Origin of the sequence: Veillonella sp. T14073-2 (genome assembly GCF_002959875.1) — a bacterium.
GTDB lineage: Bacteria > Bacillota > Negativicutes > Veillonellales > Veillonellaceae > Veillonella > Veillonella infantium.
This window is the reverse complement of the sequence record NZ_PPDC01000007.1, coordinates 1-115,343: the sequence shown is the minus strand read 5'-3', so window position 1 is coordinate 115,343 and position 115,343 is coordinate 1. Positions and strand designations below refer to the sequence as shown.

Here is a 115,343-nt window from a genome sequence, read left to right as displayed (position 1 = left end):
ACTTCCGAATGAATACATTGGATGCGCTAGTTAAGTGATTATTGTTAATGGGGAATAACCGAAAATAGTATGGATGGGGCCCGAACACAAATCTGCGAGATTGTTAAAAAAGGGATTCCCTTATCTCTTCGCTCCATAGTGACCTAAGTCGCTCATCAATAAGGGAATCCCTTTTTTATAACCTTATATGTGAATCCGTCCCATCCATACCTATGTTTTCTATTAACTAGTTGCTTCACCTATTAACAACAAATGCACTTTTACCTCGCATGGGGCAGGGCCCCTAATTGGGAGAAGCGGATAAAACAAAAGCTAAGTATTTGATTTCATTTAGATTTATGGCAAAAAATGACTGGAAAGAAACCATGCTAACAGGGATTGGTAGTAATGGTAATGATACTTCAGGTGTGGAACGAGACTTTGTTAAGGTCTTGGACGATATGATATATCATGCAGCTCATTAAATAATAAGCAGGAATAGCTTATAAGTATGAAATAAAATGAGATATAAATATAGAGGGGGATTATATGACATCCTTAGAAAATGCGATTACAGGAAATGTGATTGTATATCAAGCAGAGAATGAATCTGTTTCTACGAATGTTCTATTCAAAGATGAAACATTTTGGATGACACAAAAAGATATATCAAAACTATTTGATGTTAATCCACAGGCTATATCCAAGCATTTAAATAATATTTATTCTGACGGCGAATTAGAAAAGCTAGGAACTTGTTCCAAAATGGAACAAGTTCAAATAGAAGGAACTCGTACTGTTAAACGGGTAATAGATTTTTATAATCTTGATGCTATCATTGCCGTAGGATATCGAGTAAATAGTAAAAAGGCAACACAATTTCGAATTTGGGCGACAAGAGTTTTACGGGAATATATTATCAAAGGTTTTGCTCTTGATGATGTTATGCTAAAGAATGGACGTTCATTTGGACAAGATTATTTTAAAGAATTGCTACGAAGAGTCCGCTCAATTCGTGCTAGTGAACGACGGATATATCAACAAGTGACAGATATATTTGCTGTGTGTGCAATCGATTATGATGCACAATCACCTATTACTAGAGAATTTTTTGGAACGATACAGAATAAGTTTCATTATGCTATTACAGGTCAAACTGCTGCAGAGATCATTCATAGTCACGCAGATGCTAAAAAAGATCATATGGGATTGACTACGTGGGAATCTGGACCGGAAGGGCGGATTTATAAGAAGGATGTAATCGTAGCAAAAAATTATTTATCTGTTGAAGAGATTGAACAACTTGAGCGAATGGTATCTTCATTTTTTGATTATATAGAACGTATTATTGAACGACGTGAAACATTTACTATGAAAGCTTTTATTGAAAGTGTAGATAAGTTTTTAGACTTTAATGAGTATCAAATTCTAACAAACAAAGGACTTATTTCTATGACACAAGCACAGAAGAAAGCTGTTAGTGAATATAAAACGTTTAATACACAACAGAAAGTAATTTCTGATTTTGATAAGTTTGTGAAAGAATATAGTTAATAATAAAGGGTTTATAGCCTTTAGCCCCTAAAAATGCTATAATATTATGATGTATTATAATCAGTGTTAGTAAAATGAGGTGAGATTGTGGCAGACCAACAATGGTCCCACGGGAATATTCATCCCGTTCAGATTGATAAAGAAATGAAGAACGCTTATATCGATTATGCGATGTCCGTAATCGTAATGCGTGCTCTTCCAGATGTGCGCGATGGCTTGAAACCAGTACATCGTCGTATTTTGTACGCGATGCACGAAACAGGCATGACGCCAAATAAACCATACAAGAAATCCGCTCGTATCGTCGGTGACGTACTTGGTAAGTATCATCCACATGGTGATAGCTCTGTTTACGACGCAACGGTTCGTTTAGCGCAGGATTTCAATACGCGCTACCTCTTGGTAGACGGCCACGGTAACTTTGGTTCCATCGACGGCGATAGTGCCGCTGCGATGCGTTATACCGAAGTACGTATGGCAAAAATTACTCAAGAAATGCTCGCTGATATCGACAAGGAAACTGTTGATTTCATGCCGAACTATGATGAAAGCTTGCAAGAACCTACCGTATTGCCAGCGAAGATCCCAAATCTTCTCATCAATGGTTCCAGCGGTATCGCCGTAGGGATGGCGACAAATATTCCGCCGCACAACCTTAACGAGGTATGTAATGGCCTTACTATGCTCATCGATAATCCAGATGTAACTGTGGACGAATTGATGACGCAAATCAAAGGTCCAGACTTCCCGACTGGGGCGCTCATTTTGGGCCGGGAAGGCATTAAGAAAGCATACTCCACAGGTCGTGGCAGCGTAAAAATGCGCGCTCGTGCTACCATTGAAGAAATGGCGAAGGGTAAGCATAAAATCGTAGTGACTGAGATCCCATACCAAGTTAACAAGGCTCGCGTTATCGAAACGATTGCGAACTTGAGCCGCGACAAGGTTATTGATGGCATCACAGCACTTCGCGACGAATCTGACCGTCAAGGTATGCGCATCGTTATCGAATTGCGCGCTGACGTGCAACCAGATATCGTTCTTAACAAATTATATAAACACACTCAACTTCAAGAATCTTTCGGCGTGATTATGTTGGCCCTCGTAGATGGTCATCCTCGCGTATTGAATTTGAAAGAAGTATTGGGTTACTACTTAGATCATCGTCTCAATGTAATCGTACGCCGTACTCAATTCGAGCTTAACAAAGCTGAAGCGCGTGCACACATCTTGGAAGGCTTGTTGATTGCCCTCGACCACATCGATGAAGTTATCGCTACGATCCGCAGTTCTCAAACTGACGAAATCGCACGTAACGCATTGATGCAAAAATTCGGGCTTTCAGAAAAACAAGCAGTAGCCATCCTCGACATGCGTTTACGTCGTTTAACAGGCTTGGAACGCGAGAAAATCGAAGAGGAATACAAGGAATTGTTGGCATTGATCGAAGATTTGAAAGCTATCTTGGCTAGCGAAGCACGTCAACGTCAAATCATCAAAGACGAACTGGAAGATATGAAGAAGAAATACGGCGACCCTCGTCGTTCTGAAATCACAATCGATACGTCCGACCTTGATGTAGAAGACCTCATCGCTGACGAAGAGATGGTTATTACCTTGACTAAACAAGGTTACATCAAACGCATGAACGCGAACGTATATCGCAACCAACATAAAGGTGGCGCTGGCGTTATCGGCATGAAGACGAAGGAAGACGACTATGTAACGCAAATTATGCATGTTCGCACGCATAATACATTATTGTTCTTCACGTCCACAGGTCGTACATACCGCCTCAAAGCATACGAAGTGCCAGAAGCAGGTTCTCGCAACTCTCGCGGTACTGCCATGGTTAACGTATTGCCACTAGCTGTAGGCGAATCCGTTACGACTATGATCGACCTTGAACGTGTTCAAGAAGATGTAAACTTATTCATGGTAACTGAGTTTGGCGTTGTTAAACGTACAGCTATCGAAGAATACCGCAACATCCGTCGTTCTGGTCTCAACGCTATCAACCTCGACGAAGGGGATCACTTGATTTCCGTCAACGTAACGACTGGTAACCAAGATATCTTGATTGGTACTAAATTGGGTATCGCTATTCGCTTCAGTGAAAGCGATGTACGCCTTATGAAACGTGCGGCTCACGGTGTACGCGGCATTAAACTCAATGCAGGCGACGTAGTGGTAGGCGCTGGTGTTATTAATGCTGATGAAAGCGAAGCACAAGTGTTTACTATCTCCGAAGAAGGTTTCGGTAAACGCAATGATGCGGAAGCTTATACATTGCAAAAACGCGGTGGTAAAGGCTCTAAGAACTTCAAGATTACGAACAAAACAGGGGACGTAGTATCCGTAGAGGTTGTTCATAACGATGACGAAATCATGCTTATCTCTGAACAAGGTAAGATTATTCGCTTCAACATGAATGATATTGCTGTTAAAAAAGGCAAAGCTATTTCTGGTGTGAAAACACAAAACCTCGACGAAGGTGATAAAGTAGCTAGCATTGCTGTTATTCCAGGTTCTGAAATCGAAGAAGATGTAACTGAAGAATAATTTGTATTAATACTATATGTAAGAAACTATGGGCGGCCATCTTAGATGGTCGTCTCTAGCGTTAAGGAGTTAGAAATGAAAAAATGGTTAGCTGCTATGTTTGCAGCAGGGGTTTTCTTTGTAGGTGGCTTTGGCCAAGCGAGTGCCGCTGATTGGTATTATATCGATGCTGATGCTGACGATGCAGCATGGTTTATCGATAACTCTTCTGTATATAAAACAGATGATGCGGCAACAGTACTTGTTAAAATTAACAATGTAGAAGGCTTCACATACATCTACACAGTACGCATCGATCGTAAAGAAAAAACATGGACAGAACTTGATACAACAGTATACAGTGCTGCAGGTGTAGCATTGTTGTCCAGTAAAGAAGCACAAAAACCTACGAAAATTGAAGAAGATACCATGGGCGCGGAAGTTATGCAGGCCCTATGGGGTAAATAATCCAACAATTTAATAGAAGCTGATATTCGCTCTGTCTATTTAGATATTCAGAACGTATAAGTAGCCCCGAACTATCCTGAAAGCCTCCATAGTGAACTAAGTCGTTTTCAGAATAGTTCGGGGCTTTCTATTTTCGTACCAATCTTACAGAGCGAATACCAGCCTTCAAATCTATTGGATTATTTAAAGCCCATAGGGGCTTCGCTAGACGTTCCTTAGGGGTTCTATATAATTTATGCATTTAATAGTGTTTTTATTAGTAATATGCAATTATGGTGTTATAATGAAGGCGTAGGGAATTTATGTATGTAGATTGCATAGTTATTTAATTTTATAGTCAGGAGAGACTAGTTATGAAAAAATTATTTGCTTGTCTAGCTGTAGCAGGTTTGTTATTTAGTGCTGGTGTGGGTGTGTCTCATGCTGAAAGTTGGTATACACTAGAAACGGACCAAGCTGGCCGCACTGGTTACATCGATAATGATTCTGTTAATAAAAATGATGCTCAAGCTACATTGCGTTTAAAGATTGTAGATCCAAATGGAGATCACTCCATTTATACAATGACATTCAATCGCGCTGATAAAACAGTGCAGCTTATTGATGTTACAACATATAATCCACAAGGCTACATGATTGGCTCTGAAACATTGGCGAATACAAAAATACAAATACAAGAAGGAAGTAATCTAGATCACGTGTATCACTTGATTTGGTAAATTGTCTTTCATAAAATATTTAGTTTCATCGAATATACTAGATTTCGTATTCTTGTATTTAAATCGAGAGGTAAACATATGAAAAAAACATTAGCAGCTGTTTTGGCAGCAGGCGCTTTATTGATTGGTGGTATCGGTAGTGTTGATGCAGCAAATTGGTATACTGTTGGTACTGATAGCAATGGCATCACTTGGTCCATCGATAACGATTCTGTTAAAAAAGATGATAAAAAAGCTGTTTTGGACATCAAAGCTATGGATTACGAAGGTTACCATTACATCGTAACTGAAGAGTTCAATCACAAAAAACGTGAAGTAAAAGACCTTAAGGTTACTCTTTACAATCCAAAAGGCGAAGTAGTAAAACAAGAACAACCTAACAAATCTACTCGTAAGGTTGAACAAGGTACTCCTGCATACGCTGTATACACACTTATCTGGGGTGACAAATAATCTGATCCTCCGAGGGTTATGATTTTTAGTGAAAGCCTACATACGCACGTTCTCATTTGAGGGCGTGCGTTTTTTATTTGCTTTTAATTCCCTAAAATTTGGTGAATTATTTATCCATTCGTGGTACAATGGGGATATTATTACGCATTTTTGTAAGTTGTCTTTTATTGAAATATTCTTACGCATAATATCATGTAGAATGTTATGTACAATAATGTCACGCACAATGTTATGCAGAATGCCATGCGCAATATTATGTCATCTAGAGAGGGTTGATTGATCATAATTTTACGCAAAAGTGTGACATTTCTACATAGTATAAACTTTCACTATAGCGTATACTAAAGGTAAGATGTGGAAGTACGCTTTGAGCACAGTGCTCTGTAGTTTGGCCTATTTCTTTTAAAGGTTTGCTAGTTTTAGTTTGTTAGAGGAGGTCCTCATGTCTCAATACGAATTTATCGATAAACGCGTGCCGATTGCGCTCGACAATCCATCCATTTATCACGACATTTCTAAGTGTAAAAACTGTACGTTATGCCGTCGCGCTTGTGCTGACGTAATGAGCGTACTCGACTACTACGATCTCGATGCAAATGGGGATGTGCCAGTATGTATCCACTGTGGTCAATGTGCGGCTGCATGTCCATTCGACTCCATGCATGCTAAATCCGAGCTTGAAAAGGTGAAAGCAGCTCTTGCAGATCCTGAAAAAATCGTTGTTATCCAAACAGCTCCAGCTGTTCGTGTAGCTATCGGTGAAGGCTTCGGCTATGAACCAGGTACATTCCTTGAAGGTAAAATGGTTGGCGCATTGCGTGCACTTGGTGCAGACTATGTAGTAGACACTAACTTTGGTGCAGACTTAACTATCATGGAAGAAGCGTCTGAGCTTGTAGAACGCCTTAAAAATGGTGGTCAAATTCCTCAGTTCACAAGCTGCTGCCCAGCGTGGGTGCGCTTTGCGGAAATCTACTTCCCTGAATTGATTCCTAACTTGTCTTCCACACGTTCTTGTATCGCTATGGAAGCAGCTATGATTAAAACATATTTTGCTGAGAAAAAAGGCATTAATCCTAGCAATATCGTATCCGTATCTGTAAATCCTTGTACTGCTAAAAAAGCAGAAACAAAACGGGAAGAAGAAAATGCAGCGGCTCGTTTCTATGATGACGAATCTCTTGGCATGGATACAGATATTTCCATCACAACTCGTGAGTTCATCCGTTGGATTCAAGAGGAAAACCTCGACTTCAATGCTATTGAAGAATCCCAATTCGATGACTTAATCGGTATGGAAACTGGGGCCTCCATTATCTTCGGTAACACTGGCGGTGTTATGGAAGCAGCTATGCGTACAGCATATAAGCTTATCACTGATAAAGAGCCACCTCCATATGCATTGACACACCTCGAAGACGTTCGTGGTATGGAAGGCGTTAAAGAGGCCACTGTTCAATTAGGTGATGATGTGACCTTGTCTGTTGCGGTAGTGCATGGCGGTAAAAACACACGTGACTTCCTTAATGCCTTGAAAGACAGCGATAAACACTATGACTTCATCGAAGTTATGGCTTGCCCTGGTGGCTGTATTGGTGGTGGCGGTCAACCGCGCACTAAATTGCCTCAAGCTGTGAAAACTAAGGAAGCTCGTATTGGCGGTCTTTATGAAGCTGATGCGAACTACAAATGGGTTGCTTCCTATGAAAATCCAGAAATCCAAGCCTTATACAAAGACTTCTTGGGTGAACCATTGGGCCATAAGGCACATGAACTTTTGCATACACATTACACAGACCGCAGTGCGGTTCTTGGTGATCGCAAAGACGTAACACCTGAAACATGCCCAACATCCCCTAAATATAAGGGCTAATCGTATTACGATGTAGCTAATTCGGTCAGTATGAGTCGTTTCGAATGTAATCAGTCGATACGTACATCTATACATTGGCGTGATTAGACTGGTATATGGGTAACTAACTGAACATACATAAATCCTACGGGTCATGAGTGACTTGATACTTGTGTAGATATTGACTACTGAGTGTCACCTTACATGCGATTCGTAGGATTTTTATGTTTATCCTTATTATGGATTCATAACGATTGAGTACCTCGTATATCAATGCTTACAATTACTTTATAACTTTATTATGATAAATTAGTATAGAAAATCAGCTTTTATATGAGGAAAAGATGAATTATATAGTGTATAATATATAGATAAGTAATGTGTAAGAGAGTTCAGCAAGGAGTTTTGTGGAGAGATGAACTTGTTTTTACGGCGTGCCTTATGTGGCATGGCCTTGATAGTCGCCGCCATCGGTACTGCGGGATGCCAACATGAGAGTCAGGCAGAGCAGGAAGAGGTACGAACTGTATCGTATCGGGCTGTCATGCAATCAGATAAACCTGTCCCTGAGAAGGTGAATACCTGGCTTGGGGCTATGTCTCAAGAGGACAAGATAGGTCAGCTGATGATGATTAGCCTTCATGGCAGTACGGTAGGACAGTCCCAAAAGGACATCATCAGGAAATACCGTGTGAGCGGCGTTATGCTAACTAATGAAAATCTACATAATAAAAATCAAGTGAAAGCTTTTACCAGCGATATCATGCAAACGGCCACAACGGCGAGTATGGTGACGCCATACATCGGCATCAATCGGGATAAGGTGTTGAGTACGAATGAAAGTTTCTTGCGCTTGCCAGAGCCAAATCGTTGGGGCCAACTACCGATGGAACGGATCATCAATTTAGTGACTCGATCGGCCATCGAAATGCGGGATATGGGCTTTAACCTCATCGTGGGACCAAATGCAAACCTAGGGGTGCCGAATGTGTCCTATACATCTGACCCTACGTGGGCAGGGTATATGGATCTCGCCATGGCGGAGCGTTATCAAATCAACCACATGTGGTTTGGCTATAACTACTTCCCAACAGTGAGCCTTGGTGATGCATCCTTTGAGACCGCTAACGATGCGAAGGCCTATTTGAACAACAACGATGTGTCCGTATTTAAACGCCTCATTACACAGACGACAGCGAATACGTACATGCTCGTCATAAGCCATGTGCAAATCCCTGCCATCGATAATGAACACCTAGCGAGTAATTCGAAAGCAATCATAACGGACTGGCTACGACATGAGCTTGGATATAATGGAGTGGTCATGACAGACCGTATCGATGTAGGCGCTTTGCAAGCAAACCAAAAGATAGGAGACTTTGCAGTTAACTCCATCGTAGCAGGCAGTGACCTCGTTCTTCTTGATGCGGATACGGGGCACATCGATGAAGTCCATCGCGCACTTATGCAAGCGGTGGCGAACGGAACCATTTCAAATGACCGACTCAATGATGCGGTTAAGCATATTTTGCTTATGAAGATGCAAACTCAAATACAACAATAAAGAAACAAGTATAACAATAAAGAAACAACTATAACAATAAAAAATGACTATATAAATATCCTTATTATATACGAGTCATATGACGTGCTATACCTTATGGTAGGCACGTCTTTTTATATGTGTTGAGTATGGAAAAAGATTATATACGGAATATTGTATGTTGGCGTGACGAGGATAGACTTATAAGAATGCAGTAAATATAAGGGATTTCACAATCAAATGAGTAAAAAGCAAACCATTAAATAAGTATATTTTATGAGTAAAAAATTTAACATAATAAAAAGTCATGTTAATAATATGAAAATAAGTTTATATTTGTTTTAAATTTATGATATAATAATCTCCATAGAATGTTGGAGGTGAGAGTATATGAATTTTGTGGGACGTGCTGAGATTATTGAGAGTATCCAGTCCCGTGTTGCGATGGGGCAAATGAGTTTGTGTGTTGTATACGGCCCACATCGTAGTGGCAAATCTTATGTGGCTTCCCAGCTCGTACGACGTCATAAGGCGTTATACTTGGCGGGGCGTATAGCTAATGAAGCGATCCATGTAGCTGATATGAATCGAGCTCTTGAGGCACGTTTTGTTCCTACCGATGAGCAGTGCAAATTTGAACCGATTACAAGTTTACAAGAGGCTTTTGAGGGCCTCTTTGAAGATAGTGTGAAAACGCCTCAGACAGTGGTGATCGATGATTACCCATCCTTGGTAGAGGCTGTACCACAGTTTCCTATTTATTTTCGTGATTTGTTAGATACCTATAAAGAAACGAGCCATTTGAATATTATTTTGATGGCGAATGGATTAGAGCAACTCGATGGCCGTATCATTGGTGAGCGTAGTTTAATAGGCCCTTATGTATCAGAATACTTCGAGGTGAAACCATTCTCTTTGGTTGATATGAAATCCTTGGGGCTTCACTATGCTAAAGATGACTTGCGTACTGTATTTGCCGTAACAGGCGGTCTACCTGCGTATGTACATTACTTTGATAATGGTGAAAGCATCGATACGAATATTATTAATTTGTTCTTCTCTGTATCAGGTGCCCTATTTGAAGAAACACAACATATCTTACACAGAGATATGAAAAATATAACAGGTGCTAACGCTATCCTGTCTGGCCTTGCTACCCTTGAAAGACCATACTACGTGGAGCTTTTACAAGCCAGTCAAATTAAAAGCGGCACCTTTACATCTCGTTTAAATGACTTGATGGCGATGGGCCTCGTAGGTCGTATCCAAGCGAATAGCCGTGGACCTGCGAAATACGCAGATTACCACTTCACAAATAGCATGTTCCATTTCTGGTACCGTTATGTGTATAAATACTGGGGCGACATCGTGCGTGGCAATGGTGCAGACGTGTACCATACCTATGTAAAACCACAATTGAAAGACTTTGTGGAAGCCTCCTGTATTGCAATCTAATCAGACAATTTAAATATAAGATATTCGTACTGTTTTATTGTTAGCGATTATTTTTATTTTCTGCAATTACCTATTAATGTGTATAGTATGGTATTTCAGAGATAGAAATTAATGCTAGATTATAATAGAATATGACGGAATTCTAAGGAATTGCTAATTTGTCAAAATCCCCTTTTCACGCTATTGTGTAGATAAGCGCTATGCCATGGCAGGAAAGGGGATTTATGTTATACACAAACGAAGAACCGTTAGTACAACGAACCTGTATTAAAACTGCAAGCTTACAATCGGAGAAATTAGTTACTAGAAAATCAGTATCTGAAAAAGAACAATCTAAAAAAGCACAATCTGAGAAGCTATCACCTGCGGAAAAAACTTCTAACGAAGTACTTTCTAAGGAACTAAAGTACAAGGTGCCGGAGGAGTTGAAATTACAGACCCTCATTTGTGGGCATCAGGTATTAACATCCTTATCAGATAAGAGCCTTGTGTCTATTTGTCAAAATCCCAATATGCGGATTCAGACAGTTGGGTACCAGCCGTGGTCCGTTGACGAACTGCGCCATGATGCGGCACAAATAGAGCTCTGTCGTAGGTATCGACCACTCATCTTGCACTATACGAATCGGACCGGGAATCGCGAGTTTAGGGAAGACCTAGAGAGCTATCTATGGGCCATACTCTTGGAATCGATTTATAGCTTTGATCTGAAAGGGGCTGTACCGTTCCCTGGCTTTGTGAAAGCTGGCATTAGATATGGTTATATGCGGTATTGGAAACGAGAACGGTTACGTAATCATCGTGAGATTCATATACCAGATCGCATCACCGAAGATGGAGAGGTCACGTTTGGTATGGATATCTTTTCGTCTGGAGAAAATATAGCGGACATGATCATGACCGCTGATGAGGAACAACGCTTACGAGCACGTCTTGTATGGGCGTTAGGCAGACTGTCTCCAAATCAGCGCGACCTATTGCGTCGCGTTTACGGAGAATGCCAAAGCTTGGTATCGGTCAGTGAAGAGCTGAACTGTAGCCGCCAAGCTATCCAAAGACGTCATGAACGAGCCCTTCGGAAGCTGCGCAGATACTTGACTACAGATTTTAATAAGATACAAGTACATTAGACCAACTTTTAAGTCTATTAAACTAGGTCACTCTAGAATGTATCGAATAAGGGTAGTTAGTATAATATCCATGTGTTAATCTAATTTAATTTCTTATTTATATTCTTGATTTTGCATAATTACATTAATCGCGATTAATAGATATACATAAAATATGCAATTCTCAATTTAAATGAGAAAATAATGACACATATAGGTATATATTAATGTTACAAGATCCTAAAGTCTTTAATTTTATATAAATTTCTATAGTTTTGTGCATATATTTACAAATTATACAGTGTGATATACAATTAAATCAACAGCAGATTAAAGCATGCGAATCTGCTTTCACAGAACACGTGTTCATTGTATTGTTGAAGGGAATGTTCCTAATTAGAGTGGAGAGAATTCCTATGATAACACATGATGAATTAACAGATATGATGGCCGCTCGGCTATCTAAGGGAGAGGATTTGGATTTGATCTATACGAATCCAAAGAACCACATTGTTTGTTTTATTCCTACTTATGAGCCTGGTGGTGGTGATAGTACGAAGTGCTATTTCGTAGATGGCCGTGAAGAACTGGTCTGTCTGCCGATGCGCACCATTACGCGGGAGCTGGCGATACAGGAAGGGCTGAGGCCCAATTACATTATGACCAGCGACGGTCGGCGTAGTAGCTATACATCGCCTAAGACCTATGGTCCGCATCTAACCTTTGCCCATATCAAATGTCGGCGCCCTATTGGCAAAGACGTGGTGTACGGCCTCTTTAACGTGGCTATACCCTATGAATATATCGTTACGGAAGGTCCGGAACCTGATACGAGCTATATTCACGTGGGGAACTTCGCACCGATTTTGGTGTACCAATCCCCGCGTCATGTCAAACACAAACTGAACGAAGCCATGCTAGAACACTGCAACTACGTGCGCAAAATGCTAGCCCGCATCAAACTCAGCCAAAACCCACAAGTCGTGGCCGAACTATTTATCGCCTGGAGAGACCTAACGAGATAAAACACTAGGGGGAGAGACGAACCAGAACGCTAGGGAAGAAATAAACTAGTAGGGGGAGAGAAAGAGAGGAGAAACTATAGGGAGAAAAATATAATAGGGAAGACAAAAAATAAGGTGATCAGAAATACATAATACGCCTCAAACACTTAAATATATTCCAAAAAGAACCACCCCTGATAGGGGTGGTTCTTTTGTAGTTATCAATCTTAAAATCTATTATTATCCTGTTAATTAATAGCTATTCATTAATTATCTATGCATATTTAATGATTATTAAAGGTATTTATAATGAATTAATTGAATTTTGACATCAAAAAACCGATAATATAATTAATAATGAAAAAACTGTGAAGGTGTTTTGTAGTTGTTTGTAGTCAGGGGTTTTTAGTGTGGGCTTTTTTAGATTTAGACGATCCATAAAGATTGCACCAGGAATTAAAATCAATCTTAATAAGAAAAGTACAAGTCTTACTATTGGTCGTAGAGGAATCCATACGACAATAAATGGATCAGGTGTTCGGAATACTATAGGTCTTCCAGGTAGTGGTCTTTCATATACTTCATACCAAAAGTTTAATGAGAGTTCCATTGCTAATGGAATTCCTTATACACGTGTCTGTCCTAACTGTGGTCATAATATGAGAAAAGCTTGGGTAAACTGTCCTAAGTGTAGTTTTAATTTATTATCTTTATATAGTAAAACAGAAGCTGATACATCTGAAAATTCTAGTCAAAAAGATGTAAAACAAGGGAATATGGATTCAAACACTGCGGAAAATCCTAGTAAAGGTGAGACTGGATGTGGTTGTTTAATCATTATTTTTATAGTTTTTGTTATTTATAGGCTTTTAAGTTGATTATATAGTCATAGTTATAAAAAGTGAGGGTTATTATGAAAAAGTCTAAGAGAGCATGGTTAACATTTGTTACGGTTAGTTCTTGGGTATTAGCGCAATTGGGCTTACCTACTGCTGCGCAAGCTTGGGCACCTTATTCTGATGACTTGCAAACTCTGGATCATACTGGTGCAGTTAATCTCAATAAGTTTAAGGGTACTACGTTTAAGTCTAAAGACAGCTTACCTCAAAAACAAATATTTAATAGTATTGATGGTATTTTTTCTAATGATTTAGTAGAAATGGCACATTATAGTCATAGATCTCATTCTTCCCATAGATCTCATTATTCTCACTACTCTAGTTCTTATGGTCGTGGAGGATATTCTGGTGGATATTCGAGTGGTTCCTCAAGTTCTTCAGATGAAGGCTATGTTGCACCTGCACAACCTACAGATGTTCTCCCAATTGCAGATATACAAAAACAACTTAATGATTTAGGGTATTCTGTTGGAATTGTAGATGGTCAAAAAGGGCCTAATACTGTTCAAGCTATTAAGAATTTCCAAATAGAATATGGGTTACCTGTATCTGGTATTGTGGATTGGCAAACAGAGGCATATTTAAATAGTACTAATATTAATATTGTTCGGGCTGGATTACAACGACATGGTTATAAGTTCTCATCTGGTAGTGGTCGTACACAAGATGTTGTTGCAGCTATATATGATTTCCAAGCTAGACATGGATTACCACAAAATGGTCGTATATATTTAAAAATGAAACAAGCCTTGGGTGTTTAGTATGGCAAATTATTTTATTAGAAAAGAAAATGATTTCATTTATTTTGTTGAATTGAAGAAAGAGTTTTATGAACCTAAAGCTGTTATGTATGCAGCGAATATGTTTACAGATCAGTGCCATATTAAAGTTGATGAAGTAGACTTTGATACTGTTGGTGTTTGGTTTAAGTTAAAATTAGAGGCTGATAAAGACAAGTTGGAAAAGTTATTAGGTGACTTTTGTAATGAAGCATTAAAAAAGCAGGTTCAAATTGACTTAGATGATAGATTCGGTAAACTTAGAGAAATTATTTATCATAAAGCTTTTGATAAAGCAGGAGGGATAGACTAGTGTCAGCACTTCCTGAATTACATTATTTACCATTTGGATTTACAGAGTTATCAAATGGGATAATGGTCTTAGTTAATCAAGGTGGAGAACATTTATTTATAAATCGTGATGACTTCAATCATATTTTAGATAACGATATTGATAGAAAATCAGACTTTTATTTTGCTTTAAAGGATAAACAGTTTTTAGCAGATGATTACGATCTTGAAATTCAACTTGATGTATTAGCTAACCAATTAAAGAGTAGAAAGGCATATTTAGATGATTTTACATCATTACATATGATTGTTGTAACAGTACGGTGTAATTTTAATTGTCGGTACTGCCATGCTAGTAGTGCAAATGAAAAAGAGCATAACTTAGATTTAGATTGGCCTACAGCAAAGCATATTGTGAATAAGATTTTTGAATCTCCATCACCGATTATAAAAATAGAATTTCAAGGCGGTGAACCGCTATTAAACTGGCCTATAATTAAAGATATTGTAGAATATGCAGAAATAGTAAACCGGATTGCTAAGAGACGCTTGGAATTTGTTATTTGCACTAATTTAACACTGGTTACTAAAGATATTTTAGAATATTGTAAAAGTCATAAGATTGCAATCTCGACATCTCTTGATGGAAATCAGGAGATACAAAACTATAATCGTAAGCCACGAGGTCCTATTGATGGGTATAAGGTGTTTGAAGAAAAATTAGCTCTGACTAGATCTGTTTTAGGTCAAGATGGTGCATCACCATTGCTTACTGTTAGTAAGACTAATTTAAATAGTTTGCCTCTTGTTGTTGATGAATATATTAAGCATGACTTTCATGGGATTTTTATTCGTGCACTAAATCCTTATGGTAATGCTGTAGATAATGTAAATACGTTAGGCTATTCAACAGAAGAGTTTCTTAAAGCTTATAAGAATGTTTTGAACTATATTATTCAAAAAAATATAGAAGGGTATCATTTTATTGAGTATTATGCAGCATTACTGTTAGAACGTATTTTGACACCTTTTAGTACTGGATTTGTCGATTTGCAATCTCCTTGTGGCAATATTATAAGTGGTGTTATTTACGATTATAACGGCTATGTTTATGCCTCAGACGAAGGGCGTATGTTAGCACGACGTGGAGATAAACGGTTCTGTTTAGGTCATGTGAAAGCCAATACTTGGAATGAGCTCTTCAAAGGTGATGTTGCTAAAGAGGTTGTTAAAGCATCTTGTGTTGAATGCTTACCTGAATGTGCAACCTGTGCATACCAATTGTATTGTGGCTCAGATCCTGTACGATATTATGCTGAAAATGGGTCTCTTGAAGGGCATAGACCAAGTAGTAGTTTCTGTCAGAAAACTAAAGGTGCTTTAGACTATATTTTCTATTTACTAAGTTTAAACGATGATAGGATCAATAAAGTCTTTTGGTCATGGATTAATTATTGAGGTTGATAATGTTAAGTACAAAAATTGAAGGTATTAATATCGAACAACCCTATATAGGTAAAGTGTATATAGAGAATGACTTAATTACTTGTAATAATGGTCGGCTCAAATTAACACTTTCGCCAAATGACTTCCTTAATTATGAGTCAGGCGATATTATCTCTATTATGCCCGATGGGATTGTTTCTATTTTATATCGTACTAGCTGGCAAGATCTAACACTTTTTGTTACAAATCAATGTAATAGTGCCTGCATAATGTGTCCTCAAGTCTGTGATAATTCTGGCCATTTTTTAAATATGAATTTACAAATACTAGAATTAAGGCCTGAGAATGTAAAGCATATAGGTATTACTGGAGGAGAACCTACTGTTTTTCCTGATGTAGTTGTTGAGTTGCTAAATCGGGTTCATGATATTTATCCAGATACTCCGGTTTCTTTTTTGACTAACGGTCGTGCGTTTAAAAACTTGAATCTAGTTAAAAAGATTACGAGTATTGGTCATTCTAAATTACTTTTCTGTATTCCCTTATATGCAGCAAATTATGAACAGCATGACTACATAGTTGGTAGTAAGGGGGCATTTGTTGATACTATTAAAGGAATTTTTAACCTATTTAGAATGAGGCAATTAGTAGAAATTAGAACTGTTTTATTCAGTAAGACTATAGGTAATATTAAATTATTAGCTGATTATATATCTAGGAATTTACCATTTGTACGACATGTTGCTATTATGGGCATGGAATACAGTGGATATGCAGCGAAAAATAGCAATGAATTTTGGATAGATCCATTTGACTATAAGGAGATACTCGATTCTACGGCATTATCACTATATAGACGAGGTATGATGACATCGATTTATAATATACCTTTGTGTTTACTGACAGAACGTGTGCGATTTTTAGCAAGAGATAGTATCTCTGCTTGGAAAAAGACTTACCCTATTAGTTGCAATACTTGTAGTGTAAAAGAACAATGCTGTGGCATTTTTGAAACATCTATCAATATAAGTGAGCATATTATACCTTTATAAAGATATAAATATTGAAGCCTTGTTAAATTAGGTGAAGTTTATGAAAATTAAATCAATTTTTGTTTTAATTTTGTTAGTATGTCTTTATTCAAATGTTTTGGCTGCTATATATCCTCAAAATTTATTTGATAATCCTAGTTACCAATTAATCAATGCGCGGCAGGATAAAGCTATTTATATGGATGCCTCTTCCATAGTATTAAAAACTAATACAAAAGAGGAGTTGCTATTAGCGGTTAATGAAGTTTCTGCAAGTTTTGATTATGATCGATTAACTGATATTGAATCTTTTAAGGATATCGATCAAGTTAGAACTGTATGGTATTATAAACCACTAGATGAAAATAAAACTTATATGACAGGTGTAGAAATTGGCGTAAATAAAATATTATTACCCCCATATATAGGGGATAAATATGTATATTATTCAACTGATAATGGTTATAGTTGGATGCCATTTGATACTACTGTTAATTCTGGGCCTACAAGAATTCGAGCAAGAGCATTTAACTTAGTTATGCAAAATATGTAATATAAAAATAAGGAGTCTACTTAAGGTATGTAAGTAGACTCCTTATTTTTATAACTATTTATAACTTATTTTAGATGAAAAAAATATGAAAAAGTACTATAATTAATTTATTATACTCGTATTTTTATTAGTTGTGTGAGGGGTTATTCATGAAATATTGGGAGTTCCCGGGTGGATTTGGTCTTACACCTACCGGGTCTAATGGTGCAGGGATAGAAACATTCTTAGATAATATTCCTATGTCATTAACTCGTGAGGTTTTACAAAACTCTATTGATGCGCATCAAAAAGGTCTTGATGCGCCTGTTCGTGTTGAGTTTAAATTTGAAACGATTCAGGCAAAAGAAATTTTAGGTGAAAATGAATTAATAAATGATATTTTGCCTAAAGCTGAACGTTTTTGGAAAGAGAAGAATAATGCAGATACATTGCATTATTTAGAGACCTTTAAGTCGGTATTAACTAGTGAGCCTATCGATATGCTAGTTATTAGTGACTATAATACAACAGGTTTAAATAATAAGAATTTCGCTTCCCTTATTGAAGGTGATGCGTATTCTGAAAAAAACGATGAAACATCTGCAGGGAGTAAAGGTATTGGTAAGGCAGCACCATTTGCTGCATCCAATTTGCGTACAGTCTTTTATAATAGTAAGTCTACTAATGATGGAAATAAATTTGCAGGCGTTATCAATTTTGTATCTTATCGTGATGATGAGAAAGTCTCTTTTGATGGATCTACGGCTAGTTATATTACACAATCACGAGGACGTTTGTCTAATGATATCGAGGTACCAGTGAGATTTACGCAGAATCGACAAGAGTATGGTACAGACTTGTTTGTAATGGGTTTAAAGAAGATAGAGAATTGGAAGGAAAAAATTATTTTAGCGGTCCTCAATAATTTTCTTGTAGCTCTTCAGAATAATAAACTTGAAGTTATTGTTGGTGATGAAAAAATTAATCAACTGACATTATCAGACTATTTGAAGTCTATTAAAGAGACCTTAAAAATTGGTGAATATAATCTTTCTACGGATGAAAGAAATACTTTCTACAATACGTACTCTTATTATTTAGCGCTTTCATCTGAGCATAAAAAAATCTTTACTATTCCTGAAGAATGGATAGAAGAGTATTCATTCATAGAAGATACTGATAATGCCAATTTATATTTAGTGTTAGATGAAGAACATCCTACAAGACGAGTTCTTCAAACTAGACGAAGTGGTATGACTATATTTGAAAGAAATCGTATTAATGGGTCCATTCCATTCTCAGGTGTTTTCTATGCTACAGGTCATAAATTAAACGTTTTCTTGAAAAAGTTAGAAAATGTTAATCATGATAATTGGAGTACAGATCGAGAAGATGATAGTAATCGAAAAAAATCGGAGCATTTCTTAAAGGCCTTATATCATTGGTATAAAGCAAAAGTTGAAGAATGTTTTGGTAGTGAAGATGGAGAAGCTATTAAAGCTTTTGGCTTAAATGATTTGTTGCCTATGATGGCACCTAAAGATGGGGATGCCGATAAGACTGAAGATAGTGGTATTACTTCTCGAGTTAGTAATGTTGCAATTAAAGAGAAAGCCTCTAAGCCGAGTGTCACTGATGAGGATTCAGAGTCTAAAACATTAGACCGTATTATGACTGAAATTGAGTTAGGAGATGGTGATTCTACAGGTTCCGGTAGCGAACGTAAAGGTGAAGGTGGAGGAAATTCTTCTGATAACCAATATGGTCATGGTGAGGATGAGCCAGGCGAACAAGGTGAAGTGGATGGTGGAGATTCTAGTGTAAGTGTTAAATTTACTGAAGTAAATAATCCAGATTATTTAAAGATGAAGATTATTGATGTAGATTCTGACAATGGAATGTACCGATTAATTGGTATTACGACTAAACGTAAGAATCGCTTAGGTTTTTCCTTCCAATCTATTGGTGAGAATGGAGTTGCCTATAATAAGACTATAAAAGAAGTAAGCTCAAATAGTGGAAATCTAGTTAAATTACATGGTTCTAAAAAGTTTAGTGTAGAAGACTTAGAAATCAATAAACGATTTGTTATAGATTTTACTATCGAAGATCGTATGCGTGTGAAGATGAAAGGGGTTACATATGAACTTAAAGGCTGATTTATTTCCATATCCTGTTTTAACCCCTGAGTTAGATGATTATCTCGATAATAATAGTTTTGATGCTCAAATTAATGTGAACCCTGAAAGTTCAGGTGTTATTTCTGTTGCCGCTAGTTTTAAACTTGATAATCAAGGCTTAAAAAAATTGGTGGACTCTGGTAATGCTCGTTATGCACTTCATGTGGAAGGTGTAGCTAGTAGTTATCGTAAATTATGGATTAATAATGAGGATCAAACTTTCATAAGAAATACTATATTTGAAGAGGATATTCGTAAAAAGCTACAAATCAATGCTATGGTTATTGCTAATGCGGATATTGATAACTATTCAAATATTAACTTCAATGATCTATATTATGATGAAGACTATGCGGTTACAAATTTAAAAAAAGGTGATATTTTAGCTTTTTTACCTACTAAAGAAGTTGTAATAGATCTTGAGTCTGGTCGTAGTGGAACTGAGTCTATATTCACTGTAGCACCTCATAACGAGCCATATATGAATGTAGAGCTGAGCGGAGATACTATTGTTTTAAATCTTCCTACAGAGGTATTTTCTATATATAAACATTGTGGAAATAGCATTCAATCTAAAGAATATTTTATTTCACTCTTCTTTATTCCTGCATTAACCTTTGTGTTATCAGAAATTAAGAATAAGAATGTATCAGAAGATTTGGATTGGTATCAATCTATAGATGCCCTATTAACGCAAGAAGGAATTAATCTAAATAATGAAAGTACATTAGCTATAGCTCAGCGGTTGTTGAATTGTCCGTTGATCAAAAGTGTGCATGATAAGTTTGCTGGAGATGAAGTAAATGACTAGATATATTAAATATGTAACGGATGAATTTCTAAAAGAGTTTAAAAATGAATTCCTTGTAAAGTATGCGCACCTTTATAAAAGTAATGATATAGATAAATTAAAAGCTATTTTTTCTGATCCTAATCATGTTATAGAGACAAGTATCGAGTACGAGTATGAACCATTGGAGGTTGAACCTAAGGAATATGATGCGGACATTGTAAGACGTAATATTAGACGTGTATGGGAAAGCCTTAAGGTATTAACTCCAGTTCAAGCTGAAATGGAGAAAATTTGGGTTGCATTAGCCCATACAGATTATCTCGATTATCAGATTGGAATTTTTAATAGCCAAATTGCTAATCCTGATAAGAAAAAGCGTGAAGAATCTAGTTTGAAGTCACGTACTATTTTTGTTAATGGTGCAAAACGATCTTTAGCTATACATAATCTTGCGATTTTATGGTGGTTGGCATATTACTTTAGAGATGATCAAAATATAGAGGCTCCATATCATTTAATAGACTTTTTTGTGTCTACTCCATATCGTGGTAATGCGGTAGCTCTTTTATCTAGTAATATTATTTCTAATAAAGAAATTGCATTAGGTATTTTGGAAGCCGTAAAAGTTCTTGTAGAAGAAAAGGGTATGGTTGTAAACCGGTACCCTTATTCTGAAGCTGGTAAAATCTTAAACGAGGTCGGCGGTGTTAGAATTTTAGACACTCTCACCCGTGAAGAAGTTAAAGCCATTCTAATTAAAAACCTTCCTAATTCACAAAAGATTACATTTAATATCAATATTAAATCTAGTAATAATTTATTAGTAGCAAATAACTCTATATTCTAATTTAATAAAGATATAGGTGGAGTAAAAAATTTTTACCGTTGATGAGATTTAGCGTTAACTTGTTTATATTAAGGACAGAGATAAAAATTTGCTAAGGGTTTTAGTATTAATATTTGATTGGAGGAGTATATATGTCAACATCTATTCAGGTTAATAAACAAAGTGTAACTGAGCTCTTTGAGAGCGCTAAAAAAAAGCCATTTCTTATTCCAGAATATCAAAGACCATATGCATGGGAAGAGGAACAGGTAGATACTTTGTTTGAAGATATTTGGGACTATTCTTTAAATTATAATAACAATATGAATGATAATTATTTTTTGGGAAGTGTAGTTTCATTTGATAATGAATCTGGTAATCAAGAAATCATAGATGGGCAACAACGTATCACTACATTATTTCTTTTATTGAGAGCTATCTTACATAAGTTAGAATCTATGTCTTCTGGAAAAGAAGTTACATTTTTAACGAGTCGTGTAAGCTCTTTAATTTGGACAACAGACCCTTTAACTGGTGAAGCAGATACTAAGAGTGTATTATTAAAATCAAATGTAATTAATAATTTAGGAAATCAGATACTTCAAGATATACTAATAACAGGAATCACTATTGATGGTAATAAGGATAATTATAGCAAGAATTATAATTATTTTTTACAAAAAATAGAAGGTAAGTCTACGCAAGAGCCTTTTAAAATTTTCAACTTTATAGTGGCATTATTAGATGGATGTATATTATTGCCAATAAAAGCAAACTCTCAAGATACAGCATTAACGATATTTTCTACACTGAATGACCGAGGTTTAGCTCTTTCTGATGTAGATATTTTTAAGGCGCAAATGTATAATAATTTACCTAGTCAAGCGAGAAGTCATTTTATCACTAATTGGCAAAATTTAATTGAGTTAGCTGATCAAGGGGGAGAAAATATTCAAAATCTATTCTATTATTATATGTTTTACTTAAGAGCTAAAGATGATGATAAAAAGACAACTACACCTGGTTTAAGGAAGTATTTAGGACAGAATAAGTTTAAGGCTATTAAGTCGCCAGTTATTATGGATGAACTTAAATTGATCGGTGAGTTTTGGTCTGCCTTAAAGGGGCCTAATCAATCTATTGTATGGGCTAATAATAAAGAGATAAAAAAATTTATAGATGTATTACGTTCATATCCTAATGATTTTTGGAAATATCCAGTTGTAATTTTCTATTTGAAATATCATAAGGATATAGATTTTGTTAATAAATTCAAAGTATTTTTGAAAAAACTATCGGTAGATGCAATAATGCCTTATATACTAACACCAACAGCTAATGCGATTAAGCCAGCTATATTGAAGTTAAATTCAAGTATTATTCATGACGCAAAACCTAAGTTTGAATTTAAAGTTAATATGTCTGATGTAAAAGCCCGTTATAAGGACTTACCTAACAATGCAGTTTCATTAATTTTAAAGTTATTAGTTTATCGTAAGCAAGATGAACTTTTGCCAGAAAAATGGCATATCGAGCATATTTTTCCTAAGAAGTATGACTCTCAATATTTTAATAGTAGTATAGAGAACTATATCGAAATGATAGGTAATAAAATCCCTCTTGAATCTAAACTCAATATTCGTGCAAGTAATAATTTCTTTATAGAAAAGCGAAAAGAGTATGCGAAATCTAAGATTAAAGTTGTTAATGAGCTAGGGAATAGTCATAGCTCGTGGGCTCAAGCTGAAATAGAGTCTAGAACGGATCGGATAGCAAACACTATTAGTGATCTTCAGAAGGATTTTACTTTAGAATATGAGCAAACAGTATTTTAATTAAATATTGATTCTACATGGAATTATAGTAAAACAAAATAAAAATATAGTTAACGTTATTGATAAGTTCGTGTAGAGTCATTCCACGAAAATATATACCTTTTAAACTTAAGGTTATGGTATTGATTAAATTTCTAATTCACAGAAATTCTTAGAGAACCTTCCTCGAGTCGTTAGAGTACAATAAAGTTACAGGTGAACTTGTTGTACCTGGATTATTTTAAAGTAAAGTTGTTTTAAAATTTACTTATGCTTTTTCCATAGAGTTTTATACCGCTTAGCTTAAAGGCTAAGCGGTATTTTTATATTAAAATTAAAATTTCGGATTTTACATGCGTAACATTTGCCCCATCTCTCTTGTTATAGTATAGGTGTAGAGTTGTCGTTTATCCTAGTTTGTGTTGAGTGAGGTGGCAAATATGGACGTCTTAGTTAGATCTCAGCTTAATAGTATTGTTCAGTCGTATATAGGTAAGCAAATCATGATAGTTGTGCCTAGCCAGTGCGTAAAGCAAGGGAGTGATGCGGAGGAGCGAACTAATCATTTAGCTATTAATAGTCAAAAGATATGTCGATTAGGTGCTAACAATCAAGCGGTGCTAGGTTTGCCTTACTCTTACACGACAGGCCGTGATTGGAAGCGTTATCGTATTCAGGGGCTAGTTGGAGATGAAGTTTTTGGTATGGAGCTCATCTGTTGGAATCCTGATAGATTAGAGGACTTGCAAGAGGTAGCGGCGTGGTATGTGCAGCAATATGGTGCTCAACAGGTCTTGTTTATTTCTTTAAAGGGCGAGGCTAAAATCTGGAATTATGAGAACAATCGGATTACTGGACATATTACATTAGGCTCGTTTCAAGCTGAGCATATAGAAACGTATGGAAAGATGTTATTAGATGGTTCGCAACGTACAGATGCGGTATATGTGTGTCAGTCCATAGCAGATGAGTATCGTCAAGTTTGCGTACCTTATTGTGACCGTAGCAATCTAGAGGTCTTTGGACAGCTATCTAATCATTTAGGCGCAGATTATATTCTCTTCGTTCCAGCCATCAATCATCAGGTAGAAGGGCGTACAATGCAGCAGTATCTTGCTTTTCTTGATGTGCCCTATGATAAGGTTCATCATTATTTTTCCTCGAATGATAGCGGATTATATTACGTTCTTTATGTCCGTCATTGTAAGTTAAAGCTAGTACTTGATGTATTACAGTTGTTGGTTGATGACAGGGATAGGAAACCACTACTATATGTAACACCAGAAGGAAACTTCTATGAATTGAGACGTGATATGAGCATATTGAAAAGTTGTGGAGTATTCTCTCGAGAGTCTTATGAAGCGATATTTACTAAGTCATATAAAGCAATCCTACAAATACAATTAGATACGAACTTTCACTATCATCGACCTAATATGTTCACTAGAATGGGCGGGGCGATGATACTTGGACAGATAAAATAAATATTTATGGCGATATATTTTTGCTTGAAGGTAGCTCCAATACATACCGTAGATATGTATTGGAGCATTAGTTTTACCTATGCATCTTAGTTATTTTTAAAATTTTCATGAATGTGTTATTGTTATATTTATAATGAGTTAATTGCACAATATCCATTCAGAGGTATTATGTATAATCGAACAAATTATATATATTGTTATTAGTTTTAATAGAATAGTGAAATGTATTAGCCCACAATGTGCTAGTATGTTTCTTTGGAAATGAATATGGTTCAATCAATAGAGCGTGGTATTGAGATACTCAGGTTGTTAGAGGAGGGCCCTCTTGGTGTGACTGAGTTGGCGAATGCAACAGCGTTGCCGAAGACGACGGTCCATCGGTTACTCAAGACCTTTGAGGCGCATCATTGGGTTGAGTTCAATCGAGACAAGAAGTATCAGTTGTCTTGGGGCGTTTTGCCTATGGCAAAGTCTTTCCTTACGTCTTTGGATGTGCGTGCCATTGCGCAGCCATACATGGTGGCTATCCGCGATCAGTTGCAGCAGTCCGTGAATTTGTTCTTGGCGCAGGGCGATTATCGCATCTGTATCGAGCGCGTTGCGGCGGATAAGCCCTTGCGTAACGACATCAAGATCGGTACGGTGTACCCTATCTTTAAAGGGGCGGCGGGCAAGATTTTTGGAGCCTATCTAGGGGACCTCAAGGATACTGATATGAGTGCTAGTGAAAGCTCCCAAATTCGTCATGATGGCTATGTGGTAACACGAGGCAATCGAGTGCCTGATGCGGCATCGATAGCAGTGCCTATCTTCTCTTTTGGCAATAAGCTAGAGGCGGTGATGACCATCTCTGGTCCAATAGGGGACTACACGGAAGAGCGCGTCAACGAGTATCTATCTGTCATGATGACATTAGGTCAAACCATTTCTAAACAAATGGGAGCGACCTTATAATTTTATTTTTTACCCATTTTATGGAATGGCGTTCCATTATATGGAACATAAAGGTATATAGAAGATAAAGTTAGGTTTTATAGTTTGTATGTAGGAGGTAGAAATGAGTCAGCTTTTACAAGAGATTGAATCATTAAGACAGCCCATGAAGGAGTTGAACGATTTCATTTTCGATCATCCTGAGCTGGGGAACGAAGAGTTTCAAGCCCATGAGTTGTTGACGAATTTATTGGAGAAGGAAGGTTTCACCGTAGACCGTGAGGTAAGTGGTCTTAAGACTGCCTTTAGAGCGCTGTATCACGTAAACGGTGGCGGCCCTAAGATCGGTTTACTTTGCGAGTACGATGCTCTTGAAGGCTTAGGCCATGCGTGTGGTCACAATTTACAAGGTCCATCTATCTGTACGGCGGCCATAGCTTTGAAACGTACGTTAAAGGCGCCTTGTACGCTAGTTGTCTACGGTACGCCTGCAGAGGAAACAGCGAGCGGCAAGCTCGTTATGGCTCGGGAAGGCGTGTTTGACGATTTAGACCTTGCTTTCATGATGCACGGCAGCGATACGACGACGGTAGACGGCAAGTCTTTGGCATTGAATCTCGTGAATATCAAGTTCCACGGCAAGTCTGCTCACGCGGCAATTGCTCCAGAGAAGGGCATCAGCGCTCTTGATGCGGTGTTGTTGTTCTTTAACGGCATGGAGTACTTGCGCGAGCACGTGCCGACTGAGGTTCGCATGCACGGTATCATCACTGATGGCGGCAAGGCAGCGAACATCGTTCCGGATTATGCGTGCACTCAATGGTATATTCGTTCTTCCAGTCGCATTCGTCTCGACGAGGTTGTGGCTCGTGTGAAAGACGTGGCTCAAGGGGCGGCCTTACAGGTAGGCGCTACTATGGAATGGGAAGAGGTTAAGGCGTACGACAACAAAGTCAATGTACAAACCTTGAACGATATACTTTTAAAAAATGCAGAAAAAATAGGGGCCCCAGAGATTTCTGAGCCTCGCAAGGTGACGGGATCCACCGATTTCTCTAGCGTGACGTTCCGCGTGCCAGGTGCTTGTTTGCGGGTAAAATTCGTAGGCAAGGGCGTAACGAGTCATTCTCAGGAATGGTTAGACAATGGTAAAAGCCAGCTCGCTGAGGACGCTATCATGTATGGCGCGAAGGGCATTGCTTTATCTGTTGAGGAAATCCTTGAAACACCAGGCTTGTTAGAAAAAATCAAAGAAGATTTCAAACGAGCGAAGGAAAACTTCTAAGTATTGTGTTGTAAATGGAGGGAACATGTATGAATTTGTTAGTTTGTTTATTGGTTATCACCATAACGGGGACGCTTGTTATTAAGAAGTTTAAAGCGCAAACCGTATTGTTGTTAGGCGGTCTTATTATGATGTTTGCCGCGTACTTGTTAGGCTATACAACATCTTTTGTAGAAGCGAAGAAGTCCACAGGGGTTCTTTTCTTTGATGCATTTGAATTCATTAACATTACCACTGCTAAAGATGCAGCAAACCTTGGTCTCATGATCATGACTTGTACTGGTTTCGCCAAGTACATGGACCACATCGGGGCTAGCTCTCGCCTCGTTGTAACAGCTATTAAACCACTTGGTAAGATGAAATCTGCGTACCTAGTAATGGCGCTTACATTTATCCTCAATATGTTCATGTCTTTAGTAATCCCAAGTGCTTCTGGCCTTGCGATGCTCATGATGGTAACAATCTTCCCAATCCTTGTGCGCTTAGGCGTTAGCCCAGTCGGTGCTGCGGCGGCTGTTGCTACAGGCCACTTGCTCGACATCGGTCCTGCCTCTGCTACTACATTGCTCGTATCTAAAACAGTAAACATGCCAGTTCATGAATACTTTGTAGGGTATCAGTTGAAAGTCTATATTATCTGTGGCTTGATGGCGGCTATTGCTCACTTTATCTGGCAAAAATATATGGATAAAAAATCTGGCCACATCCCTGCAGAATATGTAGAAGAGCATAAAACGGATGATCTTGAAGTCGGTCCATTACCTTATATTTTCTTACCATTGTTACCATTAATCTTTATTCTTGGCTTCAGCGACTATGCTATTCAAGGCGTTAAGATGAACGTAAACCTTGCGATGTTCCTTAGCTTGTTCATCGCTATGGGTTGTGAACTCATCCGTCATCGTGACTTCCGTAAAATGGCGGCTAGCATCCAAACCTTCTTCAAAGGCATGGGCGACCAATTTGCAAACACTGTAACATTGATCGTTGCTGGTGAAACATTCGCATTCGGTTTGACTTCTTTAGGCATCGTAAAAGAATTCGTTGCCGCTATCCAAGGCCTTGCAATCTCCGCTGACGTAGTAGGCGTTATCGTATCTGGTATTATCACTGGTTTAAGTATCGTAATGGGCTCTGGCGTTGCGTCTATGTTCGCCTTTGCTCCACTAGTTCCAAACTTTGCAGCTGACCTTGGTGGTAATGCTACAACAATCCTTCTAGGCATGCAAAACGCAGCTAGCGTAGGACGTCTACTCAGCCCAATTAGTGCTGTTATGATCGCCGTAGCTGGTATCGCAAACATCTCCAGCTTTGACCTCGTAAAACGTACAAGCGTACCTGTAATTGTTACTTTCATTACAAGTACAATTGCGATCTGGATTATTCACTAATTTGAAGCTAGCAATTCACAAAAAAATAAAATAATAGCTAAAGGCTTTACCTTAATTGGTAGAGCCTTTATTGATAGTTGAAAGAGTATTTTTTGATTAAAATGAATAAATGATGAAAATTAATCATTGTAATGAGCATAAGTTAGACTTATAATTATAATATATTGTGCAATTTTAGGTTATTATTGTTTTTTATATATTTATAGTTAGTTAGACCATACTATAAGGGGTTGTATGGCTAAGATTTTACTATGAATTCAAGGGGAATAATCATGAATAAGAAGTTGTTAGTATTAGCTGGGATTATGTCTGTATTGTGTGCAAATGGTTTAACGGTCTATGCAGATTCTACTGTTTCCACGAATAGTGAGAATTTGTTAGTTAATAGGAGTACGAATGCGGATGGTTCTACGAATTATGAGATTTCTACGACGAATTATCCTACATATCAGGGCACGTTTATAGGTACTGGTGGGGATATTAACCACGGTATTCGCATTGAATCTGATGGTATATCTATTAGTGATACGGTAGAAGCAAATGCGGGCCATCCTGATGATCGTCATGCGCATTTCGGGGCAGGTCACTTTGATATGTATAACGGCACTCATGAGCTCGTTTGGGAAAAGGATTATGGCTTGGCCATTCTAGACCGAAAAGAAAATAAATACATGGCGCAAATGGAGCCTAAAACTTTCACCATGACCAATACACAAAGTGGTGATAAATCCGAGCTCAGCACAGATGGTACGAAGATTCTGCACTTTGATAATGACGAGAGCATTGAATACAATACGAATTATGGTTATAAAGGGGTAACAATCACGACTACTGATGGGGACCATGACAATGAGAAAACTGTGTCTCTTACTGACAAAGGCCTTGATAATGGGAACAATAAGATTGTAAATGTGTCTAAAGGCAATGTATCCAAGACGTCTACTGACGCTATCAACGGTAGTCAGTTGCACGAAGTGAAAACGCAGGTGGACAATAATACGAATCGTATTTCTACGCTCGAAAATAACACAGTTAACATTGGTGACAAGGTGCTCAATAACGCCAAGTCCTATACGGATCGTCAGGTGGCAAAGGTTGGAGCTGCCTCTGCGGCACTAGCGGGGCTTCATTATTTGGACTACAATCCAAACGATAAATGGTCCTTTGCCACTAGCTTGGGCCACTATAAACACTCAAATGTTGGCGCTATCGGTGCATCCTATCAGCCGAACGAAAACTCCATGGTTCACGCTGGCGTTACCGTTGGTGGTGAAAGCATGTTTAACATCGGTGCTTCTTTCAAAGTGGGCGAACAAGATCCGACACTCAAAACAAGCCGCTTTGAAATGGCGAAACAAATCAAAGACCTACAAGCCGATAATGCATCACTGCGCGCAGACAATGATGAACTACGGGCTGAAGTGAATGAAATTAAAGCAGCGTTACAAAAATTACAATAAGCATAAATAGGCACGTTCTCGAGGATATAGTATACTTATACTAATGCTAATGAGAGAACGTGCCTATTATTGTTTGAGAGGTGTTGTATGAAACTAAAAAGTATTTTGTTAAGTTTGGCTATGGCAGTCGCTTTCACCATGCCTATTGATGCGGCGCAATATACTGTGCCTGAAGGACAGCCGCCTGTGCCAGGGGCTGATGCAAGTATTCCGGATAATGCATATCAGAACTATCGTTATGATAAGACTCGTAATATTCTCACTGCTGATTACATTAAGAAATTAGAAGATTATAATAATAAAATTGATGGGGAGGTTCTTGAGAAGAAAGGTACTGTAGAGCAAGCAGAGCAATTAAAAAAAGCCTATGCAAAGTATTTGGATTTAATTATGCATGAATCCACCGCAATTTTATTACACGAAGGTGACTATAAGGCTAAAGTGACATTGCCTATTTCAGTGGTAGAAAGTTATTTTGAGGACTTGAATAAAAAGGGGAAAGGCTCCTATGTTTTTGAACATAGTGTTACTGCTGGTCTAGTAGGTACTAATGAACGAGTTGAAGACTCAGGATTTAATAAAAATGCCCAACGTAAAGGGGAATTTATCTATCCGGGCATTAGTAAAGGCTATTGGGGAATAAGAGAGCAATATGCGAATGGAAATCTACCTATAATGTATGCTGCCGTTACTTTTGATAAATACCCAAATCAGACGTACATGGCAATCCTAGGTAATAAGAATCAACCTATTACAAAAAATCTAGAGGCTACAATGGCTAATTTTGTAATCCCTTCTCTTCAACCATTAGAGAACTTAGATAATATTAGTGATGCTATTACATGGGATAATCTGACTTATCGATTACCTAAGGGGATGACTTTAGATATTGTAGATAAAAGCGATGATTTTCAAGGTCGCGTGTATGTTGGGGATGGTATGAAACTCGTTGTTGCACGGAGCCCTTTAGTTGATAAGGGAGAGTCGATACAACTATATACTAAGACTGTTTTAAACCACTTTTTCTATAAAAAGAATCCAACATTATTAAATGATAGACCTCTTCAAGCAGCTTTAATATGGAATAATGGCGTTCCTTCTTATCTTCTAGATCAATATAATCCAGGTAAGAAATCTCGTATTTACCAACTGATAAAAGATGATAAATATGAATATTATATTTTCCTTACCTATGAAGATGGTAAAAATAAGTATAGCCATATTGAACTACGCAATATAATGGAATATTTAGACTTTGGAAATGCGAAGCAACTAAGACAAGCTAGGAATAAGAGATTAAAGAAATAAGAAAAAGACCATACTTTTGGTACGGTCTTTATGGGCTGGCCTTTGGGGCATTAGTAGCGCTTATTTATCTTGGAAAAGACAAATAGCCCTCCGTTGCCTAGTGTAACTAGATAACTGAAAGGCCATTTCTCAAGATTCTTTGTTTTTAGAGATGAGCCTGACGTTACGACTCGTCTGACTATCTATTTATATTATAGTAAGGTTATGATATATCGTCAAATCATGATGAATGCCTGTATGGCATATAGTTTGATGATGTCGTCGTAACATAAGAAAACTCCTATTGGTTTAACCGATAGGAGTTTTCTCTTTAGTGTATTCTTCTAGAATATTCTTTTAGCGTATTCTTTTACATTATTCCTTTAAGTTATCAGGAATTGCCGGTGGAGCCGGTGGTTTACCCATGGATCTTTCAATGAACACCACAGCCACAAAGACGATGAGGCTGACGATGGAACCGAAGATGATGGACATGATGCCGTATGGGTTGCCCACGAATTCCCAGTACACGCCTGCTATAGAGCCGAGCACGATAGACCAAATGCCAGCGCCAGCTGTTGCATTTTTCCAAGTGAGGCCAAGTAGGAATGCGGCGAATGGGCCAGCGGATCTCATGGTGAAAGCAAATACGAGCATCGGAATGATGGCTTTACTTACGAGAGAGATAACGATGGCAATTATGCCGAGGAATAGGACGCATAGACGGCTATAATTTGTGAGCTGAGCGTCAGAGAGGCTTTTACCAAAATGATGTTCCACAATATCCTTAGTAAATACAGTAGCGGCGCCTAATAGGTCGCCTGCGCCGGATGAAAGCGTGGCCGATACGACAGCGGCCATAACGAAGCCCGCCATTACTGGAGGCATGAGGTTAAGGGCAACTGTTGCCACCGCGTTGTTCGCTTCGATGTTCGGGAACTCAGCCAATGCTACGAGGCCCAACACAGCAGGAACGAAGGCAAATAGAGCCATGATAATACCACAAATGATGGAACCAAGAACGGCTGTTTTTTCGTCCTTCGCGGCGAAGTACCGTTGTACGGATTCTTGGCCTGTGGAGAAGGTCATGAAGTACATGATAATAAGGCCGATGATGGTTTTCCAACCAACCTTAGTAAAGCCGAGCTGCTCAGGTGGCAGTTTTGCTACTACCGATTCCCAGCCGCCCACATTGTGCAATACGAAGGGCACAGCGAGGGAGAAGCCCCCAACAAGAACGAAGAAATGGATAACGTCCGTCATCGTTACGCTCCACATGCCGCCGGACATGGTGTAAATTACGAGTACCGCGCCGCAGATGAGGATAGCTAGCTCTGTTGAAAGTCCAGTGAGAACGCTAATAATAGTTGCTGTCGCTGTAATCTGTACGCCTGCTAGTGTAATTGTGGCAAGCATGGACAGAATGGATGTAATTAAATGGCTAGAGCCACCGAAGCGACGACCGATGATTTCTGGCACTGTTGTTGCCATAGCACGACGCAATAGCGGTGCGATGAAAGCAACGAGAATAACCCCAATCCCTGCAGATACTACGTACCAACCTGCAGATAGACCCCAAGAACCATACGCTTTCGCGGCTACACCAACGGTACTCCCGCCACCGATCTCCGTAGCTGCTAACGTGCCTGCCGTCATAAGAACCCCAATACGACGACCTGCGAGTAGATAGTCAGTACTATCTTTTACACGAATATGACAATACACGCCGACCAATAAGTTCAGTAATAAATAGGCACAAACAATGACCCATATAATAGTTAAAGCGTCCATATGCCACCTCCTAAACTACAAACTAGTTAGAGACACATACTAAATCACCCTTACTACTTGCGGTGCATATATCAAGTATAGTTTAATTATCCATAAAAACTGGAGAAAATACAAAGAGGAGTTTCTTGATACATTGGAGAATGTATATATATTAGGAACTAAAAAAAGCCCGTTAATACGGGCTTTTTCTATGCATTCTTTTGAAGCACTTGTGGCGCTTATTTGTCTAGAAATAGCAAAATAGCCCTTCGTTTCTTCGGAAATTAGATAAAACGAAAAGGCCATTTCTACATGTTTCATTTAGTTTAGAGATGAGCCTGACGTCACTACTCGTCTGACTATCTACTTATATTATAGGGATAAAGATATATATCGTCAAATTGAGATAAACCTTATAAATACTAAATATATACGAAACCCATAAATACTAAATATATACAAAAAGCTTATATATGCTGAATTATAAAATTATTAATAATAGGCACAGTTTTATTTGCATAGTATACTTATGCTAATAAGGTTGTGCTTATTTTGTTGTAATGTGAGAGAAGAAAAAGAGAGGGTTTTATGTTACGTAAAAGTGTAATTATGATGGCAGTAGCAACTGCTTTCACCATAAATGTAAGTGCTGTACAGATCGAAGTGCCAGCCGGGCAGCCGCCTATGCCTGGAGCAGATACGAGCATTCCTGCCAATGCGTATGAGAATTATCGTCATATTAATGAGGTAGCGGAGAAAAAAGCAGAGTCATTTAGTCAATTTATAAAATCAAAGCCTACAAATCCTCCATCTTCCTTCGATAAGCTAAATTCGGAACATCCTGGTTTTGCTAAGGCTTTGGAGCTTGCAGATTATTCGCAGTCTACAGTGGTATTGATTCATGAAGGGGATAAAAATATCAGATTATCCGTGCCAAATGTTAGCTTCCGCGGTGATGTGATAGAATCTGAGGCTGGAAAAGGGCCGTTATTTGCCGTTCAAAGTCTCAGTACATTTTTAGTAGTAGGACCACCTCATGGGAAAGAGCTTAGTAAATATGCTGAAGGTGAAGGAAAATATAATTATCCAGGGTTGAGGAATGCATCTTGGAAGTTCATGTCAAACAATTCTCGCATAATGTATACGGAATTCACTCCGGATGATACAAAGACAACATATGGAGTTACTTATGGTGGATGGGTTAATACAGAAGATCCATATCAAGATAAAGCACCTGAGGTGGTGATGAGTAATTATATTATTCCATCCATAGAATCCTTATCTAGCTTGGATAATTATAGCCAAATTGAGCATTGGGGCAATTATAGTTATCGTATTCCCAAAACGGCTAAGTTGATCAGTGAAGCCGTCGAAGATGGGGTGTATGATGTGAGACTATATGAAGATACAGGAGCTAAAATACGGGTAATACGTAGCTCAATTAAGGACAAAAAGAAAGATGTAACGATTATTAAGATCCCAATACTATATTTTTTACATAAATATGGTGATTTAGAAACACCCACACAATACGCAGTAGTATGGAATAATGGGATTGCAGGTTCTTTGGTTGATTCCTATAAGCCTAATCATGAATCCTATCTCCGTCATGTTGTGAGAGATTCTGTTTACGTTTACAGCTATCGTATTAATTATGATGAAAGTAAAACGTCTTATACACATAAACAGCTAAGAGATATGATCGAATACGTAGGCTTTGATGATGCGGCAAAGTTACGAAAAGAGTCACAATGGCGGGAAGAAGAGGCATATAAGGAGAGACTTGAAAATAGTTCCATCTTTAGTTCATGGTATATGGGATGGATTAAGCTATTAAGTAAATAAGCCGTATTTGACTATTTAGTTTGAGAGAGGTTTTTATGATTCAACGTATTTTGATGCTAGCCCTTGTGTTGTTAGCTTTCACCATGCCCACAGAGGCAATTACCTATCAAGAGTTGAAAACATCACCACAGTTTAAGTTAGTTCATACTCGATCGATGAATGGTCCCATGGAGAGTGGTGGCTTGTATATCTATTTAAACACCTATTCTATTGAAGCTCTTCGCTATGCACCGCCACAGTATTCCTTGCGTGGGACCTACTATGTTGTGATGGATACGTCTTATCAATCTACTATCGATGAGAGACAGCTTACCGTGGATTATGATACAAACTATTCGTTAGCGACCCTTATTCATTCGTCTCGTATAATGAACCCAAGTCCATCTATGATGGCTTTGATTGAGGCTAGTGAAAGTAAGTCTGGTTTAGCTATGACAGAGGTGGAGGTGGCGAAGTATACCTTTGATGGGGCGACGAAGCTAATGCATTATGTGAATGATACGCGTAAGTTCCCACTTAATCGTAATAACACTATTATGTATGATATAGCGGATGCTATGTTTATGTCCGTGTATCAACAGCATTTTGATGATATTGTGGTACAGTGAGGTGGACGATGAAACGCATGTATTTACTTTCACTATGGTTATTAGCCTGCCTCGTATTGCCCATGAAAGGGCAAGCCGTATCACAAGCTGAGTTATTAAATCCGGGTCGATATCTACATGTCAACTCTAGCGTTGGCTCTGGTCGTGGTGACGGCAAATACTTGGATCTTAGTTCTATTAAAGCTATAGATGCACCCGATGGTCATCGACGTGTAGAAGCGACTATTTATGTGTTAATGCCTGCGGCTAATTTGATTCAAGGTATTCATCTTACGTATGATTACCAATTGAGACAGTCTTTGCGTCATTTAATTAATGCTCATAATCAAGCTCTAAAACAAGGCAATAAGATACCGTATATCTCTATTTGGCGTGCAAAACAAGGGAACTCAGGAATCACTGGAACTGTTAATGATGGCGGTACCTATTATAATGATGGACAGATTCGCCAACAACGTGTATATAAAGAAAATCTAAATGCTATGATTCTACCTGCTGATTTTGGTGATGAAAAATATAAATTGCCTAATTTGCTCTATCAAAAAGCATATGGTATAGCTTATGACGATGAGACATAATAAATTATTGATAGTATTAGAATGGTCAGAATCGAGGATAGACTTAGATTAATGATTAAACTTATTTTTTGGTTTCTGTTAAAGTTTGTACTTTTACTTATTTGGGGAGCCTCTATTTGGGGGATTTATACATTACTGTACGATCGATATGTATTAGAAGCATATCCATTAAGAGATTATGTGCCGGTATTGATTTTTTGCTTTGGGAATATTTGGGTTTTACCATGGGTAATTTTATGGTATGAGAAACTATATCCTGTGTTTGATAAACCGAAAATGTATTATAGAGTGAAAGCATGGTTCATTTCTTTAAAAGAACAATCTACCGTGGGTATGTGTATATATAGTTGTATAGATTTTTTAATAAAGTTATGTCTAATAACGTATGGCACTATGGTTGTTTTAGCTAGTTTTATTTTGGCTGGTGTTATATTAGTTATTCCTCTGCTTATAATTCTTGGATTGATATTTCGTTAGCTTTTGAAAGCTTTTGAACACGCATATTTTATTTCTGATACGCTCTAAACCTATTTACACAATGCAAAAGCCAAACTATTCATATTTAGAAATAGCTTGGCTGTTGTCATTGCTTTTGGAGCCTTAGTAGCCCTTATTTGCCTTGCAAAAAGCAAATAGCCCTCCGTTGCCTAGTGTGACTAGATAACTGAAAGGCCATTTCTTCATGCTTTTGTGTAACTAGAGATGAGCCTGACGTTAGGACTCGTCTGACTATCTACTTATATTATAGAGTTAAAGATATATATCGTCAAATGGAGATAAACATTATAAGTACTAATAGAGATAATCCCTTTACATTTTAAAATATAAAATTATTAATAATAGGCACAGTCTTATTTGCATAGTATACTTATGCTAATAAGGTTGTGCTTATTTATGTTGTAAATGTGAGAGAAGAAAAGAAGAGAGGGTTTTATGTTACGTAAAAGTATAATCATGATGGCATTAGCAGCTGCTTTCACCATGAATGTAAGTGCTGTACAGATTGAAGTCCCTGCTGGACAGACACCTATGCCAGGGGCTGATGCAAGTATTCCGGCCAATGCGTATGAGAATTATCGGGCCGGTAGTTTGAGTAATGTAGGGGCTAGTGATGTTATAGAGTTACATTCTAAATCTGAAAAGCGTATGGAAATGTATGCAACTGACTGGGGTCTAACACGAGATGAAGTTAATCAGATAGCAAGCGATTCTAAAAAGATGATGGATTTGCTTGTTAATGAATCTACTGTTGTGTTGTTGCATGATGATCGTACTAATATCCGAGCATCTGTTCCTGGACTACTATTAGCAAGTAAATATTATCCAAAACGCAGTGATGGTGAACGGTTATCTATTGTAAGAGAGAATTCCATGTTTTTTGCAATCGGCACGAAGCCGAATTATGATGATGCTTTACGTAAACTAAAATCAGAGCGAAAAGGGGAATTCATATATCCTGGTATTTCACATGGCAAATGGGCTATTGAAACAGAGTCTTTCGGTGAAAATACGCCTGCTATGGTTGCCGTAGTTGGCTTAGATAGTCAACCAAATAAAGAGTATATGATAGGGCTTAGCTACAAAAATCAGCCGGTTACCGATAAGCTAGAGCGCGTTATGAGTAATTATGTGATTCCATCGATTCGCTCTTTAGATGATATGGATCATTATAGTGAAAGTGTCAACTGGGATAATCTCATATATCGTATTCCTAAAGGACTTACACTAATAGGACAGAAATCGTTAAAGGACTCTGCCGAAATGAGAGACTATCGTGGATTAGGTATGCGACTTATTGTGGCTAAGAAGCCTGTAAAAGTAGATGATAAATATATGTATTCTTTTATTAACGAAATTTCAGAAGTAAAGCCAGAAAGTCAAATTATAGGTGATGTACCTATCCAATCAGCATCTGTTTGGAATAATGGTGTTCCTAGTTTTTTGGTAGATAACTATCAACCAGGCAAAAAGTCTTTAATGCATCGATTTTTACGAGATGACAAGAATGTATATATTATGAGTTTAGTTTATACTGATGGAGCTATACCATATTCTCATATTCAATTGCGTAATACAGTAGAATATTCTGACTTTGCAAATATTGAAACATTGAGAAATAAAGTAATTCGCATTCAAAGTCAAGAAAGAATGTAATACGAAAATTATTTTCATATTAGTGAAAATGCCTAAAAAGAAGCCTGATGCAGATCCAAGCTTTAATCCGTGGTATATGAAATGGATTGAAATATTAACTCAATAAGAACTTTAGTGTTAAAGTTTTTATGGTATTAGATAGGAGAGAGGCAATGAGTAAACTCAAGTACATCAAAATTATATTAGTGCTTTTGCTTAAGGCTTATCTTGTTTATCTATGGATTAACTTTGTAGAGACCTTTACTCAGCTACTCTATTATATTTATGTATTGAAAGCATCTTCATTGGAGCAATTCGGTCTATTTCTATTCTTTCTCTTTGGTAATATATGTTGTATTCTGTGGCTTGTTTTATGGTGTAAGCGATTACCGCCAGCTTTTAACAAACCAAAAATATATTATAAAACTAAAGACTGGATACGATCTAAGAAACAAGAAGCACCTATCTATAAAGTTCTATTTGGTAGTTTACTTCTTTTGTTAAAGCTATATCTTGTAGTGTATATCTTAATTGCTGTCTCTACTGTTTTAAGCATTCCATTGATAGATTATTAGTATTCTATCAAACGTTAAATTAACTAAAAAGCTGAGCTGCTATGTTGATTAAATTGCTCAGCTTTTATTAGTTTATTCGTATATTTATATAATACAATGCTTATTGTATCGCATATTAGTTCGTTCTATAATAGTCTTAGGATAGTTAGATGAGGTTGGGCCTCTCTTCGTTTTTGAAGGGAGGGATAAGTCTATGAGTGATTATGAAATAATCATGCTCCTCTTACAAGTACTGGCTGTTGTCATTGCTTTTGGAGCCTTAATAGCGCTTATTTGTCTCACAAAAGACAAATAGCCCTCCGTTACCGCATGGTAGCTAAGTAAACAGAAAGGCCATTTCCTAAGTATTTTGATTTTCGAGATGAGCCTGACGCAACTACTCGTCTGACTATCTACTTATATTATAGAGTTAAAGATATATATCGTCAAATTAAGATAAACATTATAAGTACTAATAGAGATAACTCCTATACAATCTAAATTATAAATGATAAATAATAGATAATAGGCACAGTCTTGTTTGCATAGTATACTTATGCTAATAAGACTGTGTTTATTTATTTTGTAAATGTTTAGAAATATGAGAGGATATATGTTACAGCGATTTTTAATAACGCTAGGGCTTATGCTAGCTTTCACCATTCCAGCCCAAGCAATCACGATTGAGGAGCTCACGTCTCAGCCGCAGTTCAAGCAGGTGTCTCAGTTTGTGTCAGATATTCCTAATGTAGACGAGCGTGGCGCGTCCTATATTGACGTGAATACGGTGAAAGTAATCGGTTTTGAGCCGCCTATTTATACGATTAAGGCGACTGTATATAAAGCGTATCAATGGAATGATGAGAAAGTGATTACCGTTAAGGATATGACTTTCACCTATGACATTAGCAATTCAGCAGCTAGCAAGGCCTATCGGGCGCAACAGCAAGGGGCAATGGCGATTAATACTGATCCGAATATGAATGGAGATATGTGGTCTAACTCAGGGATTATGCGCGATGAAGAGGAAATCAGTCGCTTTGGTTTTGATGGAACGCCTTGGCCTATCCATCGAGGGGCCTTCCTGCGCAGACCTGTTGTGAAAGATTCTCTAAATAAAGAGTTTTACGATATCGCTGATGCGGTGTATTATGAAGTATATAAAGAACATTTTGATGAGGTTATTGTTAAGTAAATTCTATGTGCGGAGGTTCTTATGAAACCATTTGAAACGAAGGATTATAAGGCATTTACTATGTTCGAGGATCGTTGGGCGCTGGTTACAGCAGGTACACTTGAGGATTTTAATACGTGTACCGTTAGTTGGGGTAGCATGGGCAACGTATGGGGCCCTAATGGTGGCGATATTTCTACGGTGACAGTGTATATCCACCCAGCTCGTTATACCCAAGAATTCATGGCAAAATACGATACCTTTACTGTTAGTTTCTTCCCTGAAAGCCATCGCAAGGCCCTTGGTTATTTAGGTTCTCATTCTGGTCGCAACGAAGATAAGGTGGCTAACTCTGGGCTAACACCAGTGGCGGCAGGGAACGGTGTGACTTTCAAAGAAGCAGATTTAACATTTGTATGTAAAAAACTGTATGAACATCAATTTGATGAAGCTCATTTGGCAGATAGCGTAAAGGAATATTATGCAGCGAATCCGGCTGCGTATACCCAAGCTGGTAAAGATCGTTGGGAACCACACTATATGTACATCGGCGAAGTAGTTGAGGCTATAGAGAAATAGACAATCCATTTAATACACAAAAAAGGCAGCCCTTAGGAGCTGCCTTTTTTGCATTGTTTATCAAAAGAAAGTGAGACGGTATTTACTACCTGTATTTATAATAACATAGGGCATGGGCATAAAATGCCACATAATATTGATACAAATTCTTAGTTTTAATTTTAGTTCTTTATTTTGGTTTTTATGTTACTTTGTATGCCGCATTTTTCTAAGGGATTTATCAAAATAAGTCATAATTTTGATGAAAAATTAGTATATATGAGTCGATAGTGAGGGATAGCTTATATAGTGGGTTCCTTCAGTGAGAACTACTATAAATTGTATATTTTAGCAAAATTTTGTGAATTTTAACCCCACAAAAAGGTCAAAATCTGATATAATAATAGTATCAAAAACAACTACGCGAATGCGTAGTTTTCTTATTTTGTGTTTGGTATAGGTAGTCCCATGAGTGTAGTGAAGCCCTTATTATGGCTATTAGAACCGTATATCGTATATAAAGCCTATTTGTGGGCCCTCCGCTTTATAGCACATCCAGTGACGTGGGAAGGCGAAATAGATTTGTTCTCCTTGACCTTAACGATGCTGCTCATTCTTGATGCGGTGGCGTTACCATTGGTCATTTTATATTGCCCTAGCTTAAATCCTGGTAAGCGACTTCCTAATTGGATTCATCGTTTAGGTACGCCTATCTACATCGTTCACAATTGGCTAGATGGCAAGGTTGGCGGCGGTACGTCTACGCCGATTGTATGGTTACGCAAAACCTTACATTCCCTATTGTTATTTATCTATTTGCTAATCCCGCTCTACGTAGGTGGTCATCTCGTGATGGGCCTCGTAGTGGCTCTCATGTATGATGTCCTCGTGTGGGCACATGGAGGTGTGTGATGGCGACTTGCGAGTGGCCTACAACGCCTTTGTATCAGGCCTATCACGATCATGAGTGGGGGCGGCCTATTCATGATGATCGGTTGCAGTTTGAACATCTCTGTCTTGAAAGTCTTCAATGTGGCCTCAGCTGGCTTACGATTTTGAATAAACGAGATATTATCCGAGGCTGCTTTGATCATTTTGATATTGATACGGTTGCTAGTTATGGTGAAAGCGACGTAGAGCGAATCTTACAGACTGAGGGGATGCTCAAGTCTCGCCCTAAAATTGAAGCTATCATCAATAATGCTTCTGCTTTTAAAGATATTCAAAATAAATTTGGTTCGTTTTGCAACTATATCTGGGCTTTCACAGACAATAAAACTATTATTTATGAAAGCCACCCTGATGGAAATGTACCTGCGAAGAATGGCTTGTCCACGCGGATTAGTAAGGACCTAAAGAAACGAGGTTTTAAGTTTGTAGGCCCTGTTACCATCTATTCCCACCTGCAAGCTAGTGGTCTCATCAACGATCACGGCAAGGACTGTCCTTGTTTTGACGATATTAATGCAAATGCTGATATTATTCGACTACCTGTGGATGGTGAGAATTAATATAGTTCTTATTATTCTGTATTTAGCGTTATATTTCTTTACTTGCTTTTCAATGTCTGTTGTAACGTATTCATATAATGATTAGTTAACAATAGTTTTTATACATAATTCATTTTACAAAGTTGAATTTGTGTTAAACCGCACCTTAAGGTGTATACTATAGTCGATGGAAAGATAGCGTTCCATCATATGTCGGCCCGCTTTATATACAAACACATATATTCTCTCTCTCCAAAGCGGGTCTCTCATATACTTCTCTCTCAACGCTATAAAATAACATGAAGCCTCTATCCTTAACTGGATAGGGGCTTTTTGCTATATATCGGAATGTTAGATTGTATGTCTCGACAAATTGATTTATTTCGATATAGTTGATATACTGATGATGAAATAAGCATTTACTTTCACAATTTAGAAAGGAAAATATATGATTGGTTTGGGCACGGCCATTAACATTGGCCTCATCATAGCCGGCAGCTTGTGCGGCCTCGCATTTGGTCGGTTTATGAAAGAAAATTTGAAACAGACGCTCATGATGGTGAGCGGCATTATCGTTCTCCTCCTTGGGATGAGCGGCGCCATGCAGTATATGCTAGTTATTGTAAACGGCACGCTGCAAACGACGGGGCCTATGCTCATGATTATTAGCATGGTGGCAGGCGCTGTAATTGGCGAGCTTATCGACCTTAACCGTTGGATTACTGTTTTTGGTGACTGGGTGAAAGCAAAAACTGGCAACACTGGTGATCCGCAGTTTACGCACGCTTTTATTACAGCGTCCCTTACGTTTACCGTGGGGGCCATGGGCGTACTAGGCTCTATTCAAGACGGCTTGACGGGTAACTACCAAACGCTATTGTTGAAAGGCATTCTCGACGGCATCATCGTTATGGTTATGGTGTCCTCTATGGGCAAGGGCGCATTGTTCTCCTTTATTCCTGTGGGGATTACCCAATGGATTATTACAGCTATGGCTCACATCGCTGCGCCTCTAATGACGCCGAGTGCTATCGATAACCTGTCCTACGTGGGATCTATTCTGATCTTCTGTGTCGGTATTGACCTCATCTGGCCTGGTAAAATCCGTATTGCTAACCTATTGCCAGCCATCTTTGTGGCTATGGGCTTAACATTCTTGCTGTAAATCATACTATAAATAGCATTATAAGAAACCTATATTCTCTAAACCTTTGATATGTACCTTGTACATGAGGTGGAGGATATAGGTCTTTTTATTTTCTGAAATTATTTTGTAATAAAATAACTTATGATATTTCTCCACTCAATCAAGTTAATGACATCCCTCAACCCAATTAAGTTGATAGATATAGATCCTTACGTTCCGAAATAGGTGACCAATAGAGTCACTGCCAAAGTAGGATTTGGCTGGTATTACCTAGAAATCTTTTACCGAAATCGCAAGCAGAATAATTCTAATCCCAATCTACCTGTTATTCAGGTAGATATTATTGAATTATACCTGTTTAACAGGTATAATCAAAGGAGAGATTCTATGATTATCGGATTTAAGGAGATAAAAGTATGAAGGAACTAATCCCAGTACCTAAAATGAGTGAGGTTCTACATGAAGAATTTATGCAACCATTGGGGCTAAGTGCGTACCGTGTTGCGAAGGATATTATGGTTCCTGTATCACGAATACAAGAAATTCTTCAAGATAAACGAAAAATTACGGCAGATACAGATTTACGATTGTGTAAATATTTTGGCATGTCTAAAGGGTTTTTCTTAAGATTGCAGATGGATTTAGATTTGCTTGAAGCAGAGGATACAGAGGGATTGCAAGCTGATTTAAAAAATATTATATGTATTACAACTCAATCTATTGCTGATTGATAATTTTCGATATATTTGGTACACTTAATCTATAAATAAATCGTTATAACATTATGTATTACTATAAGGAGACGCTATGTTATTCGTTGAATATCCTAAATGCACAACATGCAAAAAAGCAAAGAAATTCTTAGATGATCATAATATTAAATACACAGATCGTGATATTAAGTCTGAAAACCCTACAGCTGAAGAAATCGCCGCATGGTACCCACAATCTGGTAAAGACTTGAAAGCATTCTTTAATACTTCCGGTATGATTTATCGTGAACAACAATTGAAGGATAAATTGCCAAACCTTAGTGAAGAAGAAAAACTAGCTTTATTAGCATCCAATGGTATGCTCGTAAAACGTCCTATCTTGGTTCTTGAAGACAAAGTTCTAGTGGGCTTTAAAGAAGCAGAATGGATTGAGGCGTTGAAGCTCTAATTTCATATTAGTTAACCGAAAGAACAGGTCCCTAAAAGCCTCCAAAGCGAGCTAAGTCGTTTTTAGGGACCTGTTCTTTCTACATCTAATAAAGAAATTAGAGCTATCAACTAATACCTCTTAGTATTAAGTCATTTTTAGAGATAGGGGCTTTTCTTTTTATATGAAATTAGCATCTTTAACTAGGGCCTATTGAAGTGTTTCCAAAGCGAGATAAGTCGTTTTTAGGGATCTGTTCTTTTTACATCTAATAAAGAAATAAGAGCTTTCAACTAGAGCTTTAAAGGGAGAGGTCATTTTTATGAATTTACTTTTTCCTATTTTGTAATGGAAATGCAGTTCTTTATTATTTATCAAAAAAATTAATTTGTATATAGTTTGTATGTTTTGTATAATATTTACATTGTAGATATACCCCTATGGGTACATAGAGGCTACATTACCTCAGGTATAAAAAAGTTTACATTACCTCAGGTATAAAAAAGTTTACATTACCTCAGGTACAAAGTGTTTTAAATCACCTTAGGTACAAAGTGATTTAAATTACTTTAGGCACAGATCGTTTTAAATTGCTTAAGGTATAAAGCGTTTTGAATTATTATTGTGTTGTTTTGTGTTTTATTTCCGGAGTAAGTAAGGCCGGTTCTAGTGTATAGAGAGGTCCATATGAAGTTTTTACAGTCTTTATCAGCGCAGGTGTCGCTATTTACGCAAGGTGCTATTTTGGCACTAGGTGTTGTATTTATCCTATTAGATGTAATCACAGAGGTGCTAAATCCCGTTATAGATTTAGCGTGGGTAACGGTTCTAGTTTGTGGTTTACCACTATTTATTAACAGTGTTCAAAGTATTTGGGAGCGTTTAGAGATCCATGCTAATTTCCTCATTGTAGTGGCCATGGTGGCGCTCATTTCCATTGGCGATTATCATACGGCGGCCTATGTGGGGCTCATCGTACAGGCTGGTTTCTTCTTGGAGCAGCTTATTACGGGTGAGTCACATTACACTGTAGATGATGATATGCTTCCTATGATGCCATCTCAACTAGTGGCATTGCGTCAAGGTATCAACAACTACTCATCGGTTATTGTAGTGGCCGTGTTGTTATTGTCTATGGGTTCCTTTGCATTGACACAGGATTTCATACATACTGTAACCTTGTTATTGGTACTATGCCCATGTTCCTTGGAACTTATTTTAGTAGCGCTCATGATGGGGTCTCTTGTGGATGACGCATCTCCTGTATCGGAGCTTTCAAAAGTAACAAAGCAGTCTCATTTAGGTCTACTCATCGTGTCCATTGTGTTCCACGTTGCCATCATCGGTGCTGGTGTATTTGGTCTTATCGATCCTGTTACGGCCGTTGCATTGCACGGTTTGGCACGACTGGGTCTCGTATATAATTTGAAAGTTCTTAATAGTTCTTTATGTATTGCATAATATAAAAAAATCCCCTAGTAACCATGTGTTACTAGGGAATTTTTATGTTCATACAACAGCTAGTTGTAGATTATTCTTTTGCTTGGGATTTGTCACCAAGTGTGAGAAGTAGGAATACGATAGCAAGGATACATGCACCAACGAGGGCTACGAAGCCGCCATCCCAACCATAAAGGTCAACCATGAGACCCATGAACGCACCAGCACCAGCGGAACCGATGAGGTAACCAAGAAGGCCTGTAAGACCAGTAGCGCCACCTGTTGCTACACGTGGTACCATGTCTGCTGCTTGAAGGCCGATCATCATAACAGGACCGTAGATGAGGAAGCCAATAGCGATAAGTGCTAAGTTATCGATAAGGATATTGCCTGCTGGGTTGAACCAGTAAACAAGGATTGCCAAGATAACGAATAGCATGAAGCAGATCGTAGCTGGAGCACGACGGCCGCGGAATACGCGGTCACTCAAATAGCCGCTTACGAGCATGCCTGGAATACCAGCCCATTCGTATAAGAAGTAAGCCCAACGGGAACCTTCTTTTGTAAAGCCTTTCACAGCAGTCAAATAAGTAGGCGCCCAGCTTACTACGCCATAACGGATGAAGTATACAAAGATATTTGCGATTGCAAGATACCATAAGTATTTGTTATGCAAAATATATTTGTAGAAGATTTCTTTGAAAGTAGTTTTATTTTCATCTTTTACTTCAGTTGCTACTGTTTCGTGTTTATATTCCTCAATAGGTGGCAAGCCACAAGATTGAGGTGTATCTTTCAACAAGAAGAATGTAACCACAGCTAAAACGATAGAAATAAGAGCAGGGAAGAAGAAAATACTATGCCATGTACCAAATAGATAGATACCTAACGTAGCAAGAGGTGCGATAATACCGCCACCAAGATTGTGGGATACGTTCCACCAAGACCACCAAGCACCGCGTTCAGAACGGGAGAACCAAGTTACCATATTTTTCGCATATGGAGGATAGCCCATACCTTGGAACCAACCATTTAAGAATGCAAGCACACACATGATAGGAATACTGCTTAACACACCAGGTAAGGTGCCGAATAATAACATAACTAAAGCACTGAGCAATAGACCTACTGTGGAGAAGTATTTTGGGTTAGAGCGGTCAGACGCATTACCCATGACAAATTTACTTATGCCGTATGCTACGGATAAGAGGGTCATGACAATACCAAGATCCGCTTTAGTGTAGCCGTACTCAGCAATCATGTACGGAACAGCTAAACTAAAGTTTTGGCGGATCAAATAGAATGTAGCATAACCAATAAAAGTACCTGCAAAGACTTCTTTGCGAAGACGTTTGTAGGTGGAATCGATTTGCCCCTCTGGTAATCGTTCAATATGAGGAGCAGGAGAGAAAATCGACATCATCACACATCCTTTCTACAAAATGCCATTGTAATCATACCATGTATGACCAAAAGTCGACTATATTTTATTTTTAATTATGATAAATAGTTATTTTAACGCACCATTATGGGGCTAGCGCATAGGCTGCAGAACATTAAAATATCTTCTATTTAAAAATCCATTTGATTATCAAGATACATGAACGATGCGCCAGCCCTTAAGAAATTTGATGTAGGTATCGACATGGGCGGTGTAGGCAGTGATATTGCTGTAGAAGCAGCAGATATCGTTCTTGTAAAAGCAGCTCGTAAACGCGTCTTTGAAGGGTAATTAAAATTCATCCACTGATTTGATTGATAAGGCGTCATGAGCTAAAACGTAATATAATCAATAAAATAGCGCTATCAATTCCGATAACAACTCTGTATGAGTAGTGGAATTGATAGCGCTTTTATAGTTAGAGAATTACTTGTTTCGTATTCAATTAATTATCTTATAGGCTTAGTTGTAGGTAAACTATATTGTTAATCCACATATGTCACTTTGTAGCCTTTTGGCTCGATTTCACGGCGGTTAAGGCCGTTTGGTAAGTCTGGATAGCCGATAGCCAAGCTAGCGTAGACTTTTTCGTCTTCTCCAAGGCCTAGCTCACGCATTTTAGCTTGGATGCGTTCGTTGTCTTGAAGATGGCGGATTTGGTTAACCCAGCAGCTGCCAAGGTCGAGCTCGTTGCAAGCAAGCATCATGTTTTGCATTGCACATGACACGTCAGCAAAGTTGTTGGCATAACTTGGTTTGCTAGCCAATACGATAAGTACAGGCGCGCCATAGTTAAATACAAACTTGCCTTCTGCGGACATTTTGATGATATTCACCATGTAAGGTAATGTATTTTCTGTAATCGGCATTTTGCCGTATTCCTCTTGAACGAGTGTTACTAACTCATTGAGTACATCTTGGTTCGTAATAACCATGAAATGTGTCAATTGTGTATTACCGCCAGATGGAGCACGGCGGCCAGCATCGAGGACTTGATCGATAAGTTCTCGAGTTAATTGATCAGCTTTAAATTTACGCGTACTATGACGTGTTTTGATACATTCTAAGGTGTTCATATAGTCCTCCTATTATTAATCCGCTTTATATTGTATTTCTTTTATTATACTATATGACATAAATCTAGAAAGAAATTTAGAATGAGATTTAGAATAAGATTTAGAAAAATCTCTAGAAGGGATATGCTAAACGTCTTGAAGAAGCCATGTCCGCATGTGGTATTGAATTCTAATATAAAAAAATTTTGTTAATAGGTTCACAGTTATATGGTGTGATTTCTGCCCATAAATTCTATAGATTTACTTATTTTTTTAATAAAAAAGAAAAAATATATTAATTAATTGACAAATTTAAAAATATCTGAACAAAGTAGATTTTTTACGTTGACTGCTTGCTGTAGAATTGTGTACAATTAATTTGTAGATTATTGTGTGCATATGGAGGTAGAATATGGCAGAAATTGGCGTGCTCGAAGGTTATAAACATAAAGAAGATGTTCCAGATTTCGAATATTTAAAATTAGAAAATCAGTTGAGCTTCCCACTTTATGTAGTGGCGAAGGAGATTGTTAATGCATATCGCAGTCACTTAGATCCTTTGAATTTGACATATACTCAATACATTGTAATGATGGCATTGTGGCAATATGGTGACTTATCCGTTAAAGAATTAGGCCAAGTATTGCGCCTTGATTCTGGTACGTTAACACCACTTTTAAAGAAATTAGAAGCTAAAGCATTCTTGAAGCGTAAGCGTAGTCGTCAAGATGAACGTGTCGTTATGGTAACTCTTACTGATAGCGGCAAAGCATTACGTGACGAAGCTGTTCATGTGCCGCGTCGCTTGTCAGAAGCTGCTGGTCCAGTTTTCGACGTAGAAGAAACGCGTCAACTACGTGAATTGCTTAACAAATTATTAGACGCAATCGATAACGCAAATACTAGAACAGCAGGAAATAGTAAGCGCTAATTTAGTTTACTCTGGTAAGATCTCATATGCATACATTTTATAATTTAATATATCTAATATTTTCATAAATGTGATATACTATACATATAACTTATTGTGCTGAGGTCATGTGAGAATATGACCTGATTGTAAATGCCATAATGGCAAAAAAGGAGAGCATTATGAATAAAAATTTATTAGGTGCATTTGTATTAGCTGGTACATTATTAGTTGGTGGTGTTGCTAATGCAGCAAACTGGAATGGTTTAGCTAACTATCCAGAGGTTCCAAATAGTGCAAATGGTGCAGAAACTTATTTCTTTGATAAAGCATCCGCATTCAGTGGTATTGATAGTAGCCGTAACTATGTATTCGGCATCAATGTAGTGAATATGCATAACAACCAATATGGTGAAGCTACATTGTTCAAATACATTGTTCATCCAAGTTTGCATACTGTATATCGTTTTGCTCCAGATGGTCAAGTGTACCAAATCACTCCTGGTTCCAATGAATACAATATGTTCTTGGCTGCTTGGAAAGAAGTATACGGCACTGACTTCTCTTTCCCAGCGTTATAATTTGATGGCCTATGCCGTAATAATTACATAACTATTGCTGGTGAAAGCTCTTGTGGGCTTTCACCAGTGTTGTTTATGGAGGTTTTTATGTCTAAATCTGAATTTGCCCAAGCCTATACGGAGCGTATGTTCCCTGACATTGCAGCACCGGCGGGTTATATTGACCCTGAGTTTGAAGTGTTATTTGATAATTTCGCGTTCGATGAAGTTATTACCGAAGAGGGGCGCAATGTGCCTGCAAAGGATCGCTTCTTGGCTATTCTTGCAACGTTAGTAGGGGCAACTGCTGTTGAGGAATACGCATTGATGTTACCACCAGCACTTAACTTTGGCCTGATTCCCGATGAAGTAATAGAGCTTCTTTATCAAGCTGTTCCATACCTAGGTATCGGTCGTGTGCGCCCATTCTTTAAGGTTACAAATAAGATTTTTGACTATCGTGGAGAAACTGTTACGGATCCATCTCGCAGCACAATTACTGCTGCATCTCGTCTTGAAAAGGGCGTAGAAAAACAGGTGGAAATCTTTGGTGAATCTGTACGTCATTCTTACGAAGAAGGCCCTGAAGATACACGTCACATCAAAAAGTGGCTTGCTAATATGTTCGGCGACTACTACACACGTAAAGGCTTGAGTGTGGCTCATCGCGAAATGATTACATTCTGCTTCTTGGCCGCTCAAGGTGGCTGTGAACCTCAACTAAAGGCTCACGTAGAAGGCAATTTGAACGTAGGCAACAGTAAACAATATTTGATTAACATCGCGTCCCAATGCGTGCCGTACATCGGCTATCCTCGTACCTTGAATGCCCTTCGTTGTATTCAAGAAGGCTACACCGCATGGGAAGCTAAACAATAAGAATTTATGTAATACATCAACGTGTTATGTAATCTATATATGATATATAGTTCATAAACATGTTAGGTAACATATAAAGGAGTTCTATGTTTGATTTAAATCCGATACAGATATTAGCTAGTATTCCCGCTATTATTATCGTTTTTTCTGTCTTTGGATATGCAGAGGCCAAAGTAGCTACCTGGTTTGGCGATCCAACACCTCAGATGGCGGGGCGCCTCACATTATCTCCCTTAGCACACCTTGATTTAATAGGTACTATCTGTATTATTTTAGTTGGTTTTGGCTGGCCTAAAGGAATGGCTATTAATCCATCCTACTTTAAAGATCCACGCCGTGATATGAGCCTACTTGCTTTTGCAGGTCCTATAGCAGGCCTGATTACAGGGTTCGTATTTACTTTCATATACGTACTTTTGGGTAATTTGGATCTTATGCAGTCCCCGGGTTTACCGATGGTTATGCAATACATTATTTTGTATAGCATTGGCCTTTCGATTTTCTGCTTAATTCCATTCCCACCATTACCTGGTTTTAATATCATTTTGCCGTGGCTACCGACAGAATGGCAAATTAAATATTACCAATTAGGGATGATTAACTTGATCTTCTTTATCATCCTTATTAATACACCAATTATTTCTATGGTAATTCGTCCATTGCAACAAACGATTTTCAAAATTTACTTTGCTATCATTGGGACGATTCTATAAATATATTTGGTGAAAGCCTCTACTGTATAGGTGATAAATCTATGGTAGAGGCTTTTTTGTGTTATAAGTATGAACAAAATTATGGCTGCATTTATATTAAAAACTATCGATATAGTTCTTAATATATGATATACTGTGTATAGAAATCGTAAATTTTCGATATATTAATATTACAGTGTATTATTAGATACTATGAATAGAGTAAATTAATCTACTACATCGATATGTAAATCAATACACTAAATCGATACATTAAATTGATACAGTATATAGATATTCAAGTGAATAGAAGAGGAATACATATGGATTTTGAAGAAAACCAAGTGCCAGAGGCAATTCTGGATAAGCTTACAAAGGTGTGTACATGCCGTAGCATTACACGTAAAACGATTAAAGAAGCCATTTTGAATGGTGCTCATACATTTCCTGAAGTAAAAGAAGCAACTCGTGCTGGCACGGGCGCTTGCGGTGGTAAAGGCTGTGGCCCTCGCATCGTAAAGCTTTTAGCTGAAATGAAAGAGCAAGGCAAAATTTAAGGGTAACCGAAAGTTAAGAGTAAGTTCGAACTTGACTCATATAAGAATATGTTTGAACTTAACTCATATTTGAAATTAACTCATATTAAGACTATTACTTTGAAACAATACGGTATGTAATCGTAGGTTTTGAGTAATAGTCTTTTTTTGCCATAACGATGCACGCTATATATTGGCGTTGTTGGGGTTGTCTTTATTATTTGATATACTATACATAATACTTTGTAGAGATTTTGGAGGTATATATGTTTCGACGTATCGTAGCGGCTACGATGATTGGCGCATTGGCGCTTACAACGGGCTGCGGTTTACATAACCCATTTACTTCAAAGGCGGAGCCTGTGACCTATGAATCTGTGGCACAGAGCGAGCTTTCACCAGAGGAAAAGGTGGACAAATTAGTGGCTAACATGTCCGACGCGGACAAGGTTGGTCAATTGATGATGATTGGTATTCATGGCAAGACCTTGAACGATGATGCTAAATTCATGCTCAACGAGTACCGTGTGGGCGGCATTATCCTATTCGACCGTAACATGGAGTCCAAGGATCAAGTTAAGACGCTCATTACAGATATTAACAAGGCCGGTAAAAGTGCCGGTTTAACGCCATTGTTCATCGGTATCGACCAAGAGGGTGGTGCGGTGGCGCGCATGGAGGATCAGCTCATCAAGGTTCCACCTGCAGAAGAGTTAGGTAAGGAACCTATTGAACAAGCGGTATCCTTGGCAAAACAGTCTGGTACGGAATTAAAGGACTTGGGATTCAATATTAACTTTGCCCCTGTAGCGGACTTGGGCTTAACCTATGGTCGTTCCTTTAGCACAAATCCTGATGATGTTGTACGTTATGCCAGTGCTGTAGGCAAGGCCTATGATGAAGCTGGTTTGTGGTATTCTTATAAACACTTCCCAGGCATTGGTAAAACAGATGTAGACTTACATGCGGATACCAGTGTTGTGCCAGTGTCTAAAGAGACTTTGTTGAATGAAGATACGAAAGTATTTGTGGACCTTATTAAGCAGTCTAAACCGAATTCATATGCAATTATGGTGTCCCACGCCATGTATCCTCAAATCGATCCAGATCATCCATCTAGTCTGTCTAAAGCGATTATTACTGATTGGTTGCGCAAGGATATGGGCTATAACGGCGTAGTCGTAACAGACGATATGGACATGGGCGCTCTTGCAAAACACTACACCTTCGGCGATATGGCGGTTCAATCTATTCTTGCCGGTAGCGATATCTTGCTCGTGTGCCATGAGTACGAACACATGCAAGAGGCGTATAATGGTCTTATGAAAGCTGTAAGAGATGGTCGTATCTCTAAAGAACGACTCGACGAATCTGTGAAACGCATCTTGCTTATGAAAATGAATAAAATTTCTTAGAATTTCTTATTTTAAGGAAGGAATTTTAAGAGTATAGCACGAATATAGACAGTGGAAATACTATTCATGGAAGGCGAATCTGAGTTGACACTCAAGGGAGAACTTTGTTATAGTTAATACACAGAGAAACTGTGCGAAACTTACGGGTAACGCGCAACACTCGTCGACTCAAGGGTCGGCGAGTTTTTTTGTTTGTAGGAGGGGTTTATGTCTAAGCCTTTTAAGTCTTTAGATTCCCTATTACGCTTGATGAGAAAACGGAATATTACGATTGAAAAGGGAACTGAGGGTAGTCGAGTAAAGAGAATTTTAGCTAGAGATAATTATTACTCAATAATTAATGGTTACAAAGATATTTTTTTAGATGTTAAAGCTACAGTTAATAGTGGAGATGACTATTATATAACGGGAACAACGTTTTTTCAGATTTATGGACTATATTGTTTTGACCGTAACCTTCGAATTATTTTATTGAAGGCTCTTTTACAAGCAGAGCAAAATATTTGTACGAAAGTATCTTATCGTTTTTCCGAAGTGCATACATCTGAATTCAGCCATTTAAATGTAAATAATTTTTCTAAGACTAATTTACCTAAAGCTACAGAGTTGGTATCAAAATTATCAAATGCTACACAACGTAATGCAAGACATACTATGTTTTCCCATTATTTAACGACACATCAAGATTTACCTTTATGGGTTTTAGTAACAAAGCTTACATTTGGTGAGATTACGAATTTTTATAAATTAATTACTCCTAACATACAGGAGAAAATCTTGGAAGATATACATAAGGAATATACGACAGAATACCGAATTTCTATAATGAATCCCACTTCAACCTTAATACCTATTTTTAGTGAAATATTAGATGTTTTAGTAGGATATAGAAATGTATGTGCACATGGAGATCGACTTTATAATCATAGGATAATAGGATCAAAGAAAACTATAAAAAAATTAACTTATTATTTCGTAGTTACTCCAAAGGGGAGTGAATCCTCTGTATATGGTTTGCTAATTTCGTTACGATTACTATTACCTAGAGTAGCATATAAGAGTATTATTGATGAAGTAATTAATGAACTAATACTTTTAAGTGAAACTTTACCTATTATGCAGTTTAATCAGGTCCTTGCTAAAATGGAGCTAACACTTCAATGGAGACAAACTTTAAAATCGTTACAATAGAAAAATATATAGTGTATACATAACGAGCTATCAAGGATTTTAATAAACCGATAGAGAATTAATAAGTAAAGTAATTCTCTGTCGGTTTATTTTTTATTGTATAGTTTGTTTTGTTAGGAGTGAATTATATGGCTCGCAGAATTATGTTGAACGGCACGTCCTATTTTGGACAAGGGGCGATTCAGGAGATTGTGAACGAAATTAAGAATCGCCATTTCAAAAAAGCCCTGGTTACATCTACGCCAGATTTATTTGAATTTAAAGTGGCTACGAAGGTAACAGATTTACTTGATGCGGCTGGCATCGATTATGAAATCTATGACGGCATTAAACCAAATCCTACTATCGAAAACGTAACGGCTGGCGTTGATGCTTGTAAAGCAGCTGGTGCCGATGTTATCGTTGCTGTTGGTGGCGGTAGCCCAATCGATACAAGTAAGGCGATTGCTACGATTATTACGAACCCTGAGTTCAGTGATGTGCGCAGCCTTGAAGGGTTAGCGCCTACTAAGAATCCTTGCTTGCCAATCATCGCTGTTACTACTACATCTGGTACGGCTGCAGAGGTTACTATTAACTATGTTATTACAGATGTTGAAAAGAACCGCAAATTTGTTTGCGTTGACCCTCATGACATCCCAATCGTAGCTATCGTAGATCCCGATATGTCAGCATCGATGCCAACTGGTCTTTGTGCGTCTACCGGTATGGATGCCCTCGTGCATGCCGTAGAAGGTTACATTACAAAAGGTGCGTGGGAACTTACTGATATGCTTCATTTGAAAGCGATTGAAATCATCGGTCGTTCCTTGCGCAGTGCTGTAGCTGGCGATTACGCTGGTCGCGAAGCTATGTCCTTAGGTCAATACATTGCGGGCATGGGCTTCTCTAACGTTGGCCTTGGCATCGTTCACTCCATGGCGCATCCATTGAGTGCTGTGTACGATATCCCTCATGGCAAGGCTTGTGCCATGCTTTTAACATCCGTATTGAAATTCAACGCTCCTGCAACAGGCGAAAAATATCGTGAAATCGCTCGCGTTATGGGCGTTCCTGATGTAGACGGAATGGACCAAGAAACATATCGTCAAGCAGCTATTGATGTAATCCAAAAATTAGCTGATGATGTAGGCATTCCTAAATCCCTTAGCGAAGCAGGCGTAAAACGAGAAGATATTCCATTCCTCGCTGAATCTGCTTTCAACGATGCATGTACACCTGGTAATCCACGAGATGCATCTTTGGAAGAAATCATCGCTATCTATGAATCTATATTTTAATAAATAAAATGATTTTTATGTATTGAGCTAAATGATGCGAAGCTCTAGCCCTAAGGGGTTTACATCTTTAGTGTCTTTACATATTTCAGATGCCTCCGAATATGTAAAGAAAATACATTTACACACTTGCTTAACAAAACTAGCCATCTCATCGTAGAGGTGGCTAGTTTTGCGTTTGTAGCGTTGTCTTGTAATTAGATAACTGACATTGTATGTAATCGTTTCTTGAAAATGATGGTTTACATAAGTATACTAAGGATATGAATACATGGTTTATGTACGAGTGTTTAAATTTTGACTAATGCTGAGGAGGAATGGTATGAGGCTATGGAAATTTAATAAGCGCAGTTCTACCTTAGCAGATATGTCCATGAACCGTATGTTGTTAATGGAGCTCATTGCAAAGGGCGCTCTTGTGGGCGTGATTGCAGGCTTTTGTGGTGCAACGTACCGTTATTTAATCCTTGAGTCAGAGCATATTCGTTGGCATTTGATGGATGGCATTACCATGGAATGGGCCATAGGCTGGCTTGTAGCAATGGTCGTTTTTGCCTTTATCGTCGACAGATTGCTGGCATGGGCCCCATTATCGGGGGGCTCTGGTATTCCTCAAATTGAAGGGGAAATGCTGGGCCTCTTTGATATGAAACCGTATCGGACGCTAGTGTCTAAGATGATTGGTGGTGTATTGACTGGTTTTGCAGGCTTTTCAGTAGGTCGTGAAGGGCCAGCCGTACAAATCGGTGGCTCTGCCGGTAAAATTGTATCCTATTGGATGAATTCAGGGCTGCGTGAGCAGCGCATCTTGACTTCTGCTGGCGCAGGGGCGGGCTTAACGGCTGCCTTTAGTGCACCTGTATCGGGGGCGATGTTCGTCTTTGAAGAGGTCCATAAAAGTTTTTATCCCTACCTCGTTGTGCCTACCTTTGTGGCAACGTTGATTTCAAATTATATTACGGTCAGCATTTTTGGCCTTGAGCCTGCTCTTGGGTTTACCGTAACCTCTGGGGTTCCGCTTGAATACTTCCCGATACTCCTCTTGGTAGGCGTTATTATGGGGCTTTGTGGTGTGTTCTTCTGCCGCATGATTTTTGGAGTCAAGAAATTCTTTGAGTGGCTAAAATGCTCGAGATTTTTGAAACTAGCCCTTACCTTTGTAGCTGTGGCGGCCATTGGCTTTGATTCCCAGCTCCTTTTAGGTGGCGGCAATGATCTCGTAGGTCAGCTAGCCTTTCAATCGCATGGCGTATTGCTCTTGGGTGGTATCGTACTAGGTAAGATTTTACTTACTACCTTCTGCTATGGCAGTGGTGCGCAAGGGGGCATCTTTTTGCCTATGCTTGTTATCGGTGCGTCAGCAGGTGCCTTCTGTGAAAGCGTACTTTCAACGTTAGGCCTCATTTCTCCTGATTTTGTACCGCAATTCGTCATCTGTGCCATGGGGGGGATGCTAGCAGCAGCTATGCGGACGCCGATTTTGGCGATTCTACTCGTTCTTGAAATGACGAATAGTTTCTCTAACATTTATGCCATCGGTACTGTTACCATCGTGGCATACCTTGTGGCAGATCTTTTAAAAGAACCGCCAATTTACGATTCCTTGTTGCAAGCCATGAGTGGTCAAAGCAATTTAGAATCGGTGCAAACCTTCTTCCAAACCAAGGTGCCTGTAGTGGCAAACTATACAGATGTACAATTACAAGACTTGGCTTTGCCAGATGGGACGCTCATCGTAAGTATTCGTCGCAATGGAACATATATTGTGCCCCTTGGTGATGTAAAACTTGAATCAGGTGATGAATTGCAAGTTTCCTGTGAACGAGGACGGTTGAAAGCAGCGAAAGAATTTTTCCAATCGAATGGGTTATAGAAAATAGATATCTCTAATCTAAGTAAAGGGAGGCCTTATTATGCTGGATAACATTATAGTATTCTATATATTCTTTACCATAGTCGGCTTTTTAGCAGCTATGCTTGGTACCATCATCGGTGCCGGAGGGGGCCTTGTATTCGTTCCTCTCTTCATGTACTGGTTCCCTGAGTGGTCTCCATCCATGATTGTAGGAACATCGCTGTTTTCTGTTATGTGTAATGCTATTTCTGGGTCTATTGCATATATTAAACAGAAGAAAGTACTGATCAGTGCCGCTATTGTATTTAGTTTAGCGACTTTACCAGGTGCTATCTTGGGGGCTCAAATGTCGGGGTGGTTCTCTGGCAAAGGCTTTATGTTTGCCTTTGGGTGTTTTATGCTATGCGCTTCTGGTTTGATTGGATTTAAGAACTTCAAAAAAGGGGAGCGGAAGGAAGAAAGCCTTACTCTTGATCAGCTAACGTATAGCAAGCCTATTGGTATTAGCATTAGCTTTTTTGTAGGTTTTATCTCCAGTATCTTTGGCATTGGTGGTGGTCTTATCCATGTGCCTGCCTTGATTTATCTCATGGGGTTTCCTACCCATATGGCTACAGCTACAAGCCAATCCATCCTTGCTGTATCTACAATGATAGGTGTCATAACGCATTTATTGGAAAATCATATTGTATTTAGTATTGCTATTCCTACTAGTATTGGCGCTATCTTTGGGGCCCAAGTAGGAGCGCGAATTGCTAAACGGTTGAAAGCAAAATCTATCCTTGCCCTTATGAGCGTTGCAGTCTTTGCATTAGCGGTGCGTCTCATTCTTAAGTCTGGTATTTTGGGATAATATGGCTTCTCTAATTATCAATAGAAATTTGAATACTATACTTCTTATGTTCTAGCTAGTATGAACCGAGAGCTTTGATATGTTTACTATAAGCCCTCTAGTGGTGGCTCGAAAGAGTTATACCGCTAGAGGGCTTTTTATGTGAAAGTGAACGATTATTAGTAGGGGAATCTAAAAGGTATGATTAAAAGTCATACTTAAATATAAATGAGAACGGAAAAATTGAAATAAATGGAAATATACAGTTTTATGCATAATTTATGTAAACTGTTTTCTATAGAATTATATACATGATAAATCAAGTTTTATGGGCAATTCGGCGTTCATTTATTATAGAGTTCTTTAATTATTAAGTAAACAAAATAGTTTTATTTTAATATGTGAAAAAATGAGTACATGATAATGCCATTGAGATGCAATTTCAAGTAAAGAAATAAAAAAGCGGTGCATATCGAGAATTATTAGAAGACATATAATTTATGCATAATTATAGTAGTGAGAATGAGAACGGCGTATACTAAATATAAGACAAATTCCTTAAGAGAGGATAGGAGGATATACAAGTGAGTACGCTTACAAAAGATTATGAACGTTTTGCCAAGGAGGCAAAAGAGATTTGCAAAGATCGTGTCTATACAGATCATTTACGCCGTTATGCATATGGTGTTGACGCGTCCTGTTATAGCTATTTACCAAAGGTTGTTGTAAAGGCTGAGGATGAACGTGAAGTAAGACGCCTTATTCGTTTGTGCCAACAATGTGGTACACCATTTACATTCCGTGCTGCTGGTTCTTCTTTGTCTGGTCAATGTTCCAGTGAAGATGTCCTTATCGTATGTAATGATGGCTTCAAAAAAATGGAAGTTATAGATGATGGCAAGGCTTTAAAATGTGAATGTGGTGTTATCGGTTCCGATGCGAATGATTTATTGAAACCATATAACCGCAAAATCGGTCCAGATCCTGCTACACTTGCAACAGCATTAGTAGGCGGTATTTTGAACAATAACTCCTCTGGTATGTGCTGTGGTACGGCTCAAAACTCCTATAAAACAATCCGTTCTATTCGCGTTGTATTACTAGATGGTACTGTTCTCGATACATCCGACAAAAAATCTATTGAACAATTCCTTCGTGAAAAACCTCAAATGGTTGAAGATATCTTGCAATTGCGCAAAGAAATCTTGGCTGATGAAGAATTGACTCATTTGATTCATCACAAATACAAAATCAAAAATACTACAGGTTACGGCTTGAACTCTCTCGTTGATTTTGAAGATATTATCGATATCATTAATCACTTGTTCATCGGTTCTGAAGGTACATTGGGCTTTGTATCTGAAATCGTGTACAACACTGTTGAAGATGTACCTCATAAAGGTTGCGGTCTCATGTTCTTCCGCACATTGAACGATGCATCTCTTGCAGTTGTAGCCTTGGCTAATATGGGCCGTGAAAAGGTTGTTGCTGCTGAAATGATGGACTATCAATCCTTGAAAGCAGTTCAAACTCTTGAAAATGTACCTGACTTCGTTCGTGAAGTACCAGAAGGTACAAGTGCTATCTTATTCCAAACTGAAAGCTACTCCAAAGAAACTGTAGATGAAAACTTAGCTTTCATTAAAGACCAATTAAAAGATATCCCAACAGCTATCCCAAGTCTTTACTCTCAAGATCCTAAAGAATATGATTCCTGGTGGGCAATCCGTAAAGGTATCTTGCCTATCGTTGGTGGTCAACGTAGAAAAGGTACGACTGTTATTACCGAAGACGTTTGCTTCCAAATCGAAGACTTTACTAAGGGCATTGAAATGCTTACTGAATTATTCCACAAATACGATTTCGTTGATGGTGGGGTAATCTTCGGGCATGCTTTGTCTGGTAACGTTCACTTTAACATTACACCTGATTTTAGCGACCCTAAAGATACTAAAAACTTCGGCGATTTGGTAAAAGAAATGTCCGAACGCGTATCTGGTTTTGGTGGTTCTTTGAAAGCCGAACATGGTACAGGCCGCATGGTAGCACCGTTTGTTGAAATGGAATGGGGCCGCAAAGCATACGAAATCAACCGTCGTATCAAAGCTATCTTTGACCCTGAACGCATCTTGAACCCTGATGTTATGATCACTGATGATCCAGATGTGTATAAGAAAAACCTTAAAGCTCAATGCGTTATCGATGATGCTTTCACAATCTGTATGGAATGTGGTTTCTGTGAAAAACATTGTCCAAGCCGTAATTTAACATTAACTCCTCGTCAACGTATCGCTTTATTGCGTGAAACTAAACGCCTTGAAAACGAAGGCAACTTCACATTGGCATCTGAACTTAGAAAAGGCTACGAATACTTTGGTGTGGATACTTGTGCAGCTTGCTCCATGTGTAAAGGTCTTTGCCCACTTAGCATCGATACTGCTCAAATCGCTTTGTCCATGCGCCGCATCGACCCACCTGCACCAGAATTGGCTAAGAAAATCTACGATAACTTCTCCACAACACTTCAAATGTGTCGTGCTGGCGTAAGTCTTGAAGGCATTGCAGGTTCCATCATTACACAAAAAGCAATTTCTAAGATTACTGAAGGTTTACATGGCGTAACAGGTGTTACACCATATGTTCCTAAAACAACTCCTAAAGCTAATCGCTACAAATTGAAAAACCGCATCAAACCAACTAACTTTGAAAAGGTTGTATACTTCAGTACATGTGCAAACCGCGCATTCAAACCTAACCAAGGTTATGACGATGATCGCAGCTTGCAACAAGTTGTAGAAAGCCTCTGCAACAAGGCTCATATCGATATTATTTATCCAAAACATATAGAAAATCTCTGCTGTGGCTTGAGCTTTGAAAACTACGATGACGTTCATGAACGTGCTGTTAAAGACTTGCACGATGCATTGATGAAAGCATCTCAAAATGGTAAATATCCAATCGTGATCGACCATAGTGCATGCTTCAACCACGCTTTCAAACATATGCCAGACTTAGAAATCAACGATATTTCTGAATTCTTGTGCAAATATGTTGTGCCGCATCTCGACATTGAAAAATGCGATGAACGAGTAATCGTACACAAACAATGTAAGATTAAATCTTTGAACAAATCTCAATACATTGAAGACTTGGCGCGCCTCTGCACAGACCATGTATTCAACATCAAATCCTTTGCGTGCGACGGCTTTGCTGGTCAAAAAGGTTTCTTCACACCAGAACTTAACAAATCTGCCACAAAAGACCTTGCTGGTGAAATTGCTGAATACGGTGCAACACTAGGTGTAAGCTCCAGTTCCACATGTGAAATTGGCCTTGGTGAAAACGGTGGCATTCCATTTGTAGGCGTTGCATTCCTATTAGACCGTTGCTCTAAAGCAAAAAAATAATATTACTTGAATAAGATTCTAGTATTATCTATTAGGGGTTTATTTTTCTATTAAGTATGATATACTATACGTAGGTAGTAGAGTGTATGAAATTACCTACAATATAACAAAAAAGGACGAGTTGCCGCTCGTCCTTTTTCTTGCTTATTTTTTGTTCTTATTGTTGAGCCAATAGCTGTAGGTAGTTACTGCTAGGGCGACAATAAGAGGGGCAAGCAAGGTACCCCAGAGTGTATGAAACAACTCCTCCAATATAACACCTCCTTTCTGGAGGTATTTTTATTTTATCATTATGATATGCAACTTGGAGATTATTTAAGAATGGAATATATGATATGAGAAGAATTTTGCCTATACTTGCATTACTTATATTTATTAGTGGTTGTGGAGTGAATCAGAATACAAATAATAGTAATACAGAAAGCAATGCTAAAAGTTCTAGTATATCCACTCAAGACAGTAGCAAAATGACTAAACTAGATAGCCACTTAACTGTCGCTAAGCAGGCTTTATCTGCTGGCGATTATGTTAAAACCATCGAAGAGGCTACAGCCTCTATTAAAGATAACCCCAATAGTTCCGAAGCCTATTCCATCCGTGGCTTCGCTACGGCGTTAAATGGTGATACAGCTAAGGGCTTAACAGATACTAAAAAATCATATGACCTAGATCCTAATAACGTAGCGAACTACTACAACATGGCTATGGTGTATAAACTACAAGGCCAGTTAAATGAGTCTAAACAATGGTTTGAAAAGGTATTAGAAAAGGACCCTAGTAACACTTGGTCTGTGTACGGTATTGCTACCATTTATGCAGACCAAGGGGATGATACGAAGTCCCTTGATTGGCTTGAAAAAGCAATTAAAATTGATCCATCTGTGAAAGCCGTAGCTGCTGAACAAGACCATTTTGAACGCTTTCACAATAATGCGCGATTTAAAACATTAGTAGGATTATAGGCATGGATGTGAAACAGATGATTCGCCTTATTATAAAGGCGATAGGATTTATATATTGGTTTGTTTTTCTATACCTTGGTGGTTTAATGGTCGTAGACTGGTCAGGGTTTATGTCCCAACATAATATAGAAACACCTCTATTCCTTACATACTTAGTATTTGTAGGATGTTTTGTAACACCGTATATTATGCTGTACTGGAAGAAGCTAAATCCTAATGTGAAAGTTCCATTTTTAGTGCGCCATCTCTCCGAATATATGGCGCGATTAGAAGATTGCCATAGCATATGGTTTGATGTGCTATATGTACTAAAATTATTGCTCTATTTCGTAATAATTCTGTGGATGCTTTGTATCATATTACTCACCTTAGCAGTTATTGCGTGGACAGTAGTCCTAATTTTGCTGAGCAATTGATGATGTAAATTTACATTCACATTATTTTTTCTACTAATGCTTCTTGTAAAAGTTGAGAAAAATTAATTCCTTTAGCTAGCGCTCGATCATTTAGCCATGCAGGAATTGTTAAGGTTTTCTTTACGGATTTACTATTTTTAGCTAAATCAATATCTGTTTGTACTAATGTAGGATACGTTGTATCCGTACAAGGTAAGTTGCGAATAGATGTAGGTGTAGGTAAACTTTCCCCATCTTCTAAAGCTCCTAAAATATACAATTCCATAGCCTCTTGCGCATTAGTTACGAGCTCTGTTAGGGTTGAGCCAGTACTGCTAGTATATTCTAAGTCTGGAAACTCAGCCCAGAAACCATCAGCATCATCATGGATTATAGCAGGGTATATAAATTTCATAGGTCCTCCTTATTTTAGTCCCGTACGTTTTCTTTTATGGTAACACGTGTATACGTATAAAACAATTGTTAGGAGTTATATATTCTTATTTATAGTCTAACTGTATATAACAGAAAACAGGGGTGACCATTGGTCACCCCTGACTCTATTAGTCACTTGACAAACTAGATGTATGATTTATATACATTAATTCTATTTATATAAGTCACATTAGTATATAATTAAGGTATATAAATCGGGTTGTATATTGATGAAAGGAGAGAATTCATCATGAAACCATTTGGTAAGCGGATTGCAATGGCTGTGTTGTGTGCGGCTACATTGACATCCCCCTTATTGTTGAGCGGTTGTAGTATGTCGGAGCTATGGCAGGGCACTGAACAGAGTCGCAAGGAAATTGCACAGCGGTCTGAGCAGGATCAGGTACAGTTATTTAATCAATATGTAAAAGCAATAAGCCGATTTAATCGCATGGCTGTTATGTTTGATTATGCGAATAGGCCAACTCTTAATGAGTTAAAAGCGGGGCAGCATTTAACTGTATTTAATGCGCCGAACTTTAAACAGCTACAAAAAGAATTAGAAGAGGCTAAGCAAGCAGGTGTTCCTTATGATGAAATGAAGGAGCCTTTAGATAAGCTACTTTCAAAATTGAACGAAATAACACCGGTTGCGGAAGAGCTCGATGCATACTATAAATCTAAAGGGTATACCACAGATAACTATGCTAAGGAGCAACAATTAGGTCCTAAATATGTTCAGTTATACGAACAATTTATTCCTATTTATGCTGACTTTGATAATTTGATGCATAAGATTAACACGGACCGATTGCAACAACGGTTACAACAATTGCGCGATGCAGGTAAGAAAAATGCAGCCGCTGCACAAGAGGTTTCTTTGCGACTTACTGCAGTCCTAGAAAAGCTAGATAGTGAAAAAGAACCAGATGTAAATGCGATCAATCAAGAGCTACAAGCTATTGGTGATTTAGCGAATGGTATTTCTAATCCTAAGTATGACTCTGTTAAGACCTCTGTAAACTCTACGATTGGTGCAATCCGTACCTATATGGGATCTAAACAAGATAACGATTATAAACATATGGTTGAGGCCTATAACCGTTATATTTCCAATATGAATACCACCAATATGAATGAATTGGATCAATAAGCAAGCTAGAAGAATAGTGTGATAAATTAATAGGCATATATAAGATATAAAAAGAAAGCTGTATCGAATGAGGATATCATTTGATACAGCTTTTATGTGTTTATAGGTTAGATATAGTTGCTAAAATCTCTTGTGAGATTGCATGCAGATGGCATATGCTCTCTTGTACTTAACTACATTTTTCTAATGGTTGTAATTTGATTTGATAATGAGAACAACACTAAGGCTATCCAGATACAACCAAAGGCGATCATTTGTGGTGTGCCAAAGCTTTCACCAAAGTAGAAGATAGCTAGCAATAAAGCAATAGTTGGAGATACATATTGAAGGAAGCCTAGTAGGTTGAGCGGCAATAGTTGGGCCCCATAGGAGAATAGCACTAATGGAACCGATGTTGTTAGACCGCAGGCTATGAGTAGCATGGACGTATACCAATCTGTGCCGAAATAGGACCACACTGTATTATCGACCATGGTCGTATAGAGTAAGGCTAGTGGTGTTAATAGCCAAGCCTCAAAGGCGATGCTCGTAAAGGGAGAGATGAGCAGCTTTTTTTTAACGACCCCATAGAGACCAAAGGAAACGGCGAGGATCATCGACACTAACGGCAAGGATCCCACTTGATAGGTGAGCAAGGCGATACCGATGGTAGCGATGAGGACGCTTAGCTTTTTCGGTACAGATAGAACCTCTTTAAATAGGATGACACCTAACACTACATTAAAGAGTGGGTTGATGTAATAGCCAAGGCTCGTGTCCATAACTTGGTTGTTGGCGATGGCCCAAATGTAGGTAAACCAATTTACGCTGATGATGACTGATGCTACCAACAGTAGTAATAGTTGTGAGCGCTGTTCTTTTAGTAATTGAAAGTCTTTTTTGAACTGTTTAAAATGTAGGCCAAATACGACGATGGCCATGCAAATGCCTGACCAGATAATGCGCTGCGCCAGTATATTATACGGTGAAACATGGTTTAATAATGCCCAATAGAGAGGGAGTAAGCCCCAGATGATATAGCAACTAAGGGCTGTCATTAGACCTTTTTTACTTGTGTGCTCCATAATGCCTCCTTGTGATTGTATTCATTATATCACGCATTGTGCTTGCATTTGTGCGTAGGCTTAGATTTTATGATGATTTGTACTCGATTTATAACTCGATTTGCAGACAATGAATACGTATATTTGTTAGCGATGAATACGTATATTTGATTGTGATGAGTTTTTATCATTTTAAATATGCATTAGTTATAACCTAAAATTTGATACTTATGATTAACTGTTATGTTCATTGACTTTGTGCATAATCTTACACTATATTGGACTTAGAACAACGAATATAGAGAATAGGTGTCACAAGACTTAATAGAGAAATCGGTACAAGCCGATGCGGTCCCGCCACTGTAAGGACGAGCCTGCTTTCAAAAATGTCACTGGAGAAATCTGGGAAGGCGAAAGCGAGGTGATGAGCCCGAGCCAGGAGAACTGCCTATTTGATAATCACCGTTATGTACCTACGAGCGATAGGAAGGGGATTGGGGTATGCTGGTTTCAGTGTTTTTTGGCGTACCTTTCAACAAGAAACCTTACGTGTCACTTTTGGGTGGCACGTTTTTTGTTGCCCTTGAAAGTGGCTGTTAAGCATATATATCAGGCTTCATAGTTAATGAATTGATGGACACATATTTGAGGTTGATGTGATCCAAGTATAGGAAAGCTCGTGTGATGTATATGCATAACAATTCGCAGGTACGGTGCGCTGTTTCTCGGTATGGTTTCGAGTTGAAAAGGAGGCACATATATGTCTGACAAAAAGACTTCGAAGGACGCAGAACGCGATTTATTGGCACCTGTATCCTTTGACGAATTTGAGAAACCTACGTATGAACAATGGCAGGCTGAAGTTGAAAAGGCGTTAAAAGGTGGGGACTTCCACAAGAAGATGTTCACTAAAACCTATGAAGGTATTACGTTGCAGCCAATCTACACACCTGCACTGCATGGGGAAAAAATTCCAAAAGGCGTATATCCTGGGGCAGGCGAGTTCCTACGTGGCACTAAGGCAAGTGGTTATATTAAAGAGTCTTGGGGCGTATCCCAGTACGTAGACGATTCCTTGCCTAAAGATGCTAACCATGCAAGTTTATACGAAATTGTAAAAGGCGGCACCATCCACAACATCCGTCTTGATGAAGCGACACGTCATGATCAAGATGTGCAAGTAGGCGCATCCGTTGGCGTTGGCGGTACATCTTTGTCAACTATGGATGACTGCAAACAATTGATTGAGCGTTTCAATCTTAAAGAAAATCCTTTATACATTGAAACAGGCGCTTCTGCGGCGATCTTGCTTGGTATGCTGGCTGCCACTGTGAAAGCCTCTAAAAAACAAACAGCTGACTTAAAAGGTCTCGTTGGTGCAGACCCTGTGGGCGTTTGGGCTAAAGACGGTGCATTGCATATTTCCTTAGATACAGCTTTTGATGAAATGGCACATACTGTTGTATGGGCTAAAGAACAAGCTCCAGAGCTTAAAACAGTGCTCGTGTCTGGTGATGTGTACGCTAATGGCGGCGCTAACGATGTACAGGAAGTGGCTTACGCATTGGCTACAGCTGTTTGCTACGTGCGTCAATTGGCACAACGGAACATCGATATTCACACTATCGCTAAGAGTATGATGTTCACCTTCTCCTTGGGTGCAAACTTCTTTATGGAAATCGCTAAATTGCGTGCGTTGCGCGTACTTTGGGCTCGCATCATGGAAGCGTTCGGCGCTGAAGAAGCAGACCGTGCCGTTCATGTACACGGCAGAACATCTGCTTTCACAAAAACTGTATACGACCCTTATGTAAACTTGTTGCGCAATACAACACAAGCGTTCTCTGGCGTTGTAGGCGGCTTGAACAGCCTTGAAGTATCTCCATTCGATCAACCAATTCGCAAAGCGGACGATTTCTCTCGTCGTATTGCTCGTAACATCCAAGTTATGTTGCAAACTGAATTCGAGTTGCGTCAACCTGTGGACCCTGTAGGCGGTTCCTGGTACGTGGAAACACTGGCTGCTGAATTATGCGAAAAAATCTGGGCTGAGTTCCAAACCATCGAATCTAAAGGTGGCATCGTGGCAGCTTTGAAAGAAGGCTATCCTCAAGCTCAAGTTAAAGCTATTCTTGATGAACGCTTCAAAAACCTTGCATTCCGCAGAGATGTGGCTGTAGGTAACAACATGTATGCGAACATGACAGAAGAGTTACTTGATCCTAAACCAGAAAATCAAGAACCATTGCGTCAAAAACGGGTTGCTCACATTGAAGAATACTTGGCGAGTGCGGAGCCAGATGCTATTTCTAAAGCACAGGCTACCCTAGAAGCAAGTACGACAGAGCCAGGCGCTTTGATTGGCCTCATCGAGCTTGGGGCGTTACAAAAGTTGACAATGCGTCAAATCCGTAAGTCTTTAGACGCTGGCGATATTTCTTCTGAAACGATCGAACCAATTACGGCTCATCGCTGGACTGAACAATTTGAAGCACTTCGCATGCGCACTGAAAACTATAAACAACGTACGAAAGACAATGTGAAGGTATTCTTGGCTAATATGGGCCCAATTCCTCAACACAAACCTCGTGCGGACTTCTCCACAGGCTTCTTCGAAGTAGGTGCTTTTGAAGTGATTAAAAATGACGGCCATGAAACTACGGCTGATGCTGCGAAGGCTGCTCGTGAAAGTGGTGCTGATGTTGTCGTTATCTGTTCCACAGATGATACATATCCTGAATTAGTACCGCCACTTGCGAAAGAATTGAAAGAAACTATGCCGAATGTAACGGTTATCTTGGCAGGGGCACCTCCTAAGGACCTTGAGCCTGTATACCGTGAAGCTGGCGTAGACGACTTCATTTCCGTTCGTGCAAATTGTTACGAAATCTTGAATACATTACAAGATAAGAAAGGGATGTGAGCTCATGTTTAAAAATCCAGACTTCTCCTCTCTTGGCTTGGGAACGCAGTCACCGACATCTCGCGATGCATGGCTTGCTGAACTTCAAAAAGAAACAGGAAAAAGCTTTGAAGATTTATATAATACAACAATGGAGCAAATCCAACTAAAACCTCTCTACACAGAGATGGATTATGAAGGGATGACACACCTTGACTATATGGCTGGTGTACCTCCATTCTTGCGTGGACCTTATTCCACAATGTATGTTACTCGTCCTTGGACAGTACGTCAGTACGCTGGTTTCTCCACTGCGGAAGAATCCAATGCGTTCTATCGGCGTAACTTGGCAGCGGGCCAAAAAGGTTTGTCTATTGCCTTTGACCTTGCTACACACCGTGGCTATGACTCTGACCATCCTCGCGTAGTAGGCGATGTTGGTAAAGCGGGCGTTGCGGTAGACTCCATCCTCGACATGGAAATTCTATTCTCTGGTATCCCTCTTGACCAAATGTCCGTATCCATGACAATGAACGGCGCCGTATTGCCTGTTATGGCGTTCTACATCCTAGCAGGTGAAGAACAGGGCGTTGATAAAAAGGTTATGGCTGGTACGATTCAAAATGATATCTTGAAAGAATTCATGGTACGTAATACCTATATTTACCCTCCAGCTACGTCCATGCGCATCATCGGCGATATCTTTGCTTACACCTCTCAGTACATGCCTAAATTCAACAGTATCTCCATTTCTGGCTACCATATGCAAGAAGCAGGCGCTACTGCAGATATCGAATTAGGTTACACATTGGCCGATGGTCTTGAATACATCCGTACCGGTGTAAATGCAGGCCTTCACGTAGATAAATTCGCTCCACGTTTGTCCTTCTTCTGGGCAATCGGTAAAAACTACTTCATGGAAGTAGCGAAAATGCGTGCTGCACGTATGTTGTGGGCTAAGATTATTAAGAGCTTCGGTTCTGAAAATCCAAAATCAATGGCACTTCGTACACATAGTCAAACATCTGGTTGGTCTTTGACAGAACAAGATCCATTCAACAACGTAGCTCGTACATGTATGGAAGCGATGGGTGCCGCTTTGGGCCATACGCAATCCCTACATACAAATGCACTTGACGAAGCCATTGCGTTGCCTACGGACTTCTCCGCGCGTATTGCTCGTAATACTCAGCTTTACATCCAAGACGAAACTAAGGTATGTAAGGTTATCGACCCATGGGGCGGTTCCTACTATGTAGAAGCATTAACTGATGAATTGATTCGTCGTGCTTGGGGCCATATTCAAGAAATCGAATCCCTTGGCGGTATGGCGAAAGCGATTGATACAGGTCTTCCTAAGATGCGTATCGAAGAAGCGGCAGCTCGTCGCCAAGCTCGTATCGACTCTGGCCGTGAAGCGATTATCGGTATCAATAAATATCGTCTAGATAAAGAAGATCCATTGGATATCCTCGACGTAGATAACACGGCTGTACGGGAAGCGCAAATTCGTCGTCTCGAACAATTGCGTGCTAATCGTGACGAAGACAAGGTTCAATCCTGTCTCGAAGCGATTACAAATGCTACAGAATCCGGGGAAGGCAACTTGCTTGCCCTTGCACTTGAAGCAGCTCGTGCTCGTGCATCTTTAGGTGAAATTTCCTTTGCTGTTGAAAAAGTGTGTGGCCGTCATAAAGCAGTTATCCGCTCTATTTCTGGCGTATACTCCAGCGAATATGAAGATGACGATGTAATCAAAGAAGTACGTCAAATGGCGGATGATTTCGAAGAACTTGAAGGTCGTCGCCCTCGTATCATGATTGCTAAGATGGGCCAAGACGGTCATGACCGCGGTGCCAAAGTTATCGCTACATCCTTCGCGGATATGGGCTTTGACGTAGATATCGGACCTTTGTTCCAAACTCCAGAGGAAACAGCACAAGATGCGGTGGATAATGACGTTCACATCGTCGGCTTCAGTTCTCTTGCGGCAGGTCATAAAACATTGTTGCCTCAACTTGTAGAAGAACTCAACAAGCGAGGTCGTGGAGATATTTTAGTTGCCATCGGCGGCGTAATCCCTGCTCAGGACTATGAGTTCCTACGCGAACATGGCGCAGTGGCTATCTTTGGCCCTGGTACAGTTTTGCCAGTAGCGGCGAAAAAATTACTAGAAACATTGACTAGTCACGTTCAAGACGAAGACAATGACTGATACTAAATGGCCTACTCCGGATGAATTGCGCAATGCACAGGATGCTACTTTCACCACTGGTGAAGGTAAGGCCCCAGAATTAGGTGTAAAAAACGCAAGCGCCGAGGGTAGTACGTATCGTCCGGACTGGGTGCCAGAAGATGCGAAGAAAGATGATACCTTTGCGTGTCACGTGATGAAAGGCGTCAAGGAAATGCATGACGGTTTATTGTCTAGCTCCGCTCATCTGGCTCCGTCGGTACGTCCCGTACAGCGGCGCAAGAAGTTAACTGTCGCTGATTATGTACGCGGTATCGAGCAGGGGGACCGCGTTATACTTTCACGGGCTATCACATTAGTAGAAAGTAATAATAAGGACCATTTCAAACTAGCTCAACAAGTATTGCAAGCCGTATTGCCTCGTACGGGCAAGGCGTTGCGCATCGGTATTACTGGTGTACCTGGGGCCGGTAAAAGTACATTTATTGAAGCCTTTGGTAACATGCTCATTGAAGCTGGTTACAAGGTTGCCGTACTCGCTGTAGACCCTACAAGCCAAGTCACAAAAGGCAGTATTTTGGGCGATAAAACGCGGATGGAAACGTTGACGAAACATCCTGAAGCCTATATTCGTCCGTCGCCGGCTGGCGGTACACTAGGCGGTGTGGCTCGTAAAAGTAGAGAAACGATGCTACTTTGCGAGGCTGCTGGGTACGATATTATTCTTGTCGAAACCGTAGGGGTTGGGCAAAGCGAAGTTACTGTGCGCTCCATGGTAGACTTCTTTATGCTCATCGTCTTAACTGGTGCAGGCGATGAATTGCAAGGCATCAAAAAAGGCGTTATGGAACTTGCCGATGCTATTGTGGTCAATAAGGCTGATGGGGACAACCTCAAGCGAGCTCTTATTGCTCGTAGCGACTACGATCGGATGTTGCATTACATTCGTCCCGCTACGGAAAAATGGAAAACACAAGCCTACACATGTTCAGCCGTTACGAAGGATGGTCTCGACGAATTGTGGGATGTTATCCAAGAATTTACTGAACAAGGTAAAGAAAATGGGGTATTCTTAAAACGCCGTCAAGAACAATCCCTCCGTTGGGTACGCGATATGATTGACGAACACTTGCACAACCTATTCTTTAATAATGTCGTCATTCAAGGTCGTATGGGCGAAGTGGAAGCTGCTGTCTTAGACGGTGAAATGAGCGAATCACAAGCCGTTGAAGAATTAATCGGCGTTTTCGACAAGTCCATTAAATAAGTGGATAGCTACATACCTATTTGATAAGATGGCATAACTTATCTATTAAGACACTCCGATTAGCTATCATACTGATTTAGATATATAATATGTATCCATCCATAAAAGGCATAGTATCAAAACTGCTGTTGGTGAAACAAGTAGTAAGATACCGTGCCTTTTTCTATGCCCATGAAAGCGTATTCATGAAATAAATTTCATATATTTATACTTAATACTTTCATATATATCATATATGATATATAATTTAATCATAGATTGGTACTTGTGTGTGATTAAAAAGAGAGGGTCATTATGAAACCACTAGTAAAAAAACTAACAACAGCAGTATTGTGTGTGACTGCACTCACATCTCCATTATTTTTGACTGGTTGTAGCTTTTCCAAGGTTGCAAATGGTGTACAACAAGGTGCTCAAAAGGCATCACAAGATGACGTTAAAGTGTTTAACAACTACATTAAAGCCATTGGCGATTTTAACAGTCATACAGTGCGCTTTGGCTATGCTATCGGCCCAGACATTCAAAAACTAAGAGAAGGTCAACATTTAACAAGCTTTATGTCACCACATTTTGATTCTTTACAAAAGAACTTACAAGCCGCTAAAGATGCTGGCGTGCCATATGATGATATGAAAGAACCTTTAGATAACGTATTGGCTGTATTAAAGGATATTGTACCAGTAGCCAGTGAATTGGATACGTACTACCAAACTAATTCATATCAAGCAGATAATTATGCTAAGGAACAACAATTAGGACCTAAATACGTTCAATTATATGATCAGTTCTATGCAGCGTATAATCAACTAGACGCAGTAGTTCATAAACATAACACGGAAAACCAACAAGAACAGTTGAAAGAACTTAAAGAGTCTGGCAAGAAAAATGCAGCGGCAGCTCAAGAAGTTCATTTACGTTTAACTGCTTTATTGGATGGCTTTGAAGACGGTAAACAAATTGATGTAAATGCAGTGAACCAAGAGTTACAAGGCATCATGGACGTATCTAATAGTATTACTAGTTCGGAATATAACAGTACTAAGAATTCATTAAATACAGCTATTGGTAGAATTCGTACATTCTTAGGTGACCAAACAAATGACCATTATAATGATATGGTTGAATCCTATAATCGCTTCATTGGCAGTATGAATCGTTTGGATATAAACAAACTTGATAAATAATATCTAATGGTATATACCGTTTCGTATAATGTTAGAGAGGGTCTTAAAATGAGCAAAAAAATGTTGTTACCAGTAGGTGTAGTAGTTTTAATTATTGGCATTGTTATTTTATTGTTAAATCCGGATCCAGCTACAACAAATTTGGAAATTGCAAGAAATGCTACCAATGCACGAGATGCAGCTAAAGCGATTTCTTCTAATAATCAAACCTATGCGTGGATGTATTCCATCGGCATGTTCTGTAGTGGCTTTGGTTTGTCCTTAACAATCGGTGGCATACTTGTAAAATTCCTTAAAAAAGACTAATAAATCATACGAATGCAATGGTTATGCTATGGTTAAACCATGACGGAATTAAGGTTCGGTAAAGGAAAAATAGAAGTAGAGTAGAAGCAGAATAAAAGCAAAATAAAAGCAAAATAAAAGCAAAATTAAAGGCTATACTGATATGTGTATCATTATTAGTATAGCCTTTTTTTGCCCCATAGATATTTTTAGATACCTTAAAACGTGATATAATTAATTCTAATGGGGCCTAGAGGGTAAAGGCTTTTGGAGGTTAGTATGAGTAGCATAGCGCATTTATTTGTGGCTGGTGGATTTGTTATGTATCCGCTAGTAATTTTTTTGCTCTTTGCGTTGATGATTGGCATTGAGCGAATCGTTTTGTATCGCAAGTTTACAAAGGACTTGCGTCGCTTTAATAAGGTTTTAGAAAAGAACCAAAGTTGGATTATGTTGCCGAGCGTATTGGAACGTGACACATTGGAGCTAGGTTCTTTGTTTGCTCGTGCAATTCGTAACGCTAAGAACTACAATAGCTTAGAGAATCGGTTGCAAGATATCGTATCTTATGCCGATGAGCGTTTGAAACGTGGTCTTAGCTGGCTCAGCATGATTGTAACGATGGCTCCTTTATTGGGCCTATTGGGGACCGTGCTTGGTATGATTCGCGCCTTTGCTGTAGTAGGCGGCGATATTGGTGCTCCTACTATCATTACTGGAGGTGTATCCGAAGCCTTAGTGGCAACGGCTACAGGCTTGACCGTAGCCATCATTGCTCTTGGCTTTCACAGTTACTGTGCGGCAAAGGTCAACGATTCTATTACTACATTAGAGCATGAGTGCGGCAACATCCTCGATGCGTACAACGAGGAGCATGATGTATGAGACGGCGCACATTAGGGGTTAAAAAAGAACCGACCATCATGATCATTCCTATGATCGATATCGTATTTTTCTTATTGGTATTCTTCATGGTGGGCACGTTGTACATGAATACAGAACAGCAAATTCCGCTAAACTTGCCGTCTGCATCGACATCTACAGCAAAATCTATTGAACCTATTACGATTACGCTCACCACAACGCACACGCTATATATCGACAATCAGGAAATCTCTTCCGACCGCTTGGCTGAAGAGGTACAATCCATCGTGAAACAAGCACCTCGACAAGCGTTTGTCATTCGCGCATCTAAAGATGTTTACTATAGCGAGGTTATCGCCCTTTTAGACATGCTCAAGGTGAATGGCGCTAAATATATTAGCGTCGCTACGGAACGGAAGTGATTCTATGTTTGAATCGCATTATTTGAAACCCTTTATTGTGTCCTTGGGGATTACGACTATACTGATTTCTGGTATGGGCCTTTCTTTGCGAGGAATGGCAGGTACAGGTGCTGCCCATGATGCGGCGGAAATTAGCTTTAATTTGCCTGATGATGGTGAAAGCGACACCGGGGTTGAAGCTGTTGAAACTGCACCGAAACCAGTGGAAAAACCTATGGAACAAACACAGGATGTAACTCCAAAAGGAGCGGCACCTAAGGCGAATTCTTTGGCGGATGAGCGCAAGCAAGAGGATGAACGTACTAAAGCGTTAAGTGAAAGTACAGCATCATCTAGTGTGCGCCGAGAATGGGTCATTCCAAAGGCTATTGAATCGGAAACGAGTAGCAGTGAACAAGCTGTAGTTACGCACGGAGCTGATTCTAAGGATGGAAAATCTTCCAAGAATAGTAAAGCGCCTATCGGTAAAAATATAACATCGGATCCAAATGCAACTGGAGATGGATTGCCTGAATCTAGTGACTTATCCTTCTTATCTGATTTAGCATTGAGTCTATTGACGCCAGGGCAACAAGCACTTTTACAAAAACCAGATATTAATCCTCATGACTATTTGCGGACTGTGCAAGAACAGGGGCGAGCATCTGTCGTAACAGGCAAGGTGGTAGTACGAGTTAATTTTGATGTTAACGGTAATGTCATCGTTGGGGAACATACGCCACTGATTGTGGACGATGTACCAGAAGCTGTACGAGACGAAGCGCTGCGCATCATCAAAAGCAGTGGCTCCATCGTTAACCGACGGGGTGAACCTGTTTACTTAGCGGTTCCCGTTATTCTAGGACAATAAAGAGGCATATCTCATACAAATGTATGCAAGATATGCCTCTTTTTGTGTTCATAAAACTGATGGACAGTTAGTGTATAATAAAAGTAGGTACACTAGTAAGCCGTACCAAGTAGTTCCTATCAGGAGGTTTATATGAAAGCTTATGAAATTTTGAACAATCCTTTCCTAAATAAAGGTACCGCCTTTACAAAGGAAGAACGTAAAAACCTTGGTCTAGAAGGTTTATTGCCTCCAGTTGTACAAACCTTAGAACAGCAAGCAACTCAAACTTATGAGTTATTTAGCCGCAAAGATTCTCTTTTACAAAAACGTGAATTCTTAATGCGCATTTTCTCTACAAATCGCACTCTATTCTTCAAAGTATTTAGCGAGCATGTTGTTGAAATGATGCCAATCGTTTATGATCCGGTTATATCTGAAAGTATAGAGCGTTTTAGCCACGAATTCATTGATCCAGAATATGCAGCCTATATTACAGAAGAAAATATAGATCAACTTGATTCCATTTTAGAACGAGCTGCAGATGGTCGTGATATTCGATTAATTGTAGTTACTGACGCAGAAGAAATCTTGGGTATTGGCGATTGGGGTACTAACGGCGTAGATATTTCTGTAGGCAAATTAATGGTCTACACTGCAGCAGCAGGTGTAAATCCTGAATGGGTACTACCAGTTGTACTTGATGTTGGTACAAATAGAAAAGAGCTTCTTGACGATCCATTATACCTAGGGGTTCGTAAAAACCGCATCACAGGAGATGCATACAACAAATTTATTGAAACTTTTGTTCGTCACGTAGAAGCTAAATTCCCTAAATTATACCTACATTGGGAAGATTTTGGTCGTGATCATGCTACTGAAATTTTAAAAGTATATCGTCCTCAAATTGCTACCTTCAACGATGATGTTCAAGGTACTGGCATCATTTCCCTTGCAGGCATCTTAGGAGCACTCAAAATTAGCGGTGACAAATTAACTGATAAGAGATATGTATGCTTTGGTGCTGGCACAGCAGGGGTAGGTATCGCCAACCTCGTAATGTCTGAAATGGTAGCGCAAGGGCTATCCGAGGAGGAAGCTAGAAGTCGTTTCTACCTCGTAGATAAACAAGGTCTCTTGTTTGATGACATGACAGACTTAACAGTCGAGCAAAAACCGTTTGCTCGCAAACGTTCTGAATTCGCTAATGCTAATGAATTAACTAATTTACATGCTGTTATTAAAGCTGTACAACCAGGAATCCTCGTTGGTACATCAACAGCACCAGGTACTTTCACAAAAGAGGTTGTCCAAGAAATGGCCAGTCATGTGGAAAGACCTATTATTTTCCCATTATCTAACCCAACAAAATTAGCAGAAGCAAGTGCAGAAGATCTGTTAAAGTGGACCGATGGAAAGGCACTCATCGCAACAGGCGTACCATATTCACCTATCGAACTTAACGGTGTAACATATGATATTGGCCAAGCGAACAATGCACTTATTTATCCAGGGGTAGGTCTTGGTGTATTAGCCGTCAATGCAACTCGCTTAAGTGATGCTATGATTTCCGCAGCAGCTCATTCTTTACAAGATATTGTAGATACAACAAAACCAGGTGCAGCTACATTACCACCGGTAGAAAAACTAACACAATTCTCTCGTACAGTTGCTAAAGCTGTTGCTGAATGTGCTATCAAAGAAGGTTTAGCACCTGAACAAGATGTTGATGCAGCGATTGATGCCATCTTGTGGAAACCAGAATACAAAAAATAATTAATAGCAGTTCATCAACAGACACATAAACAATAACAAGAGGCATACCTCACATACGCATGTATGTAAGATATGCCTCTTTTGTTATGCTTGCTATTTTGTTTTATAGAATAATTTTGAGTTCCTATACGTATGTAATCTATGTAGTATTAAATATTTGTTAGTCTTGATTAGTAAGCATTGTCTTAGTGGAGTTGAACACCGCAAGATATACGATGGCGCCACCGATAAATAATGTGATCTGCATAGGTGCACTAAATTGATCGACACGCCATAAAGCAAAGGCGTAGAAGAACATAGTCACTAGCATGATAAGAAAGGCGATGATAACGCGCACATTTGTGTTGACCGCTAAAGATGTAGTAATGCGAGACTTGTTGAGTATGACATAAATTAAGGATACGATGATATCTGCAGTAAAGATGGAGAATGCATAATTGATATCAAATTCCCCAAATAATACTATCGCCAAGCCAATAAAGCTGAGTCCGAAAAATAAGCGTAATAGAATACCTAGAATGTTAGATTCGTTGCGCTGTGCGCGGCGTTCTTTTCGATTTAAATTTGCCATGAAAGCCTCCCAATAATGATATACAAGTGCATGTATATTTCAGATAGCTCTAGTATATCATTTTATTAGCACGAATACATAGAGACGGAGTTAATATAACTCAATTCTATTAATTGTTTATTTAGAAAGGCGTCATAAGTAAAGTCATCATAAGTCAAAACGTATCATAAGACTTCAATGAATGGCCGTCATCTTCAACGAATACGAACGATTAGTAAATTTAATGTGATTATCATTCGGAAAATTTAGCTCCATTCATTGAATGGAGCTTTCACATATGGTACAATTATCCTATAAGAAATCTAGCTTTTATCATGCAAAGGAGACATCATGATACCACGTTATACACGAGAAGAAATGGGCCATATTTGGAGCGAACGCAACGAGTTCGACACAATGTTATTAGTAGAAACATTGGCATCCGAGGCGCAAGCTGAGTTGGGAGTTATCCCTAAAGAAGCGGCTAAAGCCATTCGTGAAAAAGGCAATTTCGACGTTGAACGCATTCATGAAATCGAAAAGGAAACAAACCACGATATCATTTCCTTCGTAACAGCAGTAGGCGAATACGTAGGTCCTGAAGCGGCTAAATACATTCATCTTGGCCTTACATCTACTGACGTTAAAGATACAGCGCTTGGTTACATGATGAAACAAGCATGCGACATCTTGATTGAAGATTTGAAACGTTTGCACGAAGTATTGCGTCGTCGCGCAGCTGAGTTCAAATATACACCTATGATCGGCCGTACACATGGTATTCATGGTGAACCTACTACATTTGGTCTGAAATTAGCATTGTGGATGGCTGAAGTAGAACGCGACATCGAACGCATGGAACATGCTCGTAAAAGCGTAGCTGTTGGTAAATTATCCGGTGCTGTTGGTACATACTCCAACATCGATCCATTCGTAGAACAATATGTATGCGAAAAATTAGGTCTTGAACCTGTTAAAATCGCTACACAAGTCGTACAACGTGACCGTCACGCTGAATTATTGTCCACTATCGCTGTTGTAGGCGGTACATTGGATAAAATTGCGTTGGAAATCCGTCATCTGCAACGTACTGAAGTGCGGGAAGCAGAAGAATATTTCAGCCCTAAACAAAAGGGGTCCTCTGCGATGCCACATAAACGCAATCCTATTACATGTGAAAGAATCTGCGGCATGGCTCGCTTGCTTCGCGGCTATGCTCAATCTGCTTACGAAGACCAAGCTTTGTGGCATGAACGCGATATTTCTCACAGCTCTGTAGAACGTGTCATCTTGCCAGACGCAACAATTGCATTGAATTACATGCTTCACCTTACAATCCGCACAATTGATAAATTGTTAGTATATCCTGAAACAATGCTTAAAAACCTTAACCTTACAGGTGGTCTTGTGTTCAGCCAAACAATTTTGACTCACCTTGTAGATAAAGGTGCAGTGCGTGACGAAGCATACCGTTGGGTTCAAAAATATGCTATGGAACGTTGGCTTGAAGGCAAAGATTTCGCTACAGGTCTTAAATCTGATGAAAATATCAAGAAATATATGACTGCTGAAGAAATCGATGCATGCTTCGATCCGCATAAATTATTGAAACATGTTGATACAATCATGGCTCGCTTTGGACTATAATTGTAGGGTACTTCCCATATAACATATGAAAGACTAGGGTAGGTATAGACCAACAGCCTATGGCACATGCATTAGGTGTTGGCTATATCTACTCTTTTTATTTTGAAAGTAACTAGGAGGTTATATGAAACGTATTATACGAAAGTATGGGCCACCTATTTTTCATTGTATTAATGACTTTGGGCAAGGCTCGCTAGCGGCGCTCATACCGTTTTTTATTGCTAACTTTGGGCTCAATTATTATCAATCGGCATCTATTATTTTCTGTAATACCGTGGTAGCCTCTATTGCGCAGCCTGCATTGGGCTATGTGGCCGATCGTTGGCGCGTGCCTTGGTTTATTCCAGTAGGCTTTTCCATAACATTAGTCTCCATTAGTTCCATTGCACTGGCGACGAGCTATGAGATGATACTTGCTCTATCGCTCATTGCAGGCCTTGGGGCTGCATTGTTCCATCCTGAGGCAGCACTTCTTGTAAACCGTATGCAATCCAATGAGCTTGGTAATGCTATGGGGCGCTTTGCCGTAGGTGGTAGTGCTGGTTTTGCAATGGGGCCGCTCCTTGCTGGTGGTGTGTACGTCTTTGGCGCTCAGTTCCTTTGGGTGTTCACGGCCATTGCTTTAATTGGCGTGTTATTGTATGTGTATGCCTTTACAGGTTCTGCGGCTACCGATGTTGTTGGTGAAAGTAAAAGCTCTGCTAAGTCCACTAATACTGGTGCCAACGATTGGGTAAGCTTCGGCAAGTTATTCTTTGTCATTGCTTCTCGCTCCATATTGTTCTCTGTACTATCTATCTTTATTCCTATTCTATACATTACCGTTATTAACGGTGAAGCTAGTGCCTCTAGCTTGGCGCTAACTATGTACTTTGCAATGGGTGCAGTCCTTACCTATATGGGCGGGGCTTTATCTGATAAATTAGGCTTCCTTAAAACGGTGCGCTTAGGCAATCTTATCTTCTTGCCATCCGTTTTAGTGTTTATATTTGTGCCTAATATCTGGGGCTTCTTCGGTGCTATGATACCGATAGCCTTTGGCGTATTCTCACAATATGGACCAATTACCGTACTCGGTCAAAAATACCTTGCTAAAAACGCTGGCTTTGCATCGGGAATTACCTTAGGTCTAGGTATTACTTTAGGTGGCCTTGTAACTCCGTATGTAGGCCATTTAGCTGATATCTATGGTGTGCAAACAGCATTGATGACATTGATACCTGTAGGACTTATGGGGCTTTTAATGAGCCTATGGCTTAAGGAACCGAAATAATACTAGGATAATAAAAAGAATAAAAACGTAGAGATTTCGACTAACTAAAATAGAATATTTTGATTAGATAAAATGTCAATACATGGGAGGTGACTAATGGTCACCTCCCATTTGTTTATTGTCTTTAGACTGGTTCGCGACGTAGTCGCGAATCATTAAACCACCCGCTATGCGGGTGCGGCAACGAAAGTTATACAAAAAAATCACCTTACTTAAGTATAATGTAGGTGTTCAAGCCGCATTATATGCAAAAGAAAGGTGATTTTATATGGCAACAAAGACACAGAGCCTTGCGCACACAAAATGGTTATGCAAATACCACATAGTATTTACACCTAAGTATAGACGTAAAATTATATATAATCAATACAGAAATAGTTTGCGTGAAATACTGAGACGTTTATGTGAATATAAGGGCGTCAAGATTATAGAGGGGGAGCTTATGGCAGATCATGTGCATATGCTAGTATTAATCCCACCTAAAATATCAGTTTCATCTTTTATGGGATATTTAAAAGGTAAAAGTGCTCTAATGATGTTCGATAAACACGCAAACTTAAAGTATAAATTTGGAAATAGACACTTTTGGTCTGAGGGTTATTATGTTAGTACAGTAGGTTTAAATGAGGCTACAGTAAAGAAATATATACGTGAGCAAGAGTTACATGACCAAATGAAAGATAAACTTAGTGTAAAAGAATATGAAGACCCTTTTAAGGGTAGCAAGTAATACATATCCCCTTTGAGGGGAACGTTACGAGTCAATGGCTATGCGGCTTGAACGTAGTGAAAGCCAGCGCCTTTAGGCGCTGGCCTAGTACTACGGGCTTATAGCCCGTGAGCAAACCACCCGTTTTACGGGTGGTTCTGATTACTTTCGAAGGTTAGATATTTATATTGGTTATAGTAAGACTTTGACTTTCAATATTTCAATATCTTTACTAGATATATGTTTTAACATATAATTTAAGTGAAGATTTCTTCTAGCATTAGGAGGAATAAGATGGATACGTTTTCTGTTGTTTTTTATGAAACTCTTAGTGGAGAAAAGCCCGCAAAAGTATTCTTAAATGAGCTCTCAGATAAGCAACGAGCTAAAACCATCCGAGATCTAAAGATACTTGAATTATATGGTAATCGTTTGAGAGAGCCTCAGTCTAAACATTTAGAAGATGGTATTTATGAATTACGAACGAAGCAAGGTTCAAATATTTCTAGAATATTGTATTTCTTTTTTGTAGGAAAGCGAATTGTTTTAACTAATGGTTTTATAAAAAAATCTATGAAAACACCGAAGAATGCTATTGAGTTAGCTGTTAGATATAAGAATGATTATATTGAGAGGTATACATAATATGGAAACGTTAGATCAATATTTAGAGAAACAATTAAAAAATCCGAAGTTTAAAAAAGAGTGGGATGAGTTAGAGGATGAATATCAAATCATTCAAAATATTGTAGAGGCTCGTCTCGCAGCTCATTTGACTCAAATGCAGTTATCTGAATTAACAGGTATTACCCAGTCTGATATTAGCAAGATTGAAAATGGTAATGGAAATCCTTCTTTGAAAACTCTGCAGAAAATAGCGCGTGCTTTTGGGAAGAAACTAAAGATTGAATTTGTATAAATACTTTCACAGAGTCCGAACATTGTTGTATAATGATAATGAATTATTTCGACTTTCACATGGAGGATATAGATATGGCAACAAGTATGGTTATCGGCACTCAATGGGGTGACGAGGGTAAAGGTAAGATCGTTGACTGGATCGCAGAACGTGCAGACGTTGTAGTGCGCAGTCAAGGTGGTAATAACGCAGGTCATACTGTTGTGGTAGATGACAAAGCATTTGCACTTCGCTTGTTACCAAGCGGTATTTTGTATGATAACAAGCAAAATATCGTTGGTACTGGTGTTGTAATTGACCCTAAAGTATTGTTACAAGAAATTGAAGGCCTTGAAAAACAAGGTAAATCTGCAAAATCCCTTCATATTTCTGATCGTGCGCATGTTATTATGCCATATCATATCGCTTTAGATAATGCAGAGGAAGCATCCAAAGGGGATGCTAAAATCGGTACTACTAAAAATGGTATCGGTCCGTGCTATGCTGATAAAATTAATCGTATTGGCATCCGTATTTGCGATTTGTATGACTTGGAAACATTCAAACAAAAATTAGCATACAATGTAGAATTCAAAAACAAAATGCTTACTAAGGTTTATGATGCTGAACCTGTTAACTACGATGAAATCTTAGCGGATTACATCAAATACGCTGAAGCATTGAAACCATATGTAACAGATACTAATATTGCTGTTCTTAAAGCAGTTCAAGAGGATAAAAAGGTATTATTCGAAGGTGCGCAAGCTACTATGCTTGACCTTGATCATGGTACATATCCATTCGTAACATCCTCTCATCCAATCGCTGGTGGTGCTTCCACAGGTGCTGGCATTGGGCCAAACTACTTGAAAAATATCTTCGGCGTAGTAAAAGCTTATGCAACACGCGTTGGTGCAGGCCCATTCCCTACAGAACTTCTTGATGGAACAGGCGATAACCTTCGTGAGCTTGGTCATGAGTTCGGTACTGTAACTGGTCGTCCTCGTCGTTGCGGCTGGTTAGACCTTATGGTTGTAAAATACGCTGCAGGTCTTAACAGCCTTGATTACCTCGCTATCACTCGTTTAGATATTCTTGATACTTTTAAAGAATTAAAAATCTGCGTAGGTTACAAATTGAATGGTAAAGACGTAGAAGGCTTCCCAGCTAACTTGAAAGATCTTGAAGCATGCGAAGCTGTTTACGAAACATTACCAGGCTGGGAAACTGATATCTCTGGTATCCGTAAATACGAAGACCTTCCTAAAAATGCTCGCAAATATGTAGAACGCATTGCAGAAGTAACAGGCGTACCTTTGGGTATCGTATCCGTTGGCCCCAATCGTAATCAAACTATTGATTTAGTAAACGTATTCTAAGCTATACTAATTTGATATAGTACAAATGATTGCATTCGATAGTGTCGATGTAGCAGTATAATTTCTAAAATTTTACTGCTATGCAATCGATTTATAGAATTATACAGATGAGGCTCCTCTAAGAGGAGCCTTTTGTAATGAAATGAATTAGACTACAAAAAAAGTATAATATATCTAATCCTTTCGGTTGCTAATATGGTGCGGTATATCGAAGTATGCTATAAGGTTATCGTAAAAGGTGTATATCAAAAATTCTATAGAAAAATATTGCATAAAATTTTTATATATACAGTTTGGTGTATAACTAAATAAATCTATGAGATGAAAATTTATTTAAAATATTCACAATATACAAACTATGACGTGATTAAATCAGTTTATAATGTGGTAAAAATTACTCATCTATATGAAAATGGTATTCACAATAAATTATTAAGATACAAATATAAAGAAAAAAATAGATTTACATTAAGAAATAGTATATAATAGAGTGAAGAAAGTAGATTGATATTTTTTGATACGGATTTGAGGAGTTAAAGATATGGTTGAAGTTTCTTATGAACGTTTAGCTACGATTTTTAAGGCATTAAGCGATGAAACAAGATTACACATCATCGATATGTTGTCTTGCAATGAATTATGTGCAGCTGATATTTTAGCTAGCTTCAATTTGTCTCAATCTACGTTGAGCTACCACATGAAAATCTTAATTGATGCAGGTGTAGTTAACTCTCAACGTAATGGCTTATGGACTCGTTATTCCATTAATGAAGCTACATTTGGCGATATTTTAGAGATCATCCCTCAATTATATAAATCTAAGGATGAGTGTATTTGCGCACAAATTAAATACTGCCGTATTTCTGAGCACGAAAAAGAAGCGTAACAATGAGACGATGGATTATGCATGTTGATATGGATGCATTTTTCGCGTCCATCGAACAATTGGATCATCCAGAATATAAAGGCCACCCCGTAATTGTGGGTGGTCTTTCTTCACGTGGTGTCGTTGCTACTTGTTCCTATGAGGCGCGCAAATATGGTGTTCATTCCGCCATGCCTATTTCACGGGCTAAGAAACTTTGTCCCGATGGTATCTACGTATATCCTCGCATGGATCGCTATAAAGAGGTATCTCAGCAGATATTTTCCATTATGAAGGAATTTACTCCTTATATTGAGCCTTTATCTATCGACGAAGCCTTTCTCGAGGTGAGCGGTATGTCTACCATGTACAGTGGCCCTAAAGCACTGGGCAGAGCCATTAAAGACCGCGTATTTGAAAAAACTGGACTCATCATCTCTGCAGGTTTAGCACCGAACAAATTCCTTGCCAAACTAGCTTCCGATTTAGATAAACCAGATGGCCTTGTGGTCATACCTTACGGCCGTGAAAAAGAAATCTTAGCTCCGTTACCGATTAAACGCATTTGGGGCGTAGGTCCTCGTACGGAGAAAATCTTGAAAACAGGGGGCTTTCACTTGATGAGTCATATTCAAGCGTTACCTGATGAAAGCAGTTTAATTCCTCTCGTTGGTAATCAGGCACGCCGCATATGGGAACTGGCTAACGGGATAGACGATAGACCGGTGGAAACAGATCGTAAAATACAGTCTATCGGAGCTGAGGAAACCTATGAAGAAGATTTAACAGATGGCAGTGCTATAGAACTAGAGTTTAGATACTTTGCGAACCGCTTATCAAAACGATTAAGAAAACGGAACCTCTTAGGTCACACCGTGTCTATTAAGGTTCGTTACGATGATTTCACCACCGTATCCCGCCAAAAGCGGTTAGATACGCCATCAGACCATGAGCATGTGTTCTTTGAAACAGCATTGCTCTTGTGGAATAAACTCATGCAAGATAAGACCAGTAAAAAACCGAAAGGCACAAAGAAAGACATTGAAGTGTTAGGAGCTACTACGAAGGTTAAATCTACAAATTTAAAATCTACAAATTTAAAATCTATTAATTCAAACTATAGTAGTTCAAACTATGGTGGTTCTAGTGAGATTGCCTTTATGGATCCTCCGGGTTCTATCCGTTTATTAGGCCTTACCGTGAGTGGTCTCGATGAAGAGGTACCTATGCAAGATAGTCTTTTCGAATCACCTAAAAATGAGACTGAAAATAAACTAGCTGGGGTATTAGATTCATTAGAGTCTAAATTTGGTGAAACGGCCGTTATGAGTGGTGCATTATGGCAGCGCTTTCACGGAGACAATGGAACGCGTAGAAAACGGTCGGAACTAAAGTCTGCAGTAGATGCACAATCTACTAATGAGGATGTGGAATCTGCTAAAATGGATAAGGGCCTTGACCTATATAAGAATGATGATGTAGGCGACATTAACGAAGACATATAACTTGATACAATAGACTCATAAAGTTTATATTGAATACTTTCACTAATATAATTGTTCATGTTACAATATGAATATAGTGTTTAAAAATTACCGCAAGAGAGGTATAGATATGAGTTTATTTCGTGTAGCCATCCATTATGGCATCAACAGCAATGGTTTCTTGTCCTATGACACAGAAACAAAAACAGTGTCCGTAGATTTACCTGAACAAGAGTGGGCTGATAAGGTTATCGCTTACTTGAACAATGAACATGCCATCGAGCATGCTACAGGTCTTGATACATATGAACGATTGAATGTAAAACCATTAGAATCTTTGGATAACTTAAAATTAGCTTTAACACGCATGTGGGAAGCTATCGACGTACAAGTCGACTGGAGCCGTCCAGCGTAACTAAGACGAAGCCCCTCCTTGCTATGTAGGACATAGTAAGGAGGGGCTTTTGTCATGGAGATTGTATTTAAATATTATTAATCAAATTTCTTATTTGTTAGGTCTTGATACATAAGCTTAGCGATTTCATACTGCGGATCGCCGGCTTGCAATTGGTGGGATGGTAGTTTAAATACAGCTTCAGCTCTTTCCTCTTTCTTGATATCGATGCCTTTTACATCTTCGGACCGACTTATGGAAATGGTATGTGTTGTTGGATTTATGAAGTATGCATTTACATCGATGCTGAAAGCTTTGTTTTCGTCTTTTCTCATGATTACACGTAGAATCATAGCTGAAATAGCAGTAGTGCCATCTTTTTCACCTAATAGCTGCTTAGATGTATAGTCCACATAATCTGCATAGACATAAATATCGCCTGGCTTTGCATTGTCATAATCTTGTGTATAAGCCTCTACTAAACGCAAATCGAGTTGTCTGCCGAATGGTCTAGAGAACATTTCACTTTGTAATACGCGTGTTTCACTAACAGGTGGATAGGACGGTATTGGTGTTAAACCTTTTAGCATATCTGTGCGTGTTTCATCTTTTCTTTTAGCCTGACGTTCTGCAGTAACCTTATCTAAGCGTTTACGCTCCTTTAACATGGCCTTTTCTTGTTCTTCTTTAGATTTATAAGTTTTTACGGATACAACACGGTTACCAGACATAGTCACCGTTGAATAGACGGGTTTATCTTTGGTCGGGTTTCCCTTAGTAGCATCAAGCGTAGATTGCACTATAGCTGGAGTTGCGCTTTCAATAGATTGTTTTAGCTCTGGAATATTAGAATAATCCATCTCAACCACTGCAGCGTCTGTGCTTTCACTTGGCTGTACAGGTGTAGCCCCATATGCAGATGATATAGCTAATACAACTAATAGTGAACTGGTAATAATTGATCGTTTACATAGTTTCATTACATATACCTCTTTTTTATAAGAACTCTCTAATACTATCAACAGCTGTATTATAGCATATTCTTTGTATAGATAGCTTTAAAGATGTATTTACTTATCTCTAAAAGAGTGTATACAGCTATCTAAATTTAATTGAATGGAGATATTATGTATAGGCTCTTTATTATTTTGGGAAAACATACAAATCTATAGAGGGATTTTGCATAACTATGTAGAATTACATTGTGTATTGTATTTATGCAGAGATCAAATGTGGTTAGGAGGCAATTATGAAACGTAGTAGTTTGGCATGGTATGTAGCGGTGGCCTGTCTTGGTAGCAGCCTTTGCGTAGGTTCTGTAGTAAAGGCGGATTCTCCGACGACGGTGAAAGCAAGTAGCGTCGTTCCTACTACTGTTACAACTCAGGTGCAATCGGCTCAGCCTGTTAATACTACAGTAGCTAATAATGCGGTAGTCAATAATGTAGCAGCTAATAATGGAGTATCTAATGGTGCTGTGGTGAATGATGCGGCAATACAGGCGGAACAGGTAGCGCTCAAGCAAAAGCAGCAGTACCAAGCTGACACAGAGACGATGGGTCTGTTATGGATGCGCACCTCTGCTGAGTACAGAGCGTTAGTCTATCAGGGGTACAACGTGGCGCTGAATATTGTTAAAATGGCTGTTTATGATCCATCGCATCAGAGAAAGCCGTTAGCTATCGTTCTTGATGCAGATGAAACAGTAGTAGATAATACAAAACTGATGGGTGAAAGCATCGCTAATGGTAATGGTAGATTCGATGGTCCTTGGTGGCGAGCAGCGGTCCATAAAGGCGAATCTCGCGCTATGCCAGGTGCGGTCGAATTTTTAAATGAAGTACATAAACAAGGTGTAGAAATTTTCTACGTATCAAACCGTTACGCCCCAGTAAACCTTGACGTAACAATACAAAACTTTAAAGAATTAGGCTTCCCATCCGTTGATAAAGACCATGTACTACTATTCGAAAAAGACTCTGACAAACAACCTCGCTTTGATGCGATTGCTAAAAAATATGCTGTCGTTTTATACATGGGCGATAACGCTGGTGATTTTCCAATCGGCACAAAAGGCAAGACACTAGCTGAAAGAAATGACATCATCTATGCTCATAAAGAAGACTTTGGTACTACCTTTGTAGTATTCCCAAACCCTGCTTATGGATCTTGGGTAAGTGCATTAGCTAAAGGCTACCAAAACCTAAGCCCAGAAGAACAAAAACAAGTGAACAACCAATACCTACAACAATAAGGACGCCTTGCGTATACTTTATTAAAAACGATATAATAAAGTATACATGCGTCTATAGCTCAGTAGGATAGAGCAGCAGTTTCCTAAACTGCGTGTCACTGGTTCGATTCCGGTTAGGCGCACCAGTATAGAAAAGAAGGCATACAGCTTTTATAAGCAGTATGCCTTCTTTTTTGTATTATCTTGCAATTCTTATGAGCTAGAATTATAATATTAGGGTAATATTCATATTTTATTCATATTTTCACAATGAATAGTGTATAGAGAGGTACAATAAGATTCAAGTTCCATTAGATAGCTTTGAATCTTTTTTAGGTTTATTGTTTGTGTTGTCTTAAAAGGGGGAAAACACATGAAAAAAGAATTGCTGCTAACAGTCATGATCACTGCAACTATTACTACAACAGGGTTTGCAGCATCCAATTTAGATATTAGTGCTACAACTGCTGCGCCACTAAGCATGAAAAATTCTATTGCTTATGGTGGAAATAACAAAGTTGAGAATGGTATGTTCTCTCCTGTAAATAATATATTGCTCGGTGGTGATAATAATACAGTTCGACCTTCTGCTTCTAATAGTATCACCTCTGGAATGAATAATACTGCATCTGGTCCGGGCAGTATCGTAGCAGGTTGGTATAATACAAACTCTGCTACTCACAGCTTGGTAGTAGGTACTAGCAATACTGTTGGTGGTACTAATAATATCGTAGGCGGCTTTGGCCATGCCAATAATGACAATGCGATTAATTCTTTATTAGTTGGTTCATATAATAGTATTGACGGACAAAACTCGGTGGCTTTAGGTAAGAATAATACCATTAAAGGTAATAATGCTTTGGTAGGTGGTACTGGTGCTAAGGTTCAAGGTAATAATGCTATCGCCTTTGGTGATACTGCGAAAGCAACAAGCGATGATGCGTATGCCATTGGTCGTAAAGCAGAAGCAACTGCTCTAAATACAGTTGCTATTGGTAATAATGCAAAGGCCAATAACATTATGGGCACAGCGATTGGCTATAATGCAAAAGCAAAAAATGATTACGCTACAGCAGTAGGTTATAGCTCCACAGGTTCTGGTAATCAGTCCTCTGCATTTGGTTTCAATTCGGAAGCAACTGCTATGAATACAACTGCAGTGGGATCTTATGCAAATGCTAGCGGTGCGTATTCTACCGCATTGGGCTTTAAAACTGCAGCTTCTAATGAGGACTCTGTAGCATTAGGCAACTATTCTACTAGTGCTGGTAAAAGTGCCTTTGCTGCTGGTACATTAGCTAACGCAGCAGAAAAGGACTCTTTAGCAATCGGTCATAGCGCAACTACAACAAAGGAAAATGGCATCGCTATCGGTACGAATGCGACTGTAGATGGCGTTGATTCTATTGCTATCGGTAAAGCAGCTAATATTGCTAAGGCAGGTAGTATTGTAATTGGTAGAAATACGACGGCTGATGAATTAGCCGTATCCATCGGTACTGACTCTGTAGCAACTGGCTGGGGTGGTACTGCAGTAGGTACTATTTCCAAAGCAACTGGTGCTCAATCCACTGCTATCGGTGATAATGCGCAAGCATCTGATACATATTCTACAGCACTTGGTGTGTCTTCCGTAGCGTCCGGCAGAGCCGCTAATGCGATTGGCCTCTCTAAAGCGACAGGCTTTGCATCCAATGCTATTGGTTTTGTCGCAGAGGCTTCTGGCAAGAATGCTACAGCAATAGGCAATGCAGCTAAAGCTCTTAATGAAAATTCCATCGCTATTGGTACAAATGCGAAGGCTGCTACAGATAACAGCATTGCACTTGGTGCTAAGTCTGTTACTGACACAGCTGTATCTACTAGTTCCGGTGTAATCGGCGGCAGAACTTATAACTTTGCCGGTGGAAATGCAGTTGGTACATTGAGCATTGGTGATAGTGGTGCAGAACGTACCATTACAAATGTAGCAGCAGGTCGTGTATCTGCTACATCTACTGATGCAGTCAATGGCTCTCAACTGCATGCTATTAAAGATGTAGTAGATAATCATGAAAACCGTATCACTACGATCGAAGGCGATATTAATACGTTAAATAATCGTATTATTAATGGTGGAGCGAATAGCTTGAATGAAGCTAAGGCGTATACGGATCAACAAGTATCTAGCGTAGCGGCTGCTTCTGCAGCACTAGCTGGCTTGCATCCATTAGATTTTGATAAACATGACAAATGGTCCTACTCCGTTGGCTTTGGTAACTATAAAAATGCTAATGCAGCGGCGTTAGGTGCGTTCTATCGCCCTAATAAAAACACCATGTTTAATGCTGCTACTACCGTTGGTAACGGCCGTAATTCTATTAGCTTAGGTGCCAATTTTAAATTTGGTAAAAGCTCTGAAGAGGTAACTACTGAAGATGCTACACAACTCAAGAAAGATATGAAAGACCTATCTGAAAAATATAATGAGTTAGAACGAAAATATACTGAATTGGCAGCTAAATTAGAATCTAAATAATTAGAACCTAAATAAGAATCCAAATAGTGTGATCAATACTCCTACAAGACGTATCTTGTAGGGGTATTTTTTATCCTATGCTTTCATTATAAGTATTCCTTAATAATGATATAATTAAGATATATATTCAGTTACATATTCAGTTACATATTCAGTTACATATTCAGTTACATATTTAGTTACATATTTAGTTACATATTTAGTTACATAGTCAGTTAAACATTATATGTAAACAGCAGTATATGGGGGAGAGTGCATATGAGCTTTTACAATTGGATTCAAGAAAAACTATTTGATAATTTCGAAGAATGGCGCTTGAAGAGCCCTGGTTCTAATGGAAACGGTTTTAATATAGTCGGAATAGATAATACCTTAAAGGCTATGCATGATGGATTTTATATGTACATGGAGTTATACCCACCTCATGCCATCGATGGATGTACAGCCATGAAAGCACGTGTAGGTAAAACGCAGGATGCAGTAGATTTATTCTTAGATATAGATGGCAAGACCTATCGTATGGCTGATGTAAGTTATCCTGACGCAGTGAAGATGATGCGGGCTTTTATGAAAAAACGCAGAGTACCTGACTATAGTTTGTGTGTAGAAGCAGTGTATCTAGATATTGATCAGATGCGATCTACATTTACAGAATTAGCAACGTTGTTGCTAGGTGATGCAAAACAAGCTAAATCGTTTATGACCAAGGTAAAGTTGAGCTCCCTGGAAGAATTGGAAGATAGCTGGTGGAACCTCTATGAGGAACTACTCTCTAAAGGATATGCCGTAGAGTTAGACTGTAAATGTGAACTAGAGGATTTTATTTATCATGTACAGAAGTTAATACGTAATAAGTCTTTAGATACTAGAGAAAATCTAACTATTGATACAGCAACATTAGATGAAGATCAAGTTATTATGGACTGGTGTGCTAGTCTTAATTCTACGTGGGAAAACTATACGTTAGCAGGCATGGACACAGGAACCGATAGCTTTGTACTTATGGTGCTTTCAAATGAGGAATTCAAAATAGCCAAAGAACTAGCGAAAGAACTATTACATAGAATTGATGTAGCTGAACACTTGTGATGCAACAGAACATTTTAATGTTATAGAAGTAATTATACTATGGCATCATCTGTAAAAGGATGTAGTTCTAACTGTAAATAGTTTGTACCGTAAAATGTGATGAATAGGAGAGAGTCATATGAGTATTGTACGTTTACCAGAATATGAAGCAGAGTTTGAATCGGAAGAGTTTGAAATCTATGCATTGCCACGCAGCGATGCGAATGGGGCTAGTCCTTATTTAGATAAGTATCATAGACCACTGGTGGACACCGATGCTATCCTAGATACTCGAACTGGTATGCTTGACCGTAGCGAAGGCATTTTGACGTGGATTATTGAGGGCCTTGATGATAGATGGGGTTATTCTTTTGAGCCCCATGGGGTCTATAAATTATTGGTTAAGAAAGCAAAGCCTTTAGAGGACTTGGGCTATATGCGCCCCTCTTGGAATAATCGCTATTATGTGCTTGAGGTATTAGAGGAGCATGCTAAACATAGAGAATTAGAGGCGTTGTCGGCGTATTTGAAAACCCCTAAATACCTTCATACTGACCGGGGTGACTTCCTGTTAAATCGAGAGTATCAATATTACACAGCCAGAATTGATGATTATGCTTTCACCCTTGATGTGGATGAGGACTCTGATGAAAGTTGTACCGTAGCATTGGCTGCTTTCAATACAATCGATAATTTTAAAGCATTTGAACAACGAATTAGTACCTATATTAGTGAAAAATTACTAGATCTTGCTAATGATTGGCTCGACAATGATGACCAAGATCCGATTACGTCAGACGTATTTGCTAAGCGTATTACGATGGGTGAATTGGCATTTCGTAACGATGGCACCATAGAGGTCTATTATGACGACGATGATATCTTCTGGGGGCACTGTATCATAGCTCATATTGATGCGGAGGGAAACCCTGATGATGCAGATATTGCGGGATGATTAACTAATGGAGCGTCCTGATGAGAAAATCCGAATTAATGACTTTATGGAATGTTGAAAGCTGGTCTGAAGAACCGTATGGCGTTTACTTTGTATCTCGCAGATTGGGCACTAATTGTTTAGAGAATGAAGGACAAGCCTTTCAAAAACTTAATATTAGTTGCACCAATTATACTGAGGCTGAGGTGCTTTCACTGCCAATGTGGGAACAATTATATGTTGAATTAGATGAATTAGATCAACTAGCACAGGAACTCATACAACAGAAAATACCGCAAGAAGAGTCTATTGTACTAACCTTAACCGATATTATGCTAGATAAGTCAGGTTGTTACGATGCATTTGCGCTAGGCTATGATGTGGGAAAATCCCCAGCAGGACATCTATATATTTTGGTTTCCTTTGATGAAAACTTTACGGCTCAACAAGATGTGATTTACGAAACTTTATAAAGTTGTTTTAAAGTGGTGACACTGGTGTGGCAGTTTAGCTAAAGATATAAGTGATACATAGGAGAGAGACGATGGAAAATCTGTATAAAGAGTTAAGAAGTTTCTTTGTCAATGACATTGATGTAAATGATTTATTTGATTCTGAAGCTATTATCTGGATTGATTGGCGCGAGGATGACGAAGATGTGGTGCGCTATTTTAATGATATGATGGATGAGCCTATCCACATTCAAACCGTTAGCAATGGCAAGCTATATGGTGACGATATTGTGTTACAAAAGGGCGATAATGAACTCTTAATTCCTTACGGTGATGAGAAAGATCGGGATGTAACCATCAAATACTTTAACGACTTCGTTCAGCCTGATTATGAGGTGCGCTGGTTTGTTGAAAGCCTTGGAAACGATACGCTTGGGTTTACCGTGCTTTCAGGGGCAGAATGGGCCAATTTAGAAGATGAATTTGGTACAGATATAGTTCGTTACTATTTTGAACCTATTAATCTTGAAAGTAACATGTTTAATCTCGATATGGACGAGGTTTCTACGTTGTTAGAATTACGGGAAAATAAGAGATGAAATAGAGTAAATATGCGAATCTATAAGAGGTAAGAATATGGATTATTTAAAAATATTACAGGAAGACTCTAGCTTAGCAGCAGATTTTGATGCTTTATTTGATTTCTTTTTGCTCGATGAGCCAACGGAGCGGGATGAGGTAGAGGGGCGATGCACCTTTTCCTTGGATGGAAAGGCTTTTGCTCGAGATGGTGCCGGCGGTGAATATCATCAATTAGAGGATGGCTCTATCGGTTATGTCAGCAGCGAAGGTCAATGTGGTCGTATAGCTGAAAGTATAGATGATTTAATCTATTTGTTGGTATATAGCATTTGCTGGCATGATTATTGTGACTCCAGCCAGTATACAGACATGGATACTCTCGAAGCCTATGCCAATGAGCGTTATGATGAAATCGCTTCTTATACAGAAATGGAAATATGGGAAGAGGTTGTCAAGGCGCTAGGTATGCCTTCCGAAGCAAATGTGGCTGTTGAATTACAAAAGTTCTATGATGCGGCACATCGAGAACCTCTGTACCAAGGCTTTTACCATGAAGAGGATAGTAGCATTACACCATATGAAAGTCTATTTTTTTAATATGTAAAATGGGAAAATAATCAGCAATAAAAGAGTATTTCAAGCGGTTTTGTGTTGTTATAGGAGAATCGTATGGCAATTGACGGAGTGAAGATCATAGATAGTGACGACGGTCATGATATTTATAATGCCATTGTTGAGCGGTACAAGGATGGTATCAGTGTAGATACGATCATTTCTGACATTTTAAGTGAAGAAGAAAATTTTTGTACTGATGAGTTTTATACAGAAATTTATTGGACTGCGGTGGCCTATTCGTTATGGAAGATAGGGCATCTATCAACTGATATTAAACAGAAAGCCTTGGATATAATCGCTCAGGGTCCTAATGAGTTTTGGCTGGAAATCGATGATAAGGCCCTTAAACAGCGTCAAAAGGTATTGGATAAGTTAGCAGTACAGCTACAGAGCGAAAATCCGAAGCCTATTAAGGTTCGTAAATCTAAAACAAAAAGAGTACCTTATTTTAAGGTGGGCGACGTATTAGCTGTTAAATTTGAAAACGAGTATGGTGCTATTTTTGTCTCTGACGTGGATCAATCACCGCGGAAAATCGAATATCATTTAGCCTGTACGCGGCTTTTACAAGAAGAAAAACCGACAATGGAGCAGTTTCTAAACAGCAAAATCGCATGCCGAAAAGATAATACAAATTTTGGTATCGATACAGACTGTTGGTTCAATCATAAGGACTTAGGCTTGTTACTGGATAATTTGGAAATTATCGGGACAGTTGAACTATATCCGTGTAAATTATGGACACTAGCACCAAGAAGAACGCTTGAGGATATCTATGAGGAGATTACAGATGAGCCTAGGATTGGAAAACTGCGTCTCATAGACACCTATGAACTAGTGAAAGAGGTTGTTCAGGAATAATCATCGATAAATGCACTGATCTATGGCGTACATATAAATGTGCAAATATAAAATTGTTACTATAAAGGTGTAAATTTAATGGATACTGTAACTAAAAAATACATAGAGACCGTACAAGTCAGTGATATACCGTGGCATCGGTTAACGACCTCTTATGGACGGGGCACAGATTTTCCTAATCAATTTGATGTTTTATGGAAGATGGACAGTATTGAAGCTGTTGATGTGGCTGGTGAGGACATAGCGTTAAATATTGAGCATCAATCCACATTGTGGCATGCTACACCATTCGCCATGATTTTCTTGCTTCGTATTTTTAAGAAAGCCCAGGAAGAGAGCGCTCAGAATGAAGTAGCTCATTATTTAGCAGAACAATTGGTTGAGTTGTTTACTGTGATTGCTGAGTGTATCCGAGATGGTCTTATGCTAGAGCATGCAGATCCATTGCCGAACTTTGAGGATATGCTCAACGAAGAATACCTATGGTCTGAAGACTACGATGAAGATGAAGACGTTCTTAGATATGAGGAAGAAGATGTATTTCCTGATGATTTATTCTTTAGCTTCTATTACTACTCACTGCAAGTGCTTTTACTAGGTAAGCCATTATTAAATAAAGCTAATGAAGGAGAGGCTAATTTACTAGAATTACTGACAGAGATAGAGTACTAAATAAGCGATAGAGTACTATATATCTAAGGGGATTACAGATTATTACACTTCTACTGAGATTATAGGATTAGGAGGTTATGGACTATGGGATTAATTGCTAATTATAGCTGTTTAAGCGATGTAAATTTAAAAGAGCTTAAAGCCATGGGCGCAGAAGAAGAGGAAATTCTTGAGAGCGTTGAAGAGTGGAATGACGATGATGAATTATTGCTTGATATCGACAAGATGTGGGATGTGCTCCATTTCGTGCTTACCGGCGTAAGCACTGACCATAAGGATGATAATAACCCTCTTAGTCAAGCTGTGCTTGGCATAACAGCTGTTGAAGAAATATCGGATTACTTAGCGTATACCGAACACGATAAGTTAGCAGATATCGTGGCAGCTCTAGATCAATTTGATATTGAAAACGCTCTGGAATCTTTCGATATGAAAGCCTGTAAAGAGGCTGAGTTATACCCAAATATTTGGGACTATGACGAAGAAGAAGAGGAAATCATAGATGAAATTCTCCATGACTTCGAGCAGATGAAACGCTTTTATAAACAAGTGCTAGAGGCTAACGGGCATGTGCTTGTATCGATTTGCTAGGCCTGTTATAATCTGTTGGCTATGGCTCTGGTTATAGATAAACTAATTATAGGACTGACGAAGATGAGGAATTGTAAATGGCAGTGTTAACAGAAAAGCAAATTAAATATGGCTTTGACTACTATCATAAGGATGAGAAACAACTAAAATCTGTAGTTGAGGTTTCTGAATATGATGGTGAAGACAAGCTGATGATTAATTGCACACAGCTAGATGAAGACTATTCTGCTAAAGATAAGAAACGCATTTTACAGGAGTGGTGTAGTTTTTTAGTTGAACATCCAGATACTTTTACAGAGCTTATGTTTTGTACAAGAATGCCACAGGAGTTATTTGATGCGGTGTGTACCCAGCGTAGACTTAAAAGGTTACATATAAAATGGGGCGTTTATCCAGATATTTCAAGATTAGAGAACTTACAAGAACTAGAATATCTACACATTGGGTCCGGAAGAAGTGTATCGAGCTTAGAGCCTATTTCAAGATTAGTAAATTTAGTAGCACTGTCGATTGAAAACTTTCAACAAATTGATGATTATGCGCCATTAGCTAATCTAAAACATCTTGAAAGTCTCGCCTTAGAAGGTGATTTCGCGGCTCCTAAAATTCTTAAGGTTCAATCCTTAGAATTTTTACGCCATATGAAACAGTTGCGCTTTTTTAGCTTTTTAACGGCAAAGGTGATAGATAAAGACTACTCTCCTGTTTTAGAACTCAATAATCTAGAACATCTTACGTTAAAATCTTGTAAAGAGGTTAAGCAGTTGTATCCTCAATTCGTTAAACTACCAAAATTAAAATATGGCACAGTTTTAGAACGACCAGAATTATATGAAAAATAAGGCTTGAGATATAAGTCATGAGCTATAACTTATAAGATATGAAAGGGAGTAATTATAATGGACAAAGCGCGTAAAAAGGAATTATTGAAAGACTATAAAGCTAAAGAAAAACAGAGTTTTCTAGATAGCTTACCTATGGATGAAGAGTTGTTTTGGAATCTCTTTGATTATGTAGACGAGAAATTAGAAACAAATGACGGTTGCGATCATAGTTTGACTTTCACAAGAGAGTTTTTAGAAAAACAAAAGGTAGATGTTGAAAGCGTACTAGATTGGATTATCAACGAAGGTGGCGGTTGTGATTGCGAGGTTCTCTACAATGTAGAGGAACGTTTTGAAGAGTTCGGTTAATAGTATTTTCTATAGTTAACTCCTTTTATTTGCAGGCGTTATTATAAAGGTATATAGTATAGGCATGTGATGGATATAATCACATGTCTATTTTTTATAAGGAGGACGCTATGCAACACGTTCAAACCCGCAGTACTACGTCCGCGTTAGTACTCACAGCCGTATTGATTGCCCTCGCAACACTGTTTACCATGTACACGAAAATTCCAGTACCTGGCATTCGCGGCTATTTCAATGTTGGAGATGTCGTTATTATGACGTCAGCTCTATTATTAGGTCGAAAATACGGCGCCTATATTGGTGCTATCGGCCCAGCGCTAGCTGATCTATTCCTCGGCTACGTAGTCTTTGTACCTATCACCTTTGTGGTGAAAGGCATTGAAGGCTATCTTGTCGGTACTGTCTATAACCATAAGACAACTACCTCTGCTTTGGTAGCTACTATCCTAGGTGGTATTGTTATCGTAGCAGGCTACTTTATCGCCGAATACTTTGTATTCGATCCAGGTGTAGCCATTGCCGGTATTGTGACTAATACTATTCAAGCCGTTATGAGCGTTATTATTAGCATGATTCTCTATGCTATCTTGCGTAAACGCCTTGGGTAGTAAATTGACAGTCTTTAGAATTCAGACTATACTATAAGTACAAAAGAGCCAATTAACGTGTTCTAGGCGTTAGGCTCATCAAAGAATTACGAATTTGATAAACCTAACGTGTCTAAGTATTGCAGTACTTACTCTTAAACGTTAGGTTTATCTTATTTTGTAACTATTTACTAGTTACTTTTTAAGAATTAACACTACGAGGGTAGCGAATAAAATCATTAATGATAATGCTTCGTATACAGTCATAATGTCACCTCCCTCGAAAAGACGGAGATGAACCTAACTCACGTTAATGGCTCTTTCGTTATTAGTATATAGCGGATTTTGAATATTGAAAAATACGAATTAATTTCGTACAACTTTTACACAAATATAAGGGAGACTTTATCAAAAGTCTCCCTTTGTTAGTTTTAAATAGACTAATATTTATTAATAGATTTTTGGTTGCTGCCTTTCCTTAATTACAGTATGTTTCGTTCTTCAAAGACCGCTTTTACCGTAAATAGTGCATTCAGTACGCGTGGGAATCCCGCATAGGGGATGCAATGTGTGCAGACCTCTACGATTTGCTCAGGTGCGATACCGACATTGAGTGCCGCGTTGGTATGTACTTTCAGCTGTGCCTCGCAACCGCCCAGCGTTAAAAGGGACGCGAGCGTAATCAGTTCCCGTTCCTTGAAGTCCAGGTTGGGGCGCGTATAGATGTCACCGAAAATTTCTACCAATAAATCAGCGATGGCCGGTGAAATTTGCTGGATTGTATTGTACACCTCCTCGCCGTGTAGCCCGTCAATTTGTTTCAATGTGTTCATACCGATGTTAAAACGTGTTTCTTTCATAATTATTACCTCCGTCTAGACGTATGATATATGCTCGAGTATACTTGAGGTCAAGGTGGTGAAAGTATGAAAATTGGTGAATTTTCAAAATTGGTAGGACTGTCCATTTCTACATTGCGATATTATGAGGATCAAGGGTTCCTTCACATCGAGCGACAGAACGGCATTCGCAATTACCATGCGGAGGATGTGGGCTTTGTGCAGTTTATTAAACGCTTGAAAGACATGGGAATGCCGCTGGCGAATATCAAGCGATATGCGGATTTAAGGTATGCCGGAGCTCATACGGTCCATGAAAGAATGACCCTGTTGCAGGAACACTATCAATTTATTGAGGCCGAAATCAAACGATTGGAAGGCTATAAGAACAATCTTGAAGATAAGTTAGAGTTATATGAAACTTTAATAAAGAAAAATGAGATTGATTAGGCTTCTATTGTAGATATTATATAGCCTTTATATAGCTCTTATATCAATATGGTGCCAATGGTTATTATATCAATATAGAATAGAGCTCGGTTTCTAAGGTATGGTATAATACTTTCATTATGTAGTGAGAAAAGGAGATCTAAATGGCAAATTTACCTAACTGCCCTAAGTGCGGCGACGAGTACACATACGAAGATGGTCATATGTTTATCTGCCCTATGTGTGGCAATGAATGGACAGAGGCTGACGCGCAAGCTGCAGCTGAAGCAGGTATCATTCGCGATGCTAACGGCAACGAGTTAGCTGATGGCGATACAGTTGTTGTTGTAAAAGACCTCAAAGTAAAAGGCGCTGGCGTATTGAAACAAGGTACGCGCGTAAAAAATATTCGCCTCATTACAGGCGCTAGCGATGGCCACGATATCGATTGCAAAATCGATGGTTTCGGTGCGATGGCATTGAAATCTGAAATGGTTAAGAAAATCTAATCTAAGGAATCCCTACCGATACGTTCGGTAGGGATTTTTTCATATCATAAATGGTATAATCAACGTATAATGCGTGTAGTGTGAGAGTGTTTAGGCGAGAGGAAACTATGTTAAAACGTGTTGTGTTACTAGCCTTATTGGCTTCTACGATGCGAACTGTTAGTTCTTTGGCAGCTGATTTAAAGCCTACAGATGAGCCTAAGAAAAAATAAAGGAGCACCTATGGAATCTACAAAAGATTTAGAGAAATATACTTATGACCTACTGGCAGAGCGTGGCGTTACGTTAGAGGATATTGCAGAACTCGTTTTATACGTTCAGAAACCGTATATGCCGAATTTAAAGATTGAAGAGTGCCGTGAGCATGTGGCATCCGTGCTTTCAAAACGAGAAGTACACAATGCGATTATTACGGGCATTGAGCTAGATAAGTTAACGGAACAAAATAAATTGTCTCAGCCTTTACAATGCATCGTGGCTAATGATGAAAGCCTCTATGGTATCGATGAAATCTTGGCCTTTTCCATCGTTAATCTGTACGGTTCTATTGGCTTTACGAATTATGGCTATTTAGATAAGGTAAAGCCGGGTATTATTAAGAAACTAGATAGCGAAGAAGGCGGTCGCTGTAATACATTCCTCGATGATCTTGTAGGCGCCGTGGCGGCCGCTGCAGCAGGAAAACTTGCGCATAACGAACCTCATCGGGTGCGCCATGCGTTAGCAGAGGAAAAAGAATAAATGACTGCTATTGATGTTATCTAGAATTAATAGTATAACTAGTAGTGTAGTGAATAATTAATGTATTCTTTGTAGACTATATACAGGAGGAACTATGCAAAAGGTTCTGGTTGTTATCGATATGCAAAAAGACTTCGTAGATGGTGCCCTTGGCTCAGCACAGGCGCAGTTAATCGTAGATAATGTGCGCCAAAAAATTGAGAACTTTGACGGGCCTATTATTTTTACGCGCGATACGCATGATATTAATTATCTTGAAAGCCAAGAGGGCAAGTTCTTGCCTGTTACACATTGCGTGAAGAATACAGAGGGCTGGCATATTGTGAAAGGTTTAATCGAAGCAGCAGAAGGTCGTCCTGTCATGAGCCCTGTATCCTTTATCGATAAGCCAAACTTTGGATCCTTTGAATTATTATCCCGTTTGGAAGGCATGAACTCGGTAAATCCTATTGAGTCTATTACGCTCGTTGGCTTATGTACAGATATTTGCGTTGTTTCTAATGCTATTATACTGAAAGCAGGATTGCCAGAAATCCCTGTTTATGTAGACTCTAGCTGCTGTGCAGGCGTCACAGCAGAGTCTCACCAAGCGGCGTTAACAACGATGAAAATATGTCAATGCATCATTGACTGATCGATCTTATTGTAACTGTACTAGTTTGGAGTACTTGTTGTAGCTATATTAGTTTGAAGTACAAGAGTATATAATGAACTTTAGTATGGATGCGTTCGAGTTGTATATTGTTTAAATTATTTAAAGGCTATAGGTTAACCTATAGCCTTTTTCTATGGGTATTTACATTGATGATTTTCTATATAGAGTGCACAATAAATAAAGAATGATAATTTATATCAATAATGAATAACAGATGCAGGTGCATCGAAACGCTTTCACAAGAACGATACGTACTGATACATATCGTTCGATGCCCTATATTTAAGGAGGACTATTATGAAACCTTTCGAACTTGCACCATTACCGTATGCTTACGATTATCTTGAGCCTGTTATCGATGCAGAAACAATGAAATTGCACCATGATAAGCACCATCAAGCGTATGTTAATAATTTGAACGCTGCTATCGCAAAATATCCTGATCTTGCTTATGGCTGTGTAGACTGCATCCTCGGCGATATCGCTAATGTGCCAGAGGACATCCGTCAAGCAGTTATCAACAACGGTGGCGGTCACAAGAACCACACTATGTTCTGGGAAATTATGACAAAACCAGATACGTCTAAATTGGAAGGCCCTTTGAAAGAGGCTATCGATGCTGAACTTGGTGGCTATGATGCCTTTGTTGAAAGCTTCTCCGCTGCAGCAGCAACACGCTTCGGCTCTGGTTGGGCATGGCTTGTGGTAAACAAAGATGGTAAACTCGAAGTGACATCTACTGCGAATCAAGACAATCCTCTGTTAGAAGGCAAAAAAGCCATTCTTTGCTTAGACGTTTGGGAACATGCATACTACTTGCACTACCAAAACCGTCGCCCGGACTATATCAAGGAATTCTTCCGCGTTATTAACTGGGACAAAGTATCTGAAAACTACGAAAAAGCCTTGAAACCACACCATCAATAAGATAGCTTTTGATATTGGTATATCTCTCAAACTAGTTGATCTCAGAAATATATAAATCTCTCATTTTACTAACTCTCTTAAAATACCAAACCTTTCAAAACTAATAAATCTCTCAGAACTTTCATCTCTCTAAAAACTAGATATATATTTTTAATAGATAACGGATAGTTCATATATTCTCCGCCATGCTTGACTGGAGATGTATTATCTATCCGTTATTTTTATATAAAAATGTTGATATTTTTAGAAAGAACTTTCAAAAGTATAGCCATGGATACAGATTTTATAATCGATATCGTTTATCATAGGGTCATAGGTTATGTTAGATAAACCTTTCACAGTATATATTGCCTTATATACACAGTAGTACGTATAGAGGGCTACTCACATAAGTAATAAACAATATTTTTGACACGAGGGGATCAAAATGGAAAAGAAATTAGATTTATCCAAATCCGTATATGATTTGGTAACAGAATATCCTGAAGTAATAGATATTATGAAGGGTTTAGGGTTCAGCGAAATCACTAATAAGGTGATGTTGAACTCTGTTGGTAAAATCATGACCATCCCGAAAGGGGCTAAAATGAAGGGCGTATCCATGATCGATATCGTGAGCGCATTCATGAAAGCTGGTTTTACCTTGGAAGGTGAAATGCCAAATCTACACGGTGATGAAGCAGCATCTGCTAAGGATGCTCCTGTAGAGACTGCGGCTACTCAAGTAGAGGAGCCTAAAGCTAGCCAACATACAGAAACTAATGAAGAGGACATTGTTACAGATAGCGAACGTGTAGAGCAATTGAAAGGCTTCTTGAAACGGTTAGGAACAGGCGAAGAGCTCGGTTCTGTTCGTGAAGATTTTGCGAGCCAATTCAAACACGTTGAGGCTAGTGAAATCATGAAAGCCGAACAAGGCCTCATGCGCGAAGGTACGCCGTTAGAAGAGGTACAACAATTATGTGACCTTCACTCTGCATTGTTCCATGGCTCTACCATCCATGAACAGATGGAGGCAGAACATGCTAAGGTTGAGGCTGTATTAGAAGCTCAAGAAAAGAGTAAGAGCGTTGTGGCTTTGGTAGAGACTGTAGGTCATCCTTTAAACCAATTAACAGAGGAAAATAAAGCCCTTGATGAGTTGATTGAGTCTATTCGTCCTAAAGTAGCAGATAAAACAGCAACTATTGATGATGTAAATACAGTTCGCCAAGTATCTGTTCATTATGCTAAAAAAGGCGATTTATTATACCCAAAATTGAAGGTAGATTATGCAATTGGCGGCCCATCCATGGTTATGTGGACTGTTGATGGCGACATCCGTGACCAATTGGGTGACTTGGCAAAATCTAGTCAAAGTGTAGATGATTGGTATAGACGTTTTGATGAGCTTCTTACACGTGCTCAAGAAATGATCTACAAAGAACAAAATATCTTGTTCCCAATCTGTGCAGAGAATTTCAGCAAGGAAGATTGGTACCAAATCTACAAAGATACAGCACAATATGAAGAAATCTTTGGTGTTGAACGTATTGCTTGGCCTGAGGCTGATGCGGTATTAGCTACACAAACTACAAAACCAAGTGGTGATGACAATGCTATCGGTTTAATTGGCGGTACTTTAACTGTAGACCAACTAGATGCTATGCTCAATACAATGCCAATGGAAGTAACCTTCGTTGACCATGAAGACATCAACCGTTACTTCAATGATGGTGAAAAGGTATTTAAACGTCCTACTACAGCAATTGGTCGTGATGTGTACTCCTGCCATCCACCAAAGGTAGAACCGATTGTACGTGGTATTATCGACTCCTTCCGCAAAGGTGACCGCGATAATGTGGCAGTATGGCTTGAAAAACAAGGTCGTCCATTCTATGTAAACTACATGGCTGTACGTGATCAAAACAATAACTATATTGGTACATTAGAACTCGTACAAGACATGCAATTTGCAAAGGAACATTTCGCTAGAATTAAGTAAAAACTAGTGTAATACTAGTTGTGTGATACAGTGAAACTTTGATACAAAAAGGCTGCTCTAACATTGAATGATGCTAGAGCAGCCTCTTTTATTGTTTTATTTGTACGAAATGAATTCTTTAATATGATTAATGTATTTTCTGATGAGAGGTTCCTATTAAGGGAGTACGTACTTGATAATATTATGGGTAGCAGTCTTAATATTTTCAAGGCTAGTAGCCAAGTTTAGGCGTACAAAGGTGATGTAGTTTTCGCCGCCAAACCATTCGCCAAAGCTTGGTGCGATACGGCATTTATTTTCGAATAAGTCGTGCATATCTTCAGCTTTAACATAGGCACCAAAATCAATCCATGCTAAATAGGTGCCGTCCATAGGGCTGATGTGGATTTGTGGTAATGCCGTACAAAGCTCTCGGCACAGATATTCATAATTTTCACGTATAACAGCCAGTACATCTGTGAGCCATGCCTCCGCCTCTGGATGTGTGTAGGCTGCGGCGATGGCCGTTTCGGCAATAACGTCGGAGTCCGTATGGTACACTTGAGTTTTATAGGCATTGTATTGGCCCCTCAGTTTTTCGTTTGGGATGATAACCTCTGCGTGATGCAAGCTAGCCATATTAAACGATTTTGACAGGGAAGACATAGCAATAATGTTATCCGCATAGGCACCGCTAGCTACTGCTAGAGCCGATGTAAATGGTGTTGAACCTGTGATGAGGTCCTGATGGATTTCGTCGCTGATGATGAGCACCTTATGTCGCTCACAAATGTTAAATAACCGAGCCATCTCATTTTCTGTCCATACGTGACCTACAGGATTATGAGGATTGCAGTGAATGAATAGTTTAACATCGTGCTTGGTAATCGCCGTTTCAAAGGCCTCGTAATCTACGGTGTAGCGATTATCGTCACTGCGTTTCATAGGAATAGCGATGATTTGGCGCTGTGCATCGTTGGCGCTCGTATCAAAGGCGCCGTACACAGGACTTAGAACGGCAATGGCATCATTTGGTTTTGTGAAAGCCCCAATACACCACATAATGCCTGTAATGACATTTGGAGCGCTAGTGAGCCAGTCTTTGGAAAGTATACAGTTGTGGCGCCGCTTATACCAACTCATGACGGCTTCTATATAATTCGGATTTGTCATGGTATAGCCCAAAGGGTTAGCTTTCACATAGTTACAAATAGCATCTTGAATACATTGAGGGGGCATAAAGTCCATATCAGCCACCCATAGGGGTAATAAATCGGTGCGGCAAAATTTTAAGTGCTCGCCGTCCCATTTGCGAGAATGGGAACCGCGGCGATCTATATAGTATGTTTCAGTAAAGTCTATTGTGTTCATAGTGAACCTCTATACGTGTATGTTAATGTGGTGGGAATTAATTACTTTATCTATTATCAGTATACATACATAGATGTATAAGTAAATATACACTTAGAAAATGGTGTTACTGCATCCTTCTTTTCTATGCAATCCTTGCATGAATAGGGGCTATATTGGTATACAAAAGGTGCTATATTTGCTTGACTGTTGGGACTTTCACAATTTAGAATATACTATAGAATAGTGTGTGTCTGACCAGTGACCACACGTCTATCGAATGGTTACAAAAGATAAATCTTAGCAGCATGTGGCGGCATCCCTATGTGAGAGGGCTCATCGGATTGCTCAGGTACATGCAACGCTGTATAAGTATAGTACTGGATCCTTGTTAGGAGGCATGTGCCATGAGTAACGAATTAAAACCACTACATTTTGATGCGGATTATACAATGGAGGAAGCGCTCGCTGAGGCGAAACGTTGTCTGAATTGTCCAAAACCATTGTGCCGTATGGGTTGCCCTATTGAAAACGAAATCCCTCGTTTTATCCAAGCTATTGCGCACGGTAACTTCGGTTTAGCCAACGATATCTTGGCAGAACGGACCAATTTGCCATCCATTTGTGGTCGCGTATGTCCGCGCGAAAACCAATGCGAAGGTAACTGTATCATGAATAAGGCGAAGAAACCGCCTATCAATATCGGTAAATTGGAACGCTTTGCTGCTGATTTTGAAAGCATCAATGAACTTCGCAAACCTAAGAAAATCAAACAAGATCTTGGTAAGGTTGCCGTTGTAGGTTCCGGTCCTGCAGGCTTGTCCGTAGCCGGCGATATCGCTAAACTTGGCTATGATGTAACTGTATTTGAAGGCCAATCGGAACCAGGTGGTGTACTTTTATTCGGTATTCCTGAATTCCGTTTGTCTAAATCCGTTGTACGTCGTGAAATCGCACGTCTTGAAGGTTTAGGGGTTAAATTCGTATGTAATACATTTATCGGTCAAGATAAAACATTGGATGAACTCTTCGCTGAAGGCTTTGATACCATCTTTATCGGTACTGGTACTCATATTCCTCAAGAAGTACGTATGGAAAATGATGAAGTGCACGGTGTATTCCAAGCGATGTACTTGTTGACTAATGTACAATTAGTAGAAAATGGCGAGCTTGACAAGGATCAAATTCCTGTTAAAAAAGGCGACCGTGTTATCATCATTGGCGGCGGTAACGTAGCGATGGATGCGGCTCGTACATGCGTACGTTTAGGCTGTGAATCCGTAACTGTAGCATATCGTCGTAGCCAAGAACAAATGCCAGCACTATTGTCTGAATACGAAGAAGCACGTGCTGAAGGCGTTCAATTCCAATGGTTCGCTTCTCCAGTAGGTGTAGAAGGTAAAGATAAAGTAGAAGGCTTTAAATACGAAGTGATGGCTCTTAACGAAGATGGTGCTGGTATCCACGGTACTGGTAACTTCCAAGTTATGCCTGTAGATAAAATCATCATCGCTGCTGGCCACAAACCAAATGCACGTCTTATCGGCGAAGGTAATAACTTGAAAGTAGACGAAAAAGGCTACATCATTACTTCAGAAGATCCATACGGTATGACTAACCGTAAAGGCGTATTCGCTGGCGGCGACGTTGTACATAAACCTGCTACTGTAGTATTGGCAATGCGCGAAGCTAAAAGAGCCGTTGACGGCATGGTTAAATACATGGAAATCAAAAAAGCTCAAGAAAGTGCTAATCAATAATCTTATAGAGACAATCAAAGGGGATTATACTAAGTATAGTCCCCTTTTTACTATAAGGATTTGATAATTATATTGTTTTAATAGTGTTTTATTATTGGTTTCAGTTTACGGTCAAAGTAGAGGGGCATATATATATGTGCCTATTATGATGTAGGCTAATCTAGTGTGATATTAGAATTCAAATTTGCGTTTCCTGCATAGATGATGTATAGAAATTACGATACATGCTTATAAAACGTGAGTTTATCGAGTACAATGCCTGTATTTTTAGTCTTAATTATCTCTAGATATACTAAAATTCCACGAATTGATGAAATCGGACATAACTTAATAGACGTAGAAAAAAGCCTTAATAGAACTAATCTGAATGTTAGTTTTTATTAAGGCTTTTGCGTTATTGCTTTTCAACTGCTACTATGCAGGGATGGCGCCGAGCCGTATAGTAAAGGCATAACCATGTGTTGAGTGTGAAAGTAGATAGAGGTTGCTATGAATCCTATCCTATATTGTCGTGATATACAGGTTCGACAAGAAGTTCACAAGCTAGGAGTATTAATTTTGCTTTGGCGTAGACAATTGGGCATGACACAGTATCAATTAGCAGATAAATCAGGTCTAGCTCAATCTTATATAAGTGATCTTGAAAGTGGTGCTATAGACCCTAGATGGTCTACGATTTATAGAGTCGTCAATGGCCTAGGGCAATTGAGTGTTCAAGACTTTCTCAATGGACCACAAGCTATTAGAAGCCTAAAGCTTCATTGATGATAATGACTTCCATGGTTTGCATGTTACGCATCTTTTTATAGTAAATCGTTAATGCATTACATATACGATCTGGCGAGCCACAGTCGTAGCATTTCTCCTCCAAGGTAGCACACGGATTGAGAGAACTCTTTTTGTTTTTCTTACTGTTAAGTGGTGCTGCTACGTTTCGTGCACGATAAATAGCGGAGGCTAAATCTGGGGTAATCTTGTTAATACCCAATACGAAGAATACCTCTTGAGAGCCAAATAAGGAGGCTGCTACACGATTACCTGTACCGTCGATATTCACCATCTCTCCCGTTTGTGAAAGGGCGTTTACAGAGGTGAGGAATACATCGCGGCCCATGGTGCGTAACGCCGTATCGCGGAAGCTTTCACCAGGAAGGGGACGCTGAATATCTGTTATGTCCTCGTTGACCTCAGATAAAGCATCATGAACACCTATTTCTAATAAAGTGCGAGAATCGCCGATGGCTACACATTTGTTTTGGATGCGGTTTTTTAGATACGTAACGGCTTCGGCGCCCGTTTCAAAATAATGAACTACGAATTTATTGCGCTCTAAAGCTTTGATCGTTTTCTCTATATCGATGGGGGTATCGTTGTTTTGAGGATTGATAACTGCGTTAATCGTCGTTTCTGTATTGGCCATGAGTCCTCCTGAATAGGTGTTTGTGATTAGAAGCTAATGTTTCGATTAGTAGTGTTTGCTATTTACTATTGTATCGTTTTATAGGCTTAGAGTTCAATGAAAGCTATATATCTTCCTTGGTATAAGAACAAATAGAGGTGAGGTATTATAATTTATTAGATTAATTATAGGAATAAAATCCAAATTATGTATCTATACAATAAAACTTTGGAATGAAATCCAACTTTGTGGTAAGATTAGTATAAAGTTGGAATGGAATCCAAGTTTTGTAGGTAGTCGATATGATGACTGACAATAACAGTAATTGGGTTCCATCTATGAGCAAGTACATAGATGAGGAGGCCCTTATGAAGTTGATTCAGCGCCATGGGTATATAGAGTTTTTACGACGGAATCGTGAACGGTCTATTATTAAAGTCGTTTCTGGCATACGTCGTTGCGGTAAATCGACATTATTTCGTCTGTTTAAGGATGAGCTACTAGCAGAGGGCGTAAAACCGGAACAGATTATATCTATAAATTTTGAGGAGTTAGAATACGAACCTTTACGAGAGTATCATGCGCTGTATCAATATATATTAAATCAAATGCAGCCTAATCAAATAAACTATATTTTTCTTGATGAGATTCAACATGTCGATCAATTTCATCGTGTTGTAGATAGCCTATTTGTAAAAGAGAACACGGATATTTATATTACAGGTTCAAATGCATATTTTATGTCTTCTGATACTGCTACACTATTGACTGGTCGATATGTAGAAATTCAGATGTTACCATTATCCTTTGCTGAATTTTACTATAGCAAATATGAAGAACAGCAGTACTCCTTGATTCCTGCCTACGAGGCGTATCTTCGTGAAAGTTCCTTCCCTTATACACAACAATTAGGGGGAGAGGATTTTGATATTCAAGAATATCTTCGCGGTTTATATAGTACCTTGTTGTTACATGATGTTGTGGCTCGATTAAAGATTAATGATGTTACAATTTTACAAGATATTGTACGCTATATGATGGCAAATGTAGGTAGTTTACTTTCACCAAATAAAATAGCTAAATCTCTTGTTAGTGCGGGCCGAAAGATTGATAATAAAACGGTAGAACGATATCTACAAGGGTTACAAGATAGTTTGTTATTATACAAGGTAAATCGCTATGATGTACGAGGTAAAGAATTACTACGCATTAATGCGAAATATTATAGTGTTGATGCAACCTTGAGGAATTTGATTGTTGGCAATACAAGTCGCGATACAGGTCATATATTAGAAAATATTGTTTTTCTAGAACTCATACGTCGTGGATATGCTGTATATGTAGGTCAGCTAGCTAAGGGTGAAATTGATTTTGTCGCAGAAAAAGCCGGCATTATTGAATACTATCAGGTTAGTGAAACTGTGCTCGATCCAAATACGTTAAACCGTGAACTGGCGCCTCTTGAGGCTATTAATGACCAATATCCTAAGTTTTTGCTCACCTTGGATGAATTAAATAAAAATGCAAATTATGACGGAATTCAACAACGAAATGTTTTAGAATGGTTGTTAGAGAGCTGTTAACTTGCTATAATAATAGTATTGATATGGCATAAGCCAATGTTAAGGAGGCAAAAATCGTGGATTTAATTCAAAAATTAAAAGACCAAGTAAAACCATTAGGTAAAAAAATTGTGTTGCCAGAATACAAAGATGAACGCGTATTGAAAGCAACTGAAATCATTTTGAAAGAAGGTTTCGTAACACCTGTATTAGTAGGTAACCCAGCTGAAATCGCAGAAGCTGCTAAAGCTGTTGGCGTATCCGTAGAAGGTGCTGAAATCATCGATCCAGCTAACTACGATCGTTACCAAGAAATGGTTGATACATTCGTAGAATTGCGCGCTAAAAAAGGTATGACTCCTGAAAAAGCTGACGCAACTATGAAAGGTGACTGCTTATTCTTCGGCGCTATGCTTGTTCGTCTTGGCGCAGTAGATGGTATGGTTGCTGGTTCCGGTTGCCCAACTGCAAACGTATTGCGTGCTGCATTACAAGTTGTAGGTACTAAACCAGGTCTTAAAACTGTATCTTCTTCCATGTTCATGTTTACAAGCAAAAAAGAATATGGCGACGACGGTATGCTCGTATTCTCCGACTGCGGCGTATTGCCTAACCCAACTAGCGAACAATTGGCTGATATCGCAGAATCCACTGTAGAAAAAGCTCGCAAAGTTGTTGGCATGGCTGATCCTCGCGTATCCATGTTATCCTTCTCCACAAAAGGTTCCGCTTCTACTCCAGAAGTAGATAAAGTGGTTGAAGCTGTTAACATCTTGAAAGAACGCAACGTTGACTTCAAATTCGACGGCGAATTACAATTGGATGCTTCCATCGTTCCTTCCGTAGCAGAAAAGAAAGCTCCTGGTTCCAACGTAGCTGGTAAAGCTAACATTTTGATTTTCCCTGATCTTCAAGCTGCTAACATTGGTTACAAATTGGTACAACGCTTCTCCGGCGCTGACGCTCTTGGCCCATTGATTCAAGGTTTGGCTAAACCAGTTCATGACCTTTCCCGTGGCTGCTCTGCTCAAGACGTTGTAGACGTTGCGGCTATTGCTGCTGTTGAAAGCATCTAATTTCAACTAAAACTTCATTTGAAACTTTTCAATGAAATAGAAAAAGCTGATTCTTCGGAATCAGCTTTTTTGTTATTGTCTTTAGACTGGTTCGCGACGTAGTCGCGAATCATTAAACCACCCGCTATGCGGGTGCGGCAACGAAAGTTATACAAAAAAATCACCTTGCTTAAGTATAATGTAGGTGTTCAAGCCGCATTATATGCAAAAGAAAGGTGATTTTATATGGCAACAAAGACACAGAGCCTTGCGCACACAAAATGGTTATGCAAATACCACATAGTATTTACACCTAAGTATAGACGTAAAGTTATATATAATCAATACAGAAATAGTTTACGTGAAATACTGAGACGTTTGTGTGAATATAAGGGCGTCAAGATTATAGAGGGGGAGCTTATGGCAGATCATGTGCATATGCTAGTATTAATCCCACCTAAAATATCAGTTTCATCTTTTATGGGATATCTAAAGGGTAAAAGTGCACTAATGATGTTCGATAAACACGCAAACTTAAAGTATAAATTTGGAAATAGACACTTTTGGTCCGAGGGATATTATGTAAGTACGGTAGGTTTAAATGAAGCTACCGTAAAAAAATATATACGTGAGCAAGAGTTACATGACCAGATGAAAGATAAACTTAGTGTAAAAGAATATGAGGACCCTTTTAAGGGTAGCAAGTAATACATATCCCCTTTAAGGGGAGCGTTACGAGTCAATGGCTATGCGGCTTGAACGTAGTGAAAGCCAGCGCCTTTAGACGCTGGCCTAGTACTACGGGCTTATAGCTCGTGAGCAAACCACCCGTTTTACGGGTGGTTCTGATTTTATACAGATATTGTTTGATATCTTTTGTAAATATATCTATTGTAAATATATTTGCGAAAGCATATAGTGTTTCTAAGTTAATTAAGAAGATAGATTGTCAGAAAAATATAGTAGTTGTTTAAACTTATATAGAAGGTGTATGATTAAGTTGATAATATTTGATTAATATATTTAATCAATGCTTGCGTGAATACACTTGATATGCACAAGTGTAATTGTGTTTAGAGTCGTAAAAAGGAGAGGACTATGATTTCTGTATTCGACACAAATCCTGTTGTTTTTGAAAGTAATGATCGTACTTTAACAATTAGTTATAATGGTGTGCTCTGTAAAGATGCAAATGGACAGGTTATCACTGACATTGATTTTGAAGATGTAAATGAGCTATATCTTATGAGATATTTAAATTCAAACGGTAATTATTCTATTCTCTTTAGAGATCACAACTGGAAAAATATTGAAGGCCAAGATTTAGATACGGACCGCACAGAATCTAATACTGGTCACAACATTCGTGAAACAAAAGCGATTCTTGCAGCCTTTGCTCGAAATAAATTGACCGCAGATTTTCCTGCGAACTTAGATACTCTTCAATTACCATTAGACTCTTCCTTTATGGGTAAACGAGAAATTACCATTAAAAACGGCGTTATCTCTAATGGTAAGGTAGATATTCCTATTAAAGATATTCGTCGCGTAGTATGTGCATCTAATGGCACGATTAGCAAGCTTTTAGTATACAAGGAAGAAAAGCCTAGCTCTTTCCTTAAAAAGATGTTTGACTCTCCTGATATGAAAATCACGTTGAACGCCATTACGTTGCCGTTATTGGAAGCCATTGTAACGCGCAATACAGGCCATGGTATTGACTTCAGTCGTGGTAACGGGTTTGACCAAAAAGATTCCAACTATATCATCATTCGTTATCTTGATTCTGGATTCTTCCTTGAGAAAGATGGCACAGCACCTACAGAATGGCAAAAAACTGCCGCTGAAACAACAGCTAAATTTGGCTATGATGTAAAAACATTGTTATAATATTGGCTACCAAAACGACTTAGTACAATAATTATAATATGTTAAAACTACATTACAGATAGAATAAATAGAGTGTATTTGTGCTTGTAAAAGCGTAAATACACTCTATTTTTATGTCTTTTCATCCATTATTTTCACAGATTTACAAATTTGTGCAGTTCTTTCTTGAATGGAATATATTAGTGATTGTTGAGAAAGACAATTTTCGATATAGTATAGTTATAAGGTAGAAATACCTTGGATATTAAGACATGTAGAATTTTAAATGATGATAATATCTATTATATGAATATTTTTAGGAGGCATATTATGACTGTATATAATTATTCCTTACTCAATAAAGCTGGTGGAGAGCAAAGCTTAAAAGATTTTGAAGGTAAAGTGCTTGTGATTGTTAATACGGCTAGTAAATGTGGTTTTACTCATCAATATGAAGCTTTAGAGGCTCTTTATAAGAAATATAAAGATCAAGGATTAGAGATTATCGCTGTTCCATCTAACCAATTTGGGGAAGAAGAACCTGGTTCTAATAGTGAAATCCAATCCTTCTGTAAGTTAAATTACGGTGTTACCTTCCCTGTAATGGGAAAAGCAGATGTGCGTGATGAAAGTGCACTAGACCTTTTCAAATATATGATTAAAGCGCAACCGTTCCAAGGTTTCCCACCGAGTGATAGGACGGAAATGCTTACGGATTATCTTAATGGTATTGACACTAATTATCTTAATGATGATGAAGTAAAGTGGAACTTTACTAAATTTGTCATAGACCGTCAAGGCAAGGTGGTAGGTCGCTTTGAGCCTGTTGTAAAACCGGCTGAAATGGAAACCTTCATCAAAGAACTGCTATAATTTAATAAGCATAATTAGCAATTCTTATAATTACTAGCTTCTATAATTTTTGTTATAGAAAATAAAACTGATAGCCTAAAAGATCTGAACCCAATTTGGGGAGAGAGATAATTAAGATATTCTTTGGGGATGAGTTCGGTATTCTGCCGAACTCATTCTTTTTGTACGCCGAATAGGCATGACTAAACCCCCAGTTAAACTGGGGGTCAATAAAAATTTCTTAGAGAAAAGGAAAGAACCTCCTAGTGATAAAATGAAGTTGGTCTGGCAACCACAACATTTTAATATAGGAGGTTCAATGTCAATGAATGACGTAAAAAGCTTATCACATAGTAAATGGAGATGCAAATATCATATTGTTTTTGCTCCAAAGTATAGAAGACAAATAATTTATGGTCGGATAAAAGCTGATGTAGGTAAAATTTTAAGAGATTTATGTAAGAGAAAGAATGTAGAGATTATAGAGGCGGAATGCTGTCCGGATCATATTCATATGCTAGTAACGATACTACCACATTTAAGCGTATCGAGTTTTATGGGATATTTAAAAAGCAAAAGTAGACTCATGATATTCGATAAACACGCAAATTTAAAATATAT

110 protein-coding genes, 1 tRNA gene, 1 pseudogene and 1 riboswitch (1 of these 113 running past the window's edge) are annotated in these 115,343 nt (G+C 38.8%); of the genes and pseudogenes, 100 read left to right on the top strand and 12 right to left on the bottom strand.

The window, feature by feature from the left end; translation table 11 throughout:
• From sfsA to VCHSUH04_RS07895, 28 genes are all read left to right on the top strand, one after another.
• Positions 1 to 38: the 3' portion of a DNA/RNA nuclease SfsA gene (sfsA, locus tag VCHSUH04_RS08025; RefSeq protein WP_105086116.1), read on the top strand. Its footprint begins 1,123 nt before the window's first position; the window shows 38 of its 1,161 coding nt (coding positions 1,124–1,161); its start codon lies off the left edge, out of view; it ends in the stop codon at positions 36 to 38.
• 249 nt (positions 39 to 287) lie between these two features.
• Complete coding sequence (locus VCHSUH04_RS10340; RefSeq protein WP_158251484.1) at positions 288 to 464, top strand: hypothetical protein; 177 nt, start codon at positions 288 to 290, stop codon at positions 462 to 464.
• Between the two features lie 64 nt (positions 465 to 528).
• Positions 529 to 1,533 carry a virulence RhuM family protein gene (locus VCHSUH04_RS08020; protein WP_199176442.1) on the top strand — a complete coding sequence of 335 codons (1,005 nt, stop codon included), beginning with the start codon at positions 529 to 531 and terminating at the stop codon, positions 1,531 to 1,533.
• Positions 1,534 to 1,620: 87 nt separating this feature from the next.
• The gene (gene gyrA / locus VCHSUH04_RS08015) at positions 1,621 to 4,095 is read left to right on the top strand and encodes a DNA gyrase subunit A (protein ID WP_105086115.1); all 2,475 of its coding nucleotides are present in this window, start codon (positions 1,621 to 1,623) and stop codon (positions 4,093 to 4,095) included.
• Between the two features lie 75 nt (positions 4,096 to 4,170).
• Complete coding sequence (locus VCHSUH04_RS08010) at positions 4,171 to 4,542, top strand: hypothetical protein (RefSeq protein ID WP_105086114.1); 372 nt, start codon at positions 4,171 to 4,173, stop codon at positions 4,540 to 4,542.
• 353 nt (positions 4,543 to 4,895) lie between these two features.
• The gene (locus VCHSUH04_RS08005) at positions 4,896 to 5,261 is read left to right on the top strand and encodes a hypothetical protein (RefSeq protein ID WP_105086113.1); all 366 of its coding nucleotides are present in this window, start codon (positions 4,896 to 4,898) and stop codon (positions 5,259 to 5,261) included.
• A 78-nt stretch (positions 5,262 to 5,339) separates the two neighbouring features.
• A complete protein-coding gene (locus tag VCHSUH04_RS08000; protein WP_105086112.1) occupies positions 5,340 to 5,714 on the top strand; it encodes a hypothetical protein in 375 nt (124 codons plus the stop codon).
• A gap of 442 nt (positions 5,715 to 6,156) precedes the next feature.
• Positions 6,157 to 7,587 carry a [FeFe] hydrogenase, group A gene (locus VCHSUH04_RS07995; protein ID WP_105086111.1) on the top strand — a complete coding sequence of 477 codons (1,431 nt, stop codon included), beginning with the start codon at positions 6,157 to 6,159 and terminating at the stop codon, positions 7,585 to 7,587.
• A 394-nt stretch (positions 7,588 to 7,981) separates the two neighbouring features.
• Positions 7,982 to 9,130: a glycoside hydrolase family 3 N-terminal domain-containing protein gene (locus VCHSUH04_RS07990; RefSeq protein ID WP_105086110.1), complete on the top strand. Its 1,149-nt coding sequence runs from the start codon at positions 7,982 to 7,984 to the stop codon at positions 9,128 to 9,130.
• Between the two features lie 369 nt (positions 9,131 to 9,499).
• Entirely contained in the window at positions 9,500 to 10,564 is a 1,065-nt protein-coding gene (locus VCHSUH04_RS07985; protein WP_105086109.1) for an ATP-binding protein, read from the top strand.
• Between the two features lie 224 nt (positions 10,565 to 10,788).
• Entirely contained in the window at positions 10,789 to 11,694 is a 906-nt protein-coding gene (locus VCHSUH04_RS07980; RefSeq protein WP_105086108.1) for a sigma-70 family RNA polymerase sigma factor, read from the top strand.
• Positions 11,695 to 12,089: 395 nt separating this feature from the next.
• Positions 12,090 to 12,698 (top strand): hypothetical protein, encoded by a 609-nt coding sequence (locus tag VCHSUH04_RS07975; protein ID WP_105086107.1) that lies wholly within the window; start codon positions 12,090 to 12,092, stop codon positions 12,696 to 12,698.
• 389 nt (positions 12,699 to 13,087) lie between these two features.
• Complete coding sequence (locus VCHSUH04_RS07970; protein WP_105086106.1) at positions 13,088 to 13,555, top strand: DUF4236 domain-containing protein; 468 nt, start codon at positions 13,088 to 13,090, stop codon at positions 13,553 to 13,555.
• Between the two features lie 35 nt (positions 13,556 to 13,590).
• Complete coding sequence (locus VCHSUH04_RS07965; RefSeq protein ID WP_105086105.1) at positions 13,591 to 14,337, top strand: peptidoglycan-binding protein; 747 nt, start codon at positions 13,591 to 13,593, stop codon at positions 14,335 to 14,337.
• A 1-nt stretch (position 14,338) separates the two neighbouring features.
• Entirely contained in the window at positions 14,339 to 14,668 is a 330-nt protein-coding gene (locus tag VCHSUH04_RS07960) for a His-Xaa-Ser system protein HsxD (protein WP_105086104.1), read from the top strand.
• A complete protein-coding gene (gene hxsB, locus VCHSUH04_RS07955) occupies positions 14,668 to 16,104 on the top strand; it encodes a His-Xaa-Ser system radical SAM maturase HxsB (RefSeq protein WP_105086103.1) in 1,437 nt (478 codons plus the stop codon). The genes VCHSUH04_RS07960 and hxsB overlap by 1 nt, the downstream gene beginning before the upstream one ends.
• Positions 16,105 to 16,112: 8 nt before the next feature.
• Complete coding sequence (hxsC, locus tag VCHSUH04_RS07950) at positions 16,113 to 17,144, top strand: His-Xaa-Ser system radical SAM maturase HxsC (RefSeq protein WP_105086102.1); 1,032 nt, start codon at positions 16,113 to 16,115, stop codon at positions 17,142 to 17,144.
• A gap of 40 nt (positions 17,145 to 17,184) precedes the next feature.
• Positions 17,185 to 17,676 (top strand): hypothetical protein, encoded by a 492-nt coding sequence (locus tag VCHSUH04_RS07945; RefSeq protein ID WP_105086101.1) that lies wholly within the window; start codon positions 17,185 to 17,187, stop codon positions 17,674 to 17,676.
• 149 nt (positions 17,677 to 17,825) lie between these two features.
• Positions 17,826 to 19,814: a hypothetical protein gene (locus VCHSUH04_RS07940; protein WP_105086100.1), complete on the top strand. Its 1,989-nt coding sequence runs from the start codon at positions 17,826 to 17,828 to the stop codon at positions 19,812 to 19,814.
• Positions 19,798 to 20,646, top strand: coding sequence for a hypothetical protein (locus VCHSUH04_RS07935; protein ID WP_105086099.1), 849 nt, complete (start codon positions 19,798 to 19,800; stop codon positions 20,644 to 20,646). Before VCHSUH04_RS07940 ends, VCHSUH04_RS07935 begins: the two co-directional genes overlap by 17 nt.
• Positions 20,639 to 21,475 carry a DUF6339 family protein gene (locus VCHSUH04_RS07930; RefSeq protein WP_105086098.1) on the top strand — a complete coding sequence of 279 codons (837 nt, stop codon included), beginning with the start codon at positions 20,639 to 20,641 and terminating at the stop codon, positions 21,473 to 21,475. The genes VCHSUH04_RS07935 and VCHSUH04_RS07930 overlap by 8 nt, the downstream gene beginning before the upstream one ends.
• Positions 21,476 to 21,606: 131 nt before the next feature.
• Positions 21,607 to 23,289, top strand: coding sequence for a DUF262 domain-containing protein (locus VCHSUH04_RS07925; protein ID WP_105086097.1), 1,683 nt, complete (start codon positions 21,607 to 21,609; stop codon positions 23,287 to 23,289).
• A gap of 419 nt (positions 23,290 to 23,708) precedes the next feature.
• Positions 23,709 to 24,752 carry a hypothetical protein gene (locus tag VCHSUH04_RS07920; RefSeq protein WP_105086096.1) on the top strand — a complete coding sequence of 348 codons (1,044 nt, stop codon included), beginning with the start codon at positions 23,709 to 23,711 and terminating at the stop codon, positions 24,750 to 24,752.
• 261 nt (positions 24,753 to 25,013) lie between these two features.
• Positions 25,014 to 25,706, top strand: coding sequence for an IclR family transcriptional regulator (locus VCHSUH04_RS07915; RefSeq protein ID WP_105086095.1), 693 nt, complete (start codon positions 25,014 to 25,016; stop codon positions 25,704 to 25,706).
• A gap of 103 nt (positions 25,707 to 25,809) precedes the next feature.
• On the top strand, positions 25,810 to 26,970 hold the full coding sequence (locus VCHSUH04_RS07910) for a M20 family metallopeptidase (protein WP_105086094.1): 1,161 nt from the start codon (positions 25,810 to 25,812) through the stop codon (positions 26,968 to 26,970).
• Positions 26,971 to 26,999: 29 nt separating this feature from the next.
• On the top strand, positions 27,000 to 28,361 hold the full coding sequence (gene dcuC, locus VCHSUH04_RS07905) for a C4-dicarboxylate transporter DcuC (RefSeq protein ID WP_105086093.1): 1,362 nt from the start codon (positions 27,000 to 27,002) through the stop codon (positions 28,359 to 28,361).
• A 272-nt stretch (positions 28,362 to 28,633) separates the two neighbouring features.
• Complete coding sequence (locus VCHSUH04_RS07900) at positions 28,634 to 29,821, top strand: YadA-like family protein (protein WP_233188339.1); 1,188 nt, start codon at positions 28,634 to 28,636, stop codon at positions 29,819 to 29,821.
• Between the two features lie 87 nt (positions 29,822 to 29,908).
• Positions 29,909 to 31,129 carry a hypothetical protein gene (locus VCHSUH04_RS07895; protein ID WP_105086092.1) on the top strand — a complete coding sequence of 407 codons (1,221 nt, stop codon included), beginning with the start codon at positions 29,909 to 29,911 and terminating at the stop codon, positions 31,127 to 31,129.
• A gap of 354 nt (positions 31,130 to 31,483) precedes the next feature.
• On the opposite strand, the gene VCHSUH04_RS07890 is transcribed toward VCHSUH04_RS07895, so the two are convergent.
• Positions 31,484 to 32,899 carry a sodium:solute symporter gene (locus VCHSUH04_RS07890; RefSeq protein WP_105086091.1) on the bottom strand — a complete coding sequence of 472 codons (1,416 nt, stop codon included), beginning with the start codon at positions 32,897 to 32,899 and terminating at the stop codon, positions 31,484 to 31,486.
• A gap of 567 nt (positions 32,900 to 33,466) precedes the next feature.
• On the opposite strand from VCHSUH04_RS07890, the gene VCHSUH04_RS07885 reads away from it, so the two are divergent.
• From VCHSUH04_RS07885 to VCHSUH04_RS07820, 12 genes are all read left to right on the top strand, one after another.
• Positions 33,467 to 34,723, top strand: a complete 1,257-nt coding sequence (locus VCHSUH04_RS07885; RefSeq protein ID WP_105086090.1) for a hypothetical protein — start codon at positions 33,467 to 33,469, stop codon at positions 34,721 to 34,723.
• Between the two features lie 35 nt (positions 34,724 to 34,758).
• Positions 34,759 to 35,331 (top strand): hypothetical protein, encoded by a 573-nt coding sequence (locus VCHSUH04_RS07880; protein WP_105086089.1) that lies wholly within the window; start codon positions 34,759 to 34,761, stop codon positions 35,329 to 35,331.
• A gap of 8 nt (positions 35,332 to 35,339) precedes the next feature.
• Positions 35,340 to 35,909, top strand: a complete 570-nt coding sequence (locus VCHSUH04_RS07875) for a hypothetical protein (protein WP_105086088.1) — start codon at positions 35,340 to 35,342, stop codon at positions 35,907 to 35,909.
• A 933-nt stretch (positions 35,910 to 36,842) separates the two neighbouring features.
• Positions 36,843 to 38,063, top strand: a complete 1,221-nt coding sequence (locus VCHSUH04_RS07865; protein ID WP_105086087.1) for a hypothetical protein — start codon at positions 36,843 to 36,845, stop codon at positions 38,061 to 38,063.
• A gap of 1,146 nt (positions 38,064 to 39,209) precedes the next feature.
• On the top strand, positions 39,210 to 39,791 hold the full coding sequence (locus VCHSUH04_RS07855; RefSeq protein ID WP_105086085.1) for a hypothetical protein: 582 nt from the start codon (positions 39,210 to 39,212) through the stop codon (positions 39,789 to 39,791).
• 21 nt (positions 39,792 to 39,812) lie between these two features.
• Positions 39,813 to 40,349, top strand: coding sequence for a flavin reductase (locus VCHSUH04_RS07850; RefSeq protein WP_105086084.1), 537 nt, complete (start codon positions 39,813 to 39,815; stop codon positions 40,347 to 40,349).
• 447 nt (positions 40,350 to 40,796) lie between these two features.
• Positions 40,797 to 41,240: a hypothetical protein gene (locus VCHSUH04_RS07845; RefSeq protein WP_105086083.1), complete on the top strand. Its 444-nt coding sequence runs from the start codon at positions 40,797 to 40,799 to the stop codon at positions 41,238 to 41,240.
• On the top strand, positions 41,240 to 41,839 hold the full coding sequence (locus VCHSUH04_RS07840) for a DNA-3-methyladenine glycosylase I (protein WP_105086082.1): 600 nt from the start codon (positions 41,240 to 41,242) through the stop codon (positions 41,837 to 41,839). The genes VCHSUH04_RS07845 and VCHSUH04_RS07840 overlap by 1 nt, the downstream gene beginning before the upstream one ends.
• 427 nt (positions 41,840 to 42,266) lie before the next feature.
• Complete coding sequence (locus VCHSUH04_RS07835) at positions 42,267 to 42,983, top strand: DUF554 domain-containing protein (protein WP_105086081.1); 717 nt, start codon at positions 42,267 to 42,269, stop codon at positions 42,981 to 42,983.
• A gap of 398 nt (positions 42,984 to 43,381) precedes the next feature.
• Complete coding sequence (locus tag VCHSUH04_RS07830) at positions 43,382 to 43,696, top strand: HigA family addiction module antitoxin (protein ID WP_105086080.1); 315 nt, start codon at positions 43,382 to 43,384, stop codon at positions 43,694 to 43,696.
• A 76-nt stretch (positions 43,697 to 43,772) separates the two neighbouring features.
• The gene (locus tag VCHSUH04_RS07825) at positions 43,773 to 44,126 is read left to right on the top strand and encodes a Spx/MgsR family RNA polymerase-binding regulatory protein (RefSeq protein ID WP_005384960.1); all 354 of its coding nucleotides are present in this window, start codon (positions 43,773 to 43,775) and stop codon (positions 44,124 to 44,126) included.
• Positions 44,127 to 44,792: 666 nt separating this feature from the next.
• A complete protein-coding gene (locus VCHSUH04_RS07820) occupies positions 44,793 to 45,566 on the top strand; it encodes a hypothetical protein (protein ID WP_105086079.1) in 774 nt (257 codons plus the stop codon).
• A 70-nt stretch (positions 45,567 to 45,636) separates the two neighbouring features.
• Here the strand turns inward: VCHSUH04_RS07820 and pgtP are convergent, their stop codons facing one another.
• On the bottom strand, positions 45,637 to 46,965 hold the full coding sequence (gene pgtP / locus VCHSUH04_RS07815; protein ID WP_105086078.1) for a phosphoglycerate transporter protein PgtP: 1,329 nt from the start codon (positions 46,963 to 46,965) through the stop codon (positions 45,637 to 45,639).
• A 180-nt stretch (positions 46,966 to 47,145) separates the two neighbouring features.
• Here pgtP and VCHSUH04_RS10355 point away from each other — a divergent pair, with 180 nt between their 5' ends.
• Positions 47,146 to 47,277, top strand: coding sequence for a hypothetical protein (locus VCHSUH04_RS10355; protein WP_255403492.1), 132 nt, complete (start codon positions 47,146 to 47,148; stop codon positions 47,275 to 47,277).
• A 194-nt stretch (positions 47,278 to 47,471) separates the two neighbouring features.
• On the opposite strand, the gene VCHSUH04_RS07810 is transcribed toward VCHSUH04_RS10355, so the two are convergent.
• Entirely contained in the window at positions 47,472 to 48,062 is a 591-nt protein-coding gene (locus VCHSUH04_RS07810; RefSeq protein WP_105086077.1) for a nitroreductase, read from the bottom strand.
• A 391-nt stretch (positions 48,063 to 48,453) separates the two neighbouring features.
• On the opposite strand from VCHSUH04_RS07810, the gene VCHSUH04_RS07805 reads away from it, so the two are divergent.
• The 11 genes from VCHSUH04_RS07805 (at position 48,454) to VCHSUH04_RS07755 (ending at position 61,595) form a co-directional block, all read left to right on the top strand.
• On the top strand, positions 48,454 to 48,972 hold the full coding sequence (locus tag VCHSUH04_RS07805) for a MarR family winged helix-turn-helix transcriptional regulator (protein WP_105086076.1): 519 nt from the start codon (positions 48,454 to 48,456) through the stop codon (positions 48,970 to 48,972).
• Positions 48,973 to 49,133: 161 nt separating this feature from the next.
• Positions 49,134 to 49,532: a hypothetical protein gene (locus tag VCHSUH04_RS07800; protein ID WP_105086075.1), complete on the top strand. Its 399-nt coding sequence runs from the start codon at positions 49,134 to 49,136 to the stop codon at positions 49,530 to 49,532.
• 87 nt (positions 49,533 to 49,619) lie between these two features.
• On the top strand, positions 49,620 to 50,390 hold the full coding sequence (locus tag VCHSUH04_RS07795) for a carboxymuconolactone decarboxylase family protein (protein WP_105086074.1): 771 nt from the start codon (positions 49,620 to 49,622) through the stop codon (positions 50,388 to 50,390).
• Positions 50,391 to 50,476: 86 nt separating this feature from the next.
• Entirely contained in the window at positions 50,477 to 51,103 is a 627-nt protein-coding gene (locus tag VCHSUH04_RS07790) for a site-2 protease family protein (RefSeq protein ID WP_105086073.1), read from the top strand.
• A gap of 302 nt (positions 51,104 to 51,405) precedes the next feature.
• Positions 51,406 to 51,639 (top strand): (2Fe-2S)-binding protein, encoded by a 234-nt coding sequence (locus VCHSUH04_RS07785; protein WP_024047871.1) that lies wholly within the window; start codon positions 51,406 to 51,408, stop codon positions 51,637 to 51,639.
• Positions 51,640 to 51,884: 245 nt separating this feature from the next.
• Entirely contained in the window at positions 51,885 to 53,033 is a 1,149-nt protein-coding gene (locus VCHSUH04_RS07780; protein ID WP_105086072.1) for a glycoside hydrolase family 3 N-terminal domain-containing protein, read from the top strand.
• Between the two features lie 207 nt (positions 53,034 to 53,240).
• Positions 53,241 to 54,224, top strand: a complete 984-nt coding sequence (locus VCHSUH04_RS07775) for an Abi family protein (RefSeq protein WP_105086071.1) — start codon at positions 53,241 to 53,243, stop codon at positions 54,222 to 54,224.
• A gap of 128 nt (positions 54,225 to 54,352) precedes the next feature.
• A complete protein-coding gene (fucO, locus tag VCHSUH04_RS07770) occupies positions 54,353 to 55,504 on the top strand; it encodes a lactaldehyde reductase (protein WP_105086070.1) in 1,152 nt (383 codons plus the stop codon).
• Between the two features lie 319 nt (positions 55,505 to 55,823).
• A complete protein-coding gene (locus VCHSUH04_RS07765) occupies positions 55,824 to 57,374 on the top strand; it encodes a ClC family H(+)/Cl(-) exchange transporter (protein ID WP_105086069.1) in 1,551 nt (516 codons plus the stop codon).
• A 40-nt stretch (positions 57,375 to 57,414) separates the two neighbouring features.
• Positions 57,415 to 58,209 (top strand): sulfite exporter TauE/SafE family protein, encoded by a 795-nt coding sequence (locus VCHSUH04_RS07760; RefSeq protein WP_105086068.1) that lies wholly within the window; start codon positions 57,415 to 57,417, stop codon positions 58,207 to 58,209.
• 563 nt (positions 58,210 to 58,772) lie between these two features.
• Entirely contained in the window at positions 58,773 to 61,595 is a 2,823-nt protein-coding gene (locus VCHSUH04_RS07755) for an FAD-binding and (Fe-S)-binding domain-containing protein (RefSeq protein WP_105086067.1), read from the top strand.
• Between the two features lie 144 nt (positions 61,596 to 61,739).
• Here VCHSUH04_RS07755 and VCHSUH04_RS10210 read toward each other — a convergent pair whose 3' ends face one another.
• Positions 61,740 to 61,814 (bottom strand): type I toxin-antitoxin system Fst family toxin, encoded by a 75-nt coding sequence (locus VCHSUH04_RS10210; protein WP_229025288.1) that lies wholly within the window; start codon positions 61,812 to 61,814, stop codon positions 61,740 to 61,742.
• Between the two features lie 116 nt (positions 61,815 to 61,930).
• Here VCHSUH04_RS10210 and VCHSUH04_RS07750 point away from each other — a divergent pair, with 116 nt between their 5' ends.
• The gene (locus tag VCHSUH04_RS07750; RefSeq protein WP_105086066.1) at positions 61,931 to 62,557 is read left to right on the top strand and encodes a tetratricopeptide repeat protein; all 627 of its coding nucleotides are present in this window, start codon (positions 61,931 to 61,933) and stop codon (positions 62,555 to 62,557) included.
• Between the two features lie 432 nt (positions 62,558 to 62,989).
• On the opposite strand, the gene VCHSUH04_RS07740 is transcribed toward VCHSUH04_RS07750, so the two are convergent.
• Positions 62,990 to 63,367 (bottom strand): type II toxin-antitoxin system HicB family antitoxin, encoded by a 378-nt coding sequence (locus tag VCHSUH04_RS07740; RefSeq protein ID WP_105086064.1) that lies wholly within the window; start codon positions 63,365 to 63,367, stop codon positions 62,990 to 62,992.
• Positions 63,368 to 63,637: 270 nt separating this feature from the next.
• On the opposite strand from VCHSUH04_RS07740, the gene VCHSUH04_RS07735 reads away from it, so the two are divergent.
• On the top strand, positions 63,638 to 64,540 hold the full coding sequence (locus VCHSUH04_RS07735; RefSeq protein WP_105086063.1) for a DUF3829 domain-containing protein: 903 nt from the start codon (positions 63,638 to 63,640) through the stop codon (positions 64,538 to 64,540).
• Positions 64,541 to 64,713: 173 nt separating this feature from the next.
• Here the strand turns inward: VCHSUH04_RS07735 and rarD are convergent, their stop codons facing one another.
• Entirely contained in the window at positions 64,714 to 65,604 is an 891-nt protein-coding gene (gene rarD / locus VCHSUH04_RS07730) for an EamA family transporter RarD (RefSeq protein WP_105086062.1), read from the bottom strand.
• Positions 65,605 to 65,873: 269 nt separating this feature from the next.
• A riboswitch (cobalamin riboswitch) is annotated at positions 65,874 to 66,050 on the top strand.
• Positions 66,051 to 66,343: 293 nt separating this feature from the next.
• On the opposite strand from rarD, the gene VCHSUH04_RS07725 reads away from it, so the two are divergent.
• The 9 genes and pseudogenes from VCHSUH04_RS07725 to VCHSUH04_RS07685 all read left to right on the top strand — a co-directional run.
• Positions 66,344 to 68,506, top strand: a complete 2,163-nt coding sequence (locus tag VCHSUH04_RS07725) for a methylmalonyl-CoA mutase family protein (RefSeq protein ID WP_105086061.1) — start codon at positions 66,344 to 66,346, stop codon at positions 68,504 to 68,506.
• A gap of 4 nt (positions 68,507 to 68,510) precedes the next feature.
• Entirely contained in the window at positions 68,511 to 70,700 is a 2,190-nt protein-coding gene (gene scpA / locus VCHSUH04_RS07720) for a methylmalonyl-CoA mutase (protein ID WP_105086060.1), read from the top strand.
• Positions 70,693 to 71,946 (top strand): methylmalonyl Co-A mutase-associated GTPase MeaB, encoded by a 1,254-nt coding sequence (meaB, locus tag VCHSUH04_RS07715; RefSeq protein WP_105086059.1) that lies wholly within the window; start codon positions 70,693 to 70,695, stop codon positions 71,944 to 71,946. The genes scpA and meaB overlap by 8 nt, the downstream gene beginning before the upstream one ends.
• A gap of 294 nt (positions 71,947 to 72,240) precedes the next feature.
• Complete coding sequence (locus VCHSUH04_RS07710) at positions 72,241 to 73,131, top strand: DUF3829 domain-containing protein (RefSeq protein ID WP_105086058.1); 891 nt, start codon at positions 72,241 to 72,243, stop codon at positions 73,129 to 73,131.
• 48 nt (positions 73,132 to 73,179) lie between these two features.
• Positions 73,180 to 73,437, top strand: a complete 258-nt coding sequence (locus VCHSUH04_RS07705) for a hypothetical protein (protein WP_105086057.1) — start codon at positions 73,180 to 73,182, stop codon at positions 73,435 to 73,437.
• A 258-nt stretch (positions 73,438 to 73,695) separates the two neighbouring features.
• Positions 73,696 to 74,301 (top strand): MotA/TolQ/ExbB proton channel family protein, encoded by a 606-nt coding sequence (locus VCHSUH04_RS07700; protein WP_105086056.1) that lies wholly within the window; start codon positions 73,696 to 73,698, stop codon positions 74,299 to 74,301.
• A complete protein-coding gene (locus VCHSUH04_RS07695; protein WP_009352440.1) occupies positions 74,298 to 74,702 on the top strand; it encodes a biopolymer transporter ExbD in 405 nt (134 codons plus the stop codon). The genes VCHSUH04_RS07700 and VCHSUH04_RS07695 overlap by 4 nt, the downstream gene beginning before the upstream one ends.
• Positions 74,703 to 74,706: 4 nt before the next feature.
• Positions 74,707 to 75,552, top strand: a complete 846-nt coding sequence (locus VCHSUH04_RS07690) for a hypothetical protein (protein WP_105086055.1) — start codon at positions 74,707 to 74,709, stop codon at positions 75,550 to 75,552.
• A gap of 126 nt (positions 75,553 to 75,678) precedes the next feature.
• Positions 75,679 to 77,307: pseudogene (locus tag VCHSUH04_RS07685) on the top strand (malolactic enzyme); the annotation flags it as partial.
• A gap of 160 nt (positions 77,308 to 77,467) precedes the next feature.
• Here the strand turns inward: VCHSUH04_RS07685 and VCHSUH04_RS07680 are convergent.
• Positions 77,468 to 77,878, bottom strand: a complete 411-nt coding sequence (locus VCHSUH04_RS07680) for a CAAX protease (protein ID WP_105086053.1) — start codon at positions 77,876 to 77,878, stop codon at positions 77,468 to 77,470.
• Between the two features lie 330 nt (positions 77,879 to 78,208).
• Between VCHSUH04_RS07680 and purB the strand changes: the two genes are divergently transcribed.
• The 9 genes from purB to VCHSUH04_RS07635 all read left to right on the top strand — a co-directional run bounded on the left by purB (position 78,209) and on the right by VCHSUH04_RS07635 (position 86,527).
• Positions 78,209 to 79,504, top strand: coding sequence for an adenylosuccinate lyase (gene purB / locus VCHSUH04_RS07675; RefSeq protein ID WP_005385009.1), 1,296 nt, complete (start codon positions 78,209 to 78,211; stop codon positions 79,502 to 79,504).
• A gap of 124 nt (positions 79,505 to 79,628) precedes the next feature.
• Positions 79,629 to 80,777: an MFS transporter gene (locus tag VCHSUH04_RS07670; protein ID WP_105086052.1), complete on the top strand. Its 1,149-nt coding sequence runs from the start codon at positions 79,629 to 79,631 to the stop codon at positions 80,775 to 80,777.
• Positions 80,778 to 81,045: 268 nt separating this feature from the next.
• Entirely contained in the window at positions 81,046 to 81,507 is a 462-nt protein-coding gene (gene tnpA, locus VCHSUH04_RS07665; protein WP_105086051.1) for an IS200/IS605 family transposase, read from the top strand.
• Between the two features lie 273 nt (positions 81,508 to 81,780).
• The gene (locus tag VCHSUH04_RS07660) at positions 81,781 to 82,131 is read left to right on the top strand and encodes a type II toxin-antitoxin system RelE/ParE family toxin (protein WP_105086050.1); all 351 of its coding nucleotides are present in this window, start codon (positions 81,781 to 81,783) and stop codon (positions 82,129 to 82,131) included.
• A 1-nt stretch (position 82,132) separates the two neighbouring features.
• Entirely contained in the window at positions 82,133 to 82,405 is a 273-nt protein-coding gene (locus VCHSUH04_RS07655; protein ID WP_105086049.1) for a helix-turn-helix domain-containing protein, read from the top strand.
• Between the two features lie 74 nt (positions 82,406 to 82,479).
• Positions 82,480 to 83,763, top strand: coding sequence for an adenylosuccinate synthase (locus VCHSUH04_RS07650; protein ID WP_105086048.1), 1,284 nt, complete (start codon positions 82,480 to 82,482; stop codon positions 83,761 to 83,763).
• A 541-nt stretch (positions 83,764 to 84,304) separates the two neighbouring features.
• Positions 84,305 to 84,649: a helix-turn-helix transcriptional regulator gene (locus VCHSUH04_RS07645; protein ID WP_009352539.1), complete on the top strand. Its 345-nt coding sequence runs from the start codon at positions 84,305 to 84,307 to the stop codon at positions 84,647 to 84,649.
• A 2-nt stretch (positions 84,650 to 84,651) separates the two neighbouring features.
• Positions 84,652 to 86,133: a DNA polymerase IV gene (gene dinB, locus VCHSUH04_RS07640; RefSeq protein WP_105086047.1), complete on the top strand. Its 1,482-nt coding sequence runs from the start codon at positions 84,652 to 84,654 to the stop codon at positions 86,131 to 86,133.
• Positions 86,134 to 86,242: 109 nt separating this feature from the next.
• Positions 86,243 to 86,527, top strand: coding sequence for a hypothetical protein (locus VCHSUH04_RS07635; protein WP_105086046.1), 285 nt, complete (start codon positions 86,243 to 86,245; stop codon positions 86,525 to 86,527).
• A 77-nt stretch (positions 86,528 to 86,604) separates the two neighbouring features.
• On the opposite strand, the gene VCHSUH04_RS07630 is transcribed toward VCHSUH04_RS07635, so the two are convergent.
• Positions 86,605 to 87,486 carry a hypothetical protein gene (locus tag VCHSUH04_RS07630; protein WP_105086045.1) on the bottom strand — a complete coding sequence of 294 codons (882 nt, stop codon included), beginning with the start codon at positions 87,484 to 87,486 and terminating at the stop codon, positions 86,605 to 86,607.
• Between the two features lie 269 nt (positions 87,487 to 87,755).
• Between VCHSUH04_RS07630 and VCHSUH04_RS07625 the strand changes: the two genes are divergently transcribed.
• From VCHSUH04_RS07625 to VCHSUH04_RS07560, 14 genes are all read left to right on the top strand, one after another.
• A complete protein-coding gene (locus VCHSUH04_RS07625) occupies positions 87,756 to 88,760 on the top strand; it encodes a 5'-nucleotidase, lipoprotein e(P4) family (protein ID WP_105086044.1) in 1,005 nt (334 codons plus the stop codon).
• 48 nt (positions 88,761 to 88,808) lie between these two features.
• Positions 88,809 to 88,885, top strand: a tRNA-Arg gene (locus VCHSUH04_RS07620).
• A 227-nt stretch (positions 88,886 to 89,112) separates the two neighbouring features.
• Positions 89,113 to 91,257: a YadA-like family protein gene (locus VCHSUH04_RS07615; protein WP_105086043.1), complete on the top strand. Its 2,145-nt coding sequence runs from the start codon at positions 89,113 to 89,115 to the stop codon at positions 91,255 to 91,257.
• Between the two features lie 258 nt (positions 91,258 to 91,515).
• Positions 91,516 to 92,346 carry a DUF6630 family protein gene (locus VCHSUH04_RS07610; RefSeq protein WP_105086042.1) on the top strand — a complete coding sequence of 277 codons (831 nt, stop codon included), beginning with the start codon at positions 91,516 to 91,518 and terminating at the stop codon, positions 92,344 to 92,346.
• A gap of 118 nt (positions 92,347 to 92,464) precedes the next feature.
• A complete protein-coding gene (locus VCHSUH04_RS07605) occupies positions 92,465 to 93,280 on the top strand; it encodes a DUF2262 domain-containing protein (RefSeq protein ID WP_105086041.1) in 816 nt (271 codons plus the stop codon).
• A 20-nt stretch (positions 93,281 to 93,300) separates the two neighbouring features.
• Positions 93,301 to 93,732, top strand: coding sequence for a hypothetical protein (locus VCHSUH04_RS07600; RefSeq protein ID WP_105086040.1), 432 nt, complete (start codon positions 93,301 to 93,303; stop codon positions 93,730 to 93,732).
• Between the two features lie 71 nt (positions 93,733 to 93,803).
• Positions 93,804 to 94,310, top strand: coding sequence for a hypothetical protein (locus tag VCHSUH04_RS07595; protein ID WP_105086039.1), 507 nt, complete (start codon positions 93,804 to 93,806; stop codon positions 94,308 to 94,310).
• 37 nt (positions 94,311 to 94,347) lie between these two features.
• Positions 94,348 to 94,890 (top strand): hypothetical protein, encoded by a 543-nt coding sequence (locus tag VCHSUH04_RS07590; protein WP_105086038.1) that lies wholly within the window; start codon positions 94,348 to 94,350, stop codon positions 94,888 to 94,890.
• 72 nt (positions 94,891 to 94,962) lie between these two features.
• Positions 94,963 to 95,769 carry a hypothetical protein gene (locus VCHSUH04_RS07585; protein ID WP_054747324.1) on the top strand — a complete coding sequence of 269 codons (807 nt, stop codon included), beginning with the start codon at positions 94,963 to 94,965 and terminating at the stop codon, positions 95,767 to 95,769.
• 78 nt (positions 95,770 to 95,847) lie between these two features.
• Positions 95,848 to 96,441, top strand: coding sequence for a hypothetical protein (locus tag VCHSUH04_RS07580; protein ID WP_105086037.1), 594 nt, complete (start codon positions 95,848 to 95,850; stop codon positions 96,439 to 96,441).
• 84 nt (positions 96,442 to 96,525) lie between these two features.
• Positions 96,526 to 97,032: a YfbM family protein gene (locus tag VCHSUH04_RS07575; protein ID WP_105086036.1), complete on the top strand. Its 507-nt coding sequence runs from the start codon at positions 96,526 to 96,528 to the stop codon at positions 97,030 to 97,032.
• 77 nt (positions 97,033 to 97,109) lie between these two features.
• Positions 97,110 to 97,874, top strand: coding sequence for a hypothetical protein (locus VCHSUH04_RS07570; protein WP_105086035.1), 765 nt, complete (start codon positions 97,110 to 97,112; stop codon positions 97,872 to 97,874).
• Positions 97,875 to 97,931: 57 nt separating this feature from the next.
• Positions 97,932 to 98,225, top strand: a complete 294-nt coding sequence (locus VCHSUH04_RS07565; protein WP_105086034.1) for a DUF2695 domain-containing protein — start codon at positions 97,932 to 97,934, stop codon at positions 98,223 to 98,225.
• Positions 98,226 to 98,335: 110 nt separating this feature from the next.
• Positions 98,336 to 98,833: an ECF transporter S component gene (locus VCHSUH04_RS07560; protein ID WP_105086033.1), complete on the top strand. Its 498-nt coding sequence runs from the start codon at positions 98,336 to 98,338 to the stop codon at positions 98,831 to 98,833.
• Positions 98,834 to 99,007: 174 nt separating this feature from the next.
• Here the strand turns inward: VCHSUH04_RS07560 and VCHSUH04_RS10445 are convergent, their stop codons facing one another.
• A complete protein-coding gene (locus VCHSUH04_RS10445) occupies positions 99,008 to 99,079 on the bottom strand; it encodes a putative holin-like toxin (RefSeq protein WP_219565824.1) in 72 nt (23 codons plus the stop codon).
• Between the two features lie 215 nt (positions 99,080 to 99,294).
• Complete coding sequence (locus VCHSUH04_RS07555) at positions 99,295 to 99,672, bottom strand: carboxymuconolactone decarboxylase family protein (RefSeq protein WP_105086032.1); 378 nt, start codon at positions 99,670 to 99,672, stop codon at positions 99,295 to 99,297.
• A gap of 66 nt (positions 99,673 to 99,738) precedes the next feature.
• Between VCHSUH04_RS07555 and VCHSUH04_RS07550 the strand changes: the two genes are divergently transcribed.
• From VCHSUH04_RS07550 to VCHSUH04_RS07525, 6 genes are all read left to right on the top strand, one after another.
• Complete coding sequence (locus tag VCHSUH04_RS07550) at positions 99,739 to 100,101, top strand: MerR family transcriptional regulator (RefSeq protein WP_105086031.1); 363 nt, start codon at positions 99,739 to 99,741, stop codon at positions 100,099 to 100,101.
• A gap of 143 nt (positions 100,102 to 100,244) precedes the next feature.
• Positions 100,245 to 100,589 carry a zinc ribbon domain-containing protein YjdM gene (locus VCHSUH04_RS07545; protein ID WP_105086030.1) on the top strand — a complete coding sequence of 115 codons (345 nt, stop codon included), beginning with the start codon at positions 100,245 to 100,247 and terminating at the stop codon, positions 100,587 to 100,589.
• Positions 100,590 to 100,811: 222 nt separating this feature from the next.
• A complete protein-coding gene (locus VCHSUH04_RS07540) occupies positions 100,812 to 101,330 on the top strand; it encodes a phosphatidylglycerophosphatase A (RefSeq protein ID WP_105086029.1) in 519 nt (172 codons plus the stop codon).
• 94 nt (positions 101,331 to 101,424) lie between these two features.
• A complete protein-coding gene (locus tag VCHSUH04_RS07535) occupies positions 101,425 to 101,964 on the top strand; it encodes a cysteine hydrolase family protein (protein WP_105086028.1) in 540 nt (179 codons plus the stop codon).
• Positions 101,965 to 102,282: 318 nt separating this feature from the next.
• A complete protein-coding gene (locus VCHSUH04_RS07530; protein WP_105086027.1) occupies positions 102,283 to 102,912 on the top strand; it encodes a superoxide dismutase in 630 nt (209 codons plus the stop codon).
• Positions 102,913 to 103,339: 427 nt separating this feature from the next.
• Positions 103,340 to 104,896 carry a DUF438 domain-containing protein gene (locus tag VCHSUH04_RS07525; RefSeq protein WP_105086026.1) on the top strand — a complete coding sequence of 519 codons (1,557 nt, stop codon included), beginning with the start codon at positions 103,340 to 103,342 and terminating at the stop codon, positions 104,894 to 104,896.
• 156 nt (positions 104,897 to 105,052) lie between these two features.
• Here VCHSUH04_RS07525 and VCHSUH04_RS07520 read toward each other — a convergent pair whose 3' ends face one another.
• Positions 105,053 to 106,246: a MalY/PatB family protein gene (locus tag VCHSUH04_RS07520; protein WP_105086025.1), complete on the bottom strand. Its 1,194-nt coding sequence runs from the start codon at positions 106,244 to 106,246 to the stop codon at positions 105,053 to 105,055.
• Positions 106,247 to 106,632: 386 nt separating this feature from the next.
• On the opposite strand from VCHSUH04_RS07520, the gene VCHSUH04_RS07515 reads away from it, so the two are divergent.
• Together VCHSUH04_RS07515 and VCHSUH04_RS07510 are read left to right on the top strand one after the other, a co-directional pair.
• The gene (locus VCHSUH04_RS07515; protein WP_105086024.1) at positions 106,633 to 107,985 is read left to right on the top strand and encodes an NAD(P)-dependent oxidoreductase; all 1,353 of its coding nucleotides are present in this window, start codon (positions 106,633 to 106,635) and stop codon (positions 107,983 to 107,985) included.
• A gap of 489 nt (positions 107,986 to 108,474) precedes the next feature.
• Positions 108,475 to 108,750, top strand: coding sequence for a helix-turn-helix domain-containing protein (locus tag VCHSUH04_RS07510; protein WP_105086023.1), 276 nt, complete (start codon positions 108,475 to 108,477; stop codon positions 108,748 to 108,750).
• Here the strand turns inward: VCHSUH04_RS07510 and VCHSUH04_RS07505 are convergent.
• Positions 108,728 to 109,405: a lactate utilization protein gene (locus VCHSUH04_RS07505; RefSeq protein ID WP_105086022.1), complete on the bottom strand. Its 678-nt coding sequence runs from the start codon at positions 109,403 to 109,405 to the stop codon at positions 108,728 to 108,730. The two genes, VCHSUH04_RS07510 and VCHSUH04_RS07505, sit on opposite strands and share 23 nt — an antisense overlap.
• Before the next feature lie 347 nt (positions 109,406 to 109,752).
• Between VCHSUH04_RS07505 and VCHSUH04_RS07500 the strand changes: the two genes are divergently transcribed.
• From VCHSUH04_RS07500 to tnpA (VCHSUH04_RS07475), 6 genes are all read left to right on the top strand, one after another.
• Entirely contained in the window at positions 109,753 to 110,967 is a 1,215-nt protein-coding gene (locus VCHSUH04_RS07500; protein ID WP_105086021.1) for an ATP-binding protein, read from the top strand.
• A gap of 56 nt (positions 110,968 to 111,023) precedes the next feature.
• Complete coding sequence (gene pta / locus VCHSUH04_RS07495) at positions 111,024 to 112,022, top strand: phosphate acetyltransferase (protein ID WP_005378201.1); 999 nt, start codon at positions 111,024 to 111,026, stop codon at positions 112,020 to 112,022.
• Positions 112,023 to 112,247: 225 nt separating this feature from the next.
• A complete protein-coding gene (tnpA, locus tag VCHSUH04_RS07490) occupies positions 112,248 to 112,709 on the top strand; it encodes an IS200/IS605 family transposase (protein ID WP_005380067.1) in 462 nt (153 codons plus the stop codon).
• Positions 112,710 to 113,099: 390 nt separating this feature from the next.
• Entirely contained in the window at positions 113,100 to 113,891 is a 792-nt protein-coding gene (locus VCHSUH04_RS07485) for an HAD hydrolase family protein (RefSeq protein WP_105086020.1), read from the top strand.
• Between the two features lie 309 nt (positions 113,892 to 114,200).
• Entirely contained in the window at positions 114,201 to 114,743 is a 543-nt protein-coding gene (locus VCHSUH04_RS07480; RefSeq protein WP_105086019.1) for a glutathione peroxidase, read from the top strand.
• Between the two features lie 304 nt (positions 114,744 to 115,047).
• Positions 115,048 to 115,343, top strand: a 296-nt coding sequence (gene tnpA, locus VCHSUH04_RS07475) for an IS200/IS605 family transposase (RefSeq protein WP_146104567.1), incomplete at its 3' end; no start/stop codon positions are given.

Bases quoted from the DNA above. Each gene is read 5' to 3' on its own strand.
- VCHSUH04_RS07850 (WP_105086084.1), top strand. From the start codon at position 39,813: ATGAAACCATTTGAAACGAAGGATTATAAGGCATTTACTATGTTCGAG.
- VCHSUH04_RS07775 (WP_105086071.1), top strand. From the start codon at position 53,241: ATGTCTAAGCCTTTTAAGTCTTTAGATTCCCTATTACGCTTGATGAGA.
- VCHSUH04_RS07820 (WP_105086079.1), top strand. From the start codon at position 44,793: ATGAAGTTTTTACAGTCTTTATCAGCGCAGGTGTCGCTATTTACGCAA.
- VCHSUH04_RS07740 (WP_105086064.1), bottom strand. From the start codon at position 63,367: ATGAAATTTATATACCCTGCTATAATCCATGATGATGCTGATGGTTTC.
- tnpA (WP_005380067.1), top strand. From the start codon at position 112,248: ATGGCAACAAAGACACAGAGCCTTGCGCACACAAAATGGTTATGCAAA.
- VCHSUH04_RS07785 (WP_024047871.1), top strand. From the start codon at position 51,406: ATGGATTTTGAAGAAAACCAAGTGCCAGAGGCAATTCTGGATAAGCTT.
- VCHSUH04_RS07505 (WP_105086022.1), bottom strand. From the start codon at position 109,405: ATGGCCAATACAGAAACGACGATTAACGCAGTTATCAATCCTCAAAAC.
- VCHSUH04_RS07985 (WP_105086109.1), top strand. From the start codon at position 9,500: ATGAATTTTGTGGGACGTGCTGAGATTATTGAGAGTATCCAGTCCCGT.
- VCHSUH04_RS07560 (WP_105086033.1), top strand. From the start codon at position 98,336: ATGCAACACGTTCAAACCCGCAGTACTACGTCCGCGTTAGTACTCACA.
- VCHSUH04_RS07855 (WP_105086085.1), top strand. From the start codon at position 39,210: ATGTTACAGCGATTTTTAATAACGCTAGGGCTTATGCTAGCTTTCACC.
- VCHSUH04_RS07670 (WP_105086052.1), top strand. From the start codon at position 79,629: ATGAAACGTATTATACGAAAGTATGGGCCACCTATTTTTCATTGTATT.
- VCHSUH04_RS07700 (WP_105086056.1), top strand. From the start codon at position 73,696: ATGAGTAGCATAGCGCATTTATTTGTGGCTGGTGGATTTGTTATGTAT.
- VCHSUH04_RS07990 (WP_105086110.1), top strand. From the start codon at position 7,982: ATGAACTTGTTTTTACGGCGTGCCTTATGTGGCATGGCCTTGATAGTC.
- VCHSUH04_RS07645 (WP_009352539.1), top strand. From the start codon at position 84,305: ATGGTTGAAGTTTCTTATGAACGTTTAGCTACGATTTTTAAGGCATTA.
- VCHSUH04_RS07615 (WP_105086043.1), top strand. From the start codon at position 89,113: ATGAAAAAAGAATTGCTGCTAACAGTCATGATCACTGCAACTATTACT.
- VCHSUH04_RS07925 (WP_105086097.1), top strand. From the start codon at position 21,607: ATGTCAACATCTATTCAGGTTAATAAACAAAGTGTAACTGAGCTCTTT.
- VCHSUH04_RS07890 (WP_105086091.1), bottom strand. From the start codon at position 32,899: ATGGACGCTTTAACTATTATATGGGTCATTGTTTGTGCCTATTTATTA.
- VCHSUH04_RS07885 (WP_105086090.1), top strand. From the start codon at position 33,467: ATGTTACGTAAAAGTGTAATTATGATGGCAGTAGCAACTGCTTTCACC.
- VCHSUH04_RS07750 (WP_105086066.1), top strand. From the start codon at position 61,931: ATGAGAAGAATTTTGCCTATACTTGCATTACTTATATTTATTAGTGGT.
- VCHSUH04_RS07960 (WP_105086104.1), top strand. From the start codon at position 14,339: ATGGCAAATTATTTTATTAGAAAAGAAAATGATTTCATTTATTTTGTT.
- VCHSUH04_RS07945 (WP_105086101.1), top strand. From the start codon at position 17,185: ATGAAAATTAAATCAATTTTTGTTTTAATTTTGTTAGTATGTCTTTAT.
- VCHSUH04_RS07595 (WP_105086039.1), top strand. From the start codon at position 93,804: ATGGAAAATCTGTATAAAGAGTTAAGAAGTTTCTTTGTCAATGACATT.
- VCHSUH04_RS07530 (WP_105086027.1), top strand. From the start codon at position 102,283: ATGAAACCTTTCGAACTTGCACCATTACCGTATGCTTACGATTATCTT.
- VCHSUH04_RS07915 (WP_105086095.1), top strand. From the start codon at position 25,014: ATGAATATGGTTCAATCAATAGAGCGTGGTATTGAGATACTCAGGTTG.
- VCHSUH04_RS07810 (WP_105086077.1), bottom strand. From the start codon at position 48,062: ATGAACACCTTAGAATGTATCAAAACACGTCATAGTACGCGTAAATTT.
- VCHSUH04_RS07930 (WP_105086098.1), top strand. From the start codon at position 20,639: ATGACTAGATATATTAAATATGTAACGGATGAATTTCTAAAAGAGTTT.
- VCHSUH04_RS07975 (WP_105086107.1), top strand. From the start codon at position 12,090: ATGATAACACATGATGAATTAACAGATATGATGGCCGCTCGGCTATCT.
- VCHSUH04_RS07825 (WP_005384960.1), top strand. From the start codon at position 43,773: ATGTTATTCGTTGAATATCCTAAATGCACAACATGCAAAAAAGCAAAG.
- VCHSUH04_RS07525 (WP_105086026.1), top strand. From the start codon at position 103,340: ATGGAAAAGAAATTAGATTTATCCAAATCCGTATATGATTTGGTAACA.
- tnpA (WP_105086051.1), top strand. From the start codon at position 81,046: ATGGCAACAAAGACACAGAGCCTTGCGCACACAAAATGGTTATGCAAA.
- purB (WP_005385009.1), top strand. From the start codon at position 78,209: ATGATACCACGTTATACACGAGAAGAAATGGGCCATATTTGGAGCGAA.
- VCHSUH04_RS07605 (WP_105086041.1), top strand. From the start codon at position 92,465: ATGAGTATTGTACGTTTACCAGAATATGAAGCAGAGTTTGAATCGGAA.
- dinB (WP_105086047.1), top strand. From the start codon at position 84,652: ATGAGACGATGGATTATGCATGTTGATATGGATGCATTTTTCGCGTCC.
- VCHSUH04_RS07510 (WP_105086023.1), top strand. From the start codon at position 108,475: ATGAATCCTATCCTATATTGTCGTGATATACAGGTTCGACAAGAAGTT.
- VCHSUH04_RS07880 (WP_105086089.1), top strand. From the start codon at position 34,759: ATGATTCAACGTATTTTGATGCTAGCCCTTGTGTTGTTAGCTTTCACC.
- VCHSUH04_RS07580 (WP_105086037.1), top strand. From the start codon at position 95,848: ATGGATACTGTAACTAAAAAATACATAGAGACCGTACAAGTCAGTGAT.
- VCHSUH04_RS07705 (WP_105086057.1), top strand. From the start codon at position 73,180: ATGAGCAAAAAAATGTTGTTACCAGTAGGTGTAGTAGTTTTAATTATT.
- VCHSUH04_RS07625 (WP_105086044.1), top strand. From the start codon at position 87,756: ATGAAACGTAGTAGTTTGGCATGGTATGTAGCGGTGGCCTGTCTTGGT.
- VCHSUH04_RS07935 (WP_105086099.1), top strand. From the start codon at position 19,798: ATGAACTTAAAGGCTGATTTATTTCCATATCCTGTTTTAACCCCTGAG.
- VCHSUH04_RS08005 (WP_105086113.1), top strand. From the start codon at position 4,896: ATGAAAAAATTATTTGCTTGTCTAGCTGTAGCAGGTTTGTTATTTAGT.
- VCHSUH04_RS07780 (WP_105086072.1), top strand. From the start codon at position 51,885: ATGTTTCGACGTATCGTAGCGGCTACGATGATTGGCGCATTGGCGCTT.
- VCHSUH04_RS07995 (WP_105086111.1), top strand. From the start codon at position 6,157: ATGTCTCAATACGAATTTATCGATAAACGCGTGCCGATTGCGCTCGAC.
- VCHSUH04_RS07760 (WP_105086068.1), top strand. From the start codon at position 57,415: ATGCTGGATAACATTATAGTATTCTATATATTCTTTACCATAGTCGGC.
- VCHSUH04_RS07520 (WP_105086025.1), bottom strand. From the start codon at position 106,246: ATGAACACAATAGACTTTACTGAAACATACTATATAGATCGCCGCGGT.
- VCHSUH04_RS07895 (WP_105086092.1), top strand. From the start codon at position 29,909: ATGAAACTAAAAAGTATTTTGTTAAGTTTGGCTATGGCAGTCGCTTTC.
- VCHSUH04_RS07590 (WP_105086038.1), top strand. From the start codon at position 94,348: ATGGATTATTTAAAAATATTACAGGAAGACTCTAGCTTAGCAGCAGAT.
- VCHSUH04_RS07725 (WP_105086061.1), top strand. From the start codon at position 66,344: ATGTCTGACAAAAAGACTTCGAAGGACGCAGAACGCGATTTATTGGCA.
- VCHSUH04_RS07660 (WP_105086050.1), top strand. From the start codon at position 81,781: ATGGATACGTTTTCTGTTGTTTTTTATGAAACTCTTAGTGGAGAAAAG.
- VCHSUH04_RS07485 (WP_105086020.1), top strand. From the start codon at position 113,100: ATGATTTCTGTATTCGACACAAATCCTGTTGTTTTTGAAAGTAATGAT.
- VCHSUH04_RS07795 (WP_105086074.1), top strand. From the start codon at position 49,620: ATGTCTAAATCTGAATTTGCCCAAGCCTATACGGAGCGTATGTTCCCT.
- VCHSUH04_RS08020 (WP_199176442.1), top strand. From the start codon at position 529: ATGACATCCTTAGAAAATGCGATTACAGGAAATGTGATTGTATATCAA.
- hxsC (WP_105086102.1), top strand. From the start codon at position 16,113: ATGTTAAGTACAAAAATTGAAGGTATTAATATCGAACAACCCTATATA.
- VCHSUH04_RS07910 (WP_105086094.1), top strand. From the start codon at position 25,810: ATGAGTCAGCTTTTACAAGAGATTGAATCATTAAGACAGCCCATGAAG.
- VCHSUH04_RS07515 (WP_105086024.1), top strand. From the start codon at position 106,633: ATGAGTAACGAATTAAAACCACTACATTTTGATGCGGATTATACAATG.
- VCHSUH04_RS07835 (WP_105086081.1), top strand. From the start codon at position 42,267: ATGATTGGTTTGGGCACGGCCATTAACATTGGCCTCATCATAGCCGGC.
- VCHSUH04_RS07790 (WP_105086073.1), top strand. From the start codon at position 50,477: ATGTTTGATTTAAATCCGATACAGATATTAGCTAGTATTCCCGCTATT.
- VCHSUH04_RS07940 (WP_105086100.1), top strand. From the start codon at position 17,826: ATGAAATATTGGGAGTTCCCGGGTGGATTTGGTCTTACACCTACCGGG.
- scpA (WP_105086060.1), top strand. From the start codon at position 68,511: ATGTTTAAAAATCCAGACTTCTCCTCTCTTGGCTTGGGAACGCAGTCA.
- VCHSUH04_RS07570 (WP_105086035.1), top strand. From the start codon at position 97,110: ATGGCAGTGTTAACAGAAAAGCAAATTAAATATGGCTTTGACTACTAT.
- meaB (WP_105086059.1), top strand. From the start codon at position 70,693: ATGACTGATACTAAATGGCCTACTCCGGATGAATTGCGCAATGCACAG.
- VCHSUH04_RS07535 (WP_105086028.1), top strand. From the start codon at position 101,425: ATGCAAAAGGTTCTGGTTGTTATCGATATGCAAAAAGACTTCGTAGAT.
- VCHSUH04_RS07630 (WP_105086045.1), bottom strand. From the start codon at position 87,486: ATGAAACTATGTAAACGATCAATTATTACCAGTTCACTATTAGTTGTA.
- VCHSUH04_RS07635 (WP_105086046.1), top strand. From the start codon at position 86,243: ATGAGTTTATTTCGTGTAGCCATCCATTATGGCATCAACAGCAATGGT.
- VCHSUH04_RS07830 (WP_105086080.1), top strand. From the start codon at position 43,382: ATGAAGGAACTAATCCCAGTACCTAAAATGAGTGAGGTTCTACATGAA.
- fucO (WP_105086070.1), top strand. From the start codon at position 54,353: ATGGCTCGCAGAATTATGTTGAACGGCACGTCCTATTTTGGACAAGGG.
- VCHSUH04_RS07690 (WP_105086055.1), top strand. From the start codon at position 74,707: ATGTTTGAATCGCATTATTTGAAACCCTTTATTGTGTCCTTGGGGATT.
- VCHSUH04_RS07965 (WP_105086105.1), top strand. From the start codon at position 13,591: ATGAAAAAGTCTAAGAGAGCATGGTTAACATTTGTTACGGTTAGTTCT.
- dcuC (WP_105086093.1), top strand. From the start codon at position 27,000: ATGAATTTGTTAGTTTGTTTATTGGTTATCACCATAACGGGGACGCTT.
- VCHSUH04_RS08000 (WP_105086112.1), top strand. From the start codon at position 5,340: ATGAAAAAAACATTAGCAGCTGTTTTGGCAGCAGGCGCTTTATTGATT.
- rarD (WP_105086062.1), bottom strand. From the start codon at position 65,604: ATGGAGCACACAAGTAAAAAAGGTCTAATGACAGCCCTTAGTTGCTAT.
- VCHSUH04_RS07920 (WP_105086096.1), top strand. From the start codon at position 23,709: ATGGACGTCTTAGTTAGATCTCAGCTTAATAGTATTGTTCAGTCGTAT.
- VCHSUH04_RS07735 (WP_105086063.1), top strand. From the start codon at position 63,638: ATGAAACCATTTGGTAAGCGGATTGCAATGGCTGTGTTGTGTGCGGCT.
- VCHSUH04_RS07845 (WP_105086083.1), top strand. From the start codon at position 40,797: ATGAGTGTAGTGAAGCCCTTATTATGGCTATTAGAACCGTATATCGTA.
- VCHSUH04_RS07550 (WP_105086031.1), top strand. From the start codon at position 99,739: ATGAAAATTGGTGAATTTTCAAAATTGGTAGGACTGTCCATTTCTACA.
- VCHSUH04_RS07865 (WP_105086087.1), top strand. From the start codon at position 36,843: ATGTTACGTAAAAGTATAATCATGATGGCATTAGCAGCTGCTTTCACC.
- VCHSUH04_RS07500 (WP_105086021.1), top strand. From the start codon at position 109,753: ATGAAGTTGATTCAGCGCCATGGGTATATAGAGTTTTTACGACGGAAT.
- VCHSUH04_RS07710 (WP_105086058.1), top strand. From the start codon at position 72,241: ATGAAACCACTAGTAAAAAAACTAACAACAGCAGTATTGTGTGTGACT.
- VCHSUH04_RS07575 (WP_105086036.1), top strand. From the start codon at position 96,526: ATGGGATTAATTGCTAATTATAGCTGTTTAAGCGATGTAAATTTAAAA.
- VCHSUH04_RS07480 (WP_105086019.1), top strand. From the start codon at position 114,201: ATGACTGTATATAATTATTCCTTACTCAATAAAGCTGGTGGAGAGCAA.
- VCHSUH04_RS07980 (WP_105086108.1), top strand. From the start codon at position 10,789: ATGTTATACACAAACGAAGAACCGTTAGTACAACGAACCTGTATTAAA.
- VCHSUH04_RS10355 (WP_255403492.1), top strand. From the start codon at position 47,146: ATGAACGATGCGCCAGCCCTTAAGAAATTTGATGTAGGTATCGACATG.
- VCHSUH04_RS07610 (WP_105086042.1), top strand. From the start codon at position 91,516: ATGAGCTTTTACAATTGGATTCAAGAAAAACTATTTGATAATTTCGAA.
- VCHSUH04_RS07650 (WP_105086048.1), top strand. From the start codon at position 82,480: ATGGCAACAAGTATGGTTATCGGCACTCAATGGGGTGACGAGGGTAAA.
- VCHSUH04_RS07900 (WP_233188339.1), top strand. From the start codon at position 28,634: ATGAATAAGAAGTTGTTAGTATTAGCTGGGATTATGTCTGTATTGTGT.
- VCHSUH04_RS07840 (WP_105086082.1), top strand. From the start codon at position 41,240: ATGGCGACTTGCGAGTGGCCTACAACGCCTTTGTATCAGGCCTATCAC.
- VCHSUH04_RS07765 (WP_105086069.1), top strand. From the start codon at position 55,824: ATGAGGCTATGGAAATTTAATAAGCGCAGTTCTACCTTAGCAGATATG.
- VCHSUH04_RS07600 (WP_105086040.1), top strand. From the start codon at position 93,301: ATGAGAAAATCCGAATTAATGACTTTATGGAATGTTGAAAGCTGGTCT.
- VCHSUH04_RS07680 (WP_105086053.1), bottom strand. From the start codon at position 77,878: ATGGCAAATTTAAATCGAAAAGAACGCCGCGCACAGCGCAACGAATCT.
- pgtP (WP_105086078.1), bottom strand. From the start codon at position 46,965: ATGTCGATTTTCTCTCCTGCTCCTCATATTGAACGATTACCAGAGGGG.
- VCHSUH04_RS08010 (WP_105086114.1), top strand. From the start codon at position 4,171: ATGAAAAAATGGTTAGCTGCTATGTTTGCAGCAGGGGTTTTCTTTGTA.
- VCHSUH04_RS07875 (WP_105086088.1), top strand. From the start codon at position 35,340: ATGAAACGCATGTATTTACTTTCACTATGGTTATTAGCCTGCCTCGTA.
- VCHSUH04_RS07805 (WP_105086076.1), top strand. From the start codon at position 48,454: ATGGCAGAAATTGGCGTGCTCGAAGGTTATAAACATAAAGAAGATGTT.
- VCHSUH04_RS07555 (WP_105086032.1), bottom strand. From the start codon at position 99,672: ATGAAAGAAACACGTTTTAACATCGGTATGAACACATTGAAACAAATT.
- VCHSUH04_RS07800 (WP_105086075.1), top strand. From the start codon at position 49,134: ATGAATAAAAATTTATTAGGTGCATTTGTATTAGCTGGTACATTATTA.
- VCHSUH04_RS07565 (WP_105086034.1), top strand. From the start codon at position 97,932: ATGGACAAAGCGCGTAAAAAGGAATTATTGAAAGACTATAAAGCTAAA.
- VCHSUH04_RS07545 (WP_105086030.1), top strand. From the start codon at position 100,245: ATGGCAAATTTACCTAACTGCCCTAAGTGCGGCGACGAGTACACATAC.
- VCHSUH04_RS07585 (WP_054747324.1), top strand. From the start codon at position 94,963: ATGGCAATTGACGGAGTGAAGATCATAGATAGTGACGACGGTCATGAT.
- VCHSUH04_RS07695 (WP_009352440.1), top strand. From the start codon at position 74,298: ATGAGACGGCGCACATTAGGGGTTAAAAAAGAACCGACCATCATGATC.
- VCHSUH04_RS07540 (WP_105086029.1), top strand. From the start codon at position 100,812: ATGGAATCTACAAAAGATTTAGAGAAATATACTTATGACCTACTGGCA.
- VCHSUH04_RS07655 (WP_105086049.1), top strand. From the start codon at position 82,133: ATGGAAACGTTAGATCAATATTTAGAGAAACAATTAAAAAATCCGAAG.